This window comes from Brevibacillus brevis (assembly GCF_001039275.2).
Taxonomy (GTDB): Bacteria; Bacillota; Bacilli; order Brevibacillales; family Brevibacillaceae; genus Brevibacillus; species Brevibacillus brevis_C.
The window spans coordinates 365,001-480,343 of record NZ_CP030117.1; the positions used below are offsets into that span (position 1 = coordinate 365,001).

107 protein-coding genes, 2 pseudogenes and 4 riboswitches (2 of these 113 cut by a window edge) are annotated in these 115,343 nt (G+C 48.6%); of the genes and pseudogenes, 71 read left to right on the forward strand and 38 right to left on the reverse strand.

All coding sequences use genetic code 11. The annotated features are described in order from the left end of the window. The 3 genes from AB432_RS02140 to AB432_RS02150 form a co-directional block, all read left to right on the forward strand. Positions 1–437: the 3' end of a sensor histidine kinase gene (locus AB432_RS02140; RefSeq protein ID WP_053079666.1), read on the forward strand. 859 nt of this gene lie to the left of the window's left edge; 437 of the gene's 1,296 nt are visible here — the last part of the coding sequence; its start codon lies off the left edge, out of view; the stop codon is at positions 435–437. Positions 438–575: 138 nt separating this feature from the next. Beyond that, the gene (locus AB432_RS02145) at positions 576–863 is read left to right on the forward strand and encodes a HesB/YadR/YfhF family protein (protein ID WP_007728959.1); all 288 of its coding nucleotides are present in this window, start codon (positions 576–578) and stop codon (positions 861–863) included. Between the two features lie 143 nt (positions 864–1,006). Further along, positions 1,007–1,915 (forward strand): hypothetical protein, encoded by a 909-nt coding sequence (locus AB432_RS02150; RefSeq protein ID WP_048036101.1) that lies wholly within the window; start codon positions 1,007–1,009, stop codon positions 1,913–1,915. 75 nt (positions 1,916–1,990) lie between these two features. Here the strand turns inward: AB432_RS02150 and menC are convergent, their stop codons facing one another. From menC to AB432_RS02170, 4 genes are all read right to left on the reverse strand, one after another. Beyond that, positions 1,991–3,139: an o-succinylbenzoate synthase gene (gene menC, locus AB432_RS02155; protein ID WP_048036102.1), complete on the reverse strand. Its 1,149-nt coding sequence runs from the start codon at positions 3,137–3,139 to the stop codon at positions 1,991–1,993. 20 nt (positions 3,140–3,159) lie between these two features. After that, positions 3,160–4,299 (reverse strand): M20 peptidase aminoacylase family protein, encoded by a 1,140-nt coding sequence (locus AB432_RS02160; protein ID WP_048036103.1) that lies wholly within the window; start codon positions 4,297–4,299, stop codon positions 3,160–3,162. A 96-nt stretch (positions 4,300–4,395) separates the two neighbouring features. After that, positions 4,396–5,805 carry a YfcC family protein gene (locus AB432_RS02165; RefSeq protein WP_048036104.1) on the reverse strand — a complete coding sequence of 470 codons (1,410 nt, stop codon included), beginning with the start codon at positions 5,803–5,805 and terminating at the stop codon, positions 4,396–4,398. A 179-nt stretch (positions 5,806–5,984) separates the two neighbouring features. Beyond that, positions 5,985–8,009: a sigma-54 interaction domain-containing protein gene (locus tag AB432_RS02170; RefSeq protein ID WP_048036105.1), complete on the reverse strand. Its 2,025-nt coding sequence runs from the start codon at positions 8,007–8,009 to the stop codon at positions 5,985–5,987. Between the two features lie 179 nt (positions 8,010–8,188). On the opposite strand from AB432_RS02170, the gene AB432_RS02175 reads away from it, so the two are divergent. After that, positions 8,189–8,860, forward strand: a complete 672-nt coding sequence (locus tag AB432_RS02175) for a LytTR family DNA-binding domain-containing protein (protein WP_048036106.1) — start codon at positions 8,189–8,191, stop codon at positions 8,858–8,860. Between the two features lie 141 nt (positions 8,861–9,001). Next, positions 9,002–10,513 (forward strand): succinyl-CoA:acetate CoA-transferase ScpC, encoded by a 1,512-nt coding sequence (locus AB432_RS02180; RefSeq protein ID WP_048036107.1) that lies wholly within the window; start codon positions 9,002–9,004, stop codon positions 10,511–10,513. Positions 10,514–10,572: 59 nt separating this feature from the next. Here the strand turns inward: AB432_RS02180 and AB432_RS02185 are convergent, their stop codons facing one another. The 6 genes from AB432_RS02185 to AB432_RS02210 form a co-directional block, all read right to left on the reverse strand. After that, positions 10,573–11,604, reverse strand: coding sequence for a cytochrome d ubiquinol oxidase subunit II (locus tag AB432_RS02185; RefSeq protein WP_048036108.1), 1,032 nt, complete (start codon positions 11,602–11,604; stop codon positions 10,573–10,575). Beyond that, positions 11,601–12,935 carry a cytochrome ubiquinol oxidase subunit I gene (locus AB432_RS02190; RefSeq protein ID WP_048036248.1) on the reverse strand — a complete coding sequence of 445 codons (1,335 nt, stop codon included), beginning with the start codon at positions 12,933–12,935 and terminating at the stop codon, positions 11,601–11,603. Before AB432_RS02190 ends, AB432_RS02185 begins: the two co-directional genes overlap by 4 nt. A gap of 163 nt (positions 12,936–13,098) precedes the next feature. Next, complete coding sequence (locus AB432_RS02195; protein ID WP_048036109.1) at positions 13,099–13,872, reverse strand: pirin family protein; 774 nt, start codon at positions 13,870–13,872, stop codon at positions 13,099–13,101. A 54-nt stretch (positions 13,873–13,926) separates the two neighbouring features. Continuing rightward, entirely contained in the window at positions 13,927–14,313 is a 387-nt protein-coding gene (locus AB432_RS02200; RefSeq protein WP_048036110.1) for a DoxX family protein, read from the reverse strand. A gap of 75 nt (positions 14,314–14,388) precedes the next feature. Next, entirely contained in the window at positions 14,389–15,015 is a 627-nt protein-coding gene (locus AB432_RS02205; protein ID WP_048036111.1) for an FMN-dependent NADH-azoreductase, read from the reverse strand. A gap of 134 nt (positions 15,016–15,149) precedes the next feature. Beyond that, positions 15,150–15,596: a MarR family winged helix-turn-helix transcriptional regulator gene (locus AB432_RS02210; protein ID WP_017247165.1), complete on the reverse strand. Its 447-nt coding sequence runs from the start codon at positions 15,594–15,596 to the stop codon at positions 15,150–15,152. A 187-nt stretch (positions 15,597–15,783) separates the two neighbouring features. On the opposite strand from AB432_RS02210, the gene AB432_RS02215 reads away from it, so the two are divergent. Next, complete coding sequence (locus AB432_RS02215; protein WP_048036112.1) at positions 15,784–16,884, forward strand: carbohydrate kinase; 1,101 nt, start codon at positions 15,784–15,786, stop codon at positions 16,882–16,884. A gap of 3 nt (positions 16,885–16,887) precedes the next feature. Next, the gene (locus AB432_RS02220) at positions 16,888–17,814 is read left to right on the forward strand and encodes a pseudouridine-5'-phosphate glycosidase (RefSeq protein WP_017247167.1); all 927 of its coding nucleotides are present in this window, start codon (positions 16,888–16,890) and stop codon (positions 17,812–17,814) included. 76 nt (positions 17,815–17,890) lie between these two features. Here the strand turns inward: AB432_RS02220 and AB432_RS02225 are convergent, their stop codons facing one another. Next, entirely contained in the window at positions 17,891–18,802 is a 912-nt protein-coding gene (locus AB432_RS02225) for a VanZ family protein (protein ID WP_048036113.1), read from the reverse strand. A gap of 314 nt (positions 18,803–19,116) precedes the next feature. Here AB432_RS02225 and AB432_RS02230 point away from each other — a divergent pair, with 314 nt between their 5' ends. The 6 genes from AB432_RS02230 (at position 19,117) to AB432_RS02265 (ending at position 26,497) form a co-directional block, all read left to right on the forward strand. After that, entirely contained in the window at positions 19,117–21,537 is a 2,421-nt protein-coding gene (locus AB432_RS02230; RefSeq protein WP_048036114.1) for a heavy metal translocating P-type ATPase, read from the forward strand. Positions 21,538–21,601: 64 nt separating this feature from the next. Beyond that, positions 21,602–21,802: a copper ion binding protein gene (locus AB432_RS02235; protein ID WP_048036115.1), complete on the forward strand. Its 201-nt coding sequence runs from the start codon at positions 21,602–21,604 to the stop codon at positions 21,800–21,802. A gap of 746 nt (positions 21,803–22,548) precedes the next feature. Further along, a riboswitch (cyclic di-AMP (ydaO/yuaA leader) is annotated at positions 22,549–22,695 on the forward strand. A 391-nt stretch (positions 22,696–23,086) separates the two neighbouring features. After that, a complete protein-coding gene (locus AB432_RS02250; RefSeq protein WP_048036117.1) occupies positions 23,087–24,313 on the forward strand; it encodes a quaternary amine ABC transporter ATP-binding protein in 1,227 nt (408 codons plus the stop codon). After that, on the forward strand, positions 24,297–25,136 hold the full coding sequence (locus AB432_RS02255) for an ABC transporter permease (RefSeq protein WP_048036118.1): 840 nt from the start codon (positions 24,297–24,299) through the stop codon (positions 25,134–25,136). The genes AB432_RS02250 and AB432_RS02255 overlap by 17 nt, the downstream gene beginning before the upstream one ends. Further along, positions 25,133–26,068, forward strand: coding sequence for a glycine betaine ABC transporter substrate-binding protein (locus tag AB432_RS02260; RefSeq protein ID WP_082196070.1), 936 nt, complete (start codon positions 25,133–25,135; stop codon positions 26,066–26,068). The genes AB432_RS02255 and AB432_RS02260 overlap by 4 nt, the downstream gene beginning before the upstream one ends. A gap of 18 nt (positions 26,069–26,086) precedes the next feature. Continuing rightward, positions 26,087–26,497 carry a hypothetical protein gene (locus AB432_RS02265; RefSeq protein ID WP_048036119.1) on the forward strand — a complete coding sequence of 137 codons (411 nt, stop codon included), beginning with the start codon at positions 26,087–26,089 and terminating at the stop codon, positions 26,495–26,497. Between the two features lie 57 nt (positions 26,498–26,554). Here AB432_RS02265 and AB432_RS02270 read toward each other — a convergent pair whose 3' ends face one another. Then, on the reverse strand, positions 26,555–26,923 hold the full coding sequence (locus tag AB432_RS02270) for a Na-translocating system protein MpsC family protein (RefSeq protein WP_048036120.1): 369 nt from the start codon (positions 26,921–26,923) through the stop codon (positions 26,555–26,557). Positions 26,924–27,164: 241 nt separating this feature from the next. Further along, positions 27,165–27,311: riboswitch (cyclic di-AMP (ydaO/yuaA leader) on the forward strand. A 559-nt stretch (positions 27,312–27,870) separates the two neighbouring features. Between AB432_RS02270 and kdpF the strand changes: the two genes are divergently transcribed. From kdpF to AB432_RS02330, 11 genes are all read left to right on the forward strand, one after another. Further along, positions 27,871–27,948 carry a K(+)-transporting ATPase subunit F gene (gene kdpF / locus AB432_RS31455; protein ID WP_111914364.1) on the forward strand — a complete coding sequence of 26 codons (78 nt, stop codon included), beginning with the start codon at positions 27,871–27,873 and terminating at the stop codon, positions 27,946–27,948. Positions 27,949–28,009: 61 nt separating this feature from the next. Further along, a complete protein-coding gene (gene kdpA, locus AB432_RS02280; RefSeq protein ID WP_048036121.1) occupies positions 28,010–29,683 on the forward strand; it encodes a potassium-transporting ATPase subunit KdpA in 1,674 nt (557 codons plus the stop codon). Positions 29,684–29,758: 75 nt separating this feature from the next. Continuing rightward, on the forward strand, positions 29,759–31,798 hold the full coding sequence (kdpB, locus tag AB432_RS02285) for a potassium-transporting ATPase subunit KdpB (protein ID WP_048036122.1): 2,040 nt from the start codon (positions 29,759–29,761) through the stop codon (positions 31,796–31,798). A gap of 34 nt (positions 31,799–31,832) precedes the next feature. Beyond that, positions 31,833–32,393 carry a potassium-transporting ATPase subunit KdpC gene (gene kdpC, locus AB432_RS02290; RefSeq protein ID WP_048036123.1) on the forward strand — a complete coding sequence of 187 codons (561 nt, stop codon included), beginning with the start codon at positions 31,833–31,835 and terminating at the stop codon, positions 32,391–32,393. An 18-nt stretch (positions 32,394–32,411) separates the two neighbouring features. Beyond that, complete coding sequence (locus AB432_RS02295; protein WP_048036124.1) at positions 32,412–34,742, forward strand: universal stress protein; 2,331 nt, start codon at positions 32,412–32,414, stop codon at positions 34,740–34,742. 12 nt (positions 34,743–34,754) lie between these two features. Next, positions 34,755–35,480 (forward strand): hypothetical protein, encoded by a 726-nt coding sequence (locus AB432_RS02300; protein ID WP_048036125.1) that lies wholly within the window; start codon positions 34,755–34,757, stop codon positions 35,478–35,480. A 49-nt stretch (positions 35,481–35,529) separates the two neighbouring features. Then, positions 35,530–36,384: an arginase family protein gene (locus AB432_RS02305; protein ID WP_048036126.1), complete on the forward strand. Its 855-nt coding sequence runs from the start codon at positions 35,530–35,532 to the stop codon at positions 36,382–36,384. 512 nt (positions 36,385–36,896) lie between these two features. Beyond that, entirely contained in the window at positions 36,897–37,463 is a 567-nt protein-coding gene (locus AB432_RS02315; RefSeq protein WP_048036127.1) for an RNA polymerase sigma factor, read from the forward strand. Beyond that, a complete protein-coding gene (locus tag AB432_RS02320; protein ID WP_048036128.1) occupies positions 37,444–39,108 on the forward strand; it encodes a DUF4179 domain-containing protein in 1,665 nt (554 codons plus the stop codon). Before AB432_RS02315 ends, AB432_RS02320 begins: the two co-directional genes overlap by 20 nt. Before the next feature lie 185 nt (positions 39,109–39,293). Further along, positions 39,294–39,860, forward strand: coding sequence for an RNA polymerase sigma factor (locus AB432_RS02325; protein WP_048036129.1), 567 nt, complete (start codon positions 39,294–39,296; stop codon positions 39,858–39,860). Next, positions 39,841–41,502 (forward strand): DUF4179 domain-containing protein, encoded by a 1,662-nt coding sequence (locus AB432_RS02330; protein WP_048036130.1) that lies wholly within the window; start codon positions 39,841–39,843, stop codon positions 41,500–41,502. The genes AB432_RS02325 and AB432_RS02330 overlap by 20 nt, the downstream gene beginning before the upstream one ends. A gap of 88 nt (positions 41,503–41,590) precedes the next feature. Here the strand turns inward: AB432_RS02330 and AB432_RS02335 are convergent. Continuing rightward, positions 41,591–41,687: pseudogene (locus tag AB432_RS02335) on the reverse strand (HXXEE domain-containing protein); the annotation flags it as partial. 80 nt (positions 41,688–41,767) lie between these two features. Between AB432_RS02335 and ytaF the strand changes: the two are divergent. The 9 genes from ytaF (at position 41,768) to AB432_RS02380 (ending at position 51,861) form a co-directional block, all read left to right on the forward strand. Beyond that, complete coding sequence (gene ytaF, locus AB432_RS02340; protein WP_048036132.1) at positions 41,768–42,457, forward strand: sporulation membrane protein YtaF; 690 nt, start codon at positions 41,768–41,770, stop codon at positions 42,455–42,457. Positions 42,458–42,565: 108 nt separating this feature from the next. After that, a complete protein-coding gene (locus AB432_RS02345; protein ID WP_048036133.1) occupies positions 42,566–45,370 on the forward strand; it encodes a calcium-translocating P-type ATPase, SERCA-type in 2,805 nt (934 codons plus the stop codon). A gap of 30 nt (positions 45,371–45,400) precedes the next feature. Beyond that, entirely contained in the window at positions 45,401–46,102 is a 702-nt protein-coding gene (gene yunB / locus AB432_RS02350; protein ID WP_048036134.1) for a sporulation protein YunB, read from the forward strand. A 126-nt stretch (positions 46,103–46,228) separates the two neighbouring features. Next, positions 46,229–47,203 carry a copper amine oxidase N-terminal domain-containing protein gene (locus AB432_RS02355; RefSeq protein WP_048036135.1) on the forward strand — a complete coding sequence of 325 codons (975 nt, stop codon included), beginning with the start codon at positions 46,229–46,231 and terminating at the stop codon, positions 47,201–47,203. Positions 47,204–47,371: 168 nt separating this feature from the next. Continuing rightward, the gene (locus tag AB432_RS02360) at positions 47,372–48,442 is read left to right on the forward strand and encodes a PAS domain-containing sensor histidine kinase (protein WP_048036136.1); all 1,071 of its coding nucleotides are present in this window, start codon (positions 47,372–47,374) and stop codon (positions 48,440–48,442) included. After that, positions 48,417–49,073: a response regulator transcription factor gene (locus AB432_RS02365; protein ID WP_007726116.1), complete on the forward strand. Its 657-nt coding sequence runs from the start codon at positions 48,417–48,419 to the stop codon at positions 49,071–49,073. Before AB432_RS02360 ends, AB432_RS02365 begins: the two co-directional genes overlap by 26 nt. Before the next feature lie 440 nt (positions 49,074–49,513). Next, positions 49,514–49,681 carry a hypothetical protein gene (locus AB432_RS02370; RefSeq protein WP_017247199.1) on the forward strand — a complete coding sequence of 56 codons (168 nt, stop codon included), beginning with the start codon at positions 49,514–49,516 and terminating at the stop codon, positions 49,679–49,681. Between the two features lie 23 nt (positions 49,682–49,704). Beyond that, entirely contained in the window at positions 49,705–50,172 is a 468-nt protein-coding gene (locus tag AB432_RS02375) for a cytochrome c oxidase subunit II (RefSeq protein WP_007726119.1), read from the forward strand. A gap of 15 nt (positions 50,173–50,187) precedes the next feature. Further along, the gene (locus tag AB432_RS02380) at positions 50,188–51,861 is read left to right on the forward strand and encodes a b(o/a)3-type cytochrome-c oxidase subunit 1 (protein WP_048036137.1); all 1,674 of its coding nucleotides are present in this window, start codon (positions 50,188–50,190) and stop codon (positions 51,859–51,861) included. A 223-nt stretch (positions 51,862–52,084) separates the two neighbouring features. On the opposite strand, the gene AB432_RS02385 is transcribed toward AB432_RS02380, so the two are convergent. Then, a complete protein-coding gene (locus AB432_RS02385; protein ID WP_048036138.1) occupies positions 52,085–52,840 on the reverse strand; it encodes an SDR family NAD(P)-dependent oxidoreductase in 756 nt (251 codons plus the stop codon). 127 nt (positions 52,841–52,967) lie between these two features. On the opposite strand from AB432_RS02385, the gene AB432_RS02390 reads away from it, so the two are divergent. After that, positions 52,968–53,600: a nitroreductase family protein gene (locus AB432_RS02390; protein ID WP_048036139.1), complete on the forward strand. Its 633-nt coding sequence runs from the start codon at positions 52,968–52,970 to the stop codon at positions 53,598–53,600. Between the two features lie 105 nt (positions 53,601–53,705). Here the strand turns inward: AB432_RS02390 and AB432_RS02395 are convergent, their stop codons facing one another. The 3 genes from AB432_RS02395 to AB432_RS02405 are packed head-to-tail and all read right to left on the reverse strand — an operon-like array spanning position 53,706 to position 57,196. Continuing rightward, positions 53,706–55,100, reverse strand: a complete 1,395-nt coding sequence (locus AB432_RS02395) for a sensor histidine kinase (RefSeq protein ID WP_048036140.1) — start codon at positions 55,098–55,100, stop codon at positions 53,706–53,708. Then, positions 55,087–55,794 carry a response regulator transcription factor gene (locus tag AB432_RS02400; RefSeq protein WP_048036141.1) on the reverse strand — a complete coding sequence of 236 codons (708 nt, stop codon included), beginning with the start codon at positions 55,792–55,794 and terminating at the stop codon, positions 55,087–55,089. The genes AB432_RS02395 and AB432_RS02400 overlap by 14 nt, the downstream gene beginning before the upstream one ends. Positions 55,795–55,831: 37 nt before the next feature. Continuing rightward, on the reverse strand, positions 55,832–57,196 hold the full coding sequence (locus tag AB432_RS02405; protein ID WP_048036250.1) for a hypothetical protein: 1,365 nt from the start codon (positions 57,194–57,196) through the stop codon (positions 55,832–55,834). 254 nt (positions 57,197–57,450) lie between these two features. Between AB432_RS02405 and AB432_RS02410 the strand changes: the two genes are divergently transcribed. The 6 genes from AB432_RS02410 (at position 57,451) to rpmG (ending at position 61,505) form a co-directional block, all read left to right on the forward strand. Then, positions 57,451–58,407, forward strand: a complete 957-nt coding sequence (locus tag AB432_RS02410) for a hypothetical protein (protein ID WP_048036142.1) — start codon at positions 57,451–57,453, stop codon at positions 58,405–58,407. 95 nt (positions 58,408–58,502) lie between these two features. Then, complete coding sequence (locus AB432_RS31245) at positions 58,503–58,796, forward strand: polymorphic toxin-type HINT domain-containing protein (RefSeq protein WP_048036143.1); 294 nt, start codon at positions 58,503–58,505, stop codon at positions 58,794–58,796. A 27-nt stretch (positions 58,797–58,823) separates the two neighbouring features. After that, positions 58,824–59,162 (forward strand): EndoU domain-containing protein, encoded by a 339-nt coding sequence (locus AB432_RS02420; RefSeq protein WP_082196073.1) that lies wholly within the window; start codon positions 58,824–58,826, stop codon positions 59,160–59,162. Between the two features lie 10 nt (positions 59,163–59,172). Further along, entirely contained in the window at positions 59,173–59,490 is a 318-nt protein-coding gene (locus AB432_RS02425) for a hypothetical protein (RefSeq protein WP_048036145.1), read from the forward strand. A gap of 626 nt (positions 59,491–60,116) precedes the next feature. Next, positions 60,117–61,331, forward strand: a complete 1,215-nt coding sequence (locus AB432_RS02435) for a GTP-binding protein (RefSeq protein WP_048036147.1) — start codon at positions 60,117–60,119, stop codon at positions 61,329–61,331. 24 nt (positions 61,332–61,355) lie between these two features. Next, complete coding sequence (rpmG, locus tag AB432_RS02440) at positions 61,356–61,505, forward strand: 50S ribosomal protein L33 (RefSeq protein ID WP_007726139.1); 150 nt, start codon at positions 61,356–61,358, stop codon at positions 61,503–61,505. Between the two features lie 48 nt (positions 61,506–61,553). On the opposite strand, the gene AB432_RS02445 is transcribed toward rpmG, so the two are convergent. From AB432_RS02445 to AB432_RS02460, 4 genes are all read right to left on the reverse strand, one after another. Next, positions 61,554–62,981: a GntP family permease gene (locus AB432_RS02445; protein WP_201265929.1), complete on the reverse strand. Its 1,428-nt coding sequence runs from the start codon at positions 62,979–62,981 to the stop codon at positions 61,554–61,556. 64 nt (positions 62,982–63,045) lie between these two features. Continuing rightward, positions 63,046–64,179, reverse strand: coding sequence for a glycerate kinase (locus AB432_RS02450; RefSeq protein ID WP_048036149.1), 1,134 nt, complete (start codon positions 64,177–64,179; stop codon positions 63,046–63,048). A 121-nt stretch (positions 64,180–64,300) separates the two neighbouring features. Continuing rightward, positions 64,301–65,455 (reverse strand): CdaR family transcriptional regulator, encoded by a 1,155-nt coding sequence (locus tag AB432_RS02455; protein ID WP_048036150.1) that lies wholly within the window; start codon positions 65,453–65,455, stop codon positions 64,301–64,303. Positions 65,456–65,530: 75 nt separating this feature from the next. After that, a complete protein-coding gene (locus tag AB432_RS02460; RefSeq protein WP_048036151.1) occupies positions 65,531–66,694 on the reverse strand; it encodes a cation:proton antiporter in 1,164 nt (387 codons plus the stop codon). 228 nt (positions 66,695–66,922) lie between these two features. On the opposite strand from AB432_RS02460, the gene AB432_RS02465 reads away from it, so the two are divergent. Further along, complete coding sequence (locus AB432_RS02465) at positions 66,923–67,267, forward strand: cupin domain-containing protein (RefSeq protein WP_048036152.1); 345 nt, start codon at positions 66,923–66,925, stop codon at positions 67,265–67,267. Positions 67,268–67,317: 50 nt separating this feature from the next. Here AB432_RS02465 and AB432_RS31250 read toward each other — a convergent pair whose 3' ends face one another. The 3 genes from AB432_RS31250 to AB432_RS02475 form a co-directional block, all read right to left on the reverse strand. Then, complete coding sequence (locus AB432_RS31250) at positions 67,318–67,452, reverse strand: hypothetical protein (RefSeq protein WP_007726154.1); 135 nt, start codon at positions 67,450–67,452, stop codon at positions 67,318–67,320. A gap of 26 nt (positions 67,453–67,478) precedes the next feature. After that, the gene (locus AB432_RS02470) at positions 67,479–67,769 is read right to left on the reverse strand and encodes a hypothetical protein (RefSeq protein WP_048036153.1); all 291 of its coding nucleotides are present in this window, start codon (positions 67,767–67,769) and stop codon (positions 67,479–67,481) included. A 98-nt stretch (positions 67,770–67,867) separates the two neighbouring features. Then, positions 67,868–68,281, reverse strand: coding sequence for an Lrp/AsnC family transcriptional regulator (locus tag AB432_RS02475; RefSeq protein WP_048036154.1), 414 nt, complete (start codon positions 68,279–68,281; stop codon positions 67,868–67,870). 118 nt (positions 68,282–68,399) lie between these two features. Between AB432_RS02475 and AB432_RS02480 the strand changes: the two genes are divergently transcribed. From AB432_RS02480 to AB432_RS02530, 11 genes and pseudogenes are all read left to right on the forward strand, one after another. Continuing rightward, positions 68,400–69,158: an MBL fold metallo-hydrolase gene (locus AB432_RS02480; RefSeq protein WP_048036155.1), complete on the forward strand. Its 759-nt coding sequence runs from the start codon at positions 68,400–68,402 to the stop codon at positions 69,156–69,158. Between the two features lie 151 nt (positions 69,159–69,309). Further along, positions 69,310–69,903, forward strand: coding sequence for a winged helix-turn-helix domain-containing protein (locus AB432_RS02485; protein WP_007726169.1), 594 nt, complete (start codon positions 69,310–69,312; stop codon positions 69,901–69,903). Next, on the forward strand, positions 69,900–70,157 hold the full coding sequence (locus tag AB432_RS02490; protein WP_048036156.1) for a hypothetical protein: 258 nt from the start codon (positions 69,900–69,902) through the stop codon (positions 70,155–70,157). Before AB432_RS02485 ends, AB432_RS02490 begins: the two co-directional genes overlap by 4 nt. A 35-nt stretch (positions 70,158–70,192) precedes the next feature. Next, on the forward strand, positions 70,193–70,774 hold the full coding sequence (clpP, locus tag AB432_RS02495; RefSeq protein ID WP_048036157.1) for an ATP-dependent Clp endopeptidase proteolytic subunit ClpP: 582 nt from the start codon (positions 70,193–70,195) through the stop codon (positions 70,772–70,774). Between the two features lie 89 nt (positions 70,775–70,863). Continuing rightward, entirely contained in the window at positions 70,864–71,805 is a 942-nt protein-coding gene (locus AB432_RS02500) for an NAD-dependent epimerase/dehydratase family protein (RefSeq protein WP_235617595.1), read from the forward strand. Positions 71,806–71,944: 139 nt separating this feature from the next. Then, the gene (locus tag AB432_RS02505) at positions 71,945–73,630 is read left to right on the forward strand and encodes a methyl-accepting chemotaxis protein (RefSeq protein WP_048036158.1); all 1,686 of its coding nucleotides are present in this window, start codon (positions 71,945–71,947) and stop codon (positions 73,628–73,630) included. Between the two features lie 242 nt (positions 73,631–73,872). Beyond that, positions 73,873–74,243 (forward strand): annotated as a pseudogene (locus AB432_RS30950) (helix-turn-helix domain-containing protein); the annotation flags it as partial. 137 nt (positions 74,244–74,380) lie between these two features. Continuing rightward, a complete protein-coding gene (locus AB432_RS02515; protein ID WP_048036159.1) occupies positions 74,381–74,998 on the forward strand; it encodes an IS607 family transposase in 618 nt (205 codons plus the stop codon). Next, on the forward strand, positions 74,976–76,088 hold the full coding sequence (locus tag AB432_RS02520; RefSeq protein ID WP_048036160.1) for an RNA-guided endonuclease InsQ/TnpB family protein: 1,113 nt from the start codon (positions 74,976–74,978) through the stop codon (positions 76,086–76,088). The genes AB432_RS02515 and AB432_RS02520 overlap by 23 nt, the downstream gene beginning before the upstream one ends. Positions 76,089–76,249: 161 nt before the next feature. Then, entirely contained in the window at positions 76,250–76,612 is a 363-nt protein-coding gene (locus tag AB432_RS02525) for a hypothetical protein (protein WP_048036161.1), read from the forward strand. A gap of 89 nt (positions 76,613–76,701) precedes the next feature. Continuing rightward, a complete protein-coding gene (locus AB432_RS02530) occupies positions 76,702–77,136 on the forward strand; it encodes a metal-dependent hydrolase (RefSeq protein WP_048036162.1) in 435 nt (144 codons plus the stop codon). A gap of 166 nt (positions 77,137–77,302) precedes the next feature. Here AB432_RS02530 and AB432_RS02535 read toward each other — a convergent pair whose 3' ends face one another. Next, the gene (locus tag AB432_RS02535) at positions 77,303–78,949 is read right to left on the reverse strand and encodes a DUF6583 family protein (RefSeq protein ID WP_048036163.1); all 1,647 of its coding nucleotides are present in this window, start codon (positions 78,947–78,949) and stop codon (positions 77,303–77,305) included. Positions 78,950–79,164: 215 nt separating this feature from the next. On the opposite strand from AB432_RS02535, the gene AB432_RS02540 reads away from it, so the two are divergent. The 6 genes from AB432_RS02540 (at position 79,165) to AB432_RS02570 (ending at position 86,323) form a co-directional block, all read left to right on the forward strand. Next, on the forward strand, positions 79,165–80,079 hold the full coding sequence (locus AB432_RS02540; protein ID WP_048036164.1) for a LysR family transcriptional regulator: 915 nt from the start codon (positions 79,165–79,167) through the stop codon (positions 80,077–80,079). Between the two features lie 97 nt (positions 80,080–80,176). Then, on the forward strand, positions 80,177–81,265 hold the full coding sequence (locus AB432_RS02545) for a DUF418 domain-containing protein (RefSeq protein ID WP_235617596.1): 1,089 nt from the start codon (positions 80,177–80,179) through the stop codon (positions 81,263–81,265). 99 nt (positions 81,266–81,364) lie between these two features. Then, positions 81,365–82,468, forward strand: a complete 1,104-nt coding sequence (locus tag AB432_RS02550) for a citrate synthase/methylcitrate synthase (RefSeq protein ID WP_048036166.1) — start codon at positions 81,365–81,367, stop codon at positions 82,466–82,468. Between the two features lie 635 nt (positions 82,469–83,103). Next, positions 83,104–84,132 (forward strand): NADH:flavin oxidoreductase/NADH oxidase, encoded by a 1,029-nt coding sequence (locus AB432_RS02560; RefSeq protein WP_048036167.1) that lies wholly within the window; start codon positions 83,104–83,106, stop codon positions 84,130–84,132. 147 nt (positions 84,133–84,279) lie between these two features. Beyond that, a complete protein-coding gene (locus AB432_RS02565; RefSeq protein ID WP_235617597.1) occupies positions 84,280–84,870 on the forward strand; it encodes a TetR/AcrR family transcriptional regulator in 591 nt (196 codons plus the stop codon). A 73-nt stretch (positions 84,871–84,943) separates the two neighbouring features. Next, complete coding sequence (locus tag AB432_RS02570; RefSeq protein WP_048036169.1) at positions 84,944–86,323, forward strand: MFS transporter; 1,380 nt, start codon at positions 84,944–84,946, stop codon at positions 86,321–86,323. A 149-nt stretch (positions 86,324–86,472) separates the two neighbouring features. On the opposite strand, the gene AB432_RS02575 is transcribed toward AB432_RS02570, so the two are convergent. The 10 genes from AB432_RS02575 to AB432_RS02620 form a co-directional block, all read right to left on the reverse strand. Continuing rightward, complete coding sequence (locus AB432_RS02575) at positions 86,473–87,288, reverse strand: ABC transporter permease (protein ID WP_048036170.1); 816 nt, start codon at positions 87,286–87,288, stop codon at positions 86,473–86,475. Further along, complete coding sequence (locus AB432_RS02580) at positions 87,285–88,271, reverse strand: ABC transporter ATP-binding protein (RefSeq protein ID WP_048036171.1); 987 nt, start codon at positions 88,269–88,271, stop codon at positions 87,285–87,287. Before AB432_RS02580 ends, AB432_RS02575 begins: the two co-directional genes overlap by 4 nt. Before the next feature lie 21 nt (positions 88,272–88,292). Beyond that, complete coding sequence (locus tag AB432_RS02585) at positions 88,293–89,102, reverse strand: ABC transporter permease (RefSeq protein WP_048036172.1); 810 nt, start codon at positions 89,100–89,102, stop codon at positions 88,293–88,295. A gap of 1 nt (position 89,103) precedes the next feature. After that, positions 89,104–90,201 (reverse strand): ArsR/SmtB family transcription factor, encoded by a 1,098-nt coding sequence (locus tag AB432_RS02590; RefSeq protein WP_048036173.1) that lies wholly within the window; start codon positions 90,199–90,201, stop codon positions 89,104–89,106. 152 nt (positions 90,202–90,353) lie between these two features. Beyond that, the gene (locus tag AB432_RS02595) at positions 90,354–91,682 is read right to left on the reverse strand and encodes a DUF4129 domain-containing protein (protein ID WP_048036174.1); all 1,329 of its coding nucleotides are present in this window, start codon (positions 91,680–91,682) and stop codon (positions 90,354–90,356) included. Next, on the reverse strand, positions 91,679–92,731 hold the full coding sequence (locus tag AB432_RS02600) for a DUF58 domain-containing protein (protein WP_235617598.1): 1,053 nt from the start codon (positions 92,729–92,731) through the stop codon (positions 91,679–91,681). The genes AB432_RS02595 and AB432_RS02600 overlap by 4 nt, the downstream gene beginning before the upstream one ends. A gap of 142 nt (positions 92,732–92,873) precedes the next feature. Then, the gene (locus AB432_RS02605; protein ID WP_048036176.1) at positions 92,874–93,812 is read right to left on the reverse strand and encodes an AAA family ATPase; all 939 of its coding nucleotides are present in this window, start codon (positions 93,810–93,812) and stop codon (positions 92,874–92,876) included. Between the two features lie 48 nt (positions 93,813–93,860). Further along, a complete protein-coding gene (locus AB432_RS02610) occupies positions 93,861–95,087 on the reverse strand; it encodes an MFS transporter (RefSeq protein ID WP_048036177.1) in 1,227 nt (408 codons plus the stop codon). Next, complete coding sequence (locus AB432_RS02615; protein ID WP_048036178.1) at positions 95,084–96,133, reverse strand: ArsR/SmtB family transcription factor; 1,050 nt, start codon at positions 96,131–96,133, stop codon at positions 95,084–95,086. The genes AB432_RS02610 and AB432_RS02615 overlap by 4 nt, the downstream gene beginning before the upstream one ends. 154 nt (positions 96,134–96,287) lie before the next feature. Then, positions 96,288–97,592, reverse strand: coding sequence for a homocysteine synthase (locus tag AB432_RS02620; protein WP_048036179.1), 1,305 nt, complete (start codon positions 97,590–97,592; stop codon positions 96,288–96,290). Between the two features lie 90 nt (positions 97,593–97,682). Next, a riboswitch (SAM riboswitch) is annotated at positions 97,683–97,789 on the reverse strand. 310 nt (positions 97,790–98,099) lie between these two features. Here AB432_RS02620 and AB432_RS02625 point away from each other — a divergent pair. Together AB432_RS02625 and AB432_RS02630 are read left to right on the forward strand one after the other, a co-directional pair. After that, entirely contained in the window at positions 98,100–98,411 is a 312-nt protein-coding gene (locus AB432_RS02625) for a rhodanese-like domain-containing protein (RefSeq protein ID WP_048036180.1), read from the forward strand. Between the two features lie 77 nt (positions 98,412–98,488). Further along, positions 98,489–99,115 carry an SCO family protein gene (locus AB432_RS02630; RefSeq protein WP_235617599.1) on the forward strand — a complete coding sequence of 209 codons (627 nt, stop codon included), beginning with the start codon at positions 98,489–98,491 and terminating at the stop codon, positions 99,113–99,115. On the opposite strand, the gene AB432_RS02635 is transcribed toward AB432_RS02630, so the two are convergent. Further along, positions 99,112–99,486 (reverse strand): YqzG/YhdC family protein, encoded by a 375-nt coding sequence (locus AB432_RS02635; RefSeq protein WP_235617600.1) that lies wholly within the window; start codon positions 99,484–99,486, stop codon positions 99,112–99,114. The genes AB432_RS02630 and AB432_RS02635 overlap by 4 nt on opposite strands. 67 nt (positions 99,487–99,553) lie before the next feature. Between AB432_RS02635 and AB432_RS02640 the strand changes: the two genes are divergently transcribed. The 4 genes from AB432_RS02640 (at position 99,554) to AB432_RS02655 (ending at position 103,825) form a co-directional block, all read left to right on the forward strand. Next, complete coding sequence (locus AB432_RS02640; protein WP_048036183.1) at positions 99,554–100,324, forward strand: hypothetical protein; 771 nt, start codon at positions 99,554–99,556, stop codon at positions 100,322–100,324. Between the two features lie 98 nt (positions 100,325–100,422). After that, positions 100,423–102,093 carry a ribonuclease J1 gene (gene rnjA, locus AB432_RS02645; protein ID WP_048036184.1) on the forward strand — a complete coding sequence of 557 codons (1,671 nt, stop codon included), beginning with the start codon at positions 100,423–100,425 and terminating at the stop codon, positions 102,091–102,093. A gap of 78 nt (positions 102,094–102,171) precedes the next feature. Continuing rightward, positions 102,172–102,600 (forward strand): BrxA/BrxB family bacilliredoxin, encoded by a 429-nt coding sequence (locus AB432_RS02650; protein WP_012684201.1) that lies wholly within the window; start codon positions 102,172–102,174, stop codon positions 102,598–102,600. Between the two features lie 523 nt (positions 102,601–103,123). Continuing rightward, a complete protein-coding gene (locus AB432_RS02655; RefSeq protein WP_048036185.1) occupies positions 103,124–103,825 on the forward strand; it encodes an SDR family oxidoreductase in 702 nt (233 codons plus the stop codon). Positions 103,826–103,914: 89 nt separating this feature from the next. Here AB432_RS02655 and AB432_RS02660 read toward each other — a convergent pair whose 3' ends face one another. Next, positions 103,915–105,165: an MFS transporter gene (locus tag AB432_RS02660; protein WP_048036251.1), complete on the reverse strand. Its 1,251-nt coding sequence runs from the start codon at positions 105,163–105,165 to the stop codon at positions 103,915–103,917. 337 nt (positions 105,166–105,502) lie between these two features. Here AB432_RS02660 and AB432_RS02665 point away from each other — a divergent pair, with 337 nt between their 5' ends. Then, on the forward strand, positions 105,503–106,057 hold the full coding sequence (locus tag AB432_RS02665; protein WP_048036186.1) for an RNA polymerase sigma factor: 555 nt from the start codon (positions 105,503–105,505) through the stop codon (positions 106,055–106,057). Continuing rightward, the gene (locus AB432_RS02670) at positions 106,054–107,769 is read left to right on the forward strand and encodes a DUF4179 domain-containing protein (RefSeq protein ID WP_048036187.1); all 1,716 of its coding nucleotides are present in this window, start codon (positions 106,054–106,056) and stop codon (positions 107,767–107,769) included. Before AB432_RS02665 ends, AB432_RS02670 begins: the two co-directional genes overlap by 4 nt. Positions 107,770–107,828: 59 nt before the next feature. Here AB432_RS02670 and AB432_RS02675 read toward each other — a convergent pair whose 3' ends face one another. After that, on the reverse strand, positions 107,829–109,061 hold the full coding sequence (locus AB432_RS02675) for an MFS transporter (RefSeq protein ID WP_048036188.1): 1,233 nt from the start codon (positions 109,059–109,061) through the stop codon (positions 107,829–107,831). A 186-nt stretch (positions 109,062–109,247) separates the two neighbouring features. On the opposite strand from AB432_RS02675, the gene AB432_RS02680 reads away from it, so the two are divergent. The 5 genes from AB432_RS02680 to AB432_RS02700 form a co-directional block, all read left to right on the forward strand. Continuing rightward, on the forward strand, positions 109,248–110,234 hold the full coding sequence (locus AB432_RS02680; protein WP_048036189.1) for an LCP family protein: 987 nt from the start codon (positions 109,248–109,250) through the stop codon (positions 110,232–110,234). A 68-nt stretch (positions 110,235–110,302) separates the two neighbouring features. Next, entirely contained in the window at positions 110,303–111,754 is a 1,452-nt protein-coding gene (locus AB432_RS02685; RefSeq protein ID WP_048036190.1) for a spore germination protein, read from the forward strand. Positions 111,755–111,765: 11 nt separating this feature from the next. Beyond that, positions 111,766–112,890: a GerAB/ArcD/ProY family transporter gene (locus AB432_RS02690; protein ID WP_048036191.1), complete on the forward strand. Its 1,125-nt coding sequence runs from the start codon at positions 111,766–111,768 to the stop codon at positions 112,888–112,890. Next, the gene (locus tag AB432_RS02695) at positions 112,890–114,050 is read left to right on the forward strand and encodes a Ger(x)C family spore germination protein (protein ID WP_048036192.1); all 1,161 of its coding nucleotides are present in this window, start codon (positions 112,890–112,892) and stop codon (positions 114,048–114,050) included. Before AB432_RS02690 ends, AB432_RS02695 begins: the two co-directional genes overlap by 1 nt. A gap of 106 nt (positions 114,051–114,156) precedes the next feature. Further along, positions 114,157–114,273: riboswitch (SAM riboswitch) on the forward strand. Between the two features lie 100 nt (positions 114,274–114,373). Then, a protein-coding gene (locus AB432_RS02700; protein WP_048036193.1) for a methionine ABC transporter ATP-binding protein crosses the window boundary here: on the forward strand, positions 114,374–115,343 show its 5' portion. The gene runs 44 nt beyond the window's last position; 970 of the gene's 1,014 nt are visible here — the first part of the coding sequence; its start codon is at positions 114,374–114,376; its stop codon lies beyond the right edge, outside the window.

Consider the following 115,343-nt stretch of genomic DNA (forward strand, 5'->3'; position numbering starts at 1 on the left):
AAGTCGCGATGAAATGCACCCAGGTGTTTGCACAACTTGCCATCGCACGGGAAATTCGTCTCGAAACAGACATCGAGCAACCCATTGAGATGGTGGGAGACCAAGAACGTCTGCATCAGCTCATGGTCATCTTGCTGGACAATGCCTTGAAGTACACGAACGAAGACGGCCGGATTTATGTCTCTTGCAAAAAGGAAGGCGGCCGCGTTTCGATTCTCGTAAAAGACAGTGGGATCGGGATTTCCAAAGAGGATATTCCGTATTTGTTTGATCGCTTCTTTCGGGTGGATAAAATGCGCTCTCGAGCGACAGAAGGAACAGGCTTGGGGCTTTCCATTGCCAAATGGATCGTGGATGCGCACCACGGAAAGATTCAGGTTAGCAGTGAGGTAGGTATCGGAACGAGTTTTTTGGTTACACTTCCAATAAAGCCTTAATCAGATGAAAAGAACCGTTTTCCCAGCGTAGGGAATCGGTTTTTTTTCAAATAGTGGAGCAATTCCATTTAATATACTTTTATGTTTCAAATATCTCTAAATTGAGGTAAACTATTAGCAGAGAGGAGTGGCGTACTAATGAACATGACGATCACTAAAGCAGCGGTAGCATGGTTTCGGGAAGAATGGGGATGCAAAGAAGGAGACAGCATTCGTTTTTTTGTCCGGTATGGAGGCGTTAGTACGGTTCAGGATTCATTTTCGATGGGGATTGCCAAAGAGTTGCCGAATGAAATCGGCATTTCTACAGTAGAGGATGGCATCACATTTTATATGGAAAAAGATGAGTTGTGGTATATGAATGGAAGAGGGTTGATTGTCGATTATCGGCCAGAGACAGACGAAGTAGAATTTAAACTGGATTAAGCAAGGAAAAGGATAGCGAGTAGATGAAGGGCTCCGGATATACGGGGCCTTTTTTATATGAGCGAAAAACCAAGATACGATACTTTACAAACAAAAATGTATAGTATATGATGGGTACATAAATGGAAAAAGGAGGAAGTTACATGCGTTTACTTGATTCTTACTTGGAGCTTGGCATTACGGGAATGGCACGTGCAGCTGGAGCAGGATGGTTCGACGGTCATTATGGGGCAGCCTTATTGGCAGGGTACTTCATGGATCGTGAGCACGATCTCCCAGAACATGTAAAAGAGGGCATTGAGCGGACATGCGAGTCCTTCCGCAAGCAAAAACCTGAATGGTTTGTTCCACTAGATCAAGACGAGCAAGCTGACCCCTCCTTGTTACAGCACGTCATCGATGGCCTCCAGCAAAATGTGAAGCAACTGCGGACCTCAGGTCATGGACTAGCACTAGGTGTGTTGGCATTAAAAGCACTGCGCGAGCGCCCTGATATGATCACTCCGACTGTGGTGAACGGCCTGGTCAAGATTCTCAAAGCGACGACAGAAGACAGGTTAGACCGTTATTGGGGCATTGAGAATTACCATGGCATGACGATTGATGATGTCAAAGACGAAGTTGCGCCTTACCATACAACTGCAGAGATGGCAGAGCGGGCGTTTGACGAGCTACATTTGGTTATACCACCGCGTGATATTAACGGGGTACGCTATCATTTGGCGAGCGAGGTCGTCCATAACATCACACATGCTCATGCGTTAACAGATCTGGAACGATTCGGTTATGAGGATATTGTGAAGCCTGGAATCGTAAACCATCGTCTTCAAATCTATTTGAATCGCCATGTTCCTCCGTTTACTTTGGAGGATGAGGTGAAGGAGCCTGCGTTTGAACAAATTTTTTCACCGCTATACTGGGAAAGACTGTACAGCGATCCTCATGCATTGAAGCTTCCGTATGCTGCGTTGGATCTGCTAAAGCGGTTTCCGCCAGAGAAGAGAGCTCATGCCGAGCGAAATTTGTGCAAGCTTTTGACGATTACGGATTAATACAATCACCTAAATAAAAAGAACAGGGAGGCCAATAGGCTCTCTCTGTTCTTTCTCACTTCGATTGAGTGTTGTCTACCAGGTTGGAATGACAGTGGTAGTAGACTCTTGATTTGCATAGTAGCTTTTATGCTCGATTAGGGCATTGCGAATGGCAGACTCATTGATGTCGAAACCGATTCCTGGAGTTGTCGGTACAGCCAGCATACCAGGTGCTGCAAAATCGATGAGAGGTGTCACGATATCTTCCGCGAAGTAGCGATGGGACGGGGATGTGTCGCCAGCAATCGTGAAGTTGCTAAGCGAAGCCATCGCGATGTTGTGCGCACGTCCAATCCCTGCCTCCAGCATTCCTCCGCACCATACTGGTACGCCGCGTGTCGCACACAGGTCATGAATCTTCTTGGCGTCGGTGAGACCGCCTACGCGACCGATCTTGATGTTGATAATCCGGCAACTGCCGAGCTCGAGTGCTTTGCGGGCATCTTCCACCGTATGAATACTTTCGTCGAGGCAGATCGGTGTTTTTAGTTCCCTTTGCAAGGTCGCATGGTCAATGATGTCGTCATGAGCCAATGGCTGTTCAATCATGATCAAACCGAAGCCATCCAAAGCCTTCAGCATCTCCATGTCTGCCAGCGTATATGCCGAGTTTGCGTCCGCCATCAGAGGAACGTCTGGTCCAAATGTGTTGCGGATCGCACGCATTGGCTCGACATCAAAGCCCGGTTTGATTTTCACTTTGATCTTTTTGTAGCCGTCACGAATGAAGCCTTCTACGCGTTGCAGCAGTTTTTCGATGGTCGGCTCGATTCCGATACTTACCCCGACGTCAATCGTCGTACGAGTTCCGCCCAATGCTTGGGAGAGGGAGAGGCCGTTCATTTTGGCGTACAAATCCCAGATGGCACCTTCCAAAGCGGCTTTGGCCATGTGGTTGCGGCGCATCCAGGAGAAGAGGCGGGAAACGTCATCAGGATGCTCGATCTCCCTTGAAAACAGCTGCGGGATTAAATACTTTTCGAGCATATACCAGACCGTATCGACATCTTCCTCATTGTAAACAGGGACGTCCATTGCGACGCTTTCGCCGAACCCGACATAGGCACCGCTGTTTGCACGCACCAGAATGCATTCCTTGTGGGTTTCGACTCCCATGCTCGTCTCAAAAGGGGAATTCAACGGAATTTTAATTCGTTGCAGGTCCACGCGTTCGATTTTCATGTTCATCTCTCCTCAACCGTTCATATGGATTGTCGCTCAAACGTTTTCAGTACCGTTCTTGCCAAAATCTCGATGCCGTCTAACAGTGCTTCTTTTTCAAAAGTCATCTGCGGATGATGAAGTCCTGGTGTCAGGCCGCAGCCTAAACCAAGCATGGTCGCCCGAAGCTGTGGACGTTCTTTTGTGTAATAGTGGAAGTCCTCCGCGCCCGGTGTCTGAATCGGTGGTTCGAGCTTCTCTGCTCCCAAGGTTTGGGTAATGGCATCCGCCATGATCATTCTCGCTTCTTCGTTCACTTCCGCCGCATAGACGCGTTCGGTGATTTCGTAAGACAGTTCAACTTCATAGAGACGGGAAACGTGTTGCAAAATGTGCTCGACACGGGCAAATAGGGCGTGAATGACTTCATTCGTCTGTGCCCGTAGGTCCAAGTGGAACTGCGCCGAGCCCGGAATGATATTGCTGCTTTTGCTGCCGGCGGAAAGCTGCGTCATTTTGACGGAATAAGGGACGAGCGGATCGAGATGAATGCCTTTTAACTGCTCGACAATTGCAGTGGCTACCTCGATAGCGTTGACTCCGAGATGAGGCCGTGCACCGTGAGCATCGGCACCCTTGATTTGCCCGGATATCGTTCCAGCCGCCCCGTGCAAGATGGCAGAAGCAGCTGTGCCGCGCGGGATTTCCTGTATGGGACGAAGATGGACACCGTACAGAAAATCAATATCGTCCACAACTTTCTTGTTCACCATCGCAAGTGCGCCATTTCCGCTTTCTTCTGCTGGTTGGAAAATGAGCTTCAGGCGCCCAGGGAGCTGGACGTCCAATGCTTGCAATACCATCAGGACGCCTAATGCCATGGTCATATGCGCATCGTGTCCGCAGGAATGGTTCGCGGTAAAGACGCCGTTCACTTCTTGCCAGAGTGCGTCCATGTCAGCTCGTACGCCTACAGTGAATTTTCCTGGCGTCAGATCGCCCCATTCCCCGACAACTCCCGTCACGTCGTCAAAGGTAGTGACACGGCAATTGTGTTTTTTCAAGAAGTCAGCGATGAATGAGGTGGTTTGGATTTCCTCCCAGCTTATCTCTGGATGCTGGTGTAAATGCTCGTATAGAGAAAAAATGGCGGGCTGCAATTGTTTGATCGTTGTGCGCATGGTTCCTCCATCGGTTTCGTTCGTAGGTAGTCAATAAGTGAAGCGAAGGCTACGCCAATCTACTTGACGCAGCCAGTTTTGCGAAAAGCTCATTTGTTACGAAATGCCGATTGTCACTGCTACAATGAGCGCGATTGAGGCGATCACGGCCCAACCGGCTAGCAGCTTCCAAATGAATTTGACCCATTTCTCATACGGAATGCCTGCAACAGCCAGATAGCCCATCAACGCAGAAGAAGTCGGGATAATGGAGTTGGTGACCGCATCACCGTATTGGAAGGCAAGAACCGCTACCTGACGCTGGATGCCGAGCAAGTCCGCAATCGGTACCATAATTGGCATCGTTGTCGCTGCCTGTCCACTACCGGAAGAAATGAAGAGATTGAGAAAGGCTTGAATCACAAACATGGCGATGACGGTTACGGCATCTGGCAAATGACTAATCGCCGAAGTCAGACTGTTAATCATCGTATCGATAATTTTACCGTCTTCCAAGACGACCGTGATCGCACGGGCAAAACCGACGATCAGTGCGCCAAACGTAACGGCTCTCGCACCAGCGACGAAGGAATCAAACAGCGTATTGACCGATAAACCTCCGACGAGACCAGCAACCAGGCCCATGATCAGGAAGGAAGCGGTAAGCTCTGTCAGGAACCATTCGTACTTGAATACACCGTATACGTTGAAGGCGAGACCACAGACCATTACCAGGAACACGAGCTTGTGGCGTGCATTCAGATCTGGGATGTCTACTGTTTCCTGTTCTTGACTTTCGTGATTCTCTACGCCATAAAGCACACTCTTGGTCGGGTCTGCTTTCACACGATACGCATAGCGCATGACGTACCAGATGGCAAAACCGAGTACGAAGACATACACAACAGCACGGAAGGTAAGACCAGAGAAGAGCGGCAATTGCGCGAGCGACTGCGCCACCCCAACCGTAAATGGATTGATCATTCCGCCCATGAAGCCGGCTGCCGCCCCCATGGTGATCATGGCCGTACCTGTTACGGCATCAAAGCCCATTGCACGAGCCAGCGCGATACCGATCGGAACGAAGATAATGCTTTCTTCTGCCATTCCCATTGTGAAGCCACCGATGGAGAAGAGGAACATGGAAGCAGGAATGAGCAGCTTTTCCCGCCCTTCCAAGTATCGGACACCTTTATTGATCCCGGCTTCAATCGCTCCAGTCTGACGGATGATTCCGAATACACCGCTTACAATAAAGATGTAGAAAATGATTTGTGCTCCTTTTTGCATCCCTTCTGGAATCGCTTTGAACATGTCAAAGAACGAGACCGGATCACTTTCTACAGGATGGTAGCTGCCGTTGACGACGACGGTCTTGCCTGAGGCAACGTCCTTGACGCGTTCGAACTCACCAGCCGGGAGCACGTAGGAAGCTAGGGCTGCCAAAATGATGATGATAAAGAGGATGGCATAGGTATGCGGCACAGAAAAACGTTTCTTTGCAGGTTTCAATGGATGTGTAGACATGAGGTCACCTCGCTTTTTTTTGCTTATGACAAGCAAGGGTCGTGCCAAGTGTCGAAATTTCCCGAATATAAGCGTTTTCAGTGGATTTTCATAGGTAAGGTAAGGGAATAAAATGAGCTTTAGGAATGTTTATTAGGTTTTATGCAGCCTAATACATCCTATTATTCATTGGGCGGAAGTTAAATCCGCCCGTTTTTTCGCAACAATTCAATACCCGCGGGGGTGATGGAGGTTCCTTGTCGGGTTGTTCCTGAACGCACGAAACCTTGCTGCTCTAGCAGTTTTAGCTTGTGTCGCAGTGCACTCTCCGTCCAGCCTACGGACTGTAGTTCAGGGGAGTGCGCCAATTGATAACGCCCGACTGGTTTGTTGGATACGTAATAATGATGCAAGCAATACAAAATATCCAGGTCGCGGTTGTCTTCCAAATTGGGGATAGAAGCCGACTGCTGCTTTTGAAACAGGCTATCCGTTAATCGTTTAGGGAGGTCCTGAATGCCGATGACAGGATGCTCGCTTACCGTAATGGCATAGTCGACGACATTTTTCAGTTCGCGAATGTTCCCCCGCCAGTCATGGCGATAGAATAGCTCCATTACTTCTGGCGACCATGATTTGCGAATGCCTTGCTGCTCCAGATGCTCGTCGATGAGAAGGGGAATATCACTGATTCGCTCACGCAAAGCGGGGATCTGGATTGGCAGGACAGCCAAACGATAGAAAAGGTCCTCGCGAAAGCCTCCTTGGGAAACAGCGTCTTCCAAATCACGATTGGTAGCAGCGATGATGCGGCAATCCACAGAGAGAATGCCTGTACCGCCCACGCGGATGACCTGCTTTTCTTGCAGCACGCGAAGCAGCTTGACCTGAATGGCCCCAGAGATGTCCCCCACCTCATCGAGAAAAATCGTCCCACCGTCCGCTTGCTCAAACAGGCCGGGCTTTCCGCCTTTTCGTGCTCCTGTAAAGGCACCGTCTTCGTAGCCGAATAGCTCGCTCTCCAGCAGGTTTTCCGGCAAGGAGGCACAGTTGATTGCGACAAAGGGGCCGTTTTTGCGTAACGAGTGCTGATGAATGGCATGGGCGAACAGCTCTTTTCCCGTTCCGTTTTCGCCTGTCAGTAGAATCGTTTGATTGTTTTTGGCCATCTTTTTGCCGAGCTCGATGACTTGGAGCAGCGGTTGACTTTGTCCTTTGATATCGGAAAAGGAGTAGGTCGCTGTATGACCGCGCAAAGTAAGCGTAGTTCGCAAGCGTTGGATTTCGGTCACGTCTTTTAGTGTACAAACGAAGCCTAAATGCTCATGTCTGCGGCGGATGCTTTGACTGCTGACGATAAATTGTTTGTGATCGATGGTTACGAGTGCGTCCTCCTGATCTTCCTGCTCAAAAAAGGGCTGCAGCAAGCTGTGCTCCTTTAACACCGTGTACGGTTGTCCAACGATAGAGGATGCCTGTGGACAAAACAGCTCAACGGCGACGTCGTTTATAAACGTGATCAGACCTTGTTCGTTGCAAGCGATCACGGGGTCTTTGACTGCCTGAAAAGTAGATTGTAGCTGGCTGTTGAGCTTTTGTACTTCTGCGTAGGAAGTGCCGAGCATTTTCGCGAGCTCAGACATCTCTAAGATGAAGGAAGACAAGTACTCGCGCTCCCATTCACTGGGCACGCCCACCTTGCGACCGATATCAATCAAGTCATGAATGTTGATTTTGCGAAATCCGAGATCGATAACCTCCACGTGAGGAGGCAGCGGTACATCAGCGATGCTCATAATGATCGCGTACTGAAATTCGAGATCATCAAATGTACAGCCAGGGTGAAAAGGAACGTAATTGATATGATCGACGTTCGCTTCTATTAAATTTTGGATGACCTCTTGTGCCGTCACTGGCGAATTGTTCATAACAGGGACGGTCGTTCCCGGAGGGATTTGCATCAGCGCTTTCATTTTGCGTAACTCGAAAAAACGGTTTAAAACCGTGATGGGTACGGAGTCAGCGACAGCTTGACGGGCAACTGTGTACAGCTCCGGGGATTTGGTTGTGATAAAGACATGATCGACTCCGCTCAAATCGGGAATATGCTCATGGCTGGCGTAACCGACGACTTTGCAATACGGCTCGAAGTAAGCTCGCAGTTCTTTTAACAAAAATTCGAGAGTGTCCGTTCCTTTTGCAATCAAGACAATGGTGTGGTCCATGCTGCACCGCCTTTGCTCAAACAATCGTGAATGTTTTGTAATCTCATGATAGCACAATGCCTGACTGTAATCGGATGGATTCGCTTGTATAGAGAGGAAAGAGAAGGATTGATTTGGGGGCAGGGAAATGTGATTTAATAGAAGATAGAAAAGCAATAACAGGAGCAGGAGGAATCAGCATGGGGGACAGATTGGTTCCAGAGGTGCTGCAAATGATTGGGGAAGTCGTACCAGACGGGGTATCGATTGCGATCTCGGACGGCTCACAATACTTGTACTATCAACCGAGTTCCAATATTGATTTGAAAATTACGCCAGGGGATCTCGTTCCCATAGGTTCGGCTACACATCAAGCACTCATGGAAATGGGAAAAGTGGGGCATCAGGTGGAGAGTCGTATTTTTGGTGTGCCGTACTACGGACTCTCGCTTCCATTAGTGCGAAATGGTCAGGTCATGGGCTGTATTACCGCCATCTATCCACCTCAAAACGTTCCGCTCACAAATCCGGAGCCGCGTCTATCGTTTTTGGTCGGAAAAGGGGAGGACGGCTGGCTACCCATTCCGTTAACGGAGATCGTCTTTATCAGCTCTCATGAAGGAAAAACGCTTCTGCATACGGCTAGTGGATCATATGCGAACAAATACAACATGGCTGAACTCGAGTACATGCTCCCGCAAGAGCGATTTGTGCGCTGTCATCGGTCGTATTTCGTCAATATGGAATCGATCGGCTTTATTCACCCTCATTTTCATTCGACGTTTTTATTGGAGATGAAGGACAAGCAAAAGACGAGAGTTCCTGTGAGTCAGTCGTATGCCAGCTCGTTTCGGCAATTGCTCGGCTTCTGAAATATCTGACAAATGAGAATGGTTCGCTGTCGTTTTTGCTTGATCGCCGCTTAAATATTCTGTTTTGTTGAAAATCGAGTGCCCGCTCAGAATCCATGTGCTAGTGTAAAGGCAATAAAGATGGCATGGGAGGTCACAATGATGTGGGAGCGCTTACGCGATAAAAGACTGGCAGATAAAATCGTGACGGCTGAGGTAGCAGCAGGATGGATTGAGGATGGCATGACAATCGGGTTAAGTGGTTTCACGCGTGCTGGTGATGCCAAGGTCGTGCCGCTCGCATTGGCTGAGCTGGCGAAAAAAGAGAACAAGCCTTTTGGCGTAAACGTATATACAGGAGCTTCACTCGGCTCCGATGTGGATGCCGTGATGGCAGAAGCGGGGATTATCAACAAGCGACTGCCTTTTCAAGCAGATCCGGTCATGCGCAAAAAAATAAACGATGGCAGCATGATGTTCGTTGATCAGCATCTGTCGCATACAGCGGAAGCAATCCGTCAGGGAGCGATAGACGCGATCGATTACGCCATTGTGGAAGCGGTTGCAATTACAGAAGAGGGCATGATTATTCCGGCTACGTCCGTGGGGAATTCCAATATTTTCGTGGAAAATGCCAAGCATGTCATCATTGAGTTGAATATGGCTCAATCGGTGGAGTTGGAAGGCGTCCATGATATTTATACTCCAGCGAAACAGGGAGAGCGTGAACCGATTCCGCTCACGTCCGTGGATCAGCGAATAGGCACAGCGGGGATTCCCGTCGATCCGGATAAAGTAAAAGGGATTGTCCTGACGAATCAGTTGGATTCTCCCTCGACAATTGTGGAACCGGACGAAGAAACGGCGCAGATTGCGGCACATCTGATCGAGTTTTTGCGTCAGGAGGTAAAAGAGGGGCGCTTGCCGAACAACCTCGCTCCATTGCAATCGGGAATCGGATCGGTAGCAAATGCGGTTTTCAACGGATTTTTGGATTCGGAATTCACAGATCTGACTGTCTTCTCGGAAGTGTTGCAGGATGCCGTGTTTGATTTGCTCGATGCAGGTAAAATTTCGTTTGCCTCAGGTTGTTCGATTACATTAACGGCTGACAAGATGAAGCATGTCACCGAAAATTTCGCCCAATACCGTGACAAGCTGCTGTTGCGTCCGCAAGAAATCACGAACCATCCGGAGTTGATTCGCCGCCTCGGTCTGATTGCGATCAATACCGCGATTGAAGCGGACATCTACGGCAACGTCAACTCGACCAATGTATCAGGTACGAGAATGATGAACGGCATCGGCGGCTCTGGTGATTTTGCTCGCAACGCACGTCTGGGCATCTTCGTAACCAAGTCGATTGCCAAAGGTGGAAATATTTCGAGTATCGTTCCGTTTGCCTCTCATGTGGATCATACTGAGCACGATGTAGATATTATCGTGACCGAGCAAGGCTTGGCTGACCTGAGAGGCTTGGCTCCGCGTCAAAGAGCCATCAAAATTATCGAGAACTGTGCGCATCCGATGTACCGCGATCAATTGATGGCGTACTATGAGGAAGCACTCACACGCGGCGGACACACTCCGCATGTACTGGAAAAGGCATTCTCCTGGCATGTGCGTTACGCGCAGGAAGGCACGATGCTGGAGAAAAAGCCAGCGCTGGTCTAGTCGATTGAATGATGAAAAAACAAACCCGCTCGGGCATGGAAGCCTTGGCGGGTTTTTCTCTATTTTTGCCGTACATACTGCTCGTCCCTCATGAACAGACGCCAGAAATAAATAAAGCCGGGTACGAGAATCGCAAAGCCGACTAAATAACAAATGAACAAAGCGTGGAACGTATCTGGATGTGTAAAGCTGGACTCAATCGTCACTTGGGGATAGACGATGTAGGGGAGGCGCGCTGCACCGTACGCATAGCTGGCGAGCAGGTATTGCGTCGTGGCGACAATGACCGCAATCCGCGGAAGATGGATGCCGAAGTATCGACGGTCTTGGGGCAACAAGAGAGCGATATAACTAATGAAAAAACAGACCGCCGATGCAATCAGCCACGGCAAATAGTCGAGCATGCGGTCATATAGCCATTTTGCCTCCAGTTGCATCGTGAGCACGGTAACCAATGCCGCAAGCAACGTAATTGGCCCCAGAAGCACCGCATCCCGGAGGTAGACGGAGAAGGCTTTCGTTTCACCTGCGACGAAGGAGTAGTCCGCGAGAAGCAGCGACGAGAGGTAGAGTGTGCTGCTGACGGCAAGACCAATAAAGGAATAGACGTGCGGGCTGGTCAAAAACAGTCCCCAATCGAGATACTCCACACCATTGATCGTTCGAGACAACCCGCCCTGAGTCACAGGAAGCACGCTGATTAACAGAGCTGGCACCAATATCCCAGTAACGCCGGAGACGATGCTGAGCATCTTGTCATACTTGTAAATTAGATGAGAAAACACCATGAACGTACTGCGAATCAGCATCAATAACACCACGAGACATCCGGGAACCAACAGCAGGCTCCCTAATGTGTAGGTCGCGCCAGGGAAAAAGGTTACGAGCGCGACAACAATTAACACGATAAAGACATTCACGACCTCCCAGGAGGGCGAGAGATAGCGATTGGCGATTTGAGTGGCTTTGGTTTTTTCCCGATTCAAATAGATCATCGACCAAAAACCTGCACCGAAGTCGAAGGAGGCCGCGACGGAATAGATAACGACGAAAATCCAGAGCAGCGTAATGGCAATAATCGTGTCGGTCATGCCGTTCCTCCGTCCACTTTCGGCTGTTCTGGCGGATCGAGCTCCAAGGGATGGCGGCCAAAATAGCTACGGAATACGAGCAGGGTGACGATCGCGAAAAATAGGTACACCGAGAGGAAAATCCAGAACAGGGTGGAGATGCCTGCTGCTTGTGTAGCGGCATCAACTGTTTTCATCACACGATAAACTACCCATGGCTGGCGTCCTGTGCAGGCAAAAATCCAGCCAAATTCGATGCCTAACAAGGCGAGCGGTCCACTCGCGACAAATACCCAGAGAACCCAACGAGGAAACTGAGAGCGCTTCAGGAGCTTCTTCCAAGCGAAGCCGATGAAACCAACGAAGATCAACAAGCTGCCGATGATGACCATCCCGTTAAATAGCGTATGGACGTAGAGTGGAGGCCACAGCTCCTGTGGAAAGTCATCCAGACCGACCACGACCTCGTCAAAGCGATTGGCTGCAAGGAAGCTGAGCGCCCATGGAATCTCGATGGCGTATTTGACTTCTTTCGTCTCGGGGTCGGTAAAGCCGCCAATCGCGAGTGGGGCGTATGCTTGTGTTTCAAACAGTCCTTCCGCAGCGGCCAGCTTTTCCGGCTGGTATTTATGCAAAAGCTGTGCGGATTCATGACCGTTCAAGGCGGTTAAAAGCGAAAAGGTGCCGCCCACGATTAAACCGGCCAAAAGAGCTTTTTGATGATACAAATAAACCCGACTGCCTTTTGCAGCCCGCAGCATTTTCCACGCTGCCACTCCAGCGACGATGAATGCCCCCGTCATATAAGCAGAGACCGTTACATGACCTGCCGTCACGATAAAGCTGGGATTGAAAAAAGCTTTCCACGGGTCCACATCGACGATCTGCCCATCGACCATCCGGAACCCAGTTGGCGTGCCTTCAAAGGCGTGGACATTCGTAATCAGAATCGCGGAGGCCGTCGCACCAAGCAAAACCATGAACAAACTCAACAAACGCATGTTACGGGATAGGCGGTGAGCTGCGTAGACGTAGATGGACATAAATAAAGCTTCCACGAAGAAAGCGAATATTTCGATCTGAAAAGGCAACGAGATCACCCTGCCGACAATCTCCATGAACCCAGGCCATAACAGAGAGAGTTGGACCCCAGCAATCGTTCCAGACGGGATCGCGACACCTAGCAAGATCGCCTGGGCTTTTGTCCAGCGTTTGGCCATAATCTCGTAGTCGCGGTCACGCGTCCGCCAAAAGAGGAGCTCCACCAGCAAGATCATGAGCGGGAGACCAACGCCCAAGGTCGCAAAAATAATGTGAAAGGCCATAGTCGTCCCGAATATGGCTCTGGTCATCACGATATCTTCCACGTTCCACTTCCTTTCTGATCGGCACCAAAAATTGTTAACGATTTCCTCGTTAATGTCCCATGAGGAGGCGGAGTTTATACGAAAAAGACCGTCACAAAAATGTGACGGTCGGGCTTGATGATAGGATAAGGGCGTTTGGAAGAGTAGATTATTTACGATAAAGTGGATAATCAACCTCAGTGGGTACTTGAATCAACACCAGGCGGAGCGGGGCATCCGTTGATGCTTGGTAGATGGCTGTGCTGCTTTCCTCGGAGGAGAGAACAACAAAGTCACCTTTGGTTGCCGGGGTGTGGTTCTCGCTGACAGTTGCTTTCTCTGCAACGCTTCCGTTCCCTTCCACTATGACGACTGCGTGAGCATAACCAGCCGGGAGTTCTTTTGCATACGATTTTCCAGCGGGAATCGTGATGTCGCGCATCAAGGAATCGGTGACCAACTGAATGGGAGCAGATGATCCGATGATGTGTTTTACTTGCACACCATCTGCATCCTCAGACGGAAACTCCTCATGATCATATTGATAGTAAGTCGGAGGTTGCTTCGTCGTTTGTGCAAGATGCGGTTCAAACCAGATTTGAAACATATCCGTATCCTTGCCAAGCTCTTCTGCATGGTACGCGCCTGAACCGGTTTGCATGATCTGCGCGCCGCCTGTCGACACCTCTTGAAGATTTCCGAGCGTGTCCCGATGTCCGACTGTCCCTGTAAGGACGTACGACAAAATTTCGAAGCCGGAGTGAGGGTGCAGCGGAATTTCAAATGTCTTCAGTGATTTTGCCCATGCCCAGTAAAATAGTGGTCCTACCCGTTTGACAACGGAGCCTTCATGAGGGAAGCCAATTGGTTTGTTCTCTACGATTTCACCGTCGCCAAAATGTCCTTTTGCTTGCTGGTTCTGTTTGTAGACGCGGATTTCCATCTGATGTTCCTCCCTTAGTACGATTGCTGACTTACGGGTGGTGAGGAGTCACCATTAAAACAAAACGTATGCGCCTGGACCGATCAACGCTACACCAATAACAACTGCGATTAACGTGAGGTTGTATTCGAATCCGTTTTGTGTGACCCAATATCCATTTTGACCGTGTACTTTCAGAATGGCAACCAGCATTGTGAAAGCAAGCAAAATAGAACTTGCCCAGATACCTACGCCTGCCGCAAACATCAGACCGCCAACGAGTTCAGCGAATCCAGCGACAAAGGCCATCGCTACGCCAGGTTTTACTCCGATGGACTCCAGCCAGCCGCCTGTTCCTTTCAAACCATAACCCCCAAACCAGCCAAACAACTTCTGCGCACCATGACCTGCAAACGTCAAACCGATGACCAAACGAATTAACAACAATCCAGTATCCAACACTTTTCATCTCTCCTTAATTGTTTTTAATTAGTATATCTTTATTTTGAGATATTTGTCCAAAAAGGCTGGCGGGCCTTAGAAGGATTCCGCCAGTTTTGCTGCTTTTTCTACACCAGCTGCAACGAGCTCAGCTGCTTTGTCTTGGAATTGGTTGTGACCTTCTACGATCACTTCAGTTACATTGCTGATGCCCCAGAAGCCGAGGATCGTGCGAACGTATTTGTTTGCCATTTCAATCTCAGCCATAGGCCCTTCGGAATAAACGCCACCGCGTGCGCTCAACAGAGCTACTTTTTTGTCGCCCATCAGACCAACTGGACCTTCAGCAGTGTACTTGAATGTTTTGCCTGCTTGGGAGAGGTAATCCATATAGGAGTGCAGAACAGCAGGAACAGTGAAGTTCCACATTGGGAAAGCAAATACGATTTTGTCTGCTTCTGTAAACTGGTTCAGGTATTTGTTAACCAAGTCAGCACGTTTTTGCTCATCAGCAGACAGCTCGATGCCGTTTCCTGCTTTCCACATAGCAGTCAGCATATCGTTACCGTAATAAGGGAGGTTTTCAGCAAACAGATCCAACTCAACGATTTCGTCATTTGGATGTGTTTCTCTGTATGCTTTCGTGAAAGCTTCGTACAGCTTTACACTTGTTGCCTGCTCAACTGGGCGATCGTTTGCTTTAATAAAAAGTACTTTACTCATGAAAATTTCATTCCCCTTCCATTTAGTAAGTCGCTAACTTTTAATGCGTAAATCTTGATTTTAAGATTATTACGTATCAGATCGTTTGTCAACACTTTTTTGAAACGATTGTAGTGGTAGGAGGGACTGCTCATCTAATAAGTAGCCTGAGCAGTGCGTCCCAACTTTTTTAGCAGTTCGATTGCTTGACGCTGTTCTTCTGGTGTGAGACCTTCCATCGCTTTCTCAATGGCGAGTTGATGAGGAGGGAAGATTTCGGACAAAAATTGATGCCCTTTTTCTGTAAGTTCCGCATAAATGACGCGGCGGTCTGCCGAACAGGGCTTGCGAATGAGCAGTTGCTTCTTTTCGAGTTTGTCCACAACGTATGTGATGTTTCCGCTGGAGATCAAGATTTTTTCGCCAATTTGCTGCAATGGTTGAGGACCTTTATGAAATAATACCTCTAGTACCCCGAATTCAGTCGGATTAAGTCCATGCTCGCGAATGTGACGATTGGAGTGAGCGGTAACCCAGTTGTATGACCTTGATAAAACTACAAAAAGATCGAGGGGATCATTTCGCAGTGGTTTGTCAGACATATGGACCCTCCTATACATCGAAATTTCGATATCTCTAATTTAAGATAATCCTACATGATCGTATTCCTATTTGTCAAATTGAGATAAAAATAAAATAAAAAACACGCTTGTACAAACAGTTGTCTTCATGATAAACTTTTGTTTGTAAACAAGCTGTGAAAGCGAAACAGAAGAAAGGAGGATGACCGTGGAAAAAGACATGCAGATCCTTCATCATATCCGGCAAAATCCTTTTATCACGCAACAGGAGCTGGCTGATCTGATTGGCATCTCACGTTCAGCGGTAGCTGGCTACATCGCACAGTTGACCAAACGCGGGGAAATCAAAGGACGGGCTTATGTACTTCGTGATGAAGGAATGATTGCTTGTATCGGTGGGGCCAACCTGGACCGCAAAGCACGCGGCAAGCAACAGGTGCGTCTACACTCATCCAATCCCGTAACGATTATGGAATCGTGTGGAGGGGTGGCACGGAATATCGCGGAGAACCTCGGTCGTCTTGGCTGCAATACGTCACTCATCACCAGCATTGGTGAGGACAAAGAAGGCGAATGGCTCTTGCAGGAGACGAAAAAGCACGGGGTGCACATCAGCCAAGTGTGGCGACTGCCTACACAGCGTACGGGAACGTATACGGCGCTTCTCGATATTGATGGCGAGATGGTTGTTTCCTTGGCGAACATGGATATTTACGATGCTCTCACACCGGAGATGTTCGCGGAGAAATGGTCGCACATTGCAGCAGCCCACGTGGTTTTCATCGATACAAACATTCCGGCGGACTGCTTGGCGTACATCATCGAACGTTGCCGGGAGGAAAACATTCTGCTCTTCGTTGACCCGGTCTCTTCAATAAAAGCAAAGAAGCTCCCACAGCAATTGGACGGAGTAGAAGCGATTTTGCCGAATCGCGAAGAAGCCGAGCTGATGGCTGGCATGAAGATCACGACGATCGAAGAATGCGCCGAGGCTTGCCGCAAGATTAGGGAACGAGGCGTCAAGCACGTCATTGTGACCTTGGGCGAAGAAGGCATTTATTATCAATCCGATGAAGTTGAGGAGCATATGGCTCCATATCCAACGGAAGTAGTAGATGTAACAGGTGCGGGAGATGCGTTCGCGTCGGGCCTCTTGTATGGCATTGTAAACGGAGAGTCTTTCCAGAGAGCATGTCGCCTTGGATTGGCAGCATCCGCTCTGACATTGCAAACAGAGCAGTCCGTATCTCCTCTATTAAAAGCAGAACAATTGGAACTGGCCGTAGAACAATTCGAAAAGGAGCGATAAGAGATGAAACAATATTTGACCTTTACTGAGGAAGTACGCCACGCACTGGAGAACAACCTGCCGGTAGTTGCTCTGGAGACGACGATTATTTCGCACGGTATGCCATATCCGCAAAACATTGAAATGGCAAAAGAAGTAGAGCAAATCATTCGCGACAACGGTGCTGTACCAGCTACGATCGGGATCATGGACGGCAAAATCAAAATCGGTTTGACTGACAGCGAGCTGGAAGAGTTTGCGACGAACAAAAATGTAGCAAAAGTAAGCCGTCGCGACTTCGCTTACATTTTGGCTAGCGGTAAAATCGGTGCGACTACAGTAGCCGCTACCATGATCGCAGCTGAGATGGCTGGCATCCACATGTTTGCAACTGGTGGTATCGGCGGGGTACACCGTGAAGGCGAAATCACTTGGGACGTGTCTGCTGACCTGACTGAGCTGGCGCAAACTGATGTAGCTGTAGTATGCGCAGGGGCGAAATCGATCCTCGATATCGGCCGCACACTCGAATATTTGGAAACACAAGGTGTACCAGTTGTGGGCTACCGCACAGATGAATTCCCATCCTTCTTCGCTCGCGAAAGCGGATTTGGCGTAGACATGCGCATCGATACACCGGAAGAAGTCGGTAAGATGATGAACACCAAATGGGATTTGGGACTCAAAGGCGGTATGATTATCGCGAACCCAGTACCAGAATCCGATGCACTCAACCACCAGGAAATCGAGGCTGTGATCCAAAAAGCACTCGCAGAAGCAAAAGAAAACAACATTGCAGGTAAACAGGTAACGCCATTCATGCTCGATAAAGTGAAAAAGCTGACAGAAGGCAAGAGCTTGGCAACGAACATCGCGCTGGTGAAACACAATGCTGAAGTAGCTGCGAAAATCGCGGTAGCTTATCAGAAAGAAGCGAATCAAGGTAAATAAGAGAGATTGAACAACTAAATAGTTAAAAAAAACGAGCCTCTAGAATTGCTTCTAGGGCTCGTTTCGTTTATTTTACTCACTCCCACCAATGTTGCATTCCACGGATTCCAACATCCCACAGCTTAGCGTTTCCGGAAACGATAATGGTAATTTCGTTTACCTCGTTAAAAGGCATCTCCCTTAAAGCTTCTGCCCCTTGATAGGATTGTTCGTTTAACGGAGTTATTTCTTGTCCGTCTACGATGATTTTGGCTTCACCCTTAGAGTCTCCATTGTCGGGAATGCCGAAATAGAAAGAAAGCCAAACATTTTCTTTGTTCCCCAGAATATAGTTGTATGTTTGGGTTGATTCCCCTTCACTGCTATACACGTTCATTTTCGGTTCTATTCGCTCACCTGCTACGGTGAAGCTTGGGAGGTTCTCAGTCATAGGTGTAGTTCCTGTCATTTCTTTCATGACCGTTAATGATTGAATAGGGCCTTCTCTTTTTTTGAGGATTTCAGAGACCACCATGACTCCAAATATAAGGACAACAATAGTTAGAGCCGAAGCCATGAGCTTTTTATAAGAAATGTTTGAAGAAAATCCAACTCGATAGGCAATATAGCCAATCGCTGCACCTAATGTATTGGATATCACATCATTTACATCAAAGCTACCAAGATAGGTTAAAGCCTGAATAGTTTCTAGAACAAGAATCGCTAAGACAAACAAGGATATGAACTTCCCAAATCTTACACGATACAACAGGGGAAATAGTATTCCAAAAGGGATAAAAGCAGCTACGTTTCCAAAATCAACAATCCATGAATAATTTAGTTCTGGAAATGTAAGTGGTACTCCTTCTGGAACAAGGATAAAGGTGTATCCTTCTAGACTGGTTACACCGTCGAGCCTGTTAAATGCAAAGAACATAAAAAATAAAATGAAAATCGTATAGCATATGGTGCCAGCTAAAATGATTTTCCGTGATTTCGTTTCCATCATTTCAATCTCCTTAAAGCCATTGTGTCTGAATGATTTTACTCTGAATGAATACGTAAGTGATTAGCTGTTAGTCACATCCTTCATGTAACGGTGTAAAGCTGGGGGGTGACATTTGCTTCGCCCGGCACCAAGGATAGAGGACGCCCGACATTTTTCCCTGTGTTTTCAGCACTTGAAGCCCATTTAGAAAAAAATTGAAAAAAGTACTTGATATACCCTGAGGGGGTATTGTATAGTAAAGGTGTGATCAGGAAACAACGTAAGGGAAACGATACGATAAAATATACCCCGTAAGGGTATTTGGAGGGATTAGAATGAGTGCCAAAACAGCAGAGGCAACAGTTGCAATCTCAGGGATGACTTGCGCAGCTTGTGCACTGCGCATCGAAAAGGGCTTGGGTAAAATGGAGGGAGTGGAGACCGCCAACGTCAATCTGGCTTTGGAAAAATCCACAGTCGTCTTCGACCCAACGAAAACGAATATCGACGACATCCGCTCCAAAATTGAATCGCTCGGCTATGGCGTCGTCACTGACAAGGTGGAGCTAAACATCTCGGGAATGACATGTGCGGCTTGCTCCACACGGATCGAAAAAGGCTTGAACAAAACCGCTGGGGTTCTGAAGGCAAACGTGAACCTGGCGATGGAAACAGCCACTGTCGAGTACGATTCATCACAGGTAAGTGTGACGGACATTATTCAAAAGGTAGAAAAGTTAGGGTATCAGGCGACTCGTAAGGAAGAAGGAAAAGAAGAAGAAAAAGTAGATCGTCGCCAGGAAGAAATCAAACGTCAGACCCGCAAGTTCTGGATTTCCGCGATTCTGTCGCTCCCGCTGCTCTGGTCGATGGTGAGCCACTTTTCCTTCACCTCGTTTATCTGGCTGCCTGAAATCTTGATGAATCCGTGGGTACAGCTCGCATTGGCAACACCAGTACAATTCATCATCGGCGCACAGTTTTACGTCGGAGCTTTCAAAGCCCTTCGCAACAAGAGTGCCAACATGGATGTGCTGGTTGCTCTCGGTACCTCGGCTGCTTATTTCTACAGCCTGTGGGTCGCGATCAACTCCATCGGTGCTCACGGTGGCCACATGCTGGAGCTGTACTTTGAGACCAGTGCGGTACTGATCACGTTGATCGTCTTGGGTAAACTGTTTGAGATGAAAGCAAAGGGACGCTCTTCGGAAGCGATCCGCAAGCTGATGGGCTTGCAAGCAAAAACAGCAGTAGTCGTACGGGATGGCGTCGAAATGACTATTCCTGTAGAAGAAGTGAGACTGGGCGACGTCGTTCACGTGAAGCCGGGCGACAAAGTACCTGTCGATGGCATCGTCATGGAAGGACAGTCCGCAGTTGATGAATCAATGCTGACTGGTGAAAGTATTCCAGTGGATAAAGCCGCAGGCGATACCGTCATCGGCGCCACCTTGAACAAAAACGGCTTCTTGAAGGTTCAAGCAACCAAAGTCGGAAAAGAAACGGCTCTGGCGCAAATCATTAAAGTAGTGGAAGAAGCACAAGGAACAAAAGCACCGATTCAGCGCGTAGCTGACAGCATCTCCGGGATTTTTGTCCCAATCGTAGTAGGGATTGCTATTCTTACCTTCTTGATTTGGTACTTCTTCGTTATACCTGGCAACTTCGGTGAGGCTTTGGAAAAAGCAATTGCTGTACTCGTAATCGCTTGCCCATGCGCTCTCGGTTTGGCAACGCCGACTTCGATCATGGCGGGCTCTGGACGCGCAGCTGAGTTGGGCATCCTGTTCAAAGGCGGGGAGCATCTGGAGACGGCTCACCATCTGGATACGATCGTCCTCGATAAAACAGGGACTGTAACCAAAGGCGAGCCAGAACTGACAGACGTCATCAACATTGATATCGAAGAGCAAGAGCTGCTCTCTTTGGTAGGTGCCGCTGAGAAAAATTCCGAGCACCCGTTGGCTCAAGCCATCGTTCGCGGTATTGCGGATAAAGGAATCACCCTGTCCGATACAGGTTCATTTGAAGCCATTCCTGGTTTCGGTATCCGGGCAACCGTCGCTGGTAAAGAAGTACTCGTCGGTACGCGCCGTTTGCTGGAAAAACACCAAATTTCGTACCAAGCAGTGTCTGATACCATGCTGGCACTGGAGCGCTCCGGTAAAACGGCGATGCTCGCAGTCGTCGAAGGCAAGCTCGCTGGCTTGATTGCCGTAGCGGATACGATCAAACCAACCTCCAAGCAAGCTGTTCAGCGCATGAAAGCAATGGGATTGACTGTGATCATGATGACCGGTGACAACCGTCAAACAGCCGAGGCCATTGCCCGTGAAGCAGGAATCGATCACGTCATCGCAGAAGTCCTGCCTGAAGGCAAAGCCGCAGAAGTGAAAAAACTGCAAGAACAAGGCAAAAAAGTCGCGATGGTCGGCGATGGTATCAACGATGCGCCTGCACTCGCTACCGCTGACGTCGGGATGGCAATCGGTACAGGTACAGATGTGGCTATGGAAGCAGCAGATATTACCCTGATGCGCGGCGAACTGACCAGTGTCGCAGACGCCATTGAGATGAGCAAACTCACCATCCGCAACATCAAGCAAAACCTGTTCTGGGCATTGGCCTACAACACCTTGGGCATCCCGATTGCCGCAATCGGCTTCCTCGCTCCGTGGCTTGCCGGTGCCGCAATGGCCTTCAGCTCGGTCTCCGTTGTACTCAACGCACTGAGACTGCAACGAGTGAAGCTGTAACAACAGTAACAAGCGGCTTTGTCCGCCTTACCTATAAAACATAAAATGTAAGGAGAGATTGATCATGACAAATATCACATTGAACGTAGAAGGTATGTCTTGCAACAAATGCGTAGCGCGCATCGAGAACACATTGAAAGAACTGGGTGCAGAAGGCAAAGTAAACCTGGCTGAAAAAAAGGTTGAGGTTTCCTACAACGAGGGTAACTTGACTCTCGATGCAGTAAAAGAAGCAATCGAAGACCAAGGCTACGACGTCGTTTAAGCATCGTGTCTTTGAAAAGCAAAGCTCCTGCCTGATTCATTGAGGCAGGGGCTTTTTGGTGTTGAGATAAAAGTGGCTGTAGTGGAGGGGAAGAAGCCCCATTTCCAGTCTACGCTTCGGCCTACGCCCCGCAAGGGGTTAGACTGTCCGCTCCGAAATGAATGTCGGGAGCGCTTCAAAACTGAAAACGTTACAACGTTTTTGTATGTGATAAAAGCTGAAAACCCCCGCCATTCATTTCTCCGCTAGGTAGGGCTCCAGAGGCGCTAGGACTGGAAATGTTCTTCTTCCCAAGCAGCTTTTTACTTTTTACTACCTTTTGAAAGCAGCATTCAAGCTGTCTTTTAAAAAGCATGTAGAACCCCAACAGCTCGTAGAGGAAACAGGAGAAATAAGCGAAGATCTTTGGACACACCCACCGAGGCGCAGCGAAAAAAAGAGAAACTGCCTTTAGCGTCCACCTCTGAGCCACATCCTGATGGACTACTTTGGACGCGGTTTCGCTTTTTTTCACGGAGCCGGGCACCCTATGCTCCCGCGCAGGGGTTCCAAGAATCTGAGCGTTTTCTCCTGTTTCCTCCCCACCACAACAGCGAGTATAAGGCACTAATATCTTGATCGAGTGAGCAACTAACAGCTAATCTAATCCGACTCATAAAGAAAGCCGTCATTCGGTTAAAACCGTGTTAAACAAACGTTCACAATAACTGGAAGCGAGCGTATAATCAAATCACAATCAAGCTACAAAACACATACGGCCTAGTTCCGAGATTCTCGGAAGCGGGGGAACCAATCTTTTGGGGTTAATCCTGAGTGATCAGGAGGGATGAGAAAATGTCTTCTCTGCCATCCTACCCGTCAGCTAACCTCGTCGGCCAAAGCAGGGAAGGTCATGGATGGATAAAGTCTAGGCATTTAATGCGCAACAAGGGAATTCCTTGCGGGCGTGTGATAGGCCGATGCAGGCTTTTTCTTTGGGACCTTTGTTCTGGAGAAAAAGGATGGATCGGCCTATTTTTTATGGAAATACCGATGAGCAGCTTACGCGATACAGACGTGAAGGAAAGGGTGTGGATCGCTGGGAGGCAGTTGGTACGACATAAACCGCTGACAATCGAAATCAGGAAGACAGAGTACAGGGAGTCCTGAAAACGGACGCCAGGTATTACGTAAGCCTGCGGATTTTCAACACGAGTAAAAATCAAGCGTGCCTTGGTTTTGCTGGAGTGTGGAAACTTCGCGGGCTTTTTTCTCATTTACAAAAAACGAAGGATGGGGGATACCATGCCCAAAATGAAAGTCCATCAACTGACAAAAGTGTTCGGCAAGCAGCCCGAGCTGGCCTTGAAGCTGCTGGCGGAAGGACGTACGAAAGAACAAATTTACAAGCAAACGGGCCAGTCTATCGGGGTAAATCAGGTCAGCTTTGAAGTCGAGGAAGGTGAAATCTTCGTCATCATGGGCCTGTCCGGCAGCGGCAAATCAACCTTAATCCGACTGTGCAATCGACTGATTGACCCAACAAGCGGAAGCATCGAGATCGATGGGGAAGAGATCATGGACATGAAGGCGACAGATTTGCGCGAGGTGCGGAGGAAGAAGCTCGGAATGGTTTTTCAAAATTTCGCCCTGTTTCCGCAGAGGACGGTACGAGAAAACGTCGAGTTTGGATTAGAGATTCAACAAGTACCACCAGGGCTCCGGCAAGAAAAAGCACGGGAAGCACTCGCGCTCGTTGGATTAACCGAGTGGGAAAATGCGTACCCGGATCAATTGAGTGGAGGGATGCGCCAGCGGGTCGGATTGGCACGGGCGTTGGCTAATCATCCCGATATTCTCTTGATGGACGAAGCGTTCAGTGCACTGGACCCGCTCATTCGAAAAGATATGCAGGATGAGCTGCTGGAGCTTCAGATGACGATGAAAAAGACGATCCTGTTCATTACACACGACTTGCACGAGGCGTTGCGGCTAGGCGATCGGATTGCCTTTATGAAAGACGGACAGATCATTCAGATCGGCCGCCCGGAAGAAATCATGGCAGACCCAGCGGATGAATTCGTGCGGAAGTTCGTGGAGGATGCCGACCTGTCCAGGGTGCTCATTGCTGAAAATGTGATGAAACGGGCAGAAGCAATCACCCCTGACAAAGGGGCGCGAGTGGCGCTGCAACTCATGATGGATAACGGCGTTTCCAGCTTGTACGTCGTGGACAAAAAGCGCACACTGCTCGGCTTGATTACGGCGTATGACGTATCACTTGCGATTGGTACGGGAGATTCGCTGGAGACGATCATGAAAACCGACCTCCCTACCGTTTCACCTGACGCACGTCTGCACAGTTTGTTCCCGATGATGGCAGACCTTCACGTCCCGATTGCTGTAGTGGGCGAGCAGCAGCGTTTGTTGGGTGTCATCGTAAAAGGAGCGGTACTAGGCGGGCTGGTAGGCAAAGTCAATGTTCAAGAGCACCAGAGAGCAGAGGTGATGAGTGATGGACGCCGTACCTAAGCTGCCGATTGGCGAATGGATGGAAGGGTTTGTGGAGGTGCTGGGCCAGTACAAAGGGGTATTGTTTGATCCAGTGTCTATCGTCATTTCCACGATGGTGACTTACTGTTCCACGGTTTTGGCAGAGATACCCTCGCTGATTCTCATCTTGCTGCTAGGGGCCGCTGCATGGGTTTTTGCAGGGAGAGCGTCCATGGTCTTTACGGTTATCGGACTTTCTCTCATCCACAACTTGGGGTACTGGGATGAAACGATCGAGACATTGGGACTCGTCCTCACTGCCACCATGATTTCGATCGCCATGGGGATTCCGGTGGGCATTCTTTGCGCGAGACATGATACGTTTCGCAAACTGGTCACGCCAGTACTGGATCTGATGCAGACGATGCCAGCGTTCGTTTATTTGATTCCTGCGATCTTTTTCTTCGGCTTGGGCGAGGTGCCGGGAGTTATTGCCTCCGTTATTTTTGCTTTGCCGCCAATCGTGCGTCTCACGAACTTAGGCATACGTCAGGTCCCAGCGGAAATGGAGGAAGCAGCGGACGCCTTTGGTGCAACTGGCTGGCAAAAGCTCGTAAAAGTACAACTGCCTTATGCGAAATCGACAATCTTGGCGGGAGTCAATCAATGCATCATGCTCGCCCTGTCGATGGTGGTCATAGCGGCTATGATCGGGGCGAAAGGCTTGGGCGCAGACGTATATCGCGCGGTATCACAAGTGGATATAGGAAGAGGATTCGAGGCGGGACTATCCATCGTGATCATCGCTATCATCTTGGATCGGCTTACTCAACATGCAGGAAAAAAGGAGAGAAATACATGATGAACAAAATGGTTCCAGCTTTACTGGCAGTGATGATGGGAGCGACAGCTTGGCTCGCAGGCTGCTCCAGCCAAAACACAAACACACCAATACCGACAGCAACGGTGATCGGTCCGATTCCTTCTGAGACATCGGACAACGCGCTAGGAGAAAAGCTCGACTACAAAATCATCGGAATCGACGCAGGAGCAGGCTCGATGGTGAAGACAGAGGAAGTCATGAATCTGTATGGCTTGGATAAATGGCAGCTTGTTGAAGGCTCAGACGCAGCGATGACAGCAGCTTTGATCAAGGCATACGAAGCGAAGGAACCGATTATCATTACGGGCTGGACGCCGCATTGGATGTTTAAAAAGATGGATTTGAAATACTTGGCGGACCCAAAGAACGGCTTTGGCGGAGCGGAACAAATCCATACCATCGTGCGCAAAGGGCTGAAAGAGGATCAGCCTGCTGCCTATCAATTCCTGGATAAGTTCTGGTGGGAGCCAGCCGATATGGAGTCAGTCATGGTCCAAATGATGGACGGAAAAGATCCGGAAGTAGCCGCTGCGGAATGGGTAAAAAACAACGAAGCCAAAGTAGGGAAATGGGTGGAGGGTATTAAACCTGTCCAAAAAGAGAAACTAACTCTCGCTTATGTAGCATGGGATTCTGAGATTGCCAGCACGCATGTCGTAGAGCATGTGCTGGAGAAGAAGCTGGGGTATGAAGTCGACTTGAGTCAGGTGCAGACAGGACCGATGTGGGCAGGAGTGGCCATAGGGGATATAGATGGAATGGTGGCGGCTTGGCTGCCGTCTACAGATACGAGCTATTTGAAAAAATTTGGTGGGCAAATCGAGGATTTGGGTCCGAATCTCGACGGAACCAAAATCGGACTCGTGGTTCCTTCGTACATGAACATCTCGTCCATTGAGGATCTTCAATAAGGAAGGGGAGGCTCTGCTATGAAGCATTATCTCGTAATGGGCAAGGGGGAAGCTTTCACTTCTTTTGTCCAGACACTATGCTGCGATAGTTTGCCTGCATATTGGGGAAGAAATCCCGGTGCCTTTTCCTTGACAGCGGGGCCTGGAAACAAGACGATTCAGCGCTTTTTGCCCATCTCATTTGACGAGTGCTACCGCGATCAGGAATCCTTGCTGCTCTACCATTCCGTCTATATCTTTCCCGACGAGTGGGCGGAGGGACGCGACTTGCTTACACTGTTCAAGCAGTTGGGCACCTGCCGGATTTTTGTGATGACGCAGGAGCATCGGAACGCGCTGTTATACAAGGCGCTCGGGGCGAATCACGTCATCGTGAGCCAGCCTGGGTATAAAGGCTACGGCTGGTTGGCTGAACAGATGAGTGGGTAAGAGAGGAATAGAAAAGGCTCCGCCTGCAAATGAAGGCGGAGCCTTGTTTTCATAAAATTAGCCCAACATTTTTTCGAGGTCCTTGTCCAATACATAAACCTCGATCCGTTCACCCATTTTCGTGCTGATGTCGCTATGACTCGATAGTACTTTGCAGCTTGTCAGCTTTTCTACGATTTCTTCCGATTCTTCGCTGTACATTTCACGGAGAACCTCGCGCATTTCTTTGACGATGCGGCGACCTTTATCATGACTGGACAGATGCTTTTCTTCGACGGTGAGAACACCTTTGAACCTGACGATGACCATATCACCGACGATGTAGGTCTTCGCTTCCTGCGGACCTCGTCCAATCAGATCGCGTTGAAATTTTATGAATGCTTCGCTGATTTCTGCTTCCAGCTTTTTTTTGTTAGAGATGGCCAAACGCCATACCTCCCATAATTTATCATTGTGCCTAATATTACTCAGCCGTTTAGAGGCTGTCAAACAAATAGGCTGATAATGTGAAAACGCAAGAGAATCGATGAAATATCATGATCGGATGAGGCCTGATAGGTTTAAATCGCTTACACGGATAAAGAATGCAGAAATCGTGTGAAAAAGACAGAAATAGGACATTAACATCCGATTATGCCGGACGTATAATGAGACTCGTAACCAACAATTGCAAATATGGCCAAATCCCGAGGCACTCGGGAACGGAGGACCCAATCAGTAGGGGTTAATCCCACGTATGAATCGTGGGAGGGATGAGACACTCTTTCGCCATCCTACCCGTCAGCTAACTTCGTCGGCTAAAGCGAGGGAGGTCTAAAGACCGCCTATTTGAGGAGGCCTTTTTGTTATCCGTTAAGGACGACAAAGGTTAACTCGAAACGTAATGCAGGTCTTTTCGTTTTGCTCAAAAACGGCCATTGACCGTTTTTACTTACAAGTAAATAGCTGTTTTTTTGAAAAAGGAAACGGGAGACAAAACGCAAAGAAGGCAACTTCAAGTCGGCTGGGCGTTAGGTAGACCAATGAGTACTTTTTCTCCGATACAAAAAATCGTTTTATTTGCCGCGGGAAGCGGGCGACTTCGTTCGTCTGTTCCTCTTCAGCTCGGTCAAATATGGCGATCTTTCGGGGAAATCGTAAGCATTGGTCTATTTTTTTCCCAAATGGCAGGTTTTCTTCAAAAAAGAAAACTCGTACAGGGGAAGCGAGAGAGACGAGTCGGCCAGACTTCACGGAATAGTACATACGACAAAAAAGGAGGGACATGGCATGGACGTGGTTTCCATACTGCTCTTGGCGCTTTCATTCGGAGTATTTTTTGTACTCATCAAGTTTTGTGACGCCGTGGTAAGAGAACAGGGAGGGAAAGAGAAATGATCTGGTTGCTTTTGATTGTGGCAGGGCTTGCGATGTACCTGTGTCACGCATTGATTTACCCGGAAAAATACTAGGGGTTACCCGAAGCATTCGTTTATTTGGAACCATTTTTTAGAGGGAGTAGGAGGAACTGTCGTGGACTTTATACAAATAGCGTTGGTTTTGGTGGTGCTTTTCGTACTCGCCATACCGATGGGAAAATATTTGGCACGCTCCTTTTCGCTGGAGACGACCCGATTGGACCGTGTTTTTGGCGGGGTGGAAAAAGCGATATACAAGCTGTCTGGCATTCGCGTAGCAGATATGACCTGGAAGCAGTACGCAATGGCTGTTCTGGTCAGTAACATTTCGATGGTAGCGATTGCGTATCTCTTGCTTCGTTTGCAAGGGATGCTGCCTGGAAACCCGAGTGGAATCGCGGCGATGGAGCCGTTGCTTTCCTTTAACACGGCGGTCAGCTTTTTGACGAATACGAATCTTCAGCATTACAGCGGGGAGAGCGGATTGTCGTATCTATCGCAGATGCTGGTCATTATTTACCTGATGTTTACGACGCCAGCGACAGGGATCGCGGTCGTGATGGCCTTCATGCGAGGGCTGACAGGGCAGCGTAGCATCGGTAACTACTACGTAGATCTGGTGCGTGCTCATACACGTGTGTTGATTCCACTGGCGATTGTTGTGACATTGCTTTTGGTGTCCCAAGGCGTGCCGCAGACGATGGAGCCGACGGCAACAGCGACAACCATTAGCGGAACGGAGCAGCAAATCGCTCGCGGTCCGGTTGCTTCACTCGTTTCGATCAAGCATTTGGGGACAAACGGAGGCGGATTTTTCGGGGTAAACTCTTCGCATCCGTTTGAAAACCCGACACCGTTAACAAACGTGATCGAAATTTTGTCGATGTTCTTGATTCCAGCGGCACTGCCGTTCGCATTTGGCTTCTTGGCGAAGAGCCGCAAGCAAGGGTGGGTCATTTTTGGAGCGATGTTCGTGATGTTCCTGGCGTTCCTGATCACGGCGTATGCCAATGAGGTAAACGGCAACCCGGCGCTGGAACGAGCTGGCCTGTCACAACAAATGGGCAGCATGGAAGGAAAAGAAGTCCGTTTTGGTATCGCGCAAAGCGCCTTGTTCACTGCCGTGACAACAGCGGCAACGACAGGAACCGTGAACAACATGCACGATACATTGACACCACTAGGCGGCTTGGTTCCGCTCGGTGAAATGATGCTCAACTGCGTATTCGGCGGAGATGGTGTCGGAACGATTAACATTTTGATGTATGCGATTTTGGCTGTATTCTTGGCGGGCTTGATGGTGGGGCGTACGCCTGAATTCCTCGGCCGCAAGATCGAAGGAAAAGAGATGAAGCTGATCGCCATCGCGATTCTCGTTCATCCCCTGATTATTTTGGCGCCAACCGCCATTGCATTGGCGACAGAAATGGGCTCGTCCGCAGTATCGAACCCAGGCTTCCACGGCATTTCACAAGTGCTGTATGAGTACACTTCTTCGGCGGCAAACAACGGTTCCGGTTTTGAAGGATTGGCGGACAACACACCATTCTGGAACATTTCTACCGGACTCGTCATGCTGTTCGGTCGATACGTCTCAATTATTACGATGCTGGCGGTAGCAGGTTCCTTGCTCGCAAAAACACCAGTACCGGAAACGATGGGTACGCTGCGCACAGACAATAGTGTATTCACGGTGATTCTGATTGCGACTGTGGTGATCGTAGGCGCACTGACATTCCTGCCTGTGCTTGCGCTCGGCCCAATCGCAGAGTGGCTCACAATCCGATGATAAGAGGACGTTCAAAAGCCGACTTTTTGAACATCGATTTGAAAATGAATACTAGAGGCAAAGGAGTAATTTTCCATGAGTAGAACGCGCACGGTTGCGCTTCCTAAAGATTTGTACCAACGGGCCTTTGTCGAGTCTTTCAAAAAACTGGACCCGCGTGTGATGATGAAAAATCCAGTCATGTTCGTGGTAGAGATCGGGTTCTTCATAACGCTTCTCCTGACGTTTGTGCCCAATTTGTTTGGGGGAGCTTCGGACCCGTTTTACAACGGTGTCGTCAGCTTTATCCTGTTCGTGACAATTTTGTTCGCCAACTTCGCAGAAGCCTTGGCAGAAGGGCGCGGCAAAGCACAGGCAGAGAGCTTGAAAAAAACGAAGCAGGACACGCAAGCAAAAAAAGTGGGGAAAGATGGTCGCATTCAAGTCGTCAGTTCCACCGAACTGCGAAAAGGCGATCTGGTCATAGTGGAAGCAGGCGAGCTGATTCCATCCGACGGGGAAATCGTCGAGGGTGTCGCCTCTGTGGACGAATCAGCGATTACGGGTGAATCTGCTCCGGTCATTAAAGAAGCAGGTGGCGATTTCAGCTCTGTCACGGGAGGTACACGTGTCGTCAGTGACCGTATCCGCGTCCGTGTGACGACTGATCCCGGCGAATCGTTTTTGGATCGCATGATTTCGTTGGTGGAAGGTGCGAAAAGACAGAAGACCCCGAATGAAATCGCGTTAAATACGCTGTTGGTCAGCTTGACGTTGATATTCCTGATCGTCTGCACGACCTTGCAGCCAATCGCAAACTATGTAAATGCAGCCATTCCGGTTGCGACACTGATTGCTTTGCTCGTTTGCTTGATTCCGACCACGATTGGGGGACTCTTGTCAGCGATTGGGATTGCGGGTATGGACCGGGTCACACAGTTTAACGTCATCGCCATGTCTGGTAAAGCCGTTGAGGCATCCGGTGACATCAACACCATTATTTTGGATAAAACGGGAACGATCACACATGGTAACCGGATGGCTGCCGAGTTTGTCACCGTAGGCAACAGCAAAAGTACGGAATTGAACCGAGTAGCTGCACAAAGCTCGGTCCATGACGAAACACCGGAAGGACGCTCTGTTGTAGAGTTGGCGAAAAAACAAGGTCTGGCACCTGCTGAACTTGAATTGCCGGGTTCCGAGGGCGTAGAGTTCCGTGCTGAAACGAGAATGAGCGGGACGAATCTGGCAAGCGGCGTCCTCATCCGCAAAGGGGCCGTCGACGCCATCAAAAAATACGTGGCAGAGCAAGGGGGCAACATCCCTGCTGATCTGGATGAAAAAGCAAACCGGATTGCAACGGCGGGCGGCACGCCATTGGCTGTAGCAGAAGGCAATACGATTCTCGGTTTGATTTACTTGAAAGATACCGTAAAGCCAGGGATGCGCGAACGCTTTGAAGAGCTGCGCCGCATGGGAATTCGTACGGTCATGTGCACGGGAGATAACCCGCTGACAGCAGCGACGATTGCCCGCGAAGCTGGTGTGGACGATTTCGTAGCCGAAGCCAAGCCGGAAGACAAGATTGCGTTGATCCGCAAAGAACAAGCGGCAGGCAAGCTGGTCGCCATGACAGGTGACGGTACGAATGACGCGCCAGCTCTCGCACAAGCCGATGTCGGTTTGGCGATGAATACGGGTACGGTAGCGGCGAAGGAAGCAGCCAACATGGTCGATCTGGATTCTGACCCGACCAAAATCATCGAGGTCGTAGCGATTGGCAAGCAGCTTTTGATGACACGCGGTGCATTGACGACGTTCAGTATCGCCAATGACGTAGCGAAATACTTCGCAATCATTCCTGCGATGTTCATGCTGGCGATCCCACAAATGAGTGCGCTCAACATCATGGGTCTGGCAACACCGCAAAGTGCGATTTTGTCCGCGTTGATCTTCAATGCGATCATCATCCCGATCCTGATTCCGCTAGCGATGAAAGGTGTGAAATACACACCGATGAGCGCGACAAAGCTGCTTAGCCGCAACCTGGTGATCTATGGCTTGGGAGGAATTATCGTTCCGTTCGTGGGCATCAAGCTGATTGACTTGATTTTGGTGGGGTTAAATTTAGTTTAGTTAAAATGAAAAAAGAAAGCTCAGGTGAACCGATATGATATGGAAAAATTTGCGTCTCAGCCTCGTATTGCTGCTGATTTGCGGCATTGCCTACCCGCTGGCGATGACAGGGGTTGCACAGGTTGTCATGCCTGCACAAGCAAGCGGCAGTCTGATCACGGATGCAAGCGGCAAGGTGGTTGGCTCCGAGCTGATTGGGCAGTCTTTCACCGATCCGAAGTACTTCTGGGGACGCATTTCTTCTATTGATAACAATGCGGCAGGCTCTGGCTCGAACAACTACGCGCCATCCAACCCGGCCCTGATCGAACGTACGCAAAAGGATATTGCCGCATTTCTGGCAGCGAATCCTGGCGTGAAGCAGGAAGACATCCCGGCTGATTTGCTGACGAACTCCGCTTCTGGTTTGGACCCGCACATCTCACCAAAGGCTGCCCAGATACAAGTCGAGCGTGTAGCCAAGGCGCGCAATCTCGAACCGGTACAGCTACAGGCTTTGATTGAAGCGAATACAGAGGGAAGAAGCTTGGGGGTATTCGGAGAACCGCGTGTCAATGTATTGAAGCTGAATTTGGCTCTGGACGAATTAAAGTAATGGAGGGAGGGCTGCGAGATGGTAGAGCAATATCGGCGAAAGTCCCCGGAGGAAATCTTGCAGTCCATCTCCAGAATGCACCGGGGAAGGCTGAAAATCATTCTGGGGGCTGTCAGTGGTTCAGGTAAAACCTATCATCTGTTGATGGAAGGGCAGACGCTAAAGAAAAAAGGGATTGATGTGGTTGTAGCTGGCTCAGGTGAGGCCACTCATCCCAAGCTGGCACAAAAGCGGGAGGGCTTGGAGCAAATCCAGCCAATCATCTGGTATTCCCTCGGGGAAGCAAGACATGATCTGGACGTCGCAGCCATTATCGAGCGAGACCCGGAAGTTGTGCTCGTAGACGGTTTGGCTCATCGCAATCGTCCAGATGCCCCGCGACCAACCAGCTTGGACGATGTTCAGTACTTGTTGAACCACAATATAAGTGTGATTGCGACGGTAAACATTTACGAATTGGCCGGGATGAAAGAGATGGCGGAGCGACTGACGAAGGCAGAAGTGCGGATCGACCAGTGTGTCCCTGAGGATACGCTTGCCATGGCCGACGAGGTGAAGCTGCTCGACGTCACGCCAGAAGCCATCCTGAAACGGCTGCAAGAAGACGATCGCAACCAGACTCGATCCAAGCATCCGTTGTTTCGCAGAGACAATCTGCATGTGCTGCGGGAACTCGCTCTTCGGTTCGTAGCTACGGGCGTAAACGAGGATTTGGAGGATTATCGGGAGAAGCACGGCATGGTGGGGGCTTCAGGAGCCACAGAGAAGGTGCTGGTTTCTGCCCAGTATCATTGGAACGGCTCGATATTGGTTCGACGTGGACAACAGGTTGCCAAGCGGCTCGGCGGAGAGCTCTTGGTCGTCTGTTTTCTCCCTTGGTCCAAGAAGCTGACGAAGGAAGAGGCGACTTTTAAAAGATCCATCGGAAAGCTCGTGGACAAAGTCGGAGGTACCTTCGAAGAGCAGATGCTTGCACGTGAAAAGGACGTAGCAAACGAGCTCGTCGCCTATGCGATGGAGAATAATGTGACCCGAATCGTCATGGGGCAATCCAAGCGTACGCGCTGGGAAGAGATATGGTATGGCTCCATCGTCCATAAGATTCTTCGGCAAACGAAAAATATTGATATCTTGATCGTGGCAGATCGTTCCGAGCGGGACGGTGAGCGTGTCATGCCGACCAAGCGAGAACGGGCGATAACGGCCAATCCGTACCGACGACTCTCCGATGAGGAGATGCAGCAGGAAATCGGTAAAATCAAGCGCGGGACGCTAAAAGTATATGTAGGAGCAGCACCTGGCGTCGGCAAGACGTACACGATGCTCCGTGAAGGCAACGAGCTCGTCGAAAATGGCATCGATGTGGTGATTGGGCTTTTGGAAACGCATGGACGAAAGGAAACCATTGAGCAGGTAGGGGGACTTCCTCTCATTCCGCGAAAGCGCATTCCATACAAAAACGTGACGCTCGAAGAAATGGACACGGACGAAATTATTCGGCGAAATCCAGAGGTCGTACTAGTGGATGAGCTGGCACATACGAACGTGCCGGGGAGTGCCTATGAGAAGCGCTACCACGATGTCGAGAAGATTTTGGCTGCGGGTATTTCCGTCATATCCACGATGAATATACAGCACCTCGAGAGCTTAAACGACAGCGTCGAGCAAATCACGGGAATCCGCGTGAGAGAGACGGTGCCGGACCATATTCTGCATCAGGCAGATGAGGTAGAGCTGATTGATATTTCACCCAAAGCACTGCGTCAGCGGATGCGGGAGGGCAATATTTACGCGATGGAAAAGGTGGAGCAGTCGCTGACCAACTTTTTCAAAACAGGGAATTTGATCGCGTTAAGGGAACTGGCCTTGCGTGAAGTGGCGGACGACGTCGACGAACGCTTGGAGGCGTGGGAGCGACGAACGCTTCGTGGGCCTTGGCGGCAGCAGGAAGTCATTTTTGTCTGTGTGAATTTGCGTGCAGACAGTGAACGATTGATTCGACGAGGGTTCCGAATTGCCTATCGGCTGAAGGCGTCCTGGCATGTAGCTTACGTGCAGGATCATTCGTTGCTGACAGAAGAGGAAGAGATGCAGCTAGCGAAGCTGAAGGCACTAACAGAGCGGCTCGGAGGTCGTTTCGAACGATACGAAGCCCCTTCCCGACGCAAGGTTTTCACCAAGCTGGTTTGGCATATGAACGAAAAAGGAACGACGCAGGTCGTCATCGGGCAGTCCGCGCGTACCCGCTGGAAGGAAATTCTCGAGGGTTCGGTCATCCAGCGATTACTGCGGGAGGTCCGACACATGGATGTGCTGGTCGTGGCTGATCACGCATCCGATATGATGTGAGGGAGGGTAATGATGGGCACAGAAAAAGAAGGGCAATGGGACCAAAGCGTGGCAGACGCCTATAGCCGTTTGGAGTGCCTGATACTAGAGCCAACTACGGAGGCAGATTTGTTTTCCAGGCTGATCCGGGTCTACCTGGAGGAAGAAGAGGTGCGCATACGGCAAAAGCTAAAGCGTAAATCCTCACAGCGAATCTCTCGCGTCATGCATGAGCGGGTGGGTGAGTTTTTGTCCGGGCAGTTGACCGGGCTTTCGTTTCAAGTGATCGACGGTCTCTTGTTTATAAAGAGGGAGGAACAGTTAGTCGGGGCACTCAAATGCATCCCTGATCTAGGCAGCTACGATACGCCGTCCTGGAATGCGACACTTGCCCGTTTTGCCAAGCAGTATCAGAAGCGGTTCAATCTGGCGCCAGAGAAGCTGCTGTTCGTTATCTGCTCGCTCGCAAAAAGCTTGGATGCAGCTCATGCCAAGGCGTTGACCGGAATTGATGTGTGGTGTGGCGCGGCACTAACAACTCCAGCCTATCGGGATGCGTTACAGGTGTATGTCAACAAATACGTGGAAGTCATGGACGCTCTCCCGCAGCCTATGCACCAAGTATATTTTTTAAGTGCGGATGTCCATCCGAATGCGCTTGCTTGCCAACTACTGCGCGGAGAAAAAGCATCCTTGCCAGATCGTTGGTTGCGGCCTTCCGTCAGTGATCTTATCCAATTATTGCAAACGAAGCTGTGATATACTTTTAGGGACATTCATACCATGAATTCCTTGGGAGGGACTGTTTATAAAAGTAAAAGTAGCTGGTATCCCGCATTTCACAGGTGCATATGTCTCTGGTACAGAATTAGCCCCGGACGCGATTCGTACAGCAGGATTGATCGAGCAGTTGCAGCAGCATGGCTTGGAAGTGCAGGATATAGGAAATCTACATCTTCCCGACGATTTGCCTCGCCATAATATTCCACCAGTTCGTAATTGGCCGGCTCCGCGTATGTTTTGGGATTTGCTGCAAAAGGACGCGCAAGAGTGGCTCGATACGGATGACTTTGTCTTGATGCTCGGCGGCGATTGCAGCTTGGTCGTTGCAACGGCACAGGCTCATCAGGCTCGGTATCAGGAAAAAGCGTATCTGCTCGTGCTTGACGGTCATCTCGATGCAGTAGTTCCATCGGCTTCCCGCTGTATTGGAGCAGCAGGGATGGGATTATGGTTTTTGCTTCAGGATCGTGGACAATGGGTCGAACCAAGCGGCTGGGATGCAGAGCGAATCCGTCTTGTCGGCTGTCAGCAGATGCCTCGAGAAACTTTCGGCGTTGACATCATGACCTTGGCCCAGCTCACAGAAGGCAGCATCGTGGACCGAGTTTCTCATACGCTCCAATCGATCCCGCCTGATGCCAAAATCCTCGTTCATTTCGACGTAGATATCATGCACAAAGACGCGATGGCAGCCGCCTATTCTCCAAGTGAGATTGGATTGTCGCTGTCCGAAGCGGAGGCATTGCTCGCAACAGTTTTACGAGATTCGCGCGTGACCAGTATGGAAGTGACGGAATTCTCAGGGGCAAGAGATACCACTGGCGAGTATGCGCGGAGGCTAGTAGAATTGCTCGCCCGGGCACTATCTGCCCGTGCTTAAAGCCCTCCCATGCGAAAAAGAATAGATTTGATAGCAAGTGAGCTCGGCAGTCCTGATTTCAGTTCAGGCTGTCGAGCTCTTTTTTTGATCTTCCTAAGTTCTAGAAGGTACCGATGAGCAAAGAAAGCTGGTGAGAAGAAAAAGCACAGGGCTCGCAGACCTTGATAACGCCTACCCGGTCGGAACTTTAAAAAGAGGACCACGCTTGTCGAACACTTCTTCCCCGAGAAACGTCCGCCCGTAGGGTGGCTTTGGTTCGACGGTCCTCTTTTTAAAGTGGAGACGGACAGTCAATCCCCCACGCTGGCGTGTCAGAGTCGAAGAGAACTGTGCTTTTTCTTCTCCTCCCCTATGTTGACTCAAACCCCAACTCTTTTGACAGGAAAATAATATTTTTAAAAATAAGGAGAAAGGATTTTCCAGCAAATTCGTATTAGTGTTGAATCAACCAAAACGGAAGCTGCGCAGCATTCCCCAAAGGCTGATCGGTTATAGATGGAGGAGTAGTAGAAATGCCGGACGATCGGGAATTGATCGAGCAAATCCTTGCTGGCAATCATCAGTTGTACAGTCAGATTATCGACAGGTACAAGGGCAAGATCGTTACTTACTTGTACAAAATGATCGGTAACATGCCGGACGCACAGGATTTGGCTCAAGACGTGTTTACCAAAACCTTTTACCTATTGAAAGACTATCGGCCTGAGCACAAGTTTTCTTCATGGCTGTATCGAATCGCGAGCAATCATTGTCTCGATGAAATACGAAGACGCAAAAGAACGGAGCGGACGGCAATCGTGGAGGAACAGATCGTTGATCCAGAGACGCCAGAAACCGCCCTGTTAAAAAAGGAACGGGACGCCCAACTGGAACGAAGTATCATGCTGCTGGATCAGGAGTATCGTGAGGTGTTCGTCCTGCACTACTTGCAGCGTCTGTCGTATCGAGAAATCAGCGAGCGATTGTCTCTTACGGAGAGTGCGGTTCAAATGCGTTTGTTCCGTGCTCGTAAAGAGATGAAAAAAAGCCTGACGAAAACGATGGGAGGGGGAGATGTTTATGACATGCTTCATGTTTAATCAATGGAAGCTCTATGAAAATGGCGAGCTCTCCCCTTCCGAAAGCAAAGGATTAGAGCAGCACGCAGAACAATGCCCACAATGCCAAAGAAAGCTGCAAGAGTGGGTAGATCACATGCTGGAAGAGGAATTTTCCGCCTATCCGGAAGTTCCTGTACCCGATACGTTTACGGACGAGGTCATGAGTAAACTGTTCGAAGCGGTTCCCGCGCGTACGGCACGGAAGCACTCCTCCCGAACCAGAAGACAAAGGGGATGGGATATTGTGAAAAAGACAGGATTGGTAGTAGCAGGACTTACGGCGTTGGTAGTGACAGGAACGGTTGTATCACCGACGTTTGCTAATTATGTGAATAGCTTGTTCCAAATTGAAAAGGATGCGGGTATGAGAAACGCCGTCCATAAAGGCTTTGCCCAAAAGCTGAATCAAAAGATAACGGACCAAGGTATTACCTTTGAAGCAAAAGAGTTGATGGTTGACTCGATGCGGATCGCGGTCATCTATGATATGTACGACCAGAATGGCAAGCAAATTGATCTAGATGAACACTTCTTGGATTCTCAATTGATTGATCCGACTGGGAAAGATTTGATCAGTGAAAATGATGGAATTATTATGGCTAAACATGGGAATTATTTTATCGCCAAGTTGGCCTTAAACGATATTTTCGAGTCCTCTGATACTACTCCTGATCAGCTGGTTCTTAAAATAGAACAGACAGAAATTGCAGGGAAAGAAGGAAAGTGGGAACTGGAATTCCCGATTGATATGAAGAAAGTAAAGGAAGCGACCAAAATAGCGAACTTCCATGATGCTAAGTATGAATCACCACAGGGACTCGTAATGGAGTTGAAAAAAATCGAGTTTTCTCCGAGCGCAACCCGAGTACTGATGGAGACCACGTACACGACAGCAGCCGAAGAGGCGAGGAATCAACAAGTAGAGACCTATAAGAAGAACCAGGAGCAAGGCAAGACAATTGGAATCAAGCCGGAGTTTTTGGCGGATTCTCTAAGTGGGAACGATATTGCGTATGAAATCACCAATGAGCAGGGAGAAGTGGTTGCAGCTTGGGATATGGATTTGGATAAAGGCATTAGAAATCGGAAGAATGTTCTCCATGTATCCGGAACAGTAGCCGAACCGGAAGGGGACAAAATGAAGTGGTGGCAAACTTTCGCTCCGATTCAGGGGGAACAAAAGTTAACGTTTCAGCTTAAAAAGATTTATGAAAGGAAGCTGGCCTACCCCCAAATGGAGCTTGTTCCAGCCGAACTGGTTAAGCAGAAAGAGACCGTAAAGGATGAAGTCGGTAATACCTTTACGTTTTCTTCCTTCGTGCTAGAGCCGGCTAATGGCGAGAAAAAACCAAAAGCTCAGGCGGTGATCACCGTAGAGGGTACGTTAGGTAAAAACGTGGTCAGAACCGGTTTTTGGTTCGTCAAAGATGAGAATGGGAAGGTTTATCATTCCTATCTGAGTGAGACAGAGAGCATCAGGGACAAGGACGGACACGTAAACTTCAAAGGCAAATTGGAGATTCCAGGCATGGAGCAGGAGCCGAAAAAGCTCACCGTATCCTATGCTGATTATACGGTCGAGCATCGCAATGTGAAGTGGGAAGTACCGATTGAAATCAAATAGTTTGAAGGTAAAGGAAGAGGTAGACACAGGCCTCTTCTTTTTTGTTCCGGGGATGAAAAAATGATTTTTTTATAAAAAGAGAAAGGATTTTCCAATCTCTCCGTATTAGCTTATGATTCAACCAAAACGGAAGCTGCGCAGCATTCCCCGCTGGCTTGATCTGTAATAGATGGAGGAGTAGCAAAATGCCGGACGATCAGGAACTAATCGAGCAAATCCTGGCTGGCGATCATGAGCAGTACAGACAAATTGTCGACAGATACAAGGGTAAGATTGTTGGCTATTTGTACAGGATGATCGGCAACATGCCAGACGCACAGGATTTGGCTCAAGACGTGTTTATCAAAACCTTTTATCGTTTGCACGACTATCGGCCTGAGTACAGGTTTTCCTCATGGCTGTATCGAATTGCGAGCAATCATTGCTTGGATGAAATGCGAAAACGCAAACGGACAGAGCTGGTAGAAATCGATGAGGAGCAGTTGATTGACCCAGACACACCTGAGACAACATTGTTGAAAAAGGAACGGGACGCCGAGCTGGAACGGAGCATCATGCTGCTGGATGAAGAGTATCGCGAGGTATTCGTCCTGTTTTACCTACAGCGACTGTCGTATCGGGAAATCAGTGAGATACTGTCCCACTCGGAGAGCTCCGTTCAGATGCGTTTATTCCGCGCCCGCAAAAAGATGAAGGACAGCCTGACGAAAACGATGGGAGGGGGAGCTATTTATGAAATGCTTCATGTTTAATCAATGGAAGCTATACGTAAACGATGAGCTGGCCCCTGCCGAGAGCAAAGGATTGGAGCAACATGTGGAAAATTGTCCACAATGCCAGAAGCACCTGCAAGAGTGGGTAGAAGGCATGCAGGAAGAGGGTTTTTCCGACATTCCGGAGGCTCCTGTACCCGATGCATTTACAGACGAGGTCATGGATAAGCTGTCTGATGCAGTTCCTCCACGTTCTAAGCGAATGCACTCCTCCCGAACCAGAAGACAAAGGGGCTGGGATATTGTGAAGAAGACAGGACTGGTAGTAGCAGGACTTACGGCGTTGGTGGTAACAGGAACCGTTGTATCACCCACGTTTGCGAATTATGTGAATAGCTTGTTCCAGATCGAAAAAGACGCAGACAATGGCATGAAAAACGCCGTCCATAAAGGTCTTGTTCAAAAGCTGGAGCAAAAGGCAACCGATCAAGGAATTACTGTCGAGTTAAAAGAGCTGTTGGCTGACTCGATGAGGATCGCAGTCATCTATGATGTATACGACCAGAGCGGCAAGAAGATAGAAAACCATATTTTGGATGCGAAACTGATGGATCAGAACGGGAAGAATTGGTTCGAGGATGATGAAGGAGATAATTCGGGAAGTCATGGAGAGTTTTTCATCACAGAACGATTTTTGAACGAAATCTTTGAATCACATGAGGCTATCCCCGACCAACTGACCTTACATTTAGAACAGACAGAAATCGCAGGTAAGACAGGAAAATGGTCATTGGAAATTCCGATTGATATGAAAAAAGCCAAGGAAGCGACGAAAGCGGTTGCCTTCCAGGATACAGCTTTTCAATCGCCACAAGGGCTCGGGATTGAGCTGAAAAATATCGAATTTTCCCCGAGTGCGACACGGGTCATGCTGGATACCACTTTCCCAAAATCAGCTTATTTGGAGGTTGAACGAACGTCGATCCTGTACGATCGGAAAAATCCGCGAGGCGCCATTATCACAGAAAAAGAGCGCGAACCTGCTTTTTCGGGAGAGAATATGATGTACGAAATCACCAATGAAAAAGGGGAAGTGGTGGCAGCTTGGGATATGAAATCATTGGATGATGGGCTTGATAACAAGATGAATGTTCTATGGACGCCAAGAACAGAAGAAGAACCCGAAGAAAAAGCAGAGGGCGATGTCTTGAATTGGTGGCATACGTTTGGTCCGATACAGGGAGAACAAAAATTAAAGCTTGAGCTCAAGAAAATTTATGAGAAAAAACTGGCTTCACCTAAATTCGATCTGGTTCCAGCAGAGCTAAACAAGAAAGCGGCGACTTTCAAGGATGAGACAGGCAGTGCCTTTACATTCTCTTCTTTTGCATGGGAGCCTGGTAAAGGCGAAGATCTAGGTGAGGCTGTGATTACAGTGGACGGTACATTAGGAAAAGACGTACTCGAGAACCACTATTGGTCTGTAAAGGATGAAAACGGGAAGACTTACTATGCGTCAGTGGATACAGAAAGCACCAGAGACAAGGACGGACGTGTACAGATCAAAGGCACGATCACCATCCCACGCTTGAAGCAAGAACCGAAAAAGCTCACGGTATCCTATGCTTCCTATATGGTGGAGCACGACGTGAATTGGGAAGTGCCTTTTGAAATCAAATAGTTCAAAGAAGGAAGAGGCCGACAGTGGCCTCTTCTTTTTCATCACAGGATATTGCCCTTCACAATAAGAATGTAAACCGCAACGACAGGAAGAAGCCCAAGAGAATCGGTGCCAAGCCGAGCCAGACGACCGTTGGGAACAGGGTTGATGATCATGGCAGACTGTGGATTCAGCGGGTATCCCTCCGAGATGGCCATGATTTGTTGGCACACCAGCGGAGCTTTTCGCGTATACCTAATAGGCAATGGGAAAGAGGTGACCACATATGAGCGGATGGCTCGCACTCCTGCTCGTTTCCCTGGCCATCAGCATGGACAGTGTCAGTGTAGGATTGACGTATGGTTTACGGAACATGAGAATGCCCTTTTTGTCGCTCGTCGTCGTTTCCGGTTGTTCGTTTGCTGTTGTATATGGTGTCATGCTCGTAGGCTCATCCCTCACCGAATGGTTAACCCCCGAGATCGGCAAGTATATTGGTGCCGCGGTCTTGATTCTCATGGGGTTGTTTACTCTGTGGCGGCTCATTGCGACACGGTCGGGGACAGAGGCTCAGGAGTCTACCGCTGCGAGTAATGCTATTGTAGCCGCAGAAAAACAGGAAGAGCAGGAGCCCATCGTATTATTGTCGCAGTTCCGCATTTTTGGCGTCATGATTCAGATTTTAAAAGATCCGTCCAAAGCCGACGCTGACCGTTCTGGGCATATTATGGGCTGGGAGGCCGTCATGCTGGGGCTTGCTCTGTCATTGGATGCTTTCGGCGCAGGCATCAGCCTTACGTTTTTGGGATACTCGCCACTGCTTGTCGCTCTCTGTATCGCGGTGATGAGTGCCTTGCTTCTTGTGGTAGGAATTGCCCTCGGCAGGCGCGCCGGAAAATCTAGCTGGTTGACGCGACTCACCTGGCTGCCGCCGATTTTGTTGATTTGCATTGGTGTAGCCAAAAGCTTGAAATAACCGACAAACGAATTACAGACCCGTCCAGATATATGGACGGGTTGTTTTATTTTCTAGCTCGTCTGCATACACATAAAAATGAGTGAGAAGTGGATGGAGGAGATGTAGGTGGATACACAGCCAATTCGAAAATGGTACACGCTGGCAGCGGCCGACGTGACCGAAGCCCTTCATAGTGATGCTGCGCAAGGGCTGACTCAGCAGGAGGCGGAGCGGCGACTGGCTAAACAAGGTGCCAACCAGTTGGCTGAACAAAAGCGAAAGCCTCTCTACTCGGTCTTTGTTGATCAGTTCAAGGACTTTATGGTGCTCATCCTGTTCATCGCAACACTGATCTCGTACTTCCTCGGAGAGTACTTGGATGCGATTGCGATTATTGCGATCATCCTCATTAACGGCATCCTCGGTTTTATTCAGGAGGCCAAGGCTGAGCGATCCTTGCAAGCGCTAAAGGAGTTGGCATCCCCGATGGCGCGCGTCATCCGGGCCGGGAACATTTCCATGATACCGGCTTCGCGGCTGGTACCTGGTGATCTGGTGCAATTGGAGGCAGGGGACCGTGTTCCCGCAGATTTGCGGTTGCTTTCGGCCAATCGGCTAGAGGTAGAGGAGTCAGCATTGACAGGGGAGTCTGTCCCCGTCGGAAAAAACGTGAAAAGACTGGAGACAGCCCAGGCATCTACTGTACCGCTTGGCGACCAAAAAAATCTTGCGTTCATGGGCACGATGGTCACCGGAGGAACAGGGAGTGGAATCGTCGTAGCGACAGGGATGAGCACGGAAATCGGGAAAATCGCGCACTTAATGAATACAGCGGAAGAAGCAGAAACCCCTTTGCAACTGCGCTTGGAGCAAATGGGCAAAATTCTCGTAGTCGTCGCACTGTTGTTGACGATTGTGGTCATCGCTGCTGGTGTCTGGCACGGTCATGAGCTGTTTACGATGTTCCTCGCCGGGGTGAGTCTCGCAGTAGCGGCGATTCCGGAAGGCTTGCCAGCGATTGTGACTGTCGCGCTAGCGCTTGGCGTCCAGCGGATGATCCGCCGCAATGCGATCGTACGCAAGCTCCCATCGGTCGAGACATTGGGCTGCGCCTCTGTCATTTGCTCCGATAAAACAGGGACCCTGACTCAAAATAAAATGACCGTTACCCAAGTGTGGCACAGCGATTCCACGTATGAGGTGAGCGGCAGCGGCTACGCACCAGAGGGGGCCTTTCACTATCTAGGGAAAATGGTATCTCCCGCCCGTGACGGAGCGCTCTCACAAATGATCCGAATCGCAGATCGATGCAATAACGCCCGTTTGACATGCGAGGAGCAGAGCACGCGCAATCTGCTCGGGATGGGCAAGTCGTCACGCTTTTGGCAAGTGGTAGGCGACCCGACAGAAGGTGCTCTCAAGGTGCTTGCCGCGAAGGCATTGGGCGGCAATGCAGAGCGTAGCAACCAGAAGAATCAGGGACAGCGTGTGGAGGAGCTTCCCTTTGATTCTGACCGCAAAATGATGTCGGTCGTCGAAAAGGGGACGGACGGCGTGTATTCCCTGCTGACGAAAGGCGCGGCGGAGGCATTGCTGGCGAGATCGACACACATTTTGTGGAAGGGAGAGCTCATTCCACTCTCCGCGACGCTTCGCCACCAAGTACTGGAGCAAACGGAACGGATGGCAGGGAAAGCGTTGCGCGTACTGGGATTCGCGTATAAGACACTGCAAGGCTATCGCCCGGGACAACCAATCGGCTCCATGGAAAACAATCTCGTCTTTGTCGGATTGGCTGGGATGATCGATCCACCGCGTGAAGAGGTGCGTCCAGCAATCAATCTGTGCCATCAAGCAGGAATTAAGACGGTCATGATTACAGGCGACCACAAGGTGACAGCAGAAGCAATCGCCCGGCAGATTGGTTTAATGCGTGGCTACGGAGAAGTATTGGAGGGGCGGGAGCTGGATGGCATGTCAGATGAGCAGCTCGCCGAGTATGCGGAGCGCGTCACTGTCTATGCCCGTGTGTCTCCTGAGCACAAGCTGCGGATCGTCCGTGCCCTGCAAAGCAAAGGACATGTTGTTGCCATGACCGGAGACGGTGTCAATGATGCTCCTGCGATCAAAACTTCAGACATTGGGATCGCGATGGGGATTACCGGTACAGATGTGACGAAGGAAGCGGCCGATCTCGTGCTGCGCGACGATAACTTCGCCACGATTGTCGCCGCCGTGGAGGAAGGGCGTAACATCTATGACAACATTCGAAAATTCATCCGTTATTTGCTGGCATCCAACGTAGGGGAGATTCTCGTCATGTTTTTTGCGATGCTCCTCGGGCTTCCTTTGCCTTTGGTACCGATCCAGATTCTGTGGGTCAATCTCGTGACGGATGGCTTACCGGCCATGGCGCTGGGCGTCGATCAGGCGGAGAAAGATACGATGTATCAGAAGCCGCGCAACAAGGCAGAGAACATATTCAGCCGGGGGTTGGGCTGGAAAATTATTAGCCGTGGCTTCCTCATCGGGACCATGACATTGCTCGCGTTTTGGCTGACGCTCAAAGAGAATCCGAATGACTTGGTACATGCCCAGACTGTTGCTTTTGTCACGTTGGTTATGGCGCAGCTAATACACGTTTTCGATTGCCGGAGTCAATACAGCGTTTTTCACCGCAATGTATTTGAAAATAAATACCTCGTCTGGGCCGTGCTTTCGTCGATTGTGCTCGTGATCGGTGTCGTATACATGGAGACACTCCAGCCGATCTTCAAAACAACGGATCTGAATCTGCGCGATTGGGCATTAATTTTGGTCGCGGCGGGAGTTCCTACGTTTGTCGCGGGAATCGGTGGAGTACTTACCAGCGGCAGACAGCGCACAAGCAACGAGAAACGTGCAGCTATGCGTACGGTTCGTCCTGACTAATCGAGCCGCCAAAGGGGAGAGGGAGCCATCGTGCGCTTGAGAAGGGGAGGATGGAAAAGGCGTAGAAGGAGAATTTTCGCTGGGCTCCTACTGATTATTGTGGTATTGATCACTTTGTTTATCATTGTGGAACGCAGGGTAGAGCCGACGTTGATGCTGATTGCCCAGGCCAAGGCAGAGCAGGTCGCCAAGCTCGCCATTACCGATGCAGTCACCAAACGTATGTCCCAACAGGGCCTCGATGTCAACGAAGTCGTCATCATGGAGAAAGACGAGAATGGCAGCATCAAAGCGGTGAATTTTAATTTCAAAGAGTACTCCCGGATTGTGGGGGAAACGACAGCCCGTATTCAAAATCGTTTGAAGGAATTCGAGCAGGAGCACGTCCAGACAACGATACCGCTAGGCTTGGCTACCAAAAACGTCTTTCTGGAGCACTTTGGGCCTGAAATTCCGGTGTCGTTCGTTCCGATTGGAGCCGTCAAAACGAAGCTGGAAACAGGCCTAAAGCAAGCTGGAATCAATATGGTGCTGGTGACTGTCTACATTCACGTCGAAGTCGATTTGCGGGTCATTATCCCGTTTGCTACCAAGCAACAGACGGTCACCACACAAATACCGGTATCCGAAGCCCTGATCGTCGGAAAGGTACCGACTTATTTGTACGACAACCCGTCAGGCAAGCCCGATGTGCCGACGCCACGAAACGACCAAATCCCAAGCCAGCCGTGATGTTTTTCGCTTATACGCGAACGATTTACACATCTATGAAAATTTATTTGAAACGTTTCTGAAAGGGTGCCGTCCAATGAATAGAGACACACAAAAACAAGCAAGAACATTGGAGGCGTAAACAACATGAAAACAATCCGTACAGGTATGATGACAATCGCGGCACTGGCCGTTTTGGGAACTAGCGTGGTATCTGCAACCTCCGAACCAGTAAAAGAACTTTCTGTTAATATTAACGGTCAAGCAATCGCACAAGATGCGATCTTCGATAAAGGTCAACAAACCGTTCTGGTTCCGCTTCGTCCTGTTGCTGAAGCCCTCGGTTTCAAAGTAAGCTGGAACGACAAGGAAAAAGCAGCAGAAGTGCAACGAGGCGCGATCACCAGCTACGCAAAAGAAGGAGAGGATCGTTATCCTTTCGCAAAAATGTACAAAACGCTGGGAGCAGAGCCTCGCGTACTGAATGGCAGCACCTATGTGCCAGTCGCATTCGTTGACGAAATCCTGCAAGCAGAAGTAAATGTAACTGATGATACAGTGACAGTAGTTGAGGACGAAATCGCTCCTATGCGTACAGGGACCATTACAAGCATCAACAAATCCGATAAAGGCTACTCGGTTACACTGAACATCTATGAGTCTGGCATCATCCTGCACCTGACGGAAGACACGAAAATTACAGATGAAGCTGGTAAAGTGCTGAAGCCAGAAGACTTGAAGCTGGGTATGGCCGTTGATGCTACAACCGAAAAATTCATGGCGATGAGCTTGCCGCCACAAACGAGTGCGCTCAGCATCACGGTAAAAGGCGGCCTGGAGACTCAGGACGTCCTGGGAACTGCGGGTAAAGTAGCGAGCATCTCTGCTGACAAAGATGGCAACTACAAAATGCTTGTAGAGGGTCGCGGTATTACCGAAACCTCCCAAGAAAAAATCAACCTGAACATTACGGAGAAAACAGTGATCATCAATGCGCGAGACAACAAAGTACTCTCGCCAACTGAGCTGAAAAAGGATATGCAAGTAGTAGCCTTCTACGGCCCAATGATGACGAAAAGCCTGCCGCCTATCGGCACTGCTGAAAAAATCGTAGTAGAGTAAGAGAAAGAACGGGATGGCATTTGCTGTCCCTTTTTTTGCGTTTATGGCTAGATCGGCATATCAAAAGCTCTTTTTAATTCGAATGATGATAAGGGAATTCCCTGATACACTTTCTTTTATGGAAACTTTACAATAACGTTAGAACGATTGTCTCAAAAGGAGGAACGCATGGGTACGTCGAGTGAAGTGCTTTCCCTGATGCAGTCCATCTTTGCCAACGCTAGCGATGCGATCCTGGTAATTGATAATGAGGGACGAATCGTAAAGGCCAATGCTGCGTTGGAGCAGATGACGGGCTGGACAGAAGAAGAGCTGATTCGGGATAAACATATTTGCGAGCTGTGTCTCGGAATGGCAACGTGTATGGAAGAAACGAGCTGCACGGATTGCTTTTTTAAGCGCGTGCAAATGCCTTCATTCGAGATGAGGCTCCGAACGAAATCAGGTGTGGATTACCCTGTCGCAGCCAGCTCTGCGAGACTAGAGGATGAATCGCAGGGGAAGCTGGTCATGATTTTGCGTGATATGTCTGCGCAACAGCGAGTGGAAAAAGAGCGCTACCAGTACAAGCTGACGAATTTTGCGATCCAAGCACAAGAAGAAGAACGAAAGCGCATCGCCCGGGAGCTGCATGATGGCGTAGGGCAGGCGCTTTATAGTATTTTAGTGGGACTAAACGTAGTTAGACAACGAGAATTGAGCGAGCCGGTTATGCAGCATGTCACGGAATTGGTGAATATGACTTCCAAGGCGATGGAGGAAGTGAAGCGCATGGCGCTAGAGCTGCGCCCATCTGCACTGGATGATCTCGGTTTACTGCCTGCATTACGTTCGTTGATGAAACGGGTGGAAAAGACGTTTCATATCCAGGTGGAGCTGCATGTTCAGGGGGAGAAACGCAGATACTCTGCTGCGATGGAAACAGCGCTGTACCGGATTGTGCAGGAAGCCATGACCAATACGGCAAAATACGCAAAGGCGAGCCATCTGGGAATCATGTTCGAGAATAGGGAGAAGGAAATTGTCGTCACGATTGTAGATGACGGCGTAGGGTTTGAAGTAGAGAAAACATTGAACATCGGCAAAGGTCTCGGTGTGTTTGGCATGAAGGAGCGTGCCCAGTTGCTTGGTGGTACCGTTGATATTCGCTCCGCACCCGAGGAAGGAACGACGGTGATCGTCCGAATTCCGGTGCCGAAGGAGGGGGTAGAGGATGACCATTCGCGTCTTGATCGCTGATGATCATGCGATAGTACGCTCTGGGCTGGGGATGCTGATCAACGCCCAGGAGGACATGGAAGTCGTCGGCTATGCAGCTGACGGAAAAGAGGCATGTGAAAAAGCATGGGAAGTCCGGCCCAACGTTGTCTTGATGGATTTGAGCATGCCGCCTGGGGAAAACGGCTTGACTGCAACTGCCAGACTGAAGGAAACGGCACCAGACATCCAGGTGCTCGTGCTTACGATGCATGATGACGAGGAATACTTGTTTCGGGTACTGCAAGCCGGTGCTGCCGGCTATATTTTAAAAAGCGCCCCTGACCTCGATTTGATCACGGCGATTCGTTCGGTCAATCAGGGCATGGCCTATTTGTATCCATCTGCGACGAAATCTCTGATCGAGGAATTTCTGCAAATGGTCAAGAACGGTGAGGAGCAGGCCAAGTACGACATCCTGACTGATCGGGAAAAAGAAGTGCTGGTCTTGATCGCAAAGGGCTTCAGCAATAAGGAAATTGCCGAGCAGCTCACTGTTTCCGTCAAGACGGTAGAATCGCATAAAGCGCATATTATGGAAAAGCTCCATCTGCGTACGCGGCCTGATTTGGTGCGGTATGCGATTAAGAAGGGCTGGCTGGATTTTGAGTAGGACTTGATCTGTTCTGTATAGTCAACACCAAAGCCATATGATATGATAAAACCAAGAGATGTTGGCAAAAATAAATAGACCAGAGTGTTCCAGCACTCTGATCTATCGTACAGTAGACGGTACCCTTTAAGGGAATCGGCTCAGCAGAATTTAAAACGGGTTATGACCGCTCAGGTGCCTGCTAGCTCAAGAGCGGTCATTTTTTTTGGTCAGGGCAACAACGATTGCTACAATAAGGTCCAAGGACGATCCCAATACGGGGTCGTCTTTTTTGTGTCGATCCTGTGTCCGAAAACGGCCATAAAACGGTCGAAATCAGGGGTTTCCCGGAACATTTTAGGGGATTTCCCCGAATTACTTCCAAGGGGTTCCAGCGGTAGAATGAAGGCGTGAAAACTACACCGCGCCCATGAGGCACGTTAGGAAAGGAGAAGAGCGCGATGGAGACGCAAGTGGATAAGGCGGAGAAAGGCAAGAAATCAAAATCCAGCAAGCTGCAAACGAACCAGGAAGACTTGAAGGGAACGTTTGTTGCGGTTCTGATCGTCGGAGGTATCATTCTAGTCGGTTGGTTGGGTGTATTCGGGCTTTTCCTGGATAGGGCGTAATAAGGAAGTAAAGGAGGGTACTTATGCATTTGCATCGATATGAAAAAATCTGGTTGATGCTTGGCGCAGGCGGTTTGGCCTTATTTATTGTATTGTTGTGCGTCAATGCGTTTGCCATGGGGATGGCTCCGCCAAGTAATATGGAAATGATTGATCCAGAGAAGGTTACGGAGACGCCTCCTTTTGATAAACCAGGCTTGAAACAGGTAGGAGACAATGAATACGACGCTTACATGACAGCATTTGCGTTCGGCTTCGCTCCGACCAAGATGGAAATACCAGTTGGCGCAACGGTGAACTTCCACGTCACGAGTCCAGACGTTATTCACGGATTCCAGATTCCAGAGACCAACATTAACTTCATGGTTCTGCCTGGACACATCAGCTCGGCGACACACACGTTTGACGAGCCAGGCGAGTATTTGATCCTTTGTAACGAATACTGTGGCGCAGGTCATCAGGTAATGGCGACCACGATTATTGTGAAATAAAGGTAGGTGAATCCTATGGTAATCGCACGGAAGATCGACGATACACTCCCCCATGTTCCGGTTCAGCGTTCTGCGGCAAGACTTAGTTTGGCTTATGTGTGGGTAGCTTATATTGCATTCGGATTGGCAGCTGTGGCAGGGATGGTACAGGGCATGGTTCGCGGGGGAATCATGGAACTGCCGAGCTGGACAAATTACTATCAAATTTTGACCGCCCATGGCGTGTTGATGGCACTTATTTTTACCACGTACTTCATCGTCGGATTTATTTTCTCAGGAGTTGCCCGTACGACAGGTGGTTCCTTGCATGGAGCCGCTTTGAAATTTGGATGGGCCGGCTGGATTCTTATGACGCTAGGGACGTTGATGGCTGTTGTCACCATTCTAATGAATGAAGCCTCTGTTCTCTATACGTTCTATGCACCACTGAAAGCATCTCCGTACTTTTACATTGGTTCTGCCTTGCTCGTAGTAGGTAGCTGGCTAGCGGGATTCGGGGTTTTTGCCAGCTATCGCAAATGGAAACGCGAAAATAAAGGGAAAACGTCTCCGCTTTTCCTCTACATGGGGGTCACTACTTACATCCTGTGGATTACTGCGACGATTCCTGTAGCGGTGGAGGTTTTGTTCCAACTCATCCCGTGGTCACTCGGGCTGGTTCCAACGATTAATGTCATGCTCAGCCGTACGCTGTTCTGGTTTTTCGGTCATCCGCTCGTTTATTTCTGGCTATTGCCTGCTTATATGGCGTGGTATGTATGTTTACCAAGAATCATCGGCGGTCACGTTTTCAGTGATTCGCTCAGTCGGCTCGCTTTTATCTGCCTGCTGTTGTTCTCGATTCCTGTCGGGTTCCACCACCAATTGATGGAGCCGGGAATTTCACCAGCATGGAAAATGATCCACGTTACACTGACGCTGATTGTTGTAATCCCATCTTTGATGACAGCATTTTCGATGTTTGCCATCTTTGAAACGACTGGACGTAAAAAAGGCGGAGTTGGACTTTTCGGTTGGTTCAAAAAACTGCCTTGGACAGATGTACGTTTCTTTGCTCCATTTGTAGGGATGCTGTTCTTCATTCCTGGCGGAGCTGGGGGTATTATTAACGCAAGTAACCAGATTAACGCGGTCGTGCACAATACGATTTGGGTTACCGGTCACTTCCACATCACCGTAGGAGCTGCGGTGGCGCTCACTTTCTTCGGCGTCAGCTTTTGGCTGATACCTGCATTGACTGGACGTCAGTTGACCAAAACTGCGAATCGCATGGGAATGGTGCAAACGGTATTCTGGGCAGTAGGAATGTTCCTGATGTCGCTCGCCATGCACGCAATGGGCTTGCAAGGGGCTCCGCGCCGCACAGATTACACGACGTATATGGACCACCCGTTGGCTTTGGGCTGGATGGATTATCAACGTGTAATGGCGTTTGGTGGCGGACTGCTGTTCGTATCCGCGATTCTCTTGATCGCCATCTTGCTGTATCTGACTTTCTACGCACCAAAGGGAAATACGGAATATCCGATTGCCGAAACAGAAACGACGCAAGAAGTTCCAAAAATTTTGGAACGCTGGCCAGTTTGGATCGGATTGGTCGCCTTCCTGATTATTCTCGCCTACGGTTATCCGATTATGCAACAAATTCAGCACCAGGCACCAGGCTCGCCGCCTTTTGTGACTTGGTAAGACGATACGTACGAAAAAAGCCGCTCATTCCGTTTGGAACCGAGCGGCTCTCCTTTTTTAAAAAGACTCTAGCGCTGCCAATTCGGTAAAGGCAAGAATCAGATACCCGATTGCCAAAAGCCATAGGGCGAGAATTCTGAGGTCTTCCTCTTCAAATGGCATACAACTCCTCCTTTTTCTCTTGTTAGCACAACATATTCAAGAGGGAGGACATTGGTTTAGCTTATGGCTCGTATATCATCTTGCGGGTCATTCCACCATCTACAATTAGCTCAGTACCCGTAATAAAATCGTTGTCCTTTTGTGTCAAAAATAGGCACGCACGGGCAATATCTTCGGGTGTCCCTACACGACCTGCCGGATGCTGGGCATGATCACTGGGACGAAGAGCGGCATAATCGCGGTGTTCGATCCAGCCGGGAGAGATCGTGTTGACACGAATCCCATCGGGGCCGAGTGAGACACCAAGCGCATGTGTTAATGATAAAATGCCTCCTTTGGAAGCCGCGTATGCCTCCGAGTGTGGCTCGGACATGTGCGCCCGCGTCGAACAAAGATTAACGATTGCGCCACTACCATGGCGACGCATGATTTTGGCTGCTTCTCTCGATGCGAGAAAAACACTACGCAAATTGGTGTTCAAGATATGGTCCCATGCTTCGACGGTCAGTTCATAGGGAGATTCCCATACGGACAAGCCCGCGTTGTTGATCAAAACATCGAGCCGCCCCCAGCGTTCATCGACAGTTCTCATCAAATGTTCGATCTGCGCTGGAACGCTGACGTCGATGTGCTCGAAGTGTGCCGTGCCTTTCACAGCTTCTGTCGCGTTGATTAGCGAGGCCGTTTCTTCTCCCGCTGCACGATTGTATTCGGCGATAACGACATGTGCTCCTTCGGCAGCATACATGGTGGCGACTGCCCGTCCGATGCCTTGGCCACCGCCAGTGACGATGACAATGTTATCCGTGTATTTCATCGAGAGTGCCTCCAAACAATAGGATATGAAGCGAATTGTAAAAAGTAATTGCAAAATGTTTGTAACGATAATAAAGTAAGTAGTATCTTTTTAACAGCGTACTATACAGTATGGAGGAGATTCAACTATGAATACAGAACTGAAAATTACCGCTGAACAGGTAATGGAAGCCCGTCACAGCGTGCGTAAATATGATCCAAATGAAAAAATTCCACAAGGCGAGCTGAACGAAATCCTGCGTCTCGCAGCAAGTGCGCCATCTTCCTGGAATTTGCAGCATTGGCGCTTCCTCGTCGTGACCGATCCTGCGATCAAAGAAAAACTGCTCCCAATCGCATACAATCAGCAGCAGGTAGTGGATGCTTACGCTACCATCATCATTCTCGGCGATCTGGAGGCTTACAAGTCTGCTCGTCCTGTTTATGATGAAGCATTGGCAAAAGGATATGTTACAGAGCAAGTACGTGAGACCATGATCGCGCAAATCGAAGGGGCTTACAATAACAACCCGGAAATCGCGCGTGATGAAGCAATCCGTAATTCGTCCTATGCAGCAATGCAACTCATGCTGGCGGCAAAAGCAAAAGGCTACGATACGTGCCCGATGGGTGGCTACAACCGTGATGCGCTCATTAAAGAGCTGAACATCCCATCCCGCTATTTGCCAACACTCATGCTGACTTTGGGGAAAGCAAGCGTGCAAGCTTATTCCACTTCCCGTTTTGGCCTGGAAGAATTGGTCATTCAAAACAGCTTCTAATATCGTGTTCCAACAGAAAAAAACTCATCCACGCCTCATATGAATGCGGCAAGGGTGAGTTTTTTTGTCATATCTTCTTCAGGAGAACCATCCGCTCTTCCTGCCTTATTGATTCGCCAACAACGGTAAATCCACCATAATTGATGTTCCTTGACCAAGAGCGCTGCTAACCGAAAACCGCCCGGCATGGAGTTGAATGATCTCTTTGCAGATCGCCAACCCCAGACCACTGCCGGAAAGCTTGGAGCGCCCCTTGAAAAACTTTTCTGTGACATGCGGCAAGTCTTCCGGGTTAATGCCTTCACCAGAATCCGTGACGGTGACAAGGAGCCTATCGCCTGACAACGAAGCTGCGATAACGATTGAGCCGTTTTGTGGCGTGAATTTCAATGCGTTGTCCAATAGATTCACAAATACTTGCTTGAGTCGATTCACGTCTCCCATAACCATGAGTGGGGTAGGGGGAGTCTCCAGCTTCAACTCGATTTGTTTCGCATTAGCACGTACTGAAAATTGAAGATGCAAATCATGGAGAAGATCCCGGACATCCATGCGTTCGCGAGACAATTTCATCTCACCGGATTGAAACTTCGAGAAATCGAGCAATTCCTCGACGAGCCCGATCAACCGATCTGTCTCCTTGGAGATGACTTCGAGACCGAGCATCGTCTCTTCAGGCTCTTCCAAACCACCCGAAATGAGCGTTTCGCCCCATCCTTTAATCGACGTAAGTGGGGTACGCAACTCATGGGAGACAGAGGAGATGAAGTCATTTTTCAGCTTTTCGTTCTTCCCAATCTCCGCTGCCATGTAATTAAAAGTGTCCGCGAGGGTTCCTACCTCATCCTCGTATCGTTTTGGCGCGCGGACAGCGAAATTTCCTTCCGCCATTTGTTTTGCCGCATTCGTTAAATCTTCGATAGGGTCAACGATTCGCTTTGCCATGAGCAGGCTGAGCGCAAAAGCGAGGACGACTACGCCTGTCCCGACGCCAGCCCCGTACAAGGCAATGCGATTTACTGCTTGATAAAGCGGTTCAGCGGAGATCGTGTACCGCAGAACGCCTACAAATTCTCCGCTGTACGTAAGCGGATTGGACACCGCGATGACACGCTCCCGCGACTGCGGGCTTTTCCCGATGTACAAACCACTTTGCCCCTTGAGGGCATCCATGACGTCAGGGGTATTGATGATCTCGCTGGTCTGAAAGCCGTAGGAGTTGAGAATGACTTTTCCTCCTGGGTCCAAGACCTCAATTTTGGCGTATTCCTGATTCGAAACATTCTCCAAAATGTAGCGTGCTTTGTCTTTTAACCGATAGCCAGTGGCGTACTTGTTAATAAAATTGGTGAAGGTCGTGCTGCGGGTCACTAATGCTTCGGTCGCAGTCCCGATGTAATACGTATGAACGGCCCAGTAAAACAGTCCTTCCAAGAGCAGTACGATCAGAAGGAGAATCAGGCCGAAATGAAGAACCAGCCTACTCTTAATGCCTTTCATCTGGGACGTCCTTTCGCCACAGGTAGCCATACCCCCAGACTGTCTCCAGGAAAGTTGGATGAGCGGGATCATCCTCGATTTTTTGCCTTATTCGGCGGATATTCACATCAACGATTTTTAAGTCCCCGACGAAAAATTGACCCCAAACTGCTGTCAAAATCTCATCCCGACTGATGGCTTTGTTTGCATTCTCAGCCAGTAATTTGATGATGGCGAATTCTTTTGGCGTGAGGTCAATTTCATGTTCCGCCCGAATCAGCTTGCGTTCATCGAGCAACAGCGTGAAGGGGGCAATGTTAATTTCATTTTTGTCCTCAACCTCAGGAATGGGTGTCAATCTGCGGTGCAACGCTTTGACACGGGCCAATAATTCCGCAGGGCTAAACGGCTTGGAGACGTAATCGTCTGCTCCGAATTCGAGACCCATGACTTTGTCCAGCTCCTGGCTTTTGGCCGTCAGCATAATAATTCCGAGACGCGGATATTTTTTTCGCAGTTGCCCGCATACTTCGAAGCCATCAATGCCGGGGAGCATGACGTCGAGAATCGCAATGACGATGTCTGATTGTTGATCTGCGAGATCAAGTGCCTCTTCTCCGGTCCCAGCCTCAATTACCTCATAGCCCTCGCGCTTGAGATTGATGCGCACAAAATCCCGGATGGATTTCTCGTCTTCCAGTAATAAAACCTTCATAGGGCAAATCTCCTCGATAAGGATATACTATTTCACTTTATTCCCGGTTTGTCATCGGTTTGAAGAGCTGACGAACTTCTTCAGCGGTAAGCTGCATCGATCGATATTCCGCGAGAGCAGCCTTTCCAAGGGTAGGTGTCGTTTGCGGTAAAATAGCGATCAAGACTTGTTTACCCTCTTCCTTCAGCAAAATGTAGGGAACTTGCTTTTGCTTCAATCCGCTTTCAAATTTGATCCATTCGTTTTGTGGAATGCTTTGCAGCGTTAGTAATTCTGCCTTATTTTTGCCATTCGCACCGTAATAAAGGAATCGGACGAGGAACGGATTCGTATCATGGTTGATGGAGATGGTGTATTTTTCGCCCCATTTTGCCGGAATCTTGAGGTCAAAGCTTTGCGTGTAATTTTGATAATGATCTTCGATGTGCTTCAAGCCCGTTTTCCCGTCCCATTGGAAGTAGGAGGAGACCCAAGGGATTTCTGCCATGGCCAAATCCTCTGTCCCAGCGGGTTGTATCTTCGTGCCGATCTCGATAATGCCATCACCATTGATATCTTCACTTTCCAAAGAATAAGGCTTGAAGGTCAGATCCATCTCTCCTTCTATTTTTGCCAAAGGGTTGGACAGTTGTCCATTGTCCCAGAGGAGTAGTTCAGTGGAAGCAGAGTGAGCACCTAATCCAGCATCAATAAATAGTCCGTTTCGGGTTGGCGATGCTTTTCCGATGATAGCCTGATAGTAGCCATTCACATATCCGTCAAGGGCTATCTCTGTCTTTTTGGCGATTGTGCCGTTCGCCGCCCCATACAGCTCCGCTTTGGATGTGAAGTTATTTTTATCGAGAACAACGAGAGCGAGATCCGCGTGATCATCTCCTGTCAAATCGCCAACTGCCATAATGGAATAGGGCTGCTTCATCAATTCCTGGGTCATATTATTCGCTAGCGAATAAACGGAGAGCTCCTTGTTCAAATCTTCGCCGCCTCCCATTCCAATCAGCATTTCCGGAATTTTGTCTTCAGTGAGATCTTGAAAGGAGACGTAGTCCAATTCGCTGCCGACACCAGTGAAGGAGGAGAGCTTTTCCCAGTTTCCTTGCTTTTGGGTAAGCACAAGCACACCGATTTCGTAATCGGTTTTTTCGGTTTTGTAAAAAGCGACGACCTCTGCAACCCCATCCCCGTTTAGATCCTGTAGGGAGACGGCACTGGCTTCTGCGGGATGAAGAGGAACAGATAATTGTGATCCAGCCGGCAAAAATTGCATGACGGCCTGATTGATCGATTTTTGATCGCCGTCTGCTGACGGGGCGCGCATTAATTCATTGGGTGTATCTGTGAGTCCGCAACCGCTAACAAGCGAGGCGCAGAGTGCTGTCGTTACGAGCCAAGCCTTTTTCATTTCAAATGTTCCTTTCTGTTGCTGCATCCATTTGACTATATTGTAGCTTGCCCATCCCGCAAAATTGTTGCAAAACGGTAAAAAAACCCGTTTTCGAGCTTTTCAAGAACAAGCGAACATGTTCTAAGCTCCCTTATACAGGAAAAAAGTGCGAGAGAACAGGGAACATTTTACTAGCAACAATTGACCTAGCAAATTCGTTTAAAAATGTAGGATAGGAGTTGGATGTTATCTATACGAAGGAGGAGAATAGGATGAAAGCATGGCACAAAACGATGGCGGCAGTTCTTTGCAGCGGTGCGGTTCTCATGGCTTCGGGCGTTGGGGCTGACTCGGTTCAAGCGAGCGGCACCCAATCGCAAGCGTACGCGCCGGTAGTCTTATTGCAACCAGAGCAAAATATCCCGTTCACCATACAATTTGCCGATGGATTTGTGGCAAAAGTAACGAATACAAAAACAAAAGCGACGAGTACAGTAGATATATCGGACAATAAGGCTACGTACGTGAAGCAAGGAATTTATCATGCCAATGGAAAGCTGCAAAAGGCAACCAATGGATATACGCAAAAGCTGGTAGAGCTGGTACCATTCCGGGATGCCAAGGGCAACCTGCGTTATATGGGCAAGCAAACCTTGCATGGGCTGAATACGGAGGATCGTTTGGCAGTGGCGATCAGTGTGTGGAACATCGTCAATAAACAGCCGCAGCTTTTACAGGTAACGGTTCAAAAAGCAGACTGGGACAATATGCCGTCACCAGATGTGACGATCAATAGCGGATTCAGTATGGGCAGCGATAGTACCTTTGTCCTTGATACGAAGTATGCAGACGTGACCGGAGACAACATCAAGGATCTTATTTTACTCGTAGGTGATAAGATGGGCGTATCGATGAATCAGACGGCCCATAACTTGCGCGTCGTGGTTCGCGAAGGGAAGGATAATCAACAGACGTTTATCTCTGTAGGAAAACGCGACAGCGGTATTCTTCCGAAGCTCGCCATCACGGATGGCAATGCTGATCAAGTGAAAGACATCCTCGTTACAATGCCGACTGCAACAGGTCATGTGTACAGTCAGCTTACGTGGAAAGAAAATCGCCCGCAGCCAGTCGTCGAGCAGGGGAAATTGAATGATCGTCAGGCGTACCAGCCAGTCATTGGGGCTTATGGTGAAGCGATTGGGATGAATAAGGCGAAAAAACAATAGTGGAGCAGGCGTGGAGGAAATCAGTCAGAGTGAAATCTGGCTGATTTTTTTGTAGTAGCCTAGCGGAAGAACCCAGTCTCCAAGGAGGTACAAACATGAGTCATGCGCTACCGACACATTTAGAAAGCATGTACAACATGGTCAAGAGGGCTTTCCCTGATGGGATAACAGAAGAGGAGTATTACTGTTTGCTGTTTGTCATGTATGAGTCAATGTCCAATAACCTGATGATAGACTCCATCAAGGTTGTTCAGCATGACAAGAAGGTTAAGGTTTACAATTTTACAGTTGCTGATTTCCATACTTACTTTGTAAGTGGGTGGGGAGTATGGGTTCATAATACCGCATGCATTACCATTACACCTGAGAGATTGGCACATGCCTCCTAGGGTGATTTTACCACCACTAACCGATTAATTAATGGGCGACATGGACAAGAAAATATAGACGATTTAATTGCTAATAATATTGAATTCAATATAGTTAGGGAATATTCGAATGGAGTGAGAATCGGGAATATTCCAAGCCATAAAAACGCGAATAAAAGATCAGGGACTGGCCAAGCCTGGTTTCCACAAAGCTGGACTAGAGATGATATTAAGAATGCTGCAGAATATGTAGCAAATATCCCGACAAACAGTAATAAAGAGGATGGGGTTTGGATGTTTGCAGAATATAAAGGTGTTCGTGTTGGTGTTATCAAAAACAACGGCTCAATTGGTACAGTAACCCCAGATAACAGTAGTCAACCATGAGGTGATTTTATTGAAAGAACTAGATATGATTAAAAAAATCATCGAAAAAAGAACATCCCTTCATCCGGATGATCCAAGAATCGTAGAATGTTGGGGTGAGCTTACAGAAATTTTTTCTAGAAATGAACAGTTTGTTATGGATGTTCTAGAGCAATGCTCTGAAGAAGAAATATTTTGGCTAAGTGAAATCTTTGAAGATATATCTTTGTATCTCCAAAGTAGTTCATTTATACGTTTTCTACGATCTATCCAAAAGAAGTACCCGAATATTGATATTGAGCTAGATATTCAATATGCAGAAAAAGTACTGGAAGATAAGAGTTGTTAGTGTGCGGACCTTGATGGATTATCCTCTATCAAGGTCTTTTTTTTGCAGAAGTAAGAATTAAGTCGATCAAAATACTAGAAGAATACCAAATAACATGAAACTAAAAGATTTTAGTATATGCTATAAGTGTACTCAGGTATTTATGAATAACCACGATAGAATATATCCATTTTTTGGAGTTTGCCTTGAATTGCTTCATCGAAAGACACAGATTTAACAGTACTACTATGATATTGCGTATACAATTGACGGTGAGTTTTCGGATGAGTATTTTGGTATGTATAAATAAGTGTAGAAGTGTATTGACTAGTTAGGGACTTATCTCAAGAGTGGGGTTTGAAGGTACTAACGGCATTTCCAGCTGTCAAATAAAGAGAGGGATATAATGGAGAAATACAGTACGTTTCAGTACTTTCTTGAATGCTACTTTAATGTTAGTGCCAATTACAATGAGTTGTATGGGAGTAGTTTGAATGATGCCTTGGAAGGATTCCTTTCAAGGATTTTTCATTTTGTTCAAATCGTAATAATTACGTTTTATATTGACTTTGGTCATTCTAGTGCGCTATGATAACAAACAAATCGTAATCATTTCGTTTTATATTAGTCAAAAAGGAGAACCCACCATGAACAAAAACGAAAATAAAATCCCCGTCACAGTTCTGAGCGGGTACCTGGGAGCAGGCAAAACCACACTGCTGAACCACGTCCTAAACAATCGGGACGGGCTACGAGTCGCCGTGATCGTCAACGACTTGAGCGAAGTAAACGTAGACGCCTCTCTTATTCACTCAGGCAGTGGTCTTTCACGCGTGGACGAAAAGGTCGTGGAGTTGTCGAATGGCTGCATTTGCTGCACCTTGCGAGAGGATTTGCTGACGGAGGTAGAGCGTCTGGCCTTGGAAGGACGGTATGACTACATACTGATTGAATCGACGGGAGTAGGCGAGCCGGTTCCCGTCGCCCAGACTTTCACATACGTAGACGAAGAAAATGGCATCCATTTATCGTCGTTGTGCCGCTTGGACACGATGGTGACCGTAGTGGATGCGTACCGTTTCTGGCATGACTTTTCGTCCGGCGAAAACCTTTTGGACAGAGGGCAGGCAGTTGGTGAAGAGGATACCCGGGAGGTCGCCGATCTTTTGATCGACCAGATTGAATTCTGTGATGTGTTGATCCTGAACAAATGTGATCGTGTCGCTCCTGACGATTTGATACAACTGGAAGCCGTTCTGCGCAAGCTACAGCCAAATGCTCGCTTTATCCGCGCTGTCCGTGGGCAGGTAGACCCGAAAGAAATTTTGAATACCTATCTGTTCGACTTCGAGACTGCCAGTCAATCAGCGGGATGGATTGCTGAGCTGCAAAAGGAAGTGCATACACCTGAGACAGACGAATACGGAATTTCCTCCTTCGTTTATCGCGGTCGCAGGCCCTTTCATCCAGCTCGGTTTGAAAAGTGGTTGGAGGATTGGCCAGAGGAAGTCGTGCGAGCCAAGGGCTTTTTCTGGTTGGCGACACGAAATGACGTGGCGATGTCACTCAGTCAGGCGGGGCCATCCATCGAGATCGGAACGGCAGGCTATTGGACGGCAGCGTTATCGGCAGAAGAGCAACAAGCCATTCTGGCAGAGGAGCCGGACTGGCAGCAAACATGGCATCCTGTACATGGGGATCGAACGACAGAGCTCGTCTTTATCGGGATCGATCTAAACCAGGAGCAAATCGTGAAGCGTCTCAATGCATGTCTCCTGAACGATGAGGAATACGAGGCGGACCGGAGTAAGCTGCCCGATCCACTCCCGACATCAGATGCGGTTATCGAGACGACAGTATAACCAAAAAAGAGGAGGCTGACATCTATGCGCGTGAACGTTACCCTGCAATGCACGGAAACCGGAGATCGGAACTACATCACCTCTAAAAACAAGCGAAATCATCCGGAACGTTTGGAACTGAAAAAATATTCCCCCCGTCTGAAGCGTTATACCCTGCACCGCGAGACGAAGTGACATGACAAAGCTCTCCCTTTGATTCAGGATCAAGGGAGAGCTTGCTTTTTACAAAAGAATCAGTGCCAAGATTGCTACCACAACAATTCCCGTAATACCTTCCACGAGTGTCGCCAATGTCTGAGCACGATACGCGGTGGTGAGGCTCATTTTAGAGAACTGAGACACGACCCAGAAATAAGAGTCGTTCACATGACTGACGACCATTGCGCCGCTGCCAATTGCCATGACCGTCAGGATTTGCCCGATCGGAACAGTCCCCAGCATAGCGTCCAGCCCAAGCGAAGGCAAGAGCGGCATGACAATGGTGGAGGTGATGACGAGAGAGGCAGTCGAGCTGCCTTGTGCTGTTTTGATAACGGCAGCGATCAGGAAAATCACGATCAAGCCACCGACCCCAACCATCGCTGCGTTGCCATCCAGTAACGATTTGACATAGTCAGCGATCGGAGTCGCTTTGATGATTGCACCCAAAGCACCACCAGCACCGGTAATCATGATGATAATGGCTGAATCTAATAGCCCGGCACTCATCCAGTTGGTCAACGTTTCTTCATTTCGTTTTGGTAGTAATCCGAATATTGCAAACAAAAGGCCGATAAACAACGCATTAACAGGGGCACCCAAGAAAGAGAGCAGTGTATGCGTGAAGCCGCTAGTCAGCAAAATCTTTTGGTCCTCGGCACCACCCCCTACCGGGAAGTTGGCAACAGAGCCAATTGCCATGAGCAGAATCGGAATAAGAATAGGTGCAAAAGAAGCAAAACCGGAGGGAAGCTTACCAAAACGAGCTTTGTATTCTTCAAAGGTTTCTACTGCCTCATCGAGGTCGGCTGGGAGTTTGTCTGCGACTTTTCGCGCCCATATATGCCCTGCAAGAGCGACAGGGATAGAGACGATCAGACCTACGACAATGACCCAAATCAAGCCTTCGGGTCCAATGCCTACGTTGGTCGCCGCTGCAATTGGGCCAGGCGTAGGAGGTACCAGCGTGTGCGTAGCATAGAGTCCTGTAGAGAGGGCGACTCCCAATGTGACAACACTGACACCCGTGCGTTTGGCTAAAGACTTTTTTAACGAAGACAAAATGACGTAGCCCGAGTCACAAAAAACAGGGATGGAGACGATCCAGCCGATGATGCTCATCGCAATCGCAGGATGTCGATCACCGAGCAGGCGCAGTACGACCTCTGCCATTTTGACGGCGGCACCAGAGTTTTCCAGAATTTTTCCGATCAGCGTACCGAAAATGATGACGAGTCCGATGGAAGTGATGATTCCACCGAAGCCACCTGCGATTTCTTTTCCGATATCGGCAATCAAAGGCTTGTTGATGCCGTTGAGCGTGCCGGTAAGGTTGGTGAGCAAAGCAAAAATATACGTACTAGAAATGATGGATAAGAACGGATGGAGCTTCCATTTCGCAGTGGCGTACACGATTAATACAATGCTGATAACGAGGAGAAGTAAAATAATCGGACCTAGCTGTACGACTTCAGGACTCATACATGACGTACCTCCTTTAAAAGTAAGTGGACGATCAGATTTTCATGCTATAGATACGCATGACCTGCTCGGCTGTCTGCTCCAGGAGCGAGGCGGCTTCGCGCATCGATTGATCCAGCGTCATCGGTCTGTTGGTAATGCTGACAACGGCAGAAACACCTTTTTCATAAAGGGCGTCGATGCCTTCTCCAATGGAACCAGCGAGGACAATGACAGGAATGCCATATCGTTGGGCAACTTGGGCAACTCCACATGGTGTCTTTCCCTGGGCCGTCTGAAAGTCGACTTGTCCCTCACCCGTGATAACAAGACTAGCTTTGTCCATGGCTTCTGCGAGTCCGTTCGTCTCAATCACAAAATCAATCCCGGAACGGAGCTGTCCATTCAGAAAAGCGAGAAGGGCACCAGCGACACCGCCGGCAGCACCTGTCCCAGGCAAATCGTGAATGGCGAAGTCACGGGTCTTTTTGATCAAGTCAGCGAAATGGCGCAAAGAATCATCCAATTGCAGCACCATTTCCGGCGTGGCTCCTTTTTGCGGGCCGAAAACATGAGAAGCGCCATTGGGTCCAACAAAAGGATTGGTGACATCACACGCGATGACGAAATGACAGTCAGCTAGCCGCTTATCAACCTGACTCGTATCAATGCGGCTCAGTCGTGATAATTCACCTCCTCCAAAAGAGAGTGGCAGATCGTCTTGATCGAGTAGCGTGTATCCAAGAGCCTGGAGCATGCCAGCACCGCCGTCATTGGTAGCGCTTCCACCAAGTCCTAGAATAAATTTGCGGCAGCCCTGATCGAGTCCAGCCGTAATCAATTGACCAAAGCCATAGGTGGTCGTGACAAGCGGGTTGCGTTCTGCGGTAGAGATCAAATAAAGACCAGATGCAGCAGCCAATTCGATTACACAGGTAACACCGTCACCCAAGATGCCGAATTCAGCAGAAATGTCCTCGCCGAGCGGGTTTTTTACAGTGGTGGTCAGTATTCTGCCGTTTGTGGCATCGACCAGGCATTGCATGGTACCTTCTCCGCCATCAGCCATTGGTTTCACGATGAGCTCACTATGAGGGAGCACGCGATGGACCCCGGAGCGAATGGCTTCACCTACTTGTTTGGCAGTCAGGCTTCCTTTAAAGGAGTCGGGAGCAATAACGATTTTCATGACGGTGTTCCTCCTGCTGCTTAATTATGATTCACTATACAAAAAGAGCTTTCCCGAAGCATTTAGCAAACGATACAAAGGATCGTGTCGAAAAATATTCTTTTTTGTATACATTGTCTAGTCAATGAAAGCGAAGCAATTCCAGCGCCAGCTTCATTTTGAAGGCGTCGGCAAAATGACGGGGATGTAAACCGGATATTCGTTCGATTCTTTCCAGTCTGTAGAGCAGGGTGTTGCGGTGAATATTCAGACGTTGGGATGCAAGGGTCAGGTTATGATCCGACGAAAAAAGGACCTGTAACGTCTCGATAAGCTCATGGTGCTTGACGAGGGGCCCTAATACTTCTCTGATCACGCGCTGCCGAGATTCTTCTCTGGTCTCCAGCAGCAGAATCTCCAGGGCTGCATCGTCATAATGGCAGATCGACCCTTTTTCGGGAAAGCGTTCTAATACGATTAGCGTTTGTTGCGCTTCCTGAAAAGACTGCTGCATATAGGAGAGATCGGCATAGCCGTGACCCATTGTGACGAAGAGCTTTTCTTGACCCAGAGAATGGAAGAGTGAGGATAGCTTCCCGGCACATTCATACAAGTATTGCTTCACTTTTTGCGTTCCGTATCGATTGCGCAAATCGGTGACAATGATCCAGCGATTATAGTTCACGGCTGAGATACAGACTTGATCAGCGTATTGAAAACAGGCTGCCATTTTTGATTGCCATTGTCTGGACGAAGAAGATCTCACTGACCAATCGTCCTGGCCCTCTTTCTGAACGATGACGATAGAGCGTGGACCGCTTAAATCGAGTCCTAGCAATTTCCCTCGGGATTGCACAACTTCCGGTGAGGAATCAAGTGTTCCGGAGATTAAGTCCTGCACCAAAAAGTTGAGAGAGCGTTCTTCCAGTGCCATCTGCTCTGTCAGGTACGCTTGCTGAAGCATCATTTCCGTCATCATTCGCACGGCTTTTCCAAAAGGGACGACCTCTCTGGGGGACCCTGAAATACCTATCACTCCGACAATCTCCTGCTCAAAAAAAATCGGCATGTTGATACCAGGACGAGTTCCAGACCATTTTTTGCTCTCTTGCGTAGTCAGGACGATTTCTTCGCCAGACTTGATGACTTGCTGTGCAGCTTCATGGATGGTCGAAATCCGCTCGGGATTGCTGGAGCTGATAATGATGCCATCTCGATTCATCACATTGATGTTGAGCTGGGTGACTTCCATCGTTCGTTTGACGATCTTGTCCGCCAGCAATTTGTTGAGTTTCATCGGCATCATCTCCTTTGTGTTCATCATAAAAAAGACTGTCCCCCGCGTCTATGGCGAGAAACAGTCTTGGTTGTGTTAGGCGTTCTTTTTTAATGCCATTTCTTCTGGCTGCGATGTTTTCGAGAAGAACATTTTCATCATTGGCGGAGTGACAATGGTGGTTAAGAGTACGACGATAATCAGGACGGCAAACATGTCTTGAGTGAGCAAGTTGTTCTCCAAACCAATCGCGGCGATAATGAGTGCCACTTCCCCACGGGATACCATGGCAGCACCGATGGCCATCGAGTTTTTCCACGGGAAGCCTGTGATTTTTGCACCAAAAGCACCACCGATGAGCTTGGAAACAATCGCGATGACGCTCAGAAGCACAATCAGTCCGAGATTTTCCAAGATGCCAGAGAACTGTGCCGTTACCCCGATCGAGGTGAAAAACACGGGTACGAAAACCGCGTAGCTGATGGTTTCGACCTTGTGCGTTACTTCTTGCTTGTAATTGGTCAAGCTGATGGCAACACCGGCAATGTACGAACCGATGATAGCAGCAACCCCTGTATATTCAGCAAAATATGCGAACAGGAAACAGATGATAAGAGCTGCGGAAATGACCGATTCTGTAACCTGCAACGGAGCGAATTTTTTCAAAATCCAAGGGACAACCTTCCAGGAGAGAACGATGACGATGGCAAAAAACGCGACCTTTTTCAAAATCACCATGCCGAGATTAACGTCACCGCCAGCAAAGCTCATCAAGAAAGCGAGTGCCAAGATGACCAAAACGTCATCAATAACAGCGGCTCCCATGATCGTTGCGCCTTCTCTTGATTTTAGCTTGCCCAATTCCTTCAACGTTTGTACGGAAATACTCACACTGGTAGCAGAGAGCAACAGGCCCAGGAAGATCGATTCGATGTTGGAGAGACCAATCGCAATCCCGGCACCATAACCGAGTGCAAGTGGCATGACAATCCCTGCGACACCTACGCTGGTTGAAGACTTGGCGGTGCGTTTGAACTCATCAATATCGGTCTCCAAGCCCGCGATAAACATGAGCAGGATAACCCCGATTTGGCTAATTTCCTTGAGGATTTCTGTGTCTGTGACCAGCCCGAGAACGGTAGGACCTAAAACGATACCGATGAGCAGTTTCCCCAAAACGGATGGCTGTCCCAGCCGCACACTGATGTCACCAGCGATTTTGGAGGCGATCAAAATGACAGCCAGCTGAAAAATAAGCATGTGGTTTCCCCCTTTTTACGAAATAAAAAAAGAGCCTGCAATCACAGACTCCTTTTTGTCGGCTAAAAAAAGACAAAAAGAACCCTATGATGACAGGCTCCTCCAGTAACGAATCAAATATTCACTTAGAATACACAAATATTTTAACATACTGGGCAGAAAAAGTAAACACTTGGTGACAAATGCTCCTCAGCGTGTGAAGATAGAGCAAAAACCGGAGGAGCAGGTATGGTGAAAATCAGCAAAGAGAATGCAGAGCATTATCATTGGGGCGATCAATGCGATGGCTGGCATCTGGTCACAGGCCAAGAGCTCAGCGTCATTCATGAGCGGATGCCGGGAAATACCGCCGAAGTGCGTCACTATCACGAGCGGTCGCGTCAGTTTTTCTTCGTGCTATCAGGACAGGCTATTCTGGAAATGGATGGCGTCCATCATGAGTTGGGCAGGCAGGAAGGGGTAGAAGTGCCTCCGGGAGTCAAACACCAGATGAAAAACGAGGGAGCAGAGGATGTGGAGTTTCTGGTAATTTCGCAGCCGACAACAAGAGGAGACCGCATCCAAGCAGATTAAAGAAAGCCTGACCGTCAAAAGAAGCGGTCAGGCTTTTGTATGCGTCAAGCTTATTTGAAATTGGTAAAATCGGACATTTGCGCGAAGATATCTGCCAATGCGTGCATTCCTTCGAATGTTTGATAAGCGAAAATAGGCAGACCCACAACAAACAACAAAGCTTCTCCGATGTATTTGGCGATCATATGATCAACCTCCTTTTGGATTTTCGTTACGCTACGCGATCCAAAACAAAGGAACCATATGTATCCATTTCGCCATCTGTATGCTGTATGCGCCTGAATAAGCGAAGGCGCTGCGGTTGCCTTGCCGCCAATGGATAAGTCTCGACCAACAATGTGTTAATGGAAGGTCGGTACGTATCGGTGACGTTCTGGTGTAGAGCCCGATTTTGCAGGCAACACTGTCTGAGACAATAAGCAGAAGTGAAGCATCCTACAAAAAGCGCGACCAAGGCGAAGAAATCTTCCAGCGAAAACAGCAGCAATAGCATATCTTCCATGGCGATTCTCCTCCTTTCGTATTCATCATTCTACTCTTGTTCACAAAATCGTGCAATCCTGAAAAAGCATGAGAGCGGATACATTTCCAAACTGCCAACTATTTCAATTTGTTAATCGATAGGTTGACACGGTAGTTCCCAAAAGGAAGCAGGGCATCTAAAAAATGATTGAGAGCATCTTGATCTGGAACATGTACCACCATGGTATAGCAGCCTTCACCGCTGATGCGGTGCGCCTCGACGATCTCGCTGCGACTTTTGATAAAACGAGTGAAGAGAGAATGATCGGTAGTGGTCATGAACATGGTAACCAGTGCAGTGAGGACCGGGGAGATTTTGGCTTCATCAATGAGAGTTGTATAGCCTTGAATAATGCCTTGCTCCTCCATTCGTCTAATGCGGTTTCCGACGGCTTGACCGCTTAGATGGACCTGTTCGCCAATGTCCTTCCACTGCAATCGGCTGTTTTTGCGTAGCAAGGCAAGGATGGAGAGATCAATTTGGTCTAGCATGTATATCTCCTTTCACGGCGAAAGTCGGTAGCCAGCAATCGTTTCGCGGCAACCGTTAACGATCTTATACAATAAATGTACATCCATTATAACGATAACGAGGAAAGGAAGAAATGACATGCAGATTCAGCTTGTACGACATGCTACCTTGCGTGTGGAATATGCAGGGCTGACATTTTTGGTCGATCCGATGTTTAGCTCCAAGGGCGAAATGCCAGCAGTACCAAATACACCAAATCAGCGCACGAATCCAGGAGTAGAATTGCCCATATCCGTGGAGGAGGTACTCGCTGACGTGGACGCTCTCTTGGTGACGCATACCCATTTTGATCATCTCGATGAAGCGGCCATACGCCTTCTCCCGAAACATTTGCCTGTATTTTGCCAACCACCGGATCTGGATAAGCTGGTACAGCATGGCTTCGAACAAGTCATTGTCATCGAAGAGGAGTATACATGGCAAGGGGTTCACCTGCATCGGACAGGTGGTCAACACGGAACAGGGGAAATTGGACAGCAGATGGGGTCAGTATCTGGCTTCGTTCTGGAGCGCGCTGGTGAGCCGAAGCTGTATGTGGCGGGGGATACGATTTGGTGTGAGGAAGTGGAGCAGGCTGTTGCAGCGTATCGTCCTGATGTGATCGTCGTTTTCGCAGGTGCGGCCCAGTTCTTGACGGGAGACCCGATCACGATGACGAAGGAGGATATCGTCCATGTCGCAGATGCCGCGCCCGACAGCCGTATCCTCGTTGCCCACATGGAGACGTGGAACCATTGCTTGCTCAGCCGCCAGGAATTGAGTGAATGTTTGCAGGAAAAACAGTTGTCCAATCGCGTCCATGTTCCGCAGGATGGCGAAACCATCTCATTTCAATAAGCGAACCGAATCGTAATGAAAAACAAAAGCTCCGCAGGTCATAGCGGGGCTTTTGTCGTTGTCGAAAAAAAGGCTTATCCATCATTTGACAAACAAAAACGAACGTAATAAACTATTTTTACGTAAATGATTAATGTCATGAGGTGTTGTTGTGGCGCACGAACAACTGGAAACATATGTAGTCGAGAAGCCGGAACAGGCGATGGCGCTATTGAACCCGCTCCGTGCCGAGATATTAAGCCGTTTGGCAGAGCCTGCTTCAGCAGCAGAAGTCGCACGTGGTATCAATGAAATCCCGCAGCGTGTCAATTATCACTTGAAGGCCTTGGAAAAGGTCGGATTGGTCAGACGGGTAGGGAGTCGACAGGTGCGCAATCTCGTCGAGGTGCTTTATTTGGCGATTGCGCGGACGTATGTGCTCTCGGAAGGACTGAACTGGGGCAACGATACCGTTCAGCAAATGAAGGATCAAGGATCGTTGTCTCATCTGGTCCAGACGGCAGAACGAATCAAGCGGGATGCCATGCTCTTGCTGGAGCGCTCCGATCAAGAGGTGGAGGTTCCGAGCGCCTCACTGAATGCGAGTATTCAGCTTGCCAGTGCGGAACAGCGCAGTGCTTTTGTAGAGGAATACGTCCAACTGGTGAATCAGCTTGTGGCGAAGTATCAGCCAAAAGAAAAGGGACAAGAGACATATCAGGTGGTTCTCGCGGTTTATCCAAAACAAGGAGGAGACGAGGCATGAAGGCACAAGCTGTGGAGTCAAACAAGTCCAAACCCGTAATCGTTTGGGAAAATCGTATCCAGCCACAATCTGATCAGGTCATTGCCATGCCAGCTCGAAACGGAAATGGGGTTGCAGTCGAAAGAGAAGCAGCTGTTCAGACATGGTCAGTAGGTCCGGCGAGTAATCCCGCAGTGGTGACGCAGGTTTCATCTGGATTTAACAGAAAATCAGTGGCAATGCCACAAGCAACCAGCATGCGTATGGCCGCGTAAAAAGTCGAGTGTAAACAAGTGAAGGAGGGTTTTTCATGAATCTCATTCCGGTAGTAGTCGAGCAAACGAGTTATGGAGAGAGGTCCTATGACATTTACTCCCGGTTGTTGAAGGATCGCATCATTTTTCTCGGCAGTGCCATCGATGATCAGGTAGCCAATGCAGTCGTAGCTCAATTACTGTTCCTGGCAGCAGAGGACCCGAAAAAAGACATTCACCTTTATATCAATTCGCCCGGAGGCTCTGTCACAGCAGGGATGGCGATTATCGATACGATGAGTTTCATTGCGCCTGATGTGTCCACGATCTGCACAGGGATGGCAGCTTCCATGGGAGCGATGCTTCTTGTCGCAGGAGCGTCGGGCAAACGGTACGCGCTGCCCAATGCAGAAGTCATGCTCCACCAGCCGTGGGGAGGCAGTCAAGGACAGGCGAGCGATATCAAGATCGCAGCCGACCGTATTTTACGACATCGCAACATGCTGTATACGATCATCGCGGAGCGTACGGGAAAGACAGTCGAGCAAATCGAAAAAGATGCAGACCGCGACTATTTCCTTACCGCCGCAGAGGCGCTTGAATATGGCTTGATTGATAAAGTGATCGAAAAATTGTAGAGATGGAGGTGCCGGGGTGAAGATCCTATTTTTGGGGGGAACGCGTTTTATCGGTCCACATGCAGTGAAGCACTTGGCAGAATCAGGTCATGAGGTTGCTGTATTTATATAGGGGGCTTAACCCCAGTGCTGCTTCTCTTCCACAAGGTGTCGTCTCTATTAAGGGAGATCGTGCCCACCTGAATGAATATCGGGAGACTTTTCGTTCCTTTGCACCTGATGTCGTTATTGATCTGTTTCCGTACACAGAAGCAGATGCCCGCCTGCTGATAGAAACGTTTCAGGATATAGCAGGCCGTGTCGTAGCGATCAGTAGCTGTGACGTGTATCAGGCATTCGGACGGGTAAACAAGATCGAATCGGGTCCGATTACGACCGAGCCGCTTACGGAAGAGTCGACGCTTTGTGAGAATCGTTACCCGTTCCGTGGAGCAAGGCCAGATCGTGAAGATTATGACAAGGTACTCGTGGAGCGAGTTGTGATGGGGCAGCAGAGCTTGCCAGGCACGATTTTGCGCTTGCCGATGGTGTATGGCCCTCATGATTACCAACATCGCGTCTACCCATACCTTCAGCGGATGCGTGACGGACGTCCGTTTATTTTACTCGAAGAAGGCTTTGCTTCTTGGCGGTGGGCACGCAGCTACGTAGAAGACATCGCGCATGCCATTTGTCTGGTGGCTACCGACGATCGAGCAAAGAATCAGATTTATCACGTAGCAGAAGAGCAATGCTTGTCGATGCGAGAGTGGATTGAGCGAATCGGCAGCGTTTACGGTTGGAATGGCAAAGTGATTACAGCTCCGTCTACTGAGTTACCGACCGAATATGTCATGCAGATCGAAACGAAGCAGCATATTCAACTGGATACGGCAAAAATCAGGCAAGAGCTGGGGTATACAGAACAAACGACCGCAGAGGAGTCTATGCGACGTACGATTGCATGGGAGATTGATCATCCTCCTGAGAACATATTACAAGAAAATAATTATATAACAGAGGATAAATTACTCACGGAGCTTGGTGTTTAGTATGTAGCACGGAGTTTCGTGTAAAGTCTGTTGGAACCGTCAGGACTTCTCCTGGCGGTTTTTGTTTGCACATCAAAGTGTTTGAAGGAAAGAGGAGCCGGGAATGAACAAGAGTATCAGATGACGGGAGGCTCACCTTGTGAAAATCAGAACAAAAATCATCCTGGCTTTTGGTGTCATATTGGCAGTCATGTTCGGTTCAGGTACGTATATGCACCTGGAAATGCTAGCAATGAAGGCATCCTACACAAAAATTATCGAAGACGAAAAACTATTGACGGACCTGCGTGAAATGCAGTTCATTATGACAGGTCGAAATAATGACGAGCGAGCCTACTTGTTAACAGGCGATGAAGAATTTCGGATGGAATTGAAGGGAAAGGCAGCAAAGGTGGACAGCCTGTTTGCCAAAATGAACAGTTCTCTAGAGTCTTCGCACCATCGTGAAAAAATGGAGGAGGCAATGGGACTGTACAAGTCCTTTCTGGAGTCGAGTGATAAAGCGGTAGAGGCACAGGATAATGGGCTACATGAGGAAGCCATCGCTCATCACTTCGGCAAGGAGCGGCAATCGAGAATAGCATTGGATTCGGTTGTGAGTGGATTGGTCGAAGAGGTGCGTAATGAAATCGAAGTAGATAGACAGGAGCTGGCGGAGAACGAAGGAATATCGGCCATGATCCAGTTGTTTTTTAATGCAATGGGAATTCTCGTCGCGATTGTGGTCGGCGGTTTTCTGATTCGCTCGATTGTGGCACCCCTGCATCGGGTGAACAAACAGCTACACGATATCGCTGAAGGAAAAGGAGATTTGACGCAAGAGTTGACCGTTTTTTCCAAAGACGAGATTGGACAGTTGGCAGGCTCATTCAACCGGATGCTAGCTAACTTACGAGAGCTGATTTCTCAGGTTCGCGGGCATGCCCAGCAGGTTGCAGCCGCGGCTGAACAACTGACAGCGAGCTCGAAGCAAACGAGCCAAGCTACGGAACAGATCGCCATCACGATCCAGGAAATGACGGAAGGAACGGACAGGCAATCCCAAAACGTAGAAGAGAGTCAGCAAGAAGTCGAAGAAATATCCGCAGGAATTGAAAAAATTGCGGCACGTGCGCAAAGCGTATCTGCTGCGGCTGCCAGTACCTCAGAGCTGGCGACAGAGGGGGATCGAACCATCCAGCAGTCGGTTACCCAGATGAACGGGATCGGAGAAACGATGGAGAATTTGACTGCACTGGTAGGTGGCTTGGGAAAACGCTCCGAGCAAATCGGTCAAATCGTGGAAGTCATTACGCAAATTTCAGGTCAGACGAATCTATTGGCATTGAATGCTGCCATCGAAGCGGCGAGGGCTGGCGAGCATGGCAGAGGCTTTGCTGTCGTGGCGGATGAAGTGCGAAAGCTGGCGGAGCAGGCATCTGCATCGGCACAAGAAATTTCCCAGTTGGTAGCGTCGATCCAGATGGAGACGAACGAAGCGGTCCTCACGATGGAAAAAGGCTCTCAAGAAGTATCAGATGGAATGGGAGGCGTCGCAAGAGCAGGAGAAGCGTTCTCTCAAATTCGCGATGCTGTTGTGGGCGTGACGAATGAGATTCAAGAAGTATCGACTTCTGCACATACCCTTACGGAAAGTACAGGCAAGGTCGGACAATCGATGCAGATGATCGCCACTGTCGCGCAATCGGCTGTCTCTCACTCGGTGGAAGTCTCGTCTGCTACAGAAGAACAGCTTGCTTCGATGGAGGAGATATACTCCTCGGCTGCATCACTGGCGAGTCTCGCGGATGATTTGGAAAAACTGATAGGCCATTTCAAGGTATAAAGCTTTGCCACAAGGAACACCCCTTAGAATCGACAGAATGATTCCGAGGGGTGTTTTTGATGGAAAAGACAATCCCGAGCTTGAAAATAGATCCGGTGATCCCGCTAATTCTTCCGATCATGTGGGCAGGGAGCACTTTTTTTGATTGGCACCCCGGGCTAGCTTGGCGAAAGTGGGGGAATCTTTTTGTAGAACGTACGTTCTTGTTGTGGTAAACTTCTCCTGTGGGGAGGTGAATCGCGATGCTCCGTAAAAAAGTGTTTCATTTTCGAATTTTCCCTAATCAAGAACAAGCCGTACTCATCTCGAAAACATTGGGGTGTAGTCGCTTTGTGTTCAATCGATTTCTTGTACGCTGGAACGAAACCTACAAACAAACGGGCAAAGGGTTAGAGAGCACCGTCCTTCAATCCTCCCTCCCAAACCTCGCAGATACATTCACCCAATTTATATGAATGCAAGCATCCGGATCGACGGTAACCAAATCAAGCTGCCAAAGCTTGGCTGGGTGAGATTCGCAAAATCCCGAGAAGTAGAAGGGCGGATTCTAAACGTCACGGTGCGAAGGAATCCGACTGGAAAATATTTGGCTTCAGCAGTAATCGTGGAAGATGAATCTATCACAGCGCCTCTAGTTGCGCTATGATAAGGCTTACATGTCAAAAGGTGGAGGTAATCAACGAAAATATATAACATTAAACAACTTTGTACAAAAATAAACCTATAGTACAATGTAATCGGTGATGAAAAATGTACGCTATAGGGAAGTTTGCAAAGATGATCGGTGTAACACCTAAAACGTTAAGGGAATGGGATAAGTCAGGAAAGCTAACCCCAATTCTAGTAAAAGAAAATGGGTATCGTTATTACTCGGATGAACAGTTGTATGAGTATCTACGAAGACCTGCTGTCGAGCAGGAAAGAATAACAATTGGCTACTGCCGAGTATCAAGTAACAAGCAGAAAGATGACTTAGAACGTCAAGTGGATAATGTAAAATCCTACATGATTGCGAGAGGTTACTCTTTTGATGTGATTACAGATATCGGCAGTGGTATTAATTATGAAAAACGTGGGTTGCTTCAACTCATGGATTTCATCATTCAAGGTAAGGTTGATCGCGTTGTTGTTCTTGACAAGGATAGGTTACTAAGCTTTGGCTTCGAACTCTTTGAGAATCTATGCAAAAGATTCAGCGTTGTTGTTGAAATAATAGACAACTCCGAGAAAACAGAAGAACAGGAATTAGTTGAAGACCTTATCCAGATCGTAACGGTGTTTAGTTGTAGATTGCCAGGAAAGCGAGCAAACACAGCAAAGAAAATGATAAAGGAGTTGGCAGAAAATGATTCTAGCGAAGAAAGTTAGGCTCAAGCCAACTCCTGAACAAGAGCGACAACTTTGGAAATCTGTCGGTACTGCTCGTTGGGCTTACAACTGGACGCTTGCAAAACAAGAAGAAAACTATCGTAACGGTGGAAAGTTCTTGCTAGACGGTGATCTACGTAAGGAACTGACGCAGCTAAAGCAATCGGAAGAATATTCTTGGTTGTATGAAGTATCCAATAACATCACAAAGCAGGCGGTCAAAGACGCCTGCGATGCTTACAAGAAATTCTTCAAGAAGTTAGCGGAAAAGCCAACCTTCAAGAGCAGAAGACGCTCTAAGCCGTCTTTTTACAACGACAACGTGAAGCTGAAAGTTAAGCAGAATCACGTTCTCATTGAAAAGGTCGGATGGGTAACGACATCTGAACAATTGCCAACAGATGTGAATTATACGATGCCTCGAATCTCTTTTGACGGGAAGTATTGGTACTTATCTGTGGGTGTTGAACAAGAATTCATTCAGCCGGAGCTGTCAGGCGAGAGCCTTGGAATTGACGTAGGCGTAAAAGAGCTTGCGGTATGCTCTAACGGAATGACTTTCAAGAACATTAACAAGACAAAGGTAATGAAGAAAGCAGAGAAACGCTTGCGTAGGTTGCAACGTAAGGTTTCTCGAAAATACGAAATGAATAAGGAGGGAAGCCGTTTCGTCAAAACTTGCAACATTGTAAAGGTCGAGAAACACATTCGTTTGCTTCATCGGAGATTAACGAATATCCGTACCAATCACAGTCACCAAGCTACTAGCGCTATCGTGAAAACCAAGCCTAGCACAGTAGTTATGGAGACATTGAATATCAAAGGCATGATGAGGAACCGCCACCTATCAAAAGCTATCGCACAGCAAAAACTTTACGAGTTCAAGCGACAGTTACAGTACAAGTGCGAGAAATATGGGATTCGCTTTATGGAAGCCGACAAGTGGTATCCTTCATCCAAAACCTGCTCTGATTGCGGTGAGGTCAAGAAAGACTTAAAGATCTCAGATCGAATATTCAAATGTGTTTGTGGGCTAGTGTTAGATAGAGATGTAAACGCTTCTATTAACCTAGCAAAATTAGCGAGCTAACCCCAATAAGTTACCGCTAATCTGTAGGATTCGTTGTATCCGAATTTACGCCTGTGGAGTGTCCGATCAAATGCGAGTAGCTTCGGCCAAAGCAGACACAGAGAAGCAGGAAGCAAACAAAAGATGTGTAGACTTTTACAATCTTTTGGCAACGGGGAAGTATGAAACGATTCCGATTTGATCAGCAAGTAGGCAAAACGATTGATCGCTATAATTCCGTCCATGCGACGATTTCTCGTGTCTTGCGCACGCCCGAAGCGGTTTCGATCGGGTGTATCCATTTGAAAGCAGGCGGGGTTGTTGGCTATCATCCGGCAACTTGTCCTCAACTCTTCCTTGTCGTGAGTGGAGAAGGCTGGGTACGCGGTGAAGGTACAGAGCGCATCCCGATCCACAGTGGACAAGCGGCATTCTGGATCATAGGAGAAGGGCACGAATCAGGCAGTGAAACCGGAATGACGGCAATCGTGATCGAAGGAGATGGACTCGATCCGGAGAGCTTTATGTCCTTGTTGGAGACATAGCATCCGTTTGTATGATGGTATTGGTTTGCCATTCCACCAACCCTACATAAGCTCATTAGACTATCCTAGAAAGACGGTGTGAAAGGCGAATGAATTGGAAAACACATATGGCACTTGGTGCCATCGCAGGCTACTGCGCCTATCCTTCATGGAAGGGCAGCGTCATTGGCGCGACAATGGCACTCGTACCTGATATCGATCAGGCAAATAGCAAGCTCGGAAACTTGATGGGACCTGTATCCAAAATGCTCCAAAAAGGATTCGGTCATCGTACAGTGACACACTCATGGGTAATATTGTTCCTTCCATTTCTGCTATTCGGTGATTCTCCGGCAGCAATGGCAGCTCTGTGGGGGATATTGTCCCATCTGATCAGCGATATGCTGGTGGGCCGCATTCAGTTATTGTGGCCGTTGCGAGTGGGCTGGCTCGGCATTCGGGTGTCCAAATCGATGTATCGGACTGTGGATCGAATCGTATTTTATGTAGCGATTGTGTATATCGTGATCAAGGGTTATCAGTAGGAAGAATGGACATGGAGAAAGTACCTCCTTCAGGAGGTACTTCTATTGAATGTAATCGGAATATTTTGAACGAATCGTGATTGTAATAAAAAAGCTGACACCGGTTTAGGACCGATGCCAGCTTGCTAGTAACTATTATGAGCGAATTCTTCTTATCACGAAACAATTAAGGCATCATGAACTGTTGCACGAGCTCAGCGTTTTCAGTCATGAATTTATCTGCGTTTTGCATGACTTCTTGTTGTGCTTCCATCATTTGTTGGTCAGTCACAGTAGCGAAGTTGATGGAGTTGTCAGCAGTCATAGCTGGAATTTCCAGTGCTTTGCCAAATTCTGCTTTGGACTTCAGCTTGAAGCTAAAGCCTTTTGGCATATCTGGAGTAGGATTCGAGAAGTTTACTTTTACTGCGCCGTCTGAATCTACACCATTGTCCGTCTTCGTCTCGTTCACGGTAACATTACCGGTCAGGGCAACAGGGTTGGAGGAATATTCGTCTGCTGCTACGAGTGCAAAGTCATACTTTCCGGTTTTTTTCTTGTCTTGCTTGGTTGTCTCGAAAGTAGTCGAGAAGTCCAGAATTGGCTGGTCGGTCTCTTTTGCCAGGATGCTGAACTTGCCCTTTGTCTTGTCTTTTTCTTCTGTCGCTCTGTACGTGAAGGACATTTCGCCACTTTGCTGATCAGACAGGTTGTGCAGGGAGTAACGGTAGTACGTTTCTGCGCCTTTATCGTAGGAGACACTGCTGTAGACCAATTGATCTTTTTTCTCTTTCTCATCGAACAAGAGCTTGCGGGACAAGATTTGATGATCGCTATTTACGAGCACGACCATTTTCAATTGATCAGTTGATTTGGTGTCTGTATCATTTGTATCCTTGATGATGTCATCGAAGGCTTGCTCGTAGTTTTTCTTGAATTCTTCTTTGCTGATTTCTTCTACTTTGTAGCCGCTGTCGAGCATCAACGTAGCCACATTGTGGTAGCGGCTGTAGATCAGGTCAAACAGCTTTTGGTCTGCTTTTGCCTTCTCTGCAATTTGCTTCGTCAGAGCCGCGCCTTCTGCGTTGTTAAAAGTAACAGTGATCTCACGTGCATCTTCCTTGAGTCCTTCTTCAGAGAAAGGAACATCTTTTTTGATGCTTACCTGGCTGTCTTTGATGCTGTCAGCGTACAGCATGGCATACGGAGTCATTACTGTTTTGAGTTCATCTTGGTTGAAATTGATCGCTTCATGTAAATCGCTATAGCTTACGAAGCGCTTCGGCAGTTCCTCGCCCAGCTTTTCCTTGAGGGCATCGCGATCTTTCAGGTCCATATAAGCGTATTTAGAGTAAAACTCTGGCAGCTTGAAGCCCATAACAGAATCATTCATGAAGTACTCAAGGGTAGCCAGCTTTTTATCTTGCAGGTGAACTTCCAGGTTCCCTGATTGCTGATTTTTCTGTTCATCGATGTTGCTTTGCATTACGAGCTTCGCTTTACCTAGCATGTCGAGAATTTTTTGCGCTTCCGGGTCTGGGATCGTTGCATCTAGGGCAATTTCACTCAACTCGGTGGTGGAGTGAACTGGTTTTTCCAGATATGGCTTCATGTAGTCTTGGTATTCCCCGTAAGCTTTGGATACGTCGCTTGAAAACTTCATCATGCTCTCCGCTTCCGCTTGCAGGTAAATCGTTTTTGCGCTCTTAAACAAATCGAATTTGGCATAGGCGGTTCCTAATCCACCCAGCACAACGACAGCCGCTGCCCCCGCGATCAGCCATACTTTTTTCTTGCTTTTGCGCGGTGGGTTCACGTTTGTTGCAGTTTCCATCTTTTCTCTCCCCTTTTTGCTCTCTCTCTTTGGTGAAGCCAATGTGCGTAAGGATTTTGCGCACTCGATTTTGTATTGTACCATAAGGAGGAGAAAGGGGAACGACTTCCAGTAAAATTCTTCAAAAAAGAGGAAGAAAGACCCAAAAAGTTGCGTTCTTCCTTCTTTTGTATGCATATAGAACAAAGAAAAAGCGACAGCAGGGGGGAGATCACGTGGATTTTCGGGTGCTGCAAACGTTTATGGTGGCGGCCACGACAGAAAATTTTCACCAGACAGCAGAAGCGTTGTTCATTGCGCAGCCTACTGTCAGCCAGCATATACGACAATTGGAAAAGGAATTGGGGATCAAGCTGTTTGAACGGGTTGGCAAACGCGTTCGGTTAACGGCTGCGGGCAAACGCTACTTGCCACATGCAAAAGGACTCCTTCAACAGTGGCATAACAGTATGGAGGACTTGCAGGCTTGGAGACAGGGCTATCGGGAAAAGCTTCAGTTGGCTGTTTCACCGATTATTGCCCGTGCTCGTTTTTCCCATTTGCTGCACCGTTACACCAAGCTCTATCCTGATGTAGATATCTCCATTAAAATTGTCGACTCCGTGGAAATTGGCCCGCTTGTTCAAAATGGACAGGCTGATCTGGGCTTAACCCGGATGGTACCGGGAGAATTCCAGTTGTCTACTTATCTTTTGTACGAAGATCCTGTCGTTTTTGCAGTCCCTCACAGTGGCGGAGATATGGAGGCGCCCTTGCCAGATTGGGAGCAAGAGGTGCAAACGAACCGTTTGTTGACCCACAATCATCCGGGCTACTGGGATGAGGTGCTGTTGCTTTTGCGTCAGAGGGGGCTTTCCTTGCGTACGATGGCTGTTTCGCAGGTAGACATTACAAAGCGATTCATCGAGGATGGATTGGGCGTTTCCTTTTTGCCTCGGACGGCTGTTGATCGGGATTTGTTTGAAAACCGCTTTATCGAACTGCCCACACCTGGTCTTGTTTTGCCAAAGGTCGCTTCTTATTTGCTGGTACCAAAAGCAGGGATTAGCGAGCCAGCGCAGCATTTTATCGATATCTTGCAGTCCTTGTATCCACCGATGCCGCTTGTTCAGTCCGGTGGACGGACATAAAAGATAACAAGCCTGTAAGGTAGATGTAAGGTGAATCGATAGTTTTGACCAGCATATGTATCCTATACTGAACCCTGCTTGAAGACAGCAGGAGGGAATGACGAATATGCAGGCTGAACCAATCTCACAGAAGGATCGGATTTATTCTATTGATATTGTAAGGGGATTGGCATTGTTCGGGATTTTGCTGGTGAACTTGCCAAGCTTTATCATGTATTCGGAAGACGTTCCTCTACCAATAGAGGCGGGGATCGATGCGTGGATACGCTTGAGCTATGATTTATTCATTCAGACGAAATTTTTCGGGATCTTTTCGTTTCTGTTTGGCTTAGGTTTTTACATTTTCATGTCACGGGCTGAACAGCGGGGACAAAAAGTATTTCGTCTCTTCAGCAGACGGTTGCTCGCGATGTTTGCCATTGGTGTGATTCACATCTTTATTTGGTTTGGTGATATTTTGGCGGTGTACGCACTTCTCGGCTTTTTACTGATGCCTTTTTATCGAAGAAAGCCTTCTACGATTCTAGCATGGGCAGGCAGCCTGGGAGGCGTGTACATGCTAACTCAAGGCGTGGCACTCGTACAGACGCTTAATGGTCAAGAAGTCTATTCGTTTGTAGCATCACTCCAGACGACACTGATACCGATCTTCGTGATGTTCCTGTTTGGTTTGTATGCGGGATCGCGCGGGTTGATTGCTCAAATTCGTGAGCATAAGCCGTTGTTGAAACGAATCGCGGCTACTACACTTGTAATCAGTCTTCCGATCGCAGCAGGGATTATGTGGGCAAGCGGTGTTGTCTATGGTCCAAAGCTTGAGCAGGTGAATAAAATATTGGTTGATCTAAGTACGCTGCCTATGGCGCTGTGCTTTATCGCCAGCTTGTTTCTGTTGCTGGATCGTGAGCTGGCAAGGAAAATTCTCCAGCCGTTTGCTTACACGGGACAAATGGGGTTAACGACTTATTTGGGTCAGACAGTCATCATGACCATTCTGATTCCTTTGTTCGGCATTACGGCCATGCCGCTATCTTCTTGGCTTTTGCTCGCGTTTCCGATCTATGCGTTTCAATTACTCGTAAGCTGGCTGTGGCTGAAGCGTTTTAATCGAGGGCCGATGGAAAAGCTGTGGCGCTTCCTGACGTACGGACGTAAAAAGAAATCGGTTCCAGCTCCTGCTAACTGATTGTAAAACGTGATCAAAACTACGGTTTTCTTCTATTTCCCTTCACGATTATGAATCGATTATACTGAAGAGAAAAGAGACGAAAATGGAGTGGTGATGATGACAAAACAACATCCTTTGGCTATCGGCTTGGATGGTATCGCCGTAGCAGAAACAGACCTTAGTTTGGTGGATGGGATTAATGGACTGCTGGTGTACCGCGGTCATTGGGCGCGTGATTTGGCTATCCATCACACATTTGAGGAAGTGGCACACCTGCTCTGGTTCGGACATTTGCCTAGCGAGCAGGAGTTGACTGATTTAAAAGATAAGCTCAAAGCAAACCGTGAGCTGCCGGAGCACGTAAAGGGAATCTTGAAGCTGATCCCGGCAGATGTAGATATGATGAGTGTACTGCGTACAGGTGTTTCGGCGCTGGGCAGTTCCTCGCACGGCTTCCCGCCGACCATCGATGAGGTGATTTCGCTTGCTGCCAAGATGCCAACCATCGTTGCGTATCGCTTCGCTTGTTTGGAGGGCCGCGAGCCGTTGGCACCGAATCCGGAGCTGGACCATACAGCGAACTATCTGTATATGCTCAAGGGCGAAAAGCCAAAAGCGGCGCATGCTCGCGCACTGGATGCGTACCTGATTTTGACGCAGGAGCATGGCATGAATGCATCCACATTCTCCGGTCGTGTCGTTAGCTCGACCGAATCCGATCTGATTTCTTCCATTACGGCGGCAATCGGAACGCTGAAAGGTCCTTTGCACGGTGGAGCACCATCTGAAGTGACGGAGATGATCGAGGCTATCGGTACGAAGGAAAATGCAGAGCCATGGCTGCGCAACAAGCTGGAGAACGGCGGACGCTTGATGGGCTTCGGGCACCGCGTCTATAAAACGATTGATCCGCGTGCGACTGCTCTGCGCGTTGTTGCATCCGAGCTGTCGTCCAACGATCCATGGTTCGATCTGGCGACACACGTGGAAAAAGTAGGCTTGCAGTTGCTGGAAGAGTACAAACCAGGTCGCAAGCTGAATACAAACGTAGAGTTTTTTGCCGCAGCAGTCATGCGTGCAGTGGGTTTGGACGATAATTTGTTTACACCGACATTTGCTGTGAGCCGTGTGGTCGGCTGGAGTGCGCACATTCTGGAGCAGGCAGGCAAAAACCGCATTATTCGCCCGCAATCCAATTACATTGGCACGATGCCAGAATAATAAAGACGTGAATCATGAAAGCTATCCGTTATGCGGGTAGCTTTTTTTCGTGTTTATACATGTGGCTGCGGTGGGGAGAAGAATATTTCCAGTCTAGGCTCCAGGCTCCGTCCCACTGGAGGATTAGACTGCCCGCTCCGAAGGGATTTGCGGGGAAACGCAAAAGTGGTAGCCGCTTCGTCGCGTGGGCACGTTGCGTTTCTGTTGCCCGCAAATCCCTTCTCCGCTCGGTAGGACTTCACAAGTCGCTACGCCTGGAAATATTCTTCTCTGGCGTAACTGATGAGGTTCTTCCATCTCTTTTAAGTTATTAAAAAATCGGATCACACGGAAAGCTCGTAGAGGAAACAGGAGAAAAAAGCGAAGATCTTTGGTACACCGACCGAGCCGGAATGGAGAAAGCGAAACACGCTCTTAAGCGTCCACCTCTGAAAAACATCCTGAAAGAACTACTTTGGACGCGGTTTCGCTTTTTACATGGAGGCGGGCAGTGAATCCCTCAGCGGGTGGGACAAGAAGCTGAGCGTTTTCTCCTGTTTCCTCCCCACCACAACTGCGGGACCAAAGTGCAACTTGGGATTGCAGAAGATGCTTACTTTTGGCATGATAATTAAAAAAAGTAAGGAGTGGAGCAAATGGCGTTGTTGTCTACCCCGTTTCAGTTTAAAGGACTTAGCTTGAAAAATCGGATCGTCATGCCGCCGATGTGCCAGTACTCTGTGGATGCACACGATGGAACACCAACCGACTGGCATTTTGTTCATTACGTTTCTCGTGCAGTAGGCGGAACAGGTCTGATCATTGTGGAAATGACCGATGTCGAGCCTGATGGCAGAATTTCCAACGGCGATTTGGGCTTGTGGTCTGACGAGCAGATTCCGGCATATGCACGGATCGTCTCCGAGGTTCATAAGTATGAGGCCAAAATTGGTATACAGATTGCTCATGCGGGCCGCAAAGCGGAAGACGCAGAAGTGCCTGTATCGGCGTCCGCAATTGCTTTCCCAGGGGCGCGCTACAAAACGCCACGGGCGTTGACGACAGAAGAAGTCAAACAAATGGTCGTCAAGTTCCAGGACTCTGCGAGACGTGCGGTGGAAGCCGGGTTTGACACCATTGAAATCCACGGTGCGCACGGATACCTGATCCACCAGTTCCACTCCCCTTTGACGAATCAGCGAGACGATGAATATGGGCGGGATAAAGCGCTATTTGGCGTTGAAATTATTCAGGCGATCAAAGCGGTTATGCCAGCGGACATGCCGCTGATCATGCGCGTCTCTGCCGTAGAGTACGTGGATGGCGGGTATGGGCTGGATTACAGCACGGAGCTGTGCCGCCGTTACAAGGAAGCAGGCGTGGATATTTTCCATATATCCAGCGGCGGGGAAGGACCGATTGGTTCAGCAGGCCGTCCAGGTGTTCATCCTGGCTATCAAGTACCATTGGCACGCGCGATTAAGCAGGCATTGGATGTTCCTGTCATTGCAGTCGGCAACCTCGATGATCCAAAAGTGGCCGAAGCATCGATTGGTAATGGCGATACGGATTTGGTAGCAGTTGGTCGTGGCATGCTGCGTGACCCTTATTGGGCACTGCATGCGATTCATGAGCTGTCGGCGGATGAGTTGCAGCCACCGAAGCAATATTCAAGAGCGTTTTAATCGAGTAAAAGAGCGAGGGGCTTTCCTTTCGACTGCATGAGTCGGAGGAGAGCCTTTTTTACTTTGAGCCCCTTGACACTTTTTGGCAGTAGATTTAAGATGAATGTCAGTCAGTACTGACAATCACTTTCGGGAATGAGGATAGCAATGAGCAGCAGCAAAAGTCTTACAAGCAGCGAAAAACTGATGACAGCCGCAATCGATCTCATCGCGGAAAGAGGCTACAACGGCGTAACCACGCAAGAAATTGCCACAGCGGCAGGATTGAGCGAGAAGACGTTGTTTCGTCACTTCGGCAGCAAGCGGAATTTGCTGGAGAGCGCCTTTGACCGTTTTCATTACACGGAAGGACTGACAAAGCTTTTCGCGGAGAAGCTTACCTGGGATTTGCGCGAGGATTTGCTTTTAATCAGCCGAACGTATCACGAAATGATGAACCGCAATCGGAAAATGATCTTGATTAGCATTAAGGATGAGGCCCATTTGCCCGGCTTCCGCGAGCGGACCCAAAAGCACCCGCGACAGTTGATGGTACTGTTTACAGATTACTTCAAAGAGATGGGCAAAAAGGGCAAGATGATCCAAACGAACCCGGAGGCACAGGCGACTGCCTTTATGGTTATGAATTTCGGGGCGTTTTTGAACGATCTGGATGGCACTAGCAATTTTTCAGGGGTATCTCTGGATGCATTTATCGAAGAGAGTGTAGAGATTTTTGCTAGGGGTTTGACTCCCTAGTTTTTTTATCACTCATATGTCAGTCAGTACTGACAGTCAAAACGTGAAATCAAAGTGAAGGGGAAGATACGGCATGGAAGTGACAAAAACGCAGCAAAACAGGGACATATTAATCCGAATCTTGATGTTTACCTTGGTCATATCCTCCATGAGTGCCCTGGTGTTTAACATTGCACTCCCCGAAATTAGCAAGGAGTTTGGTTTGAGCATAGCGCAGGTGAGCTGGCTATCGACCGCATATGGATTGTTGTACGCGATCGGAACCGTGACGTATGGCAAGCTGGCGGATCGATACAAGCTCAAGAATTTATTGACGTTCGGACTCTTGGTGTTTACGGCTGGTTCGTTTTTCGGTTTGGTCTCCGATTCCTTTGCGATGGCTCTATTCGGGAGATGCTTGCAGGCAGTAGGGGCGGCTGTCATTCCGGCGACTGCAATGCTCATTCCATTGCGATACTTCCCGCCGGAGCGCAGGGGTTCTGTTTTAGGAAGAACGGCAGTAGGATTGGCTCTTGGCGGTGCACTCGGTCCTGTGGTCGCGGCGTTAATCGTCAGCTTTGCCCATTGGCGCTGGCTGTTTTCCATACCGCTCCTGTTCTTGCTTACGCTGCCGTTCTACCGCAAATATCTGGACGATGAGGAGATCGCGTCTGGTGGGAAGTTTGATTGGGTGGGTGGCTCCTTACTTGCAATCAGCGTGACGTCACTGCTTTTGGGAGTAACGAATGGATCGTGGTGGTTTGCATTGGGCAGTTTGGTTACTTTGCTCCTGTTCGTCGTACGTATTCGTTCGGTAGCTGATCCGTTTGTACAGCCGAAGGTTTTTGCCAACAAGCAGTATACAATCGGGATTCTGATGGCATTTCTCATAAATGGAATGGGGATATCGCTTTATTATCTCAGTCCGCTACTCTTGGCTCAGGTGCAGCAGTTATCGACGAGCTGGATCGGTTTTGTGATGGTTCCAGCGGCCATCGCTTCGGCATTGCTTGGCCGTGTGGGAGGAAAGCTCGCGGACAGGCGGGGGAATGTTTTTTTGTATTTCGTTGCGTCTAGCTTACTGATTGGCTGCTTTGGGTTGCTGTCTACTTTTACAAGCGCCTCGGTTATAGGCATTGCGCTTTTCTTGATCCTAGGCAATGTAGGGCAGTCTTTTATGCAAATCTCGATGGCGAACTCGATCTCGAGGACGTTGACGAAGGAGCAGGCGGGAGTAGGCATGGGAATCTTTTCAATGCTGAGCTTCATTTCCATGGGGATCGCGTCTGCGGTATACAGCAAGGTTATCGATCTTGGCGCGGCTACCAATTGGAACCCGGTGAATCCTTATACGAGCGGCTTTATTTACAGCAATATTTATTTGATGATTGCCCTGATGCACGTGTGTCTTATCGTCTTCTACTACTTTCAGTTTGGTAGGGCCAAGAGACAAAGCCTTATAGCGGATAGCTGACCTTTTGTTCACTCAGGCTTAATGCAATATGTGGTAGACTAAAACAAAAAAAGGAAGGGAGTTCCTGTTGACGGTGGAGTAAGAGGAAAGAAGAAAACGCCTTTTCCAATCAGGAAAGGGCGTTCTTTATGTAACTACTCTTTGCCCAACTAATACATCACCATGTTCCCAGTCTTTTTCATATGCTTCTCCGCTTGCTTCAACAACACGACGGTCGCCGTCACGAGCACCAGCAAGACGGCGGCTAGAAGTCCCATACTCGGCAGCATTGTTTGCAACGACGCTCCCTCCATCAGCAGCTCGCGAATCAACTGAAGGGCGTAGGTCAGGGGAAAGCAAAAGGAAATGACCTTGGCCCAAACCGGAAAGGCCATCGGGGGCAGACGGACACCGGAAAAGATCAGCATCGGTTCATCCAGAACGGTGTAGAGAAAGCTCGAATCGCGTGAAAACAGAAAGAGCACACAGAGAAAGCCGCCCCAGACGATGGCCGATACCAGCAAGATGAGGAAGGCGAGTGGAGGCGCCCACCAGCCGCTCAGTTGAATGCCATCGACAAAAAACAAGGCTAGCAGGACAAAGCAAAAGAACAGCCAGACCCCTTCGATCAGCGAGGAAAGCGAGCGCCCATACAGAAAAGCGAGCCGGTTGACCGGGCTGATGAAGATCATTTCCATGGTCCCTGCTTGCCGTTCAAAGCTCATTTGCCACGACGACTGTACCAGGCACCAATAAAAGATGTAGCCTAAATAGCCAGTCAACAGGAACAGCGGCAACTGCTCGTAGCTAATGAACCGGGCAAGAGGGGAATCAGCTCCCATCCGAAACGGGGCAAATGAATAATACGCGGTCACGAAATTGATGACGGGCCAGACCAAGAGCGAGAAGTAGATCATTTTGCTGTGAAACGAATGGCGATGCTCCTTGATGATTTCGGCCAAAAGCAGGCTACCTAGCTGTTTCATGCCCCCCTCCGATCTGCCATGTGCAGGATGACGTCCTCCAGTGATGGCTGTTGGGTAGAGAGACGCAAGACAGGGGATTGATGAGCAGCCAAGAGGGAAAGCAGCGGAGTCGTCATATCCGTTTTTCCCCGTAACGTCACTTCCCAGGTTTGCTCGTCTGTTTCTGCGATTTCACGCGAGCCGCCGTAATCCAGAGCTAGCTGGCGCAGATCGTAATCGAGCGAGTCGGAAAGTGAGGGGATCACTACCTGTAAGGCAGTATCCAGGTGGAGCGATTTGGTCAGGTGCTCCGGTGTATCATGCGCTACAAGCCTTCCTTTATCGATGATATATACCTCATCGCAAAGCTCTTCTACCTCATGAATGTAGTGGCTGGTCAACAAAATGGCTTTTCCATGCTGAGAAGCGAGCTCACTCACATGCTTGCGAAGCTGCCGGGCGATGGGGGCGTCCAAGCCGAGAGTCGGTTCGTCCAGGAACAGGTAACGCGGATCATTGATCAGGCCGCGGGCGATTTGTAGTCGCTGCTTCATGCCCTTGGAATATCGCTCGACGGGAGTGTTGGCAGCCTCATACAGGCCAACCTGCAAGAGCAATGAATCGATCCGATGGCGCAAGGCCTGCCCTTGCAAACCGTACAGACTGCCGAAATATTGCAGGTTTTCCCGCCCTGTCAGCCGCCAGTACAGCATGCGCTCGCCCCCTGCGATCATGTTGACCTTGGCCTTGACGAACCGATCGTCCTTAACCGCGTCATATCCGTCTACCGTGATCGTGCCGCTGGTCGGGGTGAGCAGTGTGGAGCACATCTTGATTGTGGTTGTTTTTCCTGCGCCATTAATGCCTAACAATCCAATGATTTTGCCTGGTACCATGCGAAAGGACAGATCAGCAACTGCCTCGACCTCTGTCCATTGCTGGCGAAACCAGCCTTTTTTCTCCTTCACCCGGTATATCTTCCGTACATTTTCTGCAATCAGCATGATTGTTGACCTCCTCGTTCGTTATCCAAAAATCGATTCCATGACGCGTTTTTCCATCCGACGTATGCCCCACACCCCAATGACGAGATAGATGAGGGACAAGGCTGCCATATGAAAAAGCTGTGGGGAAACAGCATGCAGCGGCGCTCCTTGAATCACGCATTGCCGAAATGCATCCAGCGCAGGCGCGAGCGGCATGATAAGACCGAGTGGTTGTACCCATTCAGGCAAATACGGAATCGGAAACGTCACCCCACTGACAAAGGCCATCACAGCAAACAGCGTGTTTTGTGTGATGTACGTATCGCGGAACCAAAGCATGAGACTGCCCAATACGAGCGCCTGGCAAAAGAAAGCCCCTGTAGACAATATCCAGACAAGGACGGCGCTCCATACGTTCGTATGAGAGAGCGTGAGTCCGAACAACGCCCCTACAAGAACAATCACGGAAAATTCGAACAAAGTACGCATGAGCTGTTGAGCGACATTCCCCAAAAAGTACCCCCTGCGCAAGGAAGGGGTGAGTAATACCGCCTCCAAGGTCCCTTCCCGCAGCTCTGTAATGAGTGAGCGGCTGACATTCATCAAGGTAGAGACGGCAAACGCATAAAAAGCTCCGCCGAGGATGGCGTACGACAAGTAATCGGACGAGCCGGTGAGATGTGCGAAATTCTCGTCCAACTGCCCGGCAAATACATAGTGATAGGCGAAGAAGGCGAACAGCACCGTATATACCCCGGAAAAAATGTGGCCGATGACAAACGACCACGGATAGGCACGAATCATTACGCGGGTATTGCGGATAAAGGTAGCTTTGGCGACATGAAACACGTTATTTCCTCCGTTCTGGGGGATGTGATGAAGCAGGTGGAGAGACAACTCCGGGAACAGGCATATCGATGAACTCATGCAAATCGACGGCGAGCTGTTCCAGCCTTGATGTAATCGCGCGGTAAAACACATACCGTCCCCGTCGTTCACTCCAGATAAAGCCTGTTTCTACCAACAGATTCAAGTGCTTGTTGACGGCAGGCTCACTAATGTTGTGCAGGTCAGCCAACTGCTGCGTGCAGTAAGGATGAGCCAATAACGATTTGAGAATCGCTGTCCGCGTCGGGTCACTGAACACCTTCATTTTGCTGATGAAGTCAGCGGGAATCACCGAGGTGGCTTTGGTGCCGGGAACGTCTACGGATAAGCACACAGAGATATGGTCGTCGTAAATGCCGAGCAACAAATGCGGCGCAATAAAAGTAGAGACACGCAAATGGATACGCGCTAGCTCCGAATAGCCAAATGTGTACGTTTTTGCTTTATGAAATTGCAAGAAGTCTTCGTGCACCTTCAAGCGCGGGTGTATCTGTGACAAAAACGGAATCGGATCAAGCTTGATCTGCTCTTGTGCCTCATGTACGGCGCGGACGAGCCACGGTTCAATCCGCCGTTCTTCTGTCTGGAAAAAAGGCAGGTAGTCGTAGCAAAACTCCAGAAAACTGCGCTTGGTCGAGAGTGGATGGCGCATAAGCTCCCGATGCTCCGGTTTCAGCTCATCAAAAATCTCGTCTGTACGTCCTTGCATCCAAGCATGAAGCTGTCTGGGATGATAGACGGGACCGATCATGAGCTGGGCAAACTCGCCTGCATCCATCGCCTGTACACGCTCCAATGCGGCCTCAACCGAATGCTCAAAGCACTCCTCCCACGGTGCTAAGAAGTCCATGGCATCGAGAAACTGATTGGACATGGAACTAAAATAGTGAAGCTTTTTCAAGAGCGGGGCAGGTAAAGCAGTGAGCAACTCCTCCGCCCAATGCAAGCGGGAGGTGTGATGCTCCGGCTTGGCAAGTACATGGAGACTTAAGAAAAACTCATGGCCGGGTATGTATGCGACATGAAGATGCTTACGCAGCCAGTCAGGCAAATCTTGCACGGAGCATCCTCCTTTCTTGTTTAATTAACCATTTGGTGAATTCAATTTGAGAGTGGGCAAAATTGAAGAAATTATGCCGGAGGGGCAACTCGATGTCAAGAGAAAAAGAAAACAACCACGGCTAACGGGTAGCACGTGGTTGTGGAGCGGTATTACATCTCGGAGAAACGAGAGCCGAGCGTCTGCACAGCTTGCTGCATCGCTGTCAAATCCGCTTCGGGAAGCGACTTTTCCTGATAGCGATATTGCTGATAGTAACGTGTGATGCGAGCGACTGCATCTAGCTGAGCTGCATCTAGCAAGGACTGTTCGCGCAGGCGATTGAAAAACTCTTGGGGTGTCTCATGCAGCTCGATTGGCATTCCTTGCTTCTCCATGAGGACGAGAAATTGATAGTAGGCGTACCTGGTTGGATCATCCTCTGGGCCAACGGGCTGTTTGAACCATTTAGCAGAGCCATCTTCTACGCTTTCTTCACTGGAAGAGGGAGGAACAGTGGTCAATACGGTATTTTGTGCAGCCGCCACTTCTTTTTCCAGCGTAATCGTCCCCTTGAAGCGCTTTTTCCATATGTATCGGCCGAGCAGGATCACACAGGCAAGGATGAAGGCAATGATTAAGTAGGGCTGTAGAACAGAAAAGAGTGATTCTCCGAGCTGTATCTGGACCACTGGATTATCTTCTCTTGGCCCCGCACTTTCCATGAGAACCTGTATGTTTGCCTGTTTTTGGTTTGCCCTCTCGTACAACCGTTCAAACAATTCCACAATGAAAATAAGCACAGGCTCAAAGAGCGTATACAGTCCAGCGCTGACAGGTCCTTTTATCCAACTCCATATCCAATAGATGAGACTAAGTACGATAGAACCGACAGCCAAATAACCCGCGATCAAAAGAAAACGAGTGCCCAGCACTTGACTGCCGAGTAGCAAGCTAATGCGGGCAGGCAACCTAGTAGAAAGTGATCCTTCCCGCAGCACGAACGCCACAATCGCCACAAAAATATAGCTGAGAGTAATGAGGACGAGCATGGAAAAAGAAGATGCGAGCGAATAGGAACCCGGGTCAACGATGGAGGTGTAAAGCACTGTTAACACGAGCTGTATCAGACCCGCCATCAGCGCCAGAACAAATCTGCGTTGCAGACTGTCATGTCGATATCCTTCCGATGCAGCACTTTGTACTCTCCAGAAATAAACAGCAGCCAATATAAGCGCGATGAGCCAGGAATCGTAGAGATAGTAGCTGCCCATTCCTATGACAAACACAAGGGGGTACAGCAACAGATGGAGCATAAAGCGACCGCCGCCACTATGGTACAGCCAGCTCCCCGCCATGAGCAGGATCGCTGCGACTAGGCAAAACGAGAGCAGTTGACCAAAGCCTGCTGTCATATACCCAAACAAGACAAGGAAAACGCCAGTCAGCATTGCCTCTAGCCAAAATGCGAGCGTCCAGCGCCCCATCAAGGAGAGTGTCATCCCATCATCACGCTCCTTTTTTTCAAGCGAGCATGCTCAAAACGCTGGATGATGACAGGGTCAGAAGAAACATCCAGCACTGCAACCTGATGACCGCGTTGAACAAGGCGCTCCGCCGAGGCTTGTACAGATGGGTCCATTCGTGGTGTCACAATGAGAATGGCTTCCTTTCCAGGTGCCCCCTCTAATCGGCGAAGAACAGGCGCCAGTGGCGTTGTCACAAAATGATGGATTTGCGCCAGTTGAGTCATGACGTGCAGATGGTGCGCCTTGCCACTTCCTGTAGGCAAATGAAAATGTTCGCGTCCTCGTTGTTTCACAGTGAGGTACAACTCGTATCCGACCGATTTTCTCCTGCACAGGCCAGCCAAAGACGCAAGACACGAGATCGTCCGTTCATTGGAGGTGTCGTTATACTTTTGCATCATCGGTTCATAGGAGGGCAGGATATGCCCGACGATTCGCCAGTTCGGATGGGCTGTATACTCGAAAAGACGTGTCTCCAGTGAGCCTGTTTTGGCGGTCGCCTTCCAATGGATATGCTTGAAACGGTCGCCTGGCATGTACGACCGAACGCCACGCTGAAACGTGACATCGTCCTGCTGGCGCTGACGAGATAGCCGATTCCCGTCCGGTTCCGTTTCAGCGAGCACGACGGGAGAAAGAGCAAGAGGCAGCGGATAGACCAGCAAGGAAAAGGAAATCGACAATGTCAAAGCGGTAGGCTCCTCGCCCAATAATGGCAATGTCTCGGATTGGACATCCGTCAGCCAGACTGTGCCTCGCTTGTTCGGGATGAAAATTAAGGAGCGTGTAGCACTTTGTCGCATCGGCAGATCAAACCGCAGGCGAACGCTAGTCCGATGATTGAGGATTCGCACCTCGTCTGCGCCTTCCACCGAGACATGCTCCGGCAGTGTGAAGCGAAGCCAGGTAACAGGCAAAGGCAGCCACGAACGATTGTGCAAGCGAACTGTAACGTGCACGGGTGTCCCTGACAGGACGCGCGTTTGATCACTGGACCATTCGAGTGACACCCATTTGGACATGGATTTGACCCACCAGTCTTGAGCAGCGGGTAGAAAAAAGAAAAAGCCCCCAAACAGAAAGAAAAACCAGTGACCGGAAAAAACCGCAAAGAGTAGCAAGACAAAACCGATTATGTGAAAGGTTTGCTTGGTGATCATAGCGCTACACGCTTTCTTCGACGGGAGCGGGGACGCTGGTCAAGATTTGCTCCACGACTTCCTGCTCTGTCACATGCAGCTCTGCTTCCATGGAGAGGCGGATGCGGTGAACTGCCAGACTTGGGAACACTACTTTCACATCATCCGGCAAGACATAAGTACGACCGGAAACGTACGCGTAAGCCTGGGCCGATCGCAACAGGGCGAGCATGGCGCGCGGACTGATGCCCACCTCAACCGAGCGATGCTGGCGAGTCGCTTCCGTCAGATCGATGACATAGTCTTCCACCGGTTGACTGACATGAACGGTCGTGACCTCGCGTTGCAGAGCCGCAATTTGCTCGACGGTGATGACCGGATCGACGGCCTCTAATGGGGAGCTGCTGCGGAATCTCCGCAAAATTTCTTTGGCATCCTCTCGCGTACCGTAGCCAAGAGACAGCTTGAAAAGAAAGCGGTCCAACTGTGCTTCTGGCAGCGGATAGGTTCCTTCCGATTCAATCGGATTTTGGGTGGCAATGACCAGCATGGTCGATGGGAGTGGCAAGGTGACGCCTTCGATGGTAACCTGGCGTTCCTCCATGCATTCCAGCAAACCGGATTGAGTCCTGGGAGTGGCCCGGTTTATTTCATCTGCGAGCAAGACATCCGCAAAAACAGGTCCCTTGCGTAGTTCGAATTCACTTGTTCGTTGATTGAATACGTGAAGACCCACGACATCAGATGGCAGTAGATCCGCAGTAAATTGCAGGCGGTTGTATGAGCCGCCAATCGCTTGCGCCAATGTTTTGGCAAGCACGGTTTTTCCCATTCCGGGCAAATCCTCCAGCAATACGTGACCACGGGCGAGCAAGGCCGTTACCAATAGGCGGATCTGACTTTCTTTGCCCACGATGACGCTGCTGATAGCATGCTGAAGCTTATCCAATGTCGGATGAGTCATGAAAATTCTCCTTTTCCCATTCAAAATTTAGGAGTCTTACGGTTTTTATTATATATGGAATATCCTGTTAGTTACAAATTTTCGAAATAATATTCCCGCCAGCGCGGAGAGCACGATGAGGGCACCGACAGAGATGTAAAGGGGGCGAATCCCTACCTGATCGCTCAACTGTCCGCCAAGCCAAATACCGACGGGCATCGTCGCACGCACGATGAGCAGTCGGACAGACAATACACGCCCCATTAGCTCGGAAGGAACGTGAAGCTGATACAGGCTTGTGCTATGTACCTGGAAAAAAGGGGCAAACAGACCAGCCGGTAGTTCGATGGTGATTGCAAGCCAGAGGTCATGGGTAAAGCCTAGTGCAACAAAGCTTAAGCCACCTAATACCAGTGATCCCAACATAATCAGGGGCTGTCCAAGGCTGCTATGTAAGCGTGGCACGAGCAAGGAGCCGAAGAAATAGCCCAACGGATAACCAGCCAAAAACAAGCCTACATGAAACGAGGTGCCTTGCAGCTCGCCGGATACAAAAGGCAGGTTTAGTACGAGTGTGACTCCGACAGCAAATTGGACGAGAGCCGAGTACAGGCCAAGCCAGAGCAAAAGGGGCTTCTGCCAAAAAATCGCAAGACCAGCCTTAAACATAACGAACCACGATTGCTTCTTGTTGGCGGTATCGGCTGGGGCGATTGGACAAAGAACCAGAAAGAAACCGCTGAGTGCATAACTGATCGCGACCAATGCGAGTACGGACTCACCGCCGATATTCGCCACGAGAATCCCAGCCAAAGGAGGACCTGTAATCAAGGCAACTCGCAGGACACTATCCAAATAGGCATTGGCTTGGAGGAGCTGCTCTCTTTTGACCAGAGCAGGGAGGAGCGACTGGCTGGCTGGCACATACAGCGGTTGAACGAGACCGTTGATCAAGGCAGTGAAATACAGTGGCCAGAGCGATTCTGTCCCGGAAGTAATGACCGCAAAGGACAAACAAAACGCAGCAGCTCGCATCCATTGAGAAAAAATCATGACACGCTTCTTGTCGAATCGGTCGATGTACGGTCCGGCTATCAATTGAATAGCGAGCGACGGCAAGAAATACAGCAGCCACATCTGTCCGACCGCACCTTGTGAGCCTGTTGCCTGATAGATTAACCAGCTATTGGCGAGGGTACCGAGTGAGGCGCCGAGTTCTGAAATGAGCTGACCGAAAAGAATCCAACGATAAGAACGCTGCTGCCAGACAGAGGCTTGGACCGCGGTTTGGCTCATGGGGTGCTCCTGTCTAGGAATTCATCCCACATCAGGGGGAGCTTGTCCAGGGTATGACGGCGGAGTCTGTAACGGGAGCCTGCTGTTTCAACGAGATGAGCAGACCGCAGCATGGACAGGTGATGGTGCACTGTCGATTTTGCCATGGAGAGTTGATCTGTTATCTCTTGCAGGCTCAGGTCCTTTTCCGCCAGCATTTTGACCATGCGCAGTCTGTGCTCATCTCCGAGTGCTTTTAAGGCTTGCACCAGTGAAGGGGGTGGCTGATTAGGGTCTACAGCATCGTGCAAATTTTCGTCGGCAACAGGGTAATAAAAAATTTTCGTCCCGACAGCATCGGCCTGTACGGTCCACGGGCGATAAATCGCTTGTGGAATCAGCAATACGCGTGTCACCGCAGGTTCTGGGAGGTAGCTCGATCCCGTCGCATACTCCACCAAGGCTTCCGGGTTGAGCTTTCCTAGCTTGCTTTGCTTTTGCGACCAATCCCGTTCTAGCATACGAACGATTTCTTCCTCACGTGGCTTGATATGCGTGGTATACCAGCCTTCCATCAATCGGAGAATATGACTCCGAAGCTCTTCTGCATCAACGGAAGTAATATGTCCGATATACGATTCAAAAAAGAGATGCGCGCGGCACGCTTCCTGCAAAGCGGCGCATTCCTCCGTGCTTCCTTGTGCAGCCTTCCGCCGTGCTTCCTGCATATTTTCACCTAGATAAGGGAGGGCCTCGTATCGGAGCTGTTCTGTTGAGAGCTCTCTGACGTACGAGAGAAATGAATCCAGATCAGCGAAAGGACAAAGATCGAGCAGTTGCAAAAGCGTCTTCCACGTGTTGTGTTCCCTCGCATAGTCGACCTCTTGCTGTACAGAGGGTGATAGCTCGTCCAACAGTTGACGCCAGTAGGCAGGAGGGTGTTCCATCGTGTGATGCAATTGATCGTAGGTAGCGGCAGCGATTCCCAAGGCAGCTTCGAATAAAGGAGAATACGAGATCTCAACCCGATAGGTCGTTCGTTCACTGCCAATGTTCAAAATTTTCATGTGATCATCCTTCCAAAATTTGTACATAATTATGTATTTTATAAATAACGAATTTGAAATTCAATATTTTTCGAATGAAAATAGAAAAAGAAAAAGAAGAATCACAAATCTCTATCCAAAGAGATCATGGTTCTTCCTTCTTCTAAAAGTATGGTTAACCTACCGTAGATAATTGAAACGCACGCTGCAGTGCTTGCTCCAGATCAGAGAGGATATCGTCGATCGATTCTGTGCCGACTGAGAGGCGAATAAGTCCCGGAGTCACTCCGGCTGCTGCTTGCTCTTCTTCCGTCATCTGCTGATGCGTTGTGCTAGCTGGATGAATGATGAGTGACTTGGAGTCCCCGACATTTGCGAGATGGGAGAACAGCTTCACTGATTCGATCAATGTTTTTCCTGCCTCAACGCCACCACGAATTCCAAAGGTCAGGATCGCGCCAGCACCTTTTGGCAAATATTTTTGTGCCAATTCATGCTGGGAGTCAGACTCCAGCCCCGGATAACTCACCCACTCTACGGCAGAGTGATTGGCGAGGAATTGGGCTACTGCCAGGGCGTTCTGGCTATGTCGCTCGATGCGCAGATGCAGGGTTTCTAATCCTTGCAGGAACAAGAAGGAATTGATCGGGGCGACTGCCGCTCCGATATCGCGCTGGAGCTGGACGCGCGCCTTGATAATATAGGCGAGTGGACCGACTGCCTCTGTATAGACAACTCCATGGTAGCTTGGGTCAGGTGTAGTCAGACCTGGGAATTTTCCGTTGTTCCAGTCGAATTTTCCAGAGTCTATGATGATACCGCCAATTGCTGTTCCGTGTCCGCCGATGAATTTGGTGGTGGAGTGCACGACAATATCGGCCCCGTGCTCAAAAGGACGGCATAAAATTGGAGTCGCGAAGGTGTTGTCCACGATCAAAGGTACGCCATTTTCGTGGGCAATATGGGCGATGGCCTCGATATCAGCGACATCAATGCGCGGATTGCCAATCGTCTCGCAAAACACGGCTTTTGTCTTTTCATTGATATAGGTACGGAAATTTTCCAGATTGGATTGATCAGCAAAATGAACCTTGATACCGAGGCGGGGAAGAGTGTGGGCGAACAGATTGTAGGTACCGCCGTAGAGGCTGCTGGAAGCGACGATCTCGTCTCCTGCATGCGCAATATTTAAGATGGCGAATGTAATAGCAGCCTGCCCAGATGCAGTCGCGAGTGCACCAACTCCGCCTTCGAGTAGGGCAACACGCTTTTCAAACACATCCTGGGTCGGATTCATGATACGTGTATAGATGTTCCCAAACTCTTTTAAGCCAAACAGATTGGCTGCATGCTCCGTATCACGGAAAACATAGGAGGTCGTCTGATAGATCGGAACAGCACGTGAGCCTGTTACAGGGTCAACCTCCTGCCCACCGTGGACCGCAAGTGTTTCTGGCTTCCATTGTTGTTGATCGGACATGTCCATCTCTCCTTTTACTATGGGAAATCGGCTAATAAAAAACGGAGCATTCTCCTGAGAAGAAGAAGGCTCCGATCATGCACGGGCTTGTGTTCATCTCTCAGAATCACTGGATTCTGCAGGAATTAGCACCATGCAGCTAGTCTGCTGGTTGCCGGGTTTCGTAGGGCCTGTCCCTCCACCGCTCTTGATGAGAAAAGTTGTTGTCGTAATTGTATGAAAATAAAACCTCGCTGTCAACGCATAATGGTAGTTATCAGGGAGGTTTTTGTGTATATGTGTATGGAAGGCTTTCACTCATGCCATTAATTTGTAACGCTTTTGCCTCAAGCTGTTCACATCCCGTGATGCTACTGCCGCAGTGAAATAGGAGATAATGGTAGAAAATAGGGAGCATGGATGCATAGTGAAGCCAAGTGCTCTTCGCGTTAGAAAAGTAAAAAAGCGTGTGATATCATGGAGGTGGTTACAACTGATCTGATCGTACATATAGGAGGATAAATAGCGATGAGCCATGGAGTAAAGGAAATGACACCACAAGAGCTGTTGGAAAAGCTGGAAGCCAAAGAGGAACTACAAGTCATTGATGTACGTGAAGTCGATGAGTGGAATGGAGGTCACATTAAAGAGGCAAAGCTGATCCCACTCGGCTTTTTGCCGCACCGTATCGATGAGCTGGATAAGAACATTCCGATTGTGATGGTTTGCCGTAGTGGTGCCAGAAGCCATAATGCTACAGCGTATTTGAGTGAACAAGGATATGACGTGGCGAATATGGTTGGCGGCATGCTCGCATGGCCAGGTGAAGTGGAACAGTAAGAAGAGATACAGTGTGAATGCCTCCCGTGTGTAAACAGGAGGCATCTCGCATGGGACAAGCAGGGAGGAAGCAACCCGTGAGTGAAGGAACACAATTGCAGCAGGAATCTGCGATAAAAAAACATTGGTTTCCTGTGTTAGCTGGTATTATCCTTTTGGCTATCGTCGGAGTATTTGGTTATAAGTACATGACAGAAGAGAAGATCGAAGTGTTGAAGCCCATCGCGGACTTCACCTTGGACAACAGTGACGGAACAACCTATACGTTTAATCAAAGTGCTGGCAAGGTACGGCTGGTGGAGTTTATGTTTACCAAGTGCCCGGATATTTGTCCGGCGACTACGTACAACATGGCCAAGCTGCAAGATCAGTTGAAGGAAAAGGGACTGTTCGGAGACAAAGTAGAATTTATCTCTATCTCCTTTGACCCTGATAATGATACGCCGGAAGTCTTGCAGGAGTATGCAGCCAAGTTCAAGGCAGATCAGAGTGGCTGGAAGTTCCTGCGCGGGGACGCTCAGGCTGTAGAAAAAGTGACGAAGGACTTTGGTCTGATGGTCATGAAGCAGCCAGATGGATCTTATGCTCATACGGCTCGCATGTTCCTTGTTGATGGAGATGGAAACATGCGCCGCGCGTACGGGATGGCAGCCGACATGGACATGGAAGTCATGATGAAAGAGATGGAACAGCTCGCTGACTAGTGAGTCTCCTCATAGGAGATGTTTACGACATCTTCTGTCTGATTCACGAATTCAATATGAATGAGTAACGCCCACCTGCGATTGCCTTCTTGAAGCAAGAGCTTAAACGTCTCTTCCGACGTGGTGGGCGTTTTTGGTTTTCGTCCGACATGCAGGTAGTCCACAATTTGAGCGTTTGGATATCGCTTCATCGTTTCCTGCATCGCGAGCCTGCCCCATTTTGCATAGGGAGGCTGGGCATAGGCAGGGAACGGCTGAAAGAGGAGCAGGAAAAGTAAGGTGGAGAGAAGGGGCATCATGTTCCGATGGCGAAATAAGCGACGAGCGGTTTGCACTTGCTGATCCCTCTCCTTTTTGAAATGGTTTTCCATGTATTTTGAAGACTTTTCGGAATATCATTCGTAGAAAATAATGACAATGAAGTGCGGGAGGTTTTCGATGCATTACTTGCTCATCCCCTTATTTGGCGTTCCTGTTTTGGTGGGGGTTCTTGCCGCCATTTTCCAAAAGCCTCCTTTTTGGAAAAAATGGGGACTCACGATTGCTTCAGCCGTATTGATTTACGGAGGCTGCTTCGCCGCGAATGTACATTGGCAAATGAAGTATGGTATTCCGGTGTTACCCACGGAGTCCGACTTGGAGTTATTTTTATACTTTTGTATCCTGTTGGTGTTTGTTTGTATCCTGATGTATATTGTCTTTTTGATCACGATGAGAAAACAGTTTTGGAAAATGAACCTCGTTTTTTTATGCACAGCCTTTGGTATGTTTAGCTTTTTTGCTGCTGCCTTTTTAGGGATGGGCCCCTTTTTGAAAAAAGCGGAGTACGTCACCGTCGTACAAAAAGCAAAAGACCGGTGGAAAGAGGCAAAGATGGACAACGAGAAGCCTATTGATCTCGCCCTCGTATACAGCAGACAAGACTGTACCAAAAATTGTGCCGGGTATCCGTATACAAGTCTGATCCTGGTACGGAATCAATCAGATCAGCCGTTGGAGATTGATTTGAAACTGCGAGTACAAAACAAAAGCGGCACCGTATTAAAAGAAGTCGAAGCCGTACCACTAAAACTCTCTTCAGGAGAAATTACGGAGGTATGGACGGGCGATTCTTATGCAAAGCACGACTTCTGGGCGAGAGCCAGTGTCGTTACCGATGAACGAGTTGCCGATTTGGAGTATCAGTATTCAATTATTGACCGAAGATGAATGTGTGGAATAGACAAGACTGGGTGAAACGAACGTCTTACGTTGTGATATAATAAGAATGGCATGCTTGGTTCGGATTCCCATAATCATGCACGACGATGTTAGGAGGAAAGAGTTTGAGCGACGTTAAGATTTTCGCGATGGGCGGCCTCGGCGAGATCGGAAAAAATATGTACTGCGTCGAGTATGAGGACGAAATCATCATCATTGACTGCGGGGTGAAATTCCCCGAGAATGAAATGTTCGGTATTGATCTGGTTATCCCGGATGTTTCCTATTTAGTGGACAACCAGCACAAGATCAAAGCACTATTATTAACGCACGGACATGAGGATCACATTGGTGCGATTCCTTATATTTTACGACAAATCAAGGTGCCGATTTACGGTGGTCGTCTGACCCTGGGCTTGGTCAAGGCGAAGCTGGAAGAGCACCGTTTGCAGAACGAAGTGAAGCTGATTCCGATTTCGGAAGATACGGAAATTCCTTTTGCGAAGCTGAAGGCGACATTTTTCCGGACGAACCACAGTATTCCAGATTCTTTGGGAATTGTGCTTCATACACCAGAGGGAATGGTCATTCACACAGGTGACTTCAAGTTTGACATGACACCAGTCGGACAAACAACGGAGTACGGAAAAATTGCACGCTTTGGTGCGAGCGGTGACGTTTTGGCGCTTTTGTCCGATAGTACGAACAGTGAGCGTCCTGGATTTACGATGTCAGAGAGATCGGTAGGAGAAGGGATTCTCGATGTGGTACGCAAAGCACGTGGACGCATCATTCTGGCTACCTTTGCTTCCAACGTACATCGCTTGCAACAGGTGGTAGATGCTGCTGAGCAGTGCAATCGCAAAGTGGCGGTTATTGGCCGCAGTATGGAAAAGGTTTTCTTGATTGGCCAAGAGTTGGGCTACATTCAGATGCCAGAGGGCATGCTGATTGATATTAAGCACATCGACAACTACGCAGACAACCAAGTGCTGATTATTTGCACAGGCAGTCAAGGTGAGCCGATGGCAGCGTTGACCCGGATTGCATCTGGTTCGCATCGCACTGTGTCCATTTATCCGGAAGATACAGTGATCATTTCTGCATCTCCGATTCCAGGAAATACGATCAACGTAAGCCGCACGATAGACAAGCTGTACCGTGCAGGTGCCAACGTAGTATTGAGTCATGAATTTGATATTCACGCATCGGGTCATGGCAGTAGCGAAGAGTTGAAGCTCATGCTCAACTTCATTCGTCCGAAATATTTCATCCCGATCCACGGGGAATACCGGATGCTCAAGACTCACTCCAAGCTGGCCCAACAGGTTGGGATCGAGGAGAGCAACATCTTTATTATGGACAACGGCGAAGTGCTGAACTGCAACCGCGAAAAAGCGTGGCTCAGCAAAGTACAAGCAGGGATTGTCCTCATTGATGGCAGTGGTATCGGCGACGTCGGCAATATCGTTCTGCGAGATCGCAAGCATTTGGCAGAGGATGGCTTGATGGTCGTGGTTGTCAGCCTGGATATGAAAAACTTCAAAATTTTGACGGGCCCAGATATCGTGAGCCGCGGCTTCGTATACGTACGCGGTTCGGAATCTTTGATTCAGGAAGCGACACAGCTCGTTCGTGGGCGTCTGCAAGAAGCGTTGGATAAGAAAATCAAGGAATGGTCTGAGCTGAAGTCACAGATTAATGAAGTGATCAAGCCGTTCATTTACGAAAAGACAGGCCGCAACCCAATGATTCTTACCATTTTGATGGAAGTGTAGCTCCTGCTTTCTCGGGAAGGCGCAGTCGGGGTATAATATAAGTAAGTTGAACACGTGATACAAAGGAGAGGTTGCCCAATGATGTCTTATGAAGCATATATGAGCCAAGTAATTCAACCGATGCGCGATGAGTTGACTCGCAACGGTTTTCAAGAGCTTCGCACTGCTGAAGAAGTAGAGCAAGCACTGCCAAATGCAAAAGGCCTGACACTTGTTGTCGTGAACTCGGTTTGTGGCTGCGCAGCAGGACTCGCTCGTCCAGCAGTTGTACATTCCTTGAATCACGCTACAAAGCCGGATAACATCTTCACTGTATTCGCAGGTCAAGACAAGGAAGCGACAGCAAAAGCTCGTGAGTATTTCGAAGGCTATGCTCCGTCTTCCCCATCCTTCGCGATCATGAAAGATGGCAAAATCATGACCATGATCGAGCGTCATCAGATCGAGAACAACGAATTGGCAACAATCGCTGGCCTGTTGACCAACGCTTACGACACTTACAAATAAGAAAGTACGAAACATCACGAGGCGCTCGGCAACGGGCGTCTTTTTTGACAGACTTGGTGTTAGTAATCGTTTGAAATGGGGCTGTAGTGAAGAGAAGAATATTTCCAGTCTAGGCTCCAGGCTCCGTCCATCTGAGGGTAAAGACTGTCCGCTCCGAAGGGATTCGCGGGGAAACGCAAAAGTGGTAGCCGCTACGCCTGAAAATATTCTTCTCTGTCGTTACTGATGGCATCTTTACATTCTTTTCAGGCATTTAAAAACCGATCACCAACCGAGACTCCATGCAAAAACACGCCTTTAAGAGGCCACCTCTGAAATGCATCCTGAAGAGACCACTTTGGCCGCGGTTTCGCTTTTTGCATGGAGTCGTGCAGTCAATCCTCTAGGGGGTGGCCCTAGAAGCTGAGCGTTTTCTCCTGTTTCCTCCCAACACTACAGCCCTAACTAAAATGTATTGGGATTGATTTCCTTCTTTTATTATACTAAAATGTTTAATAAGTATAATAATGGAGGGGGAGAGAGAATGAGCAAGCTGGTAGTGATTACAGGTGTGACACGTGGTTTGGGTAGGGCGATGGTCGAGCGTTTTCACGAAGCAGGCTGGACGGTTGCAGGCTGCGGTCGTTCGGAAAAAGAAGTGCAAGGACTGCGTCAGCAATTCGGAGAGCAGCATCATTTTTCTGTCGTGGACGTATCGGTAATGGAGCAGGTGGAACAGTGGGCAGAAGAAGTAAAAGCCAAGGTGGGCGTTCCCGACTTGTTGATTAACAATGCCTCCATTATAAATCGGAACAGTCCAGTCATTGGTCTTGCGGCAAGCGAGTTTTCGAGAGTGATGGACATCAATGTGAATGGTGTTTTCTATGTAATTCGCGCCTTTTTACCGTTTATGGTTCAGCGCGCAAATGGCGGAGTCGTCGTAAATATCAGTTCGTACTGGGGAAGACACGGGGAAGCGTTTTTATCCCCGTACTGCGCATCGAAGTTCGCCATCGAAGGATTGACGCAATCATTGGCAGCCGAATTGCCTGAGGGAATGGCAGCAGTGGCGCTTGATCCAGGAGGGAGTATCGATACTTCCATGCTCCATTCATGCTCGCCAGAAGAGGTGGACACGGCACCGAATCCGGTAGAGTGGAGCCGTGTAGCGGTACCGTACATCATGGGATTTGGTCCGCAAGACAACGGAAAGTCGCTTATCTGCCCACCAGTGAGAAACAACTGAATATCTTTATCAATGATTTACCACGCTGCCGCGAATCCCTCGGCAGCTTTTTTGGTATGAAAAAATCTCCCGTCGATGGGAGACTTTATTCATGGAGACTCTTTCAATGTAGGGTTTCCAGCCTGTATTAAAACTTTGTTTTTCTTTAACAACATAGCCAGTATTAAAATGAATAGCCCCGTTGCAACCAGTAGCCACTCAATTTTAACAACATCTGCGATTGGTCCAAAAATAAGCATACCTATAGGCATCATCGAAGTGGAAATCATGCCGAACACACCGAAAATTCTTCCCAAATAGTTCTCATCCACTTTCTCCTGAACCAAGACCATTGTCGGGGTATTGAAAATGGGCATAGCTACGCCAAATAGCGCCATGAAGACTAGATAAATCCAAAAGTTCGGAATGATACCAAGGGCTATTGTGCAGGCGCCCATGACAAAGCTCGCGAATGTCATGGTGTGCACTCTGTTTGTAAAGCCTCCCCAGGAGGCAATAATTCCGCCGCCAGCCATCATTCCGACTGAAAAAGCAATTTCAATTGCCGTTAACCGCCAAACCTCGTCACCAAAGCTCCGTGTAACTTGCAGCGGGGTCAAAAATGCGGCGGGTGCCATCAGAATAAAGAAGAAGGCAAAGAATAGAAAGAATTTCTTCAGAAAATCATTGTTTTTAATGTAGAGTAATCCTTCTTTAAAATCGCTGAAGTAGCTCGTTTTTTGTATTTCGGAAGCCTTTTCGTGTAAAGGAATCTTGAGGAAAATGAGCAACGTACCAATGGCAAGCATGGCGGTAATGACATCGATAAAGAAAATCATTTCAATGGTAGATAATGTGAGTAATGCAGCACTCACTATCGGGGATACGAACATAATAACAGCCTGCAAGCTTCCGTTTATGCCATTCATTCTCGTTAGTTGGTCACTTGGTACGATTTGCGGCAAAATAGCTCCGACAGCAGGGGTTTGAATACCGGCTCCGACTGCACGAATAGCAGCCATGAGAAAGAGCAGCCAGGTCGCATTGTATCCCATTAAAAAGACGACTGCGAGGATAAGCGTTGCAAAGGCAATCATTGCATCTGCATAAATGATCAACAGTTTGCGATTGTAGCGGTCAGCCCAGACACCCGCAACGGGGGATAAAAGAAAAGTAGGGACGAAACCGCAAATGATATATAGCGTCATCATGATACCGGATTGCGTATTCAGCGTTATATACCACATCATCGCATATTGAACTAAAGATGATCCAAAAAGTGAAATCGCCTGACTGCTTAGAAAGAGAATAATGTTCTTTTTCCAATGTGGATTTGGCGTTACATGATCATTTGCTTCCATCACTAATGTTTACCCTCTCTTTCTTTCATTCTCTTCTTCATTTCCCAGTTGTGATATTTACGTAAGACATACCTATGATAGCATATGCCTATCTATATTGATTTCTTCTCGATTGCTATTTAGGCTACCCGACTGCCACAAATAACTCTCAGGTAATCCAAACCTCCACATTTTCGTTCGACTATTTCACTTACATAATATTTTTCAAAAAAGTTGCGATCTTTTTCCACCATTTTCCGTCGTATTAAGGTGTACAAGCAAAAAGGTGATAGCTGCGCAGCGTACCTTTTTGGACCTGTAGCCCTCGATACAGGTTTTGATATGGGGAGGAAGACAGATGCAGGACGACAGGCTGATCATTGAGGAGGTCCTCCAAGGGAACAAAGAGGCGTATTCTCAGATCATACAAAAATATAACAAAAGGGTCAGATTGCTCATTCGCAAGATGATCGGGCAGCCGCATCTTGAGCAGGACATGGCTCAGGAGATCTTTATCAAGGTGTATTACCACTTGGGTGACTACAGCAAAAGCTACGAATTCGGTGCCTGGCTCTACAGGATTGCCGCCAATTATTGCTTTGATGAACTACGAAACCGGAAACGATCGATTACGGTTACAGAAGCAGAGATTGAACTGGCTACCAGTCATACACCTGAGCTCGAATACCTTGCGAAAGAGCAGAAGGTCTTTTTACAAAATCGAATGATGACCCTGGAGTCTAAATACCGTGTCGTCCTGGAACTGCGTTATCTCCAATTTTTGAGCTATGAAGAAATTAGCGAGGAGCTGGATGTTCCCATCAGTACGGTGCGAACACGTCTTTCCAGAGGCAAGGCCAAGCTCAGAAATGCCATAACGAATTCGGGTAAAGGAGGGGACCTCCACCTATGACATGCTTGGATACATTCATGCTGAATGCGTATTTGGAAGACACGCTTCCTTTGCGAATGAAACAAGAAGTACAACGACATCTGGATACATGCAGTTGGTGCCAGAGCAAGTTTGAGCAATATTTGGATGAGCTGGATACATCCGATGATGAAGGCGAAGATGTCTGGCAGACGGAAGCAACCATTCAAAATGTCATGGACAAGCTCCCCGCCTACCCGATGAACGTACTCAAACTCAAACCAATACAAAAACAACCGGTTCAAATAAATTGGAAAAAGCGGAGTGTGGATATTGTGAAGAAAACGACGATTGCAGTTGCGGGATTGGCTATGGTTGTTACGTTTGGAACAGCTGTTTCGCCTACATTTGCGAATTATATGAGTGGAATTTATGCGTCGATCAATCCGAGCGAGGTAACAGTAACAAAAGGACCTTACAATGCGAAACAAGTAGTCAACCTGTTTGATAAAAAGCAGACGGACATCGGCGTGAAGAAAGCAGCAGAATACGGCTTTGTACAGCCGCTCGACATGAAGGTGACAGACCAAGGACTAACCATGGCAATCAGTGCGGTTGTAGCAGATCCGTTGCGTATTATGGTTCTTGGCTCAGTGACGGACTCGTCCGGCAAAAAGATTCAGTCGTTCTGGAAGGATCAGTTCACGATCATATCAAGCGACAATGTAAAAGATTTCAGGGAAGTTCGACTTAAAGATAAAAATGGCAAGGTGATCATGCGATTAGATGATAATCAGAGGGAAACGCTTCCTTGGCCACCGGTGCCGAACGGTGAAAACTTCGCCTACGGAGGACAACTGAGCGGATTCTTTGATGAAGCGAATCCAATGCCGGACGAATTGATTTTGGAAATGCGTGTGAAGCGCCTGACAGATACGAAAGGCACGTGGAATTTCGATATTCCGATTGATATGCGACCAGCAAAAGCAGCCATGAAAACAGTAGCATTGAACAAGGAGTTAGAAACTCCAACAGGGGCAACAGTAGAGCTAAAAGAAGCGCGCTTTGCTCCCACTGCTACGCAGCTAGAGTTCTCAAACAGCAATCCGAATGAGAAAGTAGTGGAGGGTTTTCGTTACGAGCTTGTCGATGAAAAGGGTACTGTAGTGGGCAAATGGGATGATATGATTGAACCCGATGAAAGGGATCACAATCTCAGTATCTTAGGCATGAGCCATGGCGCTTCGGTTAACTTCACAGAGAAGTGGCAGCCAAGTACGAGTTTTGTCCATACGTACATGCCGCTGGACCCTGCAAAAAACTTGACAATGAAGCTCGATGCTGTCTATACAGCAGAGAAAGTCTCTTCTCAAACCAAGCTATCTTTTGCTGAACTGGAGAAAAATCCGAAAAAAGTGAATGTAGCTGGGAACCAAATCACGTTTCAATCGATGGAAATGGAAGATGATGACGAGTATACCTCATTCAATATTCCACTGGAAGCTATTCTGGCCAAAGATATTGTGGGACTTCCAGAGCGATGGACGGTGAAGGACGAAAACGGGAATGATGCCGCACTAGTATGGTTAAGGGTTAACAAAAAAGAAAACCAAAATGGTACGATAAAACTCGAGGGGAAGCTCGATGTGCTCTTTGAGAAAAAAGATGTAAAGGAAATATCAGTTGTCCTCGATCATGTAATCAAAGAGAACAAAGTCAATTGGGAAGTGCCAATCAAGGGAGAAAAGAAGTAGTGTAATGAACAAGCCGCTCGGTCCTGTAAAAGGATCGGGCGGCTTCTTTGCAGTTGAAATCAGTATTTAGCTTCAACATCAGTTCGTTTTTCCCGATGAAAATAAGCGTGTAACAGACAGAGCAGGACCGAACCCGCAGAGACAAGCGTTGCCAGGAACAGGGTTGGATTAATTCCACCATGGTCATACATGAACCCCATAGCCAAAGGCCCCAGCAGCCTTCCGCCCGTTGTAATCGCCCCTACGACCCCTAAATAAAATGGTGCATTCTCTCCGGTTTTTTCCGATATAAAAGTAGGAATAGTCGGCGAGATGAGCATTTCACCAAATGTAGTGATAACCATTCCGACAACAAATGCGTAATAACTACCGTGGTAGACAAGCATACACCCAAAACCGACAGCATACGCGATGGCACTAACGACGAGTTGGGCTGACAAGCTCTGATTCAACAGCCGTTTGATCCAGGATGTGATGGGCTGGCCAGCAAAAATGATAATGCCGTTAACCGTCCACAGCCAGCTATACGATGACAGTGGCATACCCTGCTCTGTAATGTAAGGAGCTACACCTGTGTTCCAAACCGTGTTGGAAAAGAAAATGAATGCTGCGCCTAATGCCATAAACAAGTATAATTGGTAACGCAATAGCAGGGGAAAGCTGTTTTTCTCGCGGTGATTTTGCTTTTCCTCCTGATGCTCTCCGACCAGATCCTGATGAGATATGTTCTTCATAAAAAGGAAGAAGAACAAGGCAAACAATAAGGTGCTCGTGCTGTTGAACCAAAAAGTAAGCTGGAAGGATAAAGTGGCAATGACGCCGGCCAATGCGGTTCCGATTGCCATCCCCAAATTATTACCGACGTAGACGATGTTAAACAATTCTCGGCGCTGTTCTTTCCAGCGAAAACCGATAAATGCCTGAATTGCCGGGAATGACAGATTGAACGTAAAGCCAAGCCCCATCATGAGAATCAGGTAGACAGGCCAGCTCTGAACGAAAGGAATGGAAAATTGAATAAGTCCTTGAAAAATCAATGCACCGACAATGAGACGCTTGGCACCTAGTCGATGAAACAACGAACCGCCGATGAATTGGCCGAAGATTCCGGCCAGAGATTGGATCATCAGGACGAATCCAGCTTCTGTCATCGAGCGTTGCAAAATGGTATGTACGTATAAGGTAGTAAGTGGCCACATAAAAGCACTCCCGGAGGAGTTAATAAAGCTGGCGATAAGGAAGAAAATGGCCTCACGGGGATAGCGATTGAGGAAAGCTGAAGGTGATATCACGCGAATGCACCCCTTATCATTAAGGATAAGATTAGTATAACGAATATTCTAAACTTTGTAAATTAAAATGTTTACAATGTCACAGGTACCCAAATAAAGGCTGCTCCACTTTCCGCAAATTCGAGTATACTAAACAAAGTGGAGAGATGACATCAACTGAGGATAGAGAGAATAAAGGTGGACTTTATGAAAATATGGAAACGAGTGTTGCTTCTTTTGCTTGTCGTGATGGCTACGACAGCTGGATATTACGGATACTCTTTTTATCAATTTGCTCAAAATATTCAAGAGCCCAATATCGCACCGCCTAGTGGTGGGAATTCCACCAAAGCAGCAGAAATACCAGAGTGGGATGGCAAGGAACGGGTTAATATCCTGCTGATGGGAGTAGACCGCAGAGGAATGAAAAATAACGGGCTTCCTCGTTCTGACTCCATGATGCTGGTCAGCATCGATCCTACGGGGAAACGTTATGACATGTTTTCAATCCTGCGTGATACGTATGTAGATATTCCCGGTAGAGGCAGCTCCCGGATCAACTCTGCGATTGTAGAGGGTGGACCTGAGCTGGCAATGGAAACGGTTAGTCAGTTCACTGGACTTCCGGTAGATCGTTATGTGATTACTGACTTTGAAGGCTTCAAGGCTCTGATTGATGCAGTGGGCGGAGTCGAGATCGATGTCGAAAAAAACATGTATTATCATGACCCGACTGACAAAGGCGCTTACGATATTAATCTGAAAAAAGGTCTGCAAAAGCTGGATGGAGACAAAGCCTTGCAATATGTTCGTTTCCGCCATGATGCGACCTCCGATTATACACGGACGGAGCGTCAGCGGAAACTAATGACGGCAGTCGTGGATCAGATGAAAAATGGTACGACGCTGATGCAGCTTCCTACCATATTGAAGGAAGTAACACCGTATGTTCAAACCAATATTAGCTCGGTGGACATGCTGAAGCTGTCTGCACTCGGATTAAAATTGAATACGTTAGAGCCGGGTAACTATCAATTGCCGCCAATGGGGATGTTCCGCGAATCGCACCGCGCAGGTTCTGTTCTGGTTCCGGATGTCGATCAGGTTCAGTCGTTTATCCAAGAAAAAATTGCACCTCCTACAGAAGCAACAGATCAACCCGTGGGAGAAAAGAAAAGCAGCACGCAAAACTAAGCGTGCTGTTTTTTTGTGTTTTGGGAAAGACTAACCATGATTTTCTAAGTTCTGAGGTGAAGATGTCGATGGATCGGGAAAGTGCACGCAATTGGTTTGAACATACCAGTGACCTGATTACGGAACATATCGATGAGCCAGAAGGCCGCGTGCGACTTTTCTATTTATCCTCTATGGCAGATGGCAAGGTTGTCTACAGCGAGCTTATCCCGAAGCTGCGTGATCTTTGTTTGGAGGAAAGTGGGATTGAGGAAGTCGCCAGGCATTTAGGTGCTTCCAGCAGCAATCGTGTTTTCAATGAAGGGGAAGCCATTGAGCGTTTACTCCGAGGTCATATTGTCATTCAAGTTGCGGAATCGCCCTACTGCTTGTCGTTTCCCAGCGATGGTACTGCTGGCAGAAGTATTCAAGCACCCGAAATCGAAACGGTTGTACTCGGCCCGCAGATCGCCTTTGTAGAAGAACTGAATGTGAACATCTGCATCATTCGAAAATATATGTCTACACCAAAATTGTTCCATGAACAATTAAGCGTGGGAATAAGCATACCGATGGATGTGTCGATTTTATATTTGAGCGGGACGGCAGATGAGGAAAATGTGAATACGGTACGTCAGCGGATTTGTGATCTGGAGTTAGACAGCAGTCTGGATTCTACCATACTGGCGCAGCATATCGCAGACAATGAGAAATCATTATTTCCTACGCTTCAGCAAACAGAGCGTCCAGACCGGGTCGTACACGGATTGCGACAAGGACAGATTGCCATACTCGTGGAGGGGAGCCCGTTCGCTTTACTCGGTCCCACCACCTTACTGCAATTTTTTCAGTCGCCAGATGACTATTATTTGCGCTGGAGCCTTGCTACTTTCAACAGACTCATGCGAATCTTTGCCATGATCTTGTCCCTGATCCTGACCCCGATCTACGTGGCTGCGCTGACCTATCATTACGAGATGATTCCGGCAGACCTTTTGCTTTCCCTTGCGCAATCACGCTCCCGAGTACCGTTTCCACCACTGTGGGAGGCTATTTTGATGGAATTGATTATTGAGCTTTTGCGGGAAGCAGGAGCGAGGCTGCCGACCAAAGTCGGTCAGACGATTGGTATCGTTGGCGGTATTGTGATCGGACAGGCCATTGTTCAGGCCGGATTCACCAGTAATATCCTGATTATTATCGTTGCCCTCGGGGCTTTGTCTTCCTTTATCGCACCTAGCTATATGATCGGTTCTACGATCCGGGTTATTCGTTTTCCAATGATTTTGCTGGCGGGTATGCTGGGGGCATTGGGCATTGTGGTCGGATTCAGTTTCCTAGCCAGCCATTTGCTCCGACAGACGAGCTTGGGGCGTCCTTACATGTACCCCATTTACCCCGTGCGCTATTCCGATTGGAAAGATGGCTTTATTCGCGCTCCATTATCCTCTCTTTCCGAACGCCTGAAGTTTTTTACACCAAAACGAGTACTTCGTTTTGACAGGGGAAAAGCCAAAGAGAAGAAAGACATTGACGAGTAAGCGAGGCTGCTATGAACATTAACATCGATGTAAGCAAGGGCAATACAATATCAGCATATCTTGCAGGGTTGCTGGTGCATGGTACTCAACTTGGAATGGGCATCTTGGGCTTTCAACGAATCATTGCGAAGGAAGCAGGGCATGATGCTTGGATTTCGGTCATACTTGCAGGCTTGGTTACGCATCTAACATTGTGGATCATTATCAAGACCATGCAAAAATACCCTTCGGCTGATATTTACGGCATTCAAGATGATGTGTTTGGAAGGCGGCTAGGAACTGCTGTAAGCATCATATTTATAATCTATTTCATATTGACAGCTGGAATCATTCTTCGCAGCTACATCGAAGTTGTCCAAACCTGGGTGTTCCCGAATTTACCTACGTGGATTTTAGCTGGAATCATCCTTTTTCTTGCGTACTACACCATCGTGGGAGGGATAAGAGTCATAGCTGGCTATACGTTTTTTTCCATTATAGCAACGGCATGGCTAGTCTTTGATTTATATTTCCCTTTGGAATTCGCACGATGGGAATATTTGTTTCCGATTATGGATACCAGCTTTGAGAACCTTTTCAGAGGAATGATGGCCATGTCATTGACCAGTGTCGGTTTTGAGGTTCTCTATGTCGTCTATCCCTATGTACAGAATAAGGACAGGGTAAATAAAAGTGCACAGTTGGCGGTGCTGGTGACTTATCTTATCTATTTATTGGTCATGATCGTGACCTTGGTCTTTTTTAGCCAAGGTCAGCTCATGAGGACGATCTGGGCGACACTCAATCTGCAAAAGATGGTGTACCTGCCCATTCTGGAAAGATTTGAGCTGGTCGTTATCTCGCTGTGGCTTATCGTCATTTTGCCGAATATCATGCTGTATTTGTGGTGCTCGGCGCGAGGACTCAAGCGTTTGTTTTGCTTCAACTTGCGAAGTTCATTGTATTGGATTTTATCGGTGATTTATCTTGCTTCCTTGACGATGCTTTCCAGACAGCAGATGAATTGGCTTTATACTGTGCATGGGAAAATTAGCATATGGGTTGTGTACTTGTACCCCTATTTTTTGTACGTCATGGTCTTGCTGAAGCAGCGAACGCAACGGGCAAAATCGAAGAGCAAAGGAGAGAGTGCCTGATGCTTGATGAGCGGAAAAAGAGGATGCCCTTTATCAAACGGTTTTTGGCGTTGTGGTGTTCTGGCGTCATGATAGTCACAGGCTGTGGAGATCGGCAGATTTTTGATGAAACTGGACTTGCCACAGCTGTCGGTTATGACTTGTTAAAGGATGGAAACATTCGTGGGACTGCAATCATGCCCTCCATTAATCCAGAGGCCAAAAAAAAGATACAGATTTTCTCAGCAACGGGGGAGACCAGCAAATCAATCCGGGATCGGGTTAATCTACAATCAGATAAAAGAGTATTGGGTGGGCAGATTCGTGTCGCCCTCTACAGTGAAAACTTGGCAAAACGCGGGCTTGGCAGTATCGTTGACACGCTGTATCGGGATTCCTCTATTTCCAGCAGGGTTTATCTTTGCCTGTTTGAAGGCGAAACATATGATATGTTAACGTATCCCTATTCTGAAGAAGGGAATATCGGAATCTATTTATACCGTATGATTGAGCAAAATATTGAAGGGGAAAAAATTCCGTCTTCCACCATGCATGAGTTTTTTCGGGCCTATTATGACAAAGGAATCGACCCGATCATGCCGTACATTGCAAGAAAGGGAAATGAGCTGCAAATCAAGGGTATCGCATTATTTCAAGGGGAGCGTTATGTAGGGTGGATCACACCAAAGGAAGCCTTTTTAATCAAGCTCATGCATGGAAAATTCAGCATTGGCAGCTACGATACTTCTGTTCCTGCTCATATTTTTGGGGAGGAGCCAAAGAGCCGCGGAAGTAAAAAAGACCGTGTGCAGCTTGTCTTTGACACCATTTCCAGCAAATCTCAAATTGATCTGACCCAAGTGTCCCCCCCGCTCTTTGATATTCATATCCGATTACATGCGAGAATTTTGGAATTAACCCTTCCGCTGAAGCTAGAGAATGCAAAGCTGATGAAAATCATGGAGAATGCACTGGAAAAAGAGATCGAAAAAGAATTGCAGAAAGTAGTCAGTAAATTGCAGGGCCTCGATGTCGATCCCGCTGGATTCGGGATGGTGTATCGTGCAAATAGAAGAGGGATGGCAAACATGACGCAGGCCGAGTGGAGAAAAATGTTCAAGGAAGCAAGGTTTCGCTTTCACGTAAAGTCGACAATCATCCGCAACGGCGTCATGGATTAAAAAACTTTTCCTGCTATTACTATTGACGTGATATTTTCAAAAAGGATATAATCCGTTTTGTATCATCATGAAATAGAAAAAACGAACATAATATACGTAGATATCTTTCTTATCAAGAGAGGCGGAGGGACAGGCCCTATGAAGCCCGGCAGCCGGTTCATTTTCGAATGAACGTCGCGGTGCCAATTCCTACAGGATTGTTTGGATCTTGTGTAGATGAGAAGGGTGGATGCGAACGTATACATTGCGTTGCAGCCCCTTTTTCGTTTATTGAAAAAGGGGTTTTCATATTTTATCAAGATTGTGGTCGGGAGGTGGATGCGTTGATCCAACTGCGTCATTTGCATAAAAGCTATCAAGTACAAGGTAAAACCATCCCAGCATTAACGGGGATCGACCTTTCCATAGAGCAAGGAGAAATATACGGGATTATCGGACACTCTGGTGCAGGGAAAAGTACGTTGATCCGGTGCATCAATTTGCTGGAGCGCCCAACTTCAGGGGAAGTTATTGTGGACGGCGTCGATTTGACTAGGCTGGATGAAGGGAAGCTGCAAGAAAAGCGCCGCTCAATCGGCATGATTTTTCAGCACTTCAACTTGCTGTCTTCTTCGACAGTCGGTGAAAATGTCGCTTTTCCGCTCAAGCTGGCCAAGCGTCCGAAGGCAGAGATTGATAAGAAAGTAAACGAGCTGCTGAAGCTGGTTGGCTTGGAGGCCCATAAGGACAAATATCCGTCCCAGTTGTCTGGCGGACAGAAGCAGCGTGTCGGGATCGCCCGGGCGCTCGCGAATGATCCAAAAGTGCTGCTCTGTGACGAAGCTACATCGGCTCTCGATCCGCAGACGACGAATTCCATTCTGGCACTGCTCTTGGACATCAACCGCAAGCTGGGCTTGACCATTGTGCTGATTACCCACGAGATGCACGTCATTCGCTCCATTTGTGATCGTGTCGGCGTAATTGACGGCGGAAAGATCGTCGAGTCGGGTAACGTACTGGATGTATTCCTTCGTCCGAAGCATCCAACGACACAAGAATTTGTGGAACAAGTAGCGGATTCTACAGAGCTGCGTGAAGCAGTCGAGCACGAAAAGGCTTCGGGGAACCGCACCATTGCTCGTGTCACCTTCCTCGGAGAAAAAACGTACCAGCCGATCCTGTTCCAAACGATGCAAGAGACTGGTACGGTGTTCAGCATTTTGCAGGGAACAATCTCCCGCATGAAAGATACGCCGTATGGTCAGTTGGTGATCGAGCTGGAAGGCGATGTTGCACAGAATCAAAAGACCA

Bases quoted from the DNA above. Each gene is read 5' to 3' on its own strand.
- AB432_RS02145 (WP_007728959.1), top strand. From the start codon at position 576: ATGAACATGACGATCACTAAAGCAGCGGTAGCATGGTTTCGGGAAGAA.
- AB432_RS02150 (WP_048036101.1), top strand. From the start codon at position 1,007: ATGCGTTTACTTGATTCTTACTTGGAGCTTGGCATTACGGGAATGGCA.
- menC (WP_048036102.1), bottom strand. From the start codon at position 3,139: ATGAAAATCGAACGCGTGGACCTGCAACGAATTAAAATTCCGTTGAAT.
- AB432_RS02160 (WP_048036103.1), bottom strand. From the start codon at position 4,299: ATGCGCACAACGATCAAACAATTGCAGCCCGCCATTTTTTCTCTATAC.
- AB432_RS02165 (WP_048036104.1), bottom strand. From the start codon at position 5,805: ATGTCTACACATCCATTGAAACCTGCAAAGAAACGTTTTTCTGTGCCG.
- AB432_RS02170 (WP_048036105.1), bottom strand. From the start codon at position 8,009: ATGGACCACACCATTGTCTTGATTGCAAAAGGAACGGACACTCTCGAA.
- AB432_RS02175 (WP_048036106.1), top strand. From the start codon at position 8,189: ATGGGGGACAGATTGGTTCCAGAGGTGCTGCAAATGATTGGGGAAGTC.
- AB432_RS02180 (WP_048036107.1), top strand. From the start codon at position 9,002: ATGTGGGAGCGCTTACGCGATAAAAGACTGGCAGATAAAATCGTGACG.
- AB432_RS02185 (WP_048036108.1), bottom strand. From the start codon at position 11,604: ATGACCGACACGATTATTGCCATTACGCTGCTCTGGATTTTCGTCGTT.
- AB432_RS02190 (WP_048036248.1), bottom strand. From the start codon at position 12,935: ATGACCAGAGCCATATTCGGGACGACTATGGCCTTTCACATTATTTTT.
- AB432_RS02195 (WP_048036109.1), bottom strand. From the start codon at position 13,872: ATGGAAATCCGCGTCTACAAACAGAACCAGCAAGCAAAAGGACATTTT.
- AB432_RS02205 (WP_048036111.1), bottom strand. From the start codon at position 15,015: ATGAGTAAAGTACTTTTTATTAAAGCAAACGATCGCCCAGTTGAGCAG.
- AB432_RS02210 (WP_017247165.1), bottom strand. From the start codon at position 15,596: ATGTCTGACAAACCACTGCGAAATGATCCCCTCGATCTTTTTGTAGTT.
- AB432_RS02220 (WP_017247167.1), top strand. From the start codon at position 16,888: ATGAAACAATATTTGACCTTTACTGAGGAAGTACGCCACGCACTGGAG.
- AB432_RS02225 (WP_048036113.1), bottom strand. From the start codon at position 18,802: ATGATGGAAACGAAATCACGGAAAATCATTTTAGCTGGCACCATATGC.
- AB432_RS02230 (WP_048036114.1), top strand. From the start codon at position 19,117: ATGAGTGCCAAAACAGCAGAGGCAACAGTTGCAATCTCAGGGATGACT.
- AB432_RS02235 (WP_048036115.1), top strand. From the start codon at position 21,602: ATGACAAATATCACATTGAACGTAGAAGGTATGTCTTGCAACAAATGC.
- AB432_RS02250 (WP_048036117.1), top strand. From the start codon at position 23,087: ATGCCCAAAATGAAAGTCCATCAACTGACAAAAGTGTTCGGCAAGCAG.
- AB432_RS02255 (WP_048036118.1), top strand. From the start codon at position 24,297: ATGGACGCCGTACCTAAGCTGCCGATTGGCGAATGGATGGAAGGGTTT.
- AB432_RS02260 (WP_082196070.1), top strand. From the start codon at position 25,133: ATGATGAACAAAATGGTTCCAGCTTTACTGGCAGTGATGATGGGAGCG.
- AB432_RS02265 (WP_048036119.1), top strand. From the start codon at position 26,087: ATGAAGCATTATCTCGTAATGGGCAAGGGGGAAGCTTTCACTTCTTTT.
- kdpF (WP_111914364.1), top strand. From the start codon at position 27,871: ATGATCTGGTTGCTTTTGATTGTGGCAGGGCTTGCGATGTACCTGTGT.
- kdpB (WP_048036122.1), top strand. From the start codon at position 29,759: ATGAGTAGAACGCGCACGGTTGCGCTTCCTAAAGATTTGTACCAACGG.
- kdpC (WP_048036123.1), top strand. From the start codon at position 31,833: ATGATATGGAAAAATTTGCGTCTCAGCCTCGTATTGCTGCTGATTTGC.
- AB432_RS02295 (WP_048036124.1), top strand. From the start codon at position 32,412: ATGGTAGAGCAATATCGGCGAAAGTCCCCGGAGGAAATCTTGCAGTCC.
- AB432_RS02300 (WP_048036125.1), top strand. From the start codon at position 34,755: ATGGGCACAGAAAAAGAAGGGCAATGGGACCAAAGCGTGGCAGACGCC.
- AB432_RS02315 (WP_048036127.1), top strand. From the start codon at position 36,897: ATGCCGGACGATCGGGAATTGATCGAGCAAATCCTTGCTGGCAATCAT.
- AB432_RS02320 (WP_048036128.1), top strand. From the start codon at position 37,444: ATGACATGCTTCATGTTTAATCAATGGAAGCTCTATGAAAATGGCGAG.
- AB432_RS02325 (WP_048036129.1), top strand. From the start codon at position 39,294: ATGCCGGACGATCAGGAACTAATCGAGCAAATCCTGGCTGGCGATCAT.
- AB432_RS02330 (WP_048036130.1), top strand. From the start codon at position 39,841: ATGAAATGCTTCATGTTTAATCAATGGAAGCTATACGTAAACGATGAG.
- ytaF (WP_048036132.1), top strand. From the start codon at position 41,768: ATGAGCGGATGGCTCGCACTCCTGCTCGTTTCCCTGGCCATCAGCATG.
- AB432_RS02355 (WP_048036135.1), top strand. From the start codon at position 46,229: ATGAAAACAATCCGTACAGGTATGATGACAATCGCGGCACTGGCCGTT.
- AB432_RS02360 (WP_048036136.1), top strand. From the start codon at position 47,372: ATGGGTACGTCGAGTGAAGTGCTTTCCCTGATGCAGTCCATCTTTGCC.
- AB432_RS02365 (WP_007726116.1), top strand. From the start codon at position 48,417: ATGACCATTCGCGTCTTGATCGCTGATGATCATGCGATAGTACGCTCT.
- AB432_RS02370 (WP_017247199.1), top strand. From the start codon at position 49,514: ATGGAGACGCAAGTGGATAAGGCGGAGAAAGGCAAGAAATCAAAATCC.
- AB432_RS02375 (WP_007726119.1), top strand. From the start codon at position 49,705: ATGCATTTGCATCGATATGAAAAAATCTGGTTGATGCTTGGCGCAGGC.
- AB432_RS02380 (WP_048036137.1), top strand. From the start codon at position 50,188: ATGGTAATCGCACGGAAGATCGACGATACACTCCCCCATGTTCCGGTT.
- AB432_RS02385 (WP_048036138.1), bottom strand. From the start codon at position 52,840: ATGAAATACACGGATAACATTGTCATCGTCACTGGCGGTGGCCAAGGC.
- AB432_RS02390 (WP_048036139.1), top strand. From the start codon at position 52,968: ATGAATACAGAACTGAAAATTACCGCTGAACAGGTAATGGAAGCCCGT.
- AB432_RS02395 (WP_048036140.1), bottom strand. From the start codon at position 55,100: ATGAAAGGCATTAAGAGTAGGCTGGTTCTTCATTTCGGCCTGATTCTC.
- AB432_RS02400 (WP_048036141.1), bottom strand. From the start codon at position 55,794: ATGAAGGTTTTATTACTGGAAGACGAGAAATCCATCCGGGATTTTGTG.
- AB432_RS02405 (WP_048036250.1), bottom strand. From the start codon at position 57,196: ATGAAAAAGGCTTGGCTCGTAACGACAGCACTCTGCGCCTCGCTTGTT.
- AB432_RS02410 (WP_048036142.1), top strand. From the start codon at position 57,451: ATGAAAGCATGGCACAAAACGATGGCGGCAGTTCTTTGCAGCGGTGCG.
- AB432_RS31245 (WP_048036143.1), top strand. From the start codon at position 58,503: ATGAGTCATGCGCTACCGACACATTTAGAAAGCATGTACAACATGGTC.
- AB432_RS02435 (WP_048036147.1), top strand. From the start codon at position 60,117: ATGAACAAAAACGAAAATAAAATCCCCGTCACAGTTCTGAGCGGGTAC.
- rpmG (WP_007726139.1), top strand. From the start codon at position 61,356: ATGCGCGTGAACGTTACCCTGCAATGCACGGAAACCGGAGATCGGAAC.
- AB432_RS02450 (WP_048036149.1), bottom strand. From the start codon at position 64,179: ATGAAAATCGTTATTGCTCCCGACTCCTTTAAAGGAAGCCTGACTGCC.
- AB432_RS02455 (WP_048036150.1), bottom strand. From the start codon at position 65,455: ATGAAACTCAACAAATTGCTGGCGGACAAGATCGTCAAACGAACGATG.
- AB432_RS02460 (WP_048036151.1), bottom strand. From the start codon at position 66,694: ATGCTTATTTTTCAGCTGGCTGTCATTTTGATCGCCTCCAAAATCGCT.
- AB432_RS02465 (WP_048036152.1), top strand. From the start codon at position 66,923: ATGGTGAAAATCAGCAAAGAGAATGCAGAGCATTATCATTGGGGCGAT.
- AB432_RS31250 (WP_007726154.1), bottom strand. From the start codon at position 67,452: ATGATCGCCAAATACATCGGAGAAGCTTTGTTGTTTGTTGTGGGTCTG.
- AB432_RS02470 (WP_048036153.1), bottom strand. From the start codon at position 67,769: ATGGAAGATATGCTATTGCTGCTGTTTTCGCTGGAAGATTTCTTCGCC.
- AB432_RS02475 (WP_048036154.1), bottom strand. From the start codon at position 68,281: ATGCTAGACCAAATTGATCTCTCCATCCTTGCCTTGCTACGCAAAAAC.
- AB432_RS02480 (WP_048036155.1), top strand. From the start codon at position 68,400: ATGCAGATTCAGCTTGTACGACATGCTACCTTGCGTGTGGAATATGCA.
- AB432_RS02490 (WP_048036156.1), top strand. From the start codon at position 69,900: ATGAAGGCACAAGCTGTGGAGTCAAACAAGTCCAAACCCGTAATCGTT.
- clpP (WP_048036157.1), top strand. From the start codon at position 70,193: ATGAATCTCATTCCGGTAGTAGTCGAGCAAACGAGTTATGGAGAGAGG.
- AB432_RS02500 (WP_235617595.1), top strand. From the start codon at position 70,864: ATGAGGTTGCTGTATTTATATAGGGGGCTTAACCCCAGTGCTGCTTCT.
- AB432_RS02515 (WP_048036159.1), top strand. From the start codon at position 74,381: ATGTACGCTATAGGGAAGTTTGCAAAGATGATCGGTGTAACACCTAAA.
- AB432_RS02520 (WP_048036160.1), top strand. From the start codon at position 74,976: ATGATTCTAGCGAAGAAAGTTAGGCTCAAGCCAACTCCTGAACAAGAG.
- AB432_RS02525 (WP_048036161.1), top strand. From the start codon at position 76,250: ATGAAACGATTCCGATTTGATCAGCAAGTAGGCAAAACGATTGATCGC.
- AB432_RS02530 (WP_048036162.1), top strand. From the start codon at position 76,702: ATGAATTGGAAAACACATATGGCACTTGGTGCCATCGCAGGCTACTGC.
- AB432_RS02535 (WP_048036163.1), bottom strand. From the start codon at position 78,949: ATGGAAACTGCAACAAACGTGAACCCACCGCGCAAAAGCAAGAAAAAA.
- AB432_RS02545 (WP_235617596.1), top strand. From the start codon at position 80,177: ATGACGAATATGCAGGCTGAACCAATCTCACAGAAGGATCGGATTTAT.
- AB432_RS02550 (WP_048036166.1), top strand. From the start codon at position 81,365: ATGACAAAACAACATCCTTTGGCTATCGGCTTGGATGGTATCGCCGTA.
- AB432_RS02560 (WP_048036167.1), top strand. From the start codon at position 83,104: ATGGCGTTGTTGTCTACCCCGTTTCAGTTTAAAGGACTTAGCTTGAAA.
- AB432_RS02565 (WP_235617597.1), top strand. From the start codon at position 84,280: ATGAGCAGCAGCAAAAGTCTTACAAGCAGCGAAAAACTGATGACAGCC.
- AB432_RS02570 (WP_048036169.1), top strand. From the start codon at position 84,944: ATGGAAGTGACAAAAACGCAGCAAAACAGGGACATATTAATCCGAATC.
- AB432_RS02575 (WP_048036170.1), bottom strand. From the start codon at position 87,288: ATGAAACAGCTAGGTAGCCTGCTTTTGGCCGAAATCATCAAGGAGCAT.
- AB432_RS02580 (WP_048036171.1), bottom strand. From the start codon at position 88,271: ATGCTGATTGCAGAAAATGTACGGAAGATATACCGGGTGAAGGAGAAA.
- AB432_RS02595 (WP_048036174.1), bottom strand. From the start codon at position 91,682: ATGACACTCTCCTTGATGGGGCGCTGGACGCTCGCATTTTGGCTAGAG.
- AB432_RS02600 (WP_235617598.1), bottom strand. From the start codon at position 92,731: ATGTCCAAATGGGTGTCACTCGAATGGTCCAGTGATCAAACGCGCGTC.
- AB432_RS02605 (WP_048036176.1), bottom strand. From the start codon at position 93,812: ATGACTCATCCGACATTGGATAAGCTTCAGCATGCTATCAGCAGCGTC.
- AB432_RS02610 (WP_048036177.1), bottom strand. From the start codon at position 95,087: ATGAGCCAAACCGCGGTCCAAGCCTCTGTCTGGCAGCAGCGTTCTTAT.
- AB432_RS02615 (WP_048036178.1), bottom strand. From the start codon at position 96,133: ATGAAAATTTTGAACATTGGCAGTGAACGAACGACCTATCGGGTTGAG.
- AB432_RS02620 (WP_048036179.1), bottom strand. From the start codon at position 97,592: ATGTCCGATCAACAACAATGGAAGCCAGAAACACTTGCGGTCCACGGT.
- AB432_RS02625 (WP_048036180.1), top strand. From the start codon at position 98,100: ATGAGCCATGGAGTAAAGGAAATGACACCACAAGAGCTGTTGGAAAAG.
- AB432_RS02635 (WP_235617600.1), bottom strand. From the start codon at position 99,486: ATGGAAAACCATTTCAAAAAGGAGAGGGATCAGCAAGTGCAAACCGCT.
- AB432_RS02640 (WP_048036183.1), top strand. From the start codon at position 99,554: ATGCATTACTTGCTCATCCCCTTATTTGGCGTTCCTGTTTTGGTGGGG.
- rnjA (WP_048036184.1), top strand. From the start codon at position 100,423: ATGTTAGGAGGAAAGAGTTTGAGCGACGTTAAGATTTTCGCGATGGGC.
- AB432_RS02650 (WP_012684201.1), top strand. From the start codon at position 102,172: ATGATGTCTTATGAAGCATATATGAGCCAAGTAATTCAACCGATGCGC.
- AB432_RS02655 (WP_048036185.1), top strand. From the start codon at position 103,124: ATGAGCAAGCTGGTAGTGATTACAGGTGTGACACGTGGTTTGGGTAGG.
- AB432_RS02660 (WP_048036251.1), bottom strand. From the start codon at position 105,165: ATGGAAGCAAATGATCATGTAACGCCAAATCCACATTGGAAAAAGAAC.
- AB432_RS02665 (WP_048036186.1), top strand. From the start codon at position 105,503: ATGCAGGACGACAGGCTGATCATTGAGGAGGTCCTCCAAGGGAACAAA.
- AB432_RS02670 (WP_048036187.1), top strand. From the start codon at position 106,054: ATGACATGCTTGGATACATTCATGCTGAATGCGTATTTGGAAGACACG.
- AB432_RS02680 (WP_048036189.1), top strand. From the start codon at position 109,248: ATGAAAATATGGAAACGAGTGTTGCTTCTTTTGCTTGTCGTGATGGCT.
- AB432_RS02685 (WP_048036190.1), top strand. From the start codon at position 110,303: ATGGATCGGGAAAGTGCACGCAATTGGTTTGAACATACCAGTGACCTG.
- AB432_RS02690 (WP_048036191.1), top strand. From the start codon at position 111,766: ATGAACATTAACATCGATGTAAGCAAGGGCAATACAATATCAGCATAT.
- AB432_RS02695 (WP_048036192.1), top strand. From the start codon at position 112,890: ATGCTTGATGAGCGGAAAAAGAGGATGCCCTTTATCAAACGGTTTTTG.